Raw genomic sequence first — 115,343 nt, 5'->3', positions numbered from 1 at the left:
CATTTTCAACAACTCTTCCAGCTATTTGTATTGAACCAACCAGTGATGATGTTGGAGCTACCAGTAGAAATACATTTTCTGCAGATACATTACAGTCTAATGCAATTGAATCTGCAACATCAGCTCCAGGTAATTTATCAGCTTCTAATGTTAATATGGCTATATTTGCATCATCCTTGTATCCTATTTCTTTATAAGTTTCGGCAGGTTTTAAAGCCAATGCTCTTGCAGGTCCAGAACCAAGTGCAAAGAAATCTCCTACACTTACAGACCATCCGGCCTTCTGTGCTCCGAGTGTTGATATTGAAGGGAAATTTGTTTTTATCTTAACAGAAGGTATCGCAAAATTTTCAGACAGGTCTCCTGGTATGGATATTCCCACCTCGGCAAGCCCTCCTAGACATACCTTTGTGTAGAGTTCGCCAGCTTTAAAACTTCCTGAAACATTAACACCACAGTCAATAACTGTTGAACCATTTTCAAGTTTTGAAACTACTATATTGAGTTCTTCTGCATTTTCAATCATCTGATCTACTGTTTTTTTTGCTTCGAGATTGACACTTACCATTGTTTCACCTATTTTTTTCATTTTAGTAGAATTGAATAAACTTCTAAAAATATTTTTAAAATATTAAAGTTTTAATTTGAACATTTCTGTTTTAGCTAATCACAGTAAAATATCTTTCATTTTCATTTTGTTTTGAATATTCTCATATATTATTGTTGTAATAAGAATATTTATGAGTTATACTTCTCCTGCCTCTTTAAAGTTTACTTCATAGATATGTGCACTTATTGAGTGTATGGTTAATGTTCCTACTTCTGATCCTACTTTTTCTGCAACATACTTAGCTAAATTGCTGAGTCCAACTGCATTAGGGAACCATGCCCCATAAATATCATGTGACCGCCAAAGTCCGGTTGTATGTAGTTTTCCATCTCTTATTTTAAAGTCTACTAACATCATGCAGGGAACTTCATCATTTTTTGTGTCTACAACAGGATCCCATGTAATAGAAATTGCTCTTCTTGATTCCTTAAAATTATTAAGCCGTTTTATTGCTTCTTGTATCTGATCTATACCGTCAAAGTGTTCTCTGAGTCTATTACCATATGTATATATGAATCCTTGTTTATCACTGCTTAAAAACTGTTCAGAGTATTTATCCAGTTTTTCACCCGTCCAGAAATAACCCTTAGGAGATTCTGGGTCAAGCGGATTCTTCACATTAACCATTGTATTAAGAATCTCCTTGGTCACAGAACCCCTTTCATCTTTTATTTCCACACCATTTTTCATAATTCTTTTTACAAGGGATTCCCATCCGGTTTTAATGGTTGGAACCTTGATCATTATAGCCATTCAACTGCCTCCTTCATGGTTTTAAGTTTAAGCAGTGCTGTATCTCTTGAAAGCATTCTCATACCACAATCAGGATCAATAATCATATTTTCCTCTCCAACAATATTTATTCCCTTTTTTATGAGGTTCTTCACTTGATCTACCTTTTCAATATCTTTATTTTTAGTATCAATGCAGCCAAAACCTATTTTTTTAGAACCATTATATTCCTGCTCGAGTGAATTGATATTGGAAGGAATTCCTGCAAACTCACAGTCAATTATTTGAACGGGAAACTTTAAGAGATCATTTAAAATTTTCCCAATGTCTCCACACACATGCATTGAAACAGGTACATTTAGATCCTCTGTTATAATTTTCAATGCCTTTTTCGCAGTATTTAGATCCGCAACACCTGTTGATAAAAATGGCTCATCAATTTGAATTATGGCCGCACCTGCATTTTGTAGCTCATTAGCCTCAGTTTTAAGGGCTATTGCCATATCAGTAATAATTTCTTCCTTTTTATCCTTATTATAAAATCCCTCTATTCTACAGGATAAAACAAGAGTTGTTGGTCCAGTTATAATCCCTTTTATTCCTTTAAAATTTGTGTTTAAAGCATTTTTCTTAAATAATTTAGATTCTATTTTATTAGGATATTTAAAATCTGCTGAAATACTTTGAGCTGTTTTTAATGCCAATTTAAGATCAGAAGCTCCGGGAGAATAGTTTGCAGGTCGTATTTTTCCCAATATCTTTGGAACACCTTCCTCAACACCCATTCCTATTATATTTTCTGCAAAAATTTCTATCATGTCCCCTCTGACCTGTCCATCGGATATGATATCTATACCTGCATTTATCTGGTCTTCCACAGCAAGTTCGAGGGCAGGGATATATTGATCATATGATCCAAATACATTTGCTATCTTGGAACCTATTGACTGGGGTTTCTTTGGTTGTGCTGGGTAACTTCCCACAACAGTTGTCAACATTGTAATCCTCTTAAATATCCATATTTTGAATAAATTAGCAGAATAATATTATATTTTATTTACATATACTCGCATTATAACCATTTATTTTATTGCAATGGCTTTTATTTTATCTATTTCCTCTTTTTCAACTGGTAATTCAACAACTGCAGTACCATGACATGGTTTTGTATATGGTAAAGTTATTGTAACCTTTGATTCATCAATACCTATTGGAATAGGAGGAAGTCCAATAATTCGGGCACCTAACACCTTAGCTCCGGGTTTGACGTATAATATTTTAGGTGAATGACTCTCTATCACCTTTTTAGCTTCTTTGAATCCTGCTTTTGATAGGAGTATTTCATAATCTTCAGTTTGCTGTAGATGTAATTCTAAACAGAATGACATTTTTAATCCTCCAATTCATTAATTGCTCGGTCAATTTTAACTCGTAATGGTGTGGGATTGTGATAGGCCCGTGCAGATATTATATTTGCATCTGTATTTTCTTGTACATCATTAGCAAATTTTTCTAGGAGATTTGCATCCTTTTCAAATACAATTGCCAGTGATTTTGTATTTAAAATATGATAAAATGTTACAAAATAGGATACTGCTGCATCTTTGTGAACAAATCCAACAAGTAGATCGTACATATTTTCTTCAAGATTTTCAAGACATGATTCAATGTCAACTCTCTTATTTACATAGAACTGCTCCGGATCTGAGACCTCCAGCAATTTTGATGCAGAGGGAGTACTTGCAATTGTAACTTCATAACCAGCTTTTTTGAGTGAGTAAGTTGTATAAATTGCAAGAGGTGTTTGAGAAGGTGCTTCTGGACATCCCAATAATATCAAAGCTTTTTTCATTCTATTTCCTCCTATTTAAATTATTTGTATATATTCCATTTAGCTGAGAATTATACTTAAAAATGGTGTTGTAAGTATCTATATCAAATATGGGTTGGATGATATATAAAAAAAATGTGATTCATACTTCAAAAAAATGATTAAATAAATTTATAAAAAATAATTTTATCTTGGTCGGGACCATCATAATCTTTAAATATATTTATACCATTTTCTTCAAATGTTTCATCTGATTTCTTTGAAATAAAACCCTGTTTGTTATAAAATTTTATAGCATTGGTGTTGGAAGGTTTGCTGAGGAGATATATTTGTGGATCCTGCTTCTGAAACAATTTGAATAAATTTATTAATTAGTTTTGGTGCTAATTTTTTCCCCCTGAAATGTGTATCAACACATAGAAGATGGATAATGCATTTTCCGGTTCAATTTGTGATATTAAACCCAATAAAAATACACATATATATTCCCATTTTCAACAACCAGCGAGGTGTTTTTAAAGAACTTGGTAAATAGATGATAAACAGCATTTCTTTCATTTGTCATTGGGCTGCATTTCTCTGCAACCTTTGATATTTCAATGAAATCCTCTTCATTAACATTCCTTATTTTAAAATCAATCATAGAAATTCACTTCCCAAATCTTAAATACTTACCTTTAAATATCATTAGGTCAATGTTGATATGCGGGCTGGTAGCTCAGGTGGTAGAGTGTCGCCTTGGCATGGCGGAGGCCCCGGGTTCAAATCCCGGCCAGTCCATTTCTTTTATGATTAACATATCCCTATTTATATCATTTTTATTTAAAAAAAAAGTAAGTATTAGAAAGACATACGCATCTTAATTATCCATAAATCCTTCAATTGATTCTATTATTTCCTCAAGACCCTGACCTGTTTTAAGACTGCTTTTTATAACTCTTACTTTAGGATTAAGTTCTTTAACATCCGCAACCATTTTATCTTGGTCTGCACCTACTGCATCTGCAATGTCTACCTTGTTGATAACCACAAGATCAGCATCTTTAAATATTAATGGATGCTTTTCAACTGTATCGTCTCCCTCACTCACGCTTATTACAACCATCCGAATATGTGATCCTAGATCAAAGTCAACTGGACATATCAGGTTTCCAACATTTTCAATGAAAAGTAAATCAATATCTTCAAGTTGCATATCACCAAAGGCATGCTCAACTAAATGTGCATCAAGATGGCATTCTTTTCCGGTGTTAAGTCCAACAACAGGTATATTATATTTTTCAAATCTTCCTGCATCGAATTTACTTATAACGTCACCAGCTATGACTCCTATTTTGTGATCCATCTTCTGTATAAGGATTTCAATAAGTGAAGTTTTTCCTGATCCAATTGCACCTAAAACATCCACGGCAAATACATCTGCTTTGTCGAGAATTTTTTGATTTCTTTCGGCAAGTTTACGGTTTGCAACCATAATATCATGCTGAATTTCTATATCTGCAACTTTATGCATCTTCATCCCCCTCTTCTTTTTCTATTTTGATATTTTTAACATTACATTCCCTACCTGCAGTTATCTCCACATCTCTTTCACCACATTCAGGACATTTAACAATTGCTAAATAATGATCGGACTCATCCATATCTGCTAATCCATTGTATTCACATAAATTACAATTTAACTCGACTGGGATCTCATCTATATTGATCTCTGCACCCTCAAGTAGGGTGTTTTCAACAAGGACATCCAGAAGAAATTTTAACTGCTCAGGATTGAGCATTGTGAGTTTTCCAACTTCTATAGTTACTTCTATTACTTCTGTAGCATCGTTTTTTTCTGCTACGTCCAGTACGGTCTTAACCATAGCGTCGGCCATTGAAAGTTCGTGCATTAAGCCACCTCATAATGTAATTATTGTTCCTATTGATTATGTCCTACTATTATGGGAAGCTTATTAATAAAGTTAACAAATATTGAATAAATGATTCTATCATTAACTCAACAGATAAATACTGGTTGAAATAATTTAAGTTTATGACTATTAAAAGTTACATTGATGATTACAATGATTATACCAACAGGAAAAGGTGGTCTTTTTGATAATAGGAGGATCTGCATCACAGAAACTTGCTGCTAAAGTTGCTTGGAGTTTAGAAGAAAAGTTAAGTCCAATTGAAACCAGACGGTTCCCTGATGGGGAACGTTATATACGGGTAAAAGGTGAAGTTCCAAAGGAAGTTGTTGTGATACAATCAACAGGATATCCTCAGGATGAAAACCTTATGGAGTTATTCCTGTTACTTAAAAATCTTAAAAGCTTGGGCGTAGAACGGACCAGAGTTGTGATTCCTTACTTTGGTTATGGTAGGCAGGAACGTAGATTTAAGAGTGGAGAAGCAGTTTCAGCAGTTATAATAGCCGAACTACTTGAAGCAGCAGGTGCTTCAGAAATATATTCTGTTAATCTTCATGAAAAAAATATTAAACAATTTTTCAACATTCCTGTTCATGAAATATCTGCAATGCCTATGATAGCCAATTATATCAAGGAAACGATTGATGATCCAATAATTATAGGACCTGACAAAGGAGCGCTTGGATTTGCAGAGGAAGTTTCAGGAATATTGAAATGTGAATGTGATTATCTTGAAAAAACAAGGATATCACCAGAAAAAGTGGAAACTAAACTTAAAAATCTAGATGTTGCAGAAAGAAATGTTGTAATTATAGACGATATTATTAGTACCGGTGGTACAATTGTTAATGCATCCAAAATATTGAGGGATCTTGGAGCAAATAAAGTTGTAGTTGGGTGTGTTCACCCTGTACTTGTTGAAGATGCTCTTTTAAAAATATTTGCTGCAGGAGTCGATGATGTATTCGCCACAGATACGCTTAAATCTGATGTAAGTACCATATCAGTTGCTTCTTCTGTTGCAGGCTATTTGAAAAAATATGAATAAAAATTATATTTTTTTTTTAATTATCAGTTTCATATAATTATTATTGATAATTTGAATTTCCTAACTTTCACTATTGATTATTTACTTTAATTACATTTTTGACATCCTCCAATTTATTTCGTATGACTTAAATTCTAATACCAAACTTACTAATAATTAGAATTACTTTGGGGGACTAATAACGGTTAGTAGATTACAAAAGTTTATTGAGAGACATAACGTATGCCGTTTGTGGGTAATAACCTTAATTTTAGTTTTAACAATAATTGGTGTGGGCTTAATCTGGTTCACATACAGTAATACTGATTAAGAATTAATTAATATTGAAAATCAAATTGATCCAAATGTTGTTGAATCTGGATTTAATTCAGAGGACCTCAAAATTCCTGACACCGCAGAAAAGGCAACTACAGGAATTTATGTTGATCTTGTTAAATCTATATCTCAAAAAGATGATAGTTGGACAGTAGATTTTTATATATGGTTTAAATGGACTGGAAATGTTGATCCAGGCGAATTTTTCCAGGTTGTAGATGGAAGTATTGACAATAAAGAATTAATAAAAAATTCAACCAATGGAAATGAAAAATTTGCATTATACAAAGTAACTTCTACCATTACAAAAAAATTTGATATGTTCCGTTTCCCTGTAGATAATCAGTTTTTAACTATTGATATTCAAGATAAACAGCTTGGAATGGATCAGTTGGCATATGTTCCGGACACAGAATCTTCAAAGATTGGTGCAGAAGTAAATATACCAGGATATACCATTGAGATTCTTAATAACACCAATGAAAATGGTTTGAGGATGGTGCAAAAACCATATTTCTACAATACCACAATGGGTGATCCTTCTATGAATGATACAGTGTTCTCCCAGTTAAGAACTGGAATATTTGTAACCCGTGAAGATTTGACTGTTCTTTCCATATCACTTATAGGAATATTTATAGCTGTATTTGCAGGATTAATGTCACTCCTAATTTTATCCTATCAGGGAAGGTTTTCATGGAAGGAAGTGCTATGTTTGTTGGTATAACCAACATGGTTCTTATAACAAATTTAGCCCCTGCAGGAATTATCACTGTTGGACATTTAATAACAGCATATGGTTTATTCATTATTGCATTGTGTTACTTGAATCTGCATTTTCAATAAGATACTTTAAGGGCGGTAATGAGGAATTAGCACGAAAATTGGATATTGCAACTTTAAAAATACTGGCTATCTGTTTCATAATAACTGTAACGGCCATAATTGCAGTTGCATGGTAAAATTTATGTTTTAAATTCTCTATAAAATAAGATATGCTTACAAATAATTTAAAAAAAAATAGAATTAAAATATGAAAATAATTAATAGTATTATTCCTTAACCAGAGGATATTTTATTAGTTGGCGAGGCCTGTTTTCTGTGCTACATATTCCAACTGATCTTTCTGAAGGATTCATATCACCATGTGCTAATTTTTTAATATCTTCCTTCTGTTCTTCTGTGAAATCTCCAAAATAAATTTCATTTCCCTGAATTTTAATAACATCATATTCAACAGGACATGTTTCAACAGAAGGTACCAGTACACAACCCTTTGAGCTTACATCCTGCTCAAGATCTATCATCCACTCTCCATCAAATGGACTTGTCTCGTTTAACATATCAACAAGTGATTGCATATGGGCTGTCACATATCTAGCCCTATTATTAAAGTCCACATGTACTGCGCCTTCCAGATCAGGAGATTCATCTCCCAATGTATAATTTCCTTTAGCATGAATAGTGAAAAATGGTACTTTACCCTCTTCATCCAGGAAGGATCTTATGAATATATCCCAATTATCATCAATAAAAATAGCTTCCCGTTCAATATACATCACACTTCCATCTGGATTCTCAATGGTTTCAATGATTGGACTGTGCCACTTTCCCTTTAAATCTTTTCTTTTCAACATTTAACTAACCTCTTCAGTTTAGTTCATTTAATAAAATAAAAATTCAAATAATTTCAATGCTACAAATTCTTATTCAAAGTGGATAATTTTTGACTTGTTTTGATCTTATGGTACAATAAAAAAAGTAAGATTTTAGGATGAGACATCCTAACTTCTTTTGTTAGCAGGCTCCATATTAACTGATCTGCCCTTGATTTTTGCTCCACGCATAGAAGAAATTACTTCGCTAGCACTGGCTTGAGGTACTTCAACAAATGAAAACTTGTCGAATACATCTATTTTTCCAATGGAACCGCTTGAAAGTCCGGTCCTATCGGCTATAGCTTTTATAATATCCCTTGCTTTAGCCCTGTCCTTTCTTCCTATGTTAATAAAGAATCGAACTTGTCCTGATCCTGCACCAGTATCTCCGAATTCTTCGGCTGATGCCTGAGGACTGTTGCCTGATTTTTCCATAACAATCCTTAAAAGAGCTGCAGCTGTTTCTACTGAACTGTAGTCTTCTGCCATCATCTTCTCAACCATATGAACTTCTTTATCGAGTTTTTCATTGTTTATTATTCGTTTAATCTTCTCGAGGAAGTTTGTTGTTTTGATCTCTTGGACATCACTAATGGATGGTATCTGCTGTTGTTCGATCTTAGTTTTTGTGTACCTCATTATGTCCCTTAGTTGATAAACTTCTTTTCCAGAAACAAAAGTATAAGCAATACCAGTTTTACCTGCTCTTCCTGTTCTTCCTATTCTGTGAACGTAGTATTCATCATCATTTGGCACATCATAGTTGAAAACTGCTTCTACATTTTCAACATCTATTCCACGTGCAGCAACATCTGTAGCAACTAGGATCTCTATGTTTCCTGATCGGAACTTGGACATTACACTATCCCTCTGTCTCTGACTCATGTCTCCATGGAGGCCATCAGCAGCATATCCCCTTATTTGAAGGTGGCTTACAAGTTTGTCAACTCTTCTTTTGGTGTTACAAAAGACAAGAGATAATTTAAAGTCACTAATGTCTAAAAGGCGTGAAAGTACATCTAATTTCATTTTTTCTTTCACTTCAAAATAGATCTGCTCGGTTTCTGGTACTGTAAGTTCCTTGGGTACAACTTTCAAAAATTCTGGGTCATCCTGATATCTTCGGGTTATGTACAAAATATCTGGAGACATTGTTGCTGAGAAAAGAAGTATCTGTCTCTCATCAGGTATGTAATCCAAAACAAACTCTATATCCTCTCTGAATCCCATATCAAGCATTTCATCGGCTTCGTCAAGAACTAAAACTTTAACTTTTCCCATATCTAAGGTTCCACGCCTCATATGATCCATCACTCTACCAGGTGTGCCTATTATAATTTGCACACCCTTTTTAAGTGCTTTAATCTGCCTATCTATTGGCTGGCCACCATATATGGGTAATACAGAAACTCTCTTCATGTATTTTGAGAGTTTTTTCAGTTCTTCTGCAACTTGAATTGCAAGTTCTCTGGTTGGACACAGTATAACTGCCTGGAGATCCCTTTCGGATGGGTCAACCATCTCCAGTATTGGTATTCCAAAGGCTGCTGTTTTACCTGTTCCTGTCTGGGCCTGACCAGTAACGTCTTTTCCCTTTAGGACATGTGGTATTGCAAGAGATTGAATCGGAGTGGCCTCCTCGAATCCCATGTCTTCAACAGCTCTCTGTATCTCGCTAGATATATCTAAATCTTTAAATCTAAGTTTTTCCATTTTATCTTCCTTTTACCTTCCCGGAATCCAATAAAAAAATAGGCTTTATACGCTCAAAATGTTATCTTTCGAATTTAAATCTCTTTGATATCAAAAATTAGTACCTACTAAATTAATTTGAATCCAGGATCAACTTTTATTTTTATTCAATAAATTAATCCTATTGTAAAATATTTGTTATCCACACTTATAATACTATGTAAAATCCGGATATGAAGAATTGTTGAAAAATATCTGAAAAAAGAAAGACCTCAAATATATAATAAATTTAAAAATTAAAAAAAATGAAAGGAAATCCTTTCGTTATATACAATTTAATTAATCCTCAGTGGGTTACTGGTTTATGTGGTTTCTGAAGTATTCCCTTTGGAACTATATCAGTTATTTTCTTCATCTTTTCAATGAGACCTTCTTTACCATTACCAATAAGTGCATGTTCTAATACGTCGCTCATATTCTCTACTGGAATGACTTCAATTTTATTCTTGTATCTTTCCTCGATCATAACATCATCCATATTAGCAGCAGGTATAAGGACCTTTTTCATTCCTGCCTCAGCAGCAGCTTCAATTTTACCAGTAACTCCACCTACAGGCATAACATCTCCCCTAACACTTAATGATCCGGTTAATGCAACTGATTGGTCTACTGGAACGTTTTCAAGTGCAGATACAACTGCTGTTGCAATTGATACACTTGCGCTGTCTCCTTCAACACCATCGTATGCTTGAAGGAACTGTATGTGTATATCATGATTGGATATATCAGTACCTGTATTCTTTTTAATCAAAGCACTGACGTTCTGAACTGCTTCCTTAGCAATTTCTCCCAGTTTACCAGTTGCTATAATTTTACCTTCATCCTTACTCTGTGCCGGAGCTGATTCTGCAGCTATTGGGAGTAATATACCGCTTCGATCACCTATTATTGCCAGACCGTTCACCCTTCCAACTTCGCTTCCCTCAGATTTGAAGACACTGTACTTTTTCCTCTGAACTATGTATCTATCAGCGATCTGTTGTTCGAGTGTTCTTGCAAGTTTTTTAGCACTAATAACATGAGCTATTGTAACACTGTCTGCACCTTCACCTTTAGCAATGTCACCAGCTGCCCTTACAAGACCTCCAAGATCTCTTAGTTTAAGTGTTAATGAATCTTTTTTACCTGCTCTTCTCTGTGCTTCACGAATTATTTCTGCAACGGCTTCTCTGCTAAAGTGAGGTATTCTACCATCCTTTTTAACTTCTTGAGCAATGAACTGAACCAATTTATCACGATTTTCTGGTGTGTCCTGCATGGAATCCTTCATGAATACTTCGTAACCATAACCCCTTATTCTTGAACGCAATGCAATATGCATTCCTTCCAGAACTTGAAGATTTCCAGATGCAACCAAAACAAAATCACAAGGTACTTCCTGTGAACGTACCATTGCACCGCTGCTGGTTTCACTCTGTCCAGTTATGGAGTATTTTTTCTCCTGCATGGCTGTTAAGAGTTCCTGCTGCGTTTTCATTTTCATGGTTCCAATCTCATCAACATATAATACTCCCTTGTTGGAACGGTGTATCATTCCTGCCTCAACACGTTCGTGTGCGGGTGTTCCAAGTCCTCCTGACTGATAAGGGTCATGCCTCACATCACCTAATAATGCTCCTGCATGTGAACCTGTTGCGTCAATAAATGGTGCAGTATTCTTGCTTTCATTATTTACAAGAAGTTTTGGGACCATAACAGTACTACGAGGTTTCATTTGCATCATAACAAGTAGAACAATTCCTGCAGCTATGATGGCTTCTAGATATTTCTGTAATATGAACCCCACGACGATAATAAACCCTATTATAACCATCATGAACATGTTTTTCTTTTCTTCTTGACCCTTGGCCTTAATTTTGTAGTTCATTACAACCTTTTTACCCTCACCAGCAGGCATTGCACCAATGAGCGGATTGTGATTGTCTTCCATATTGGGATATACTAAGATGTCTTGGAGTTCTTCAGGTGGCAGAAGTTCTGCCATTCCCTTTGCAAGCATTGATTTACCTATTCCAGGCTCCCCAATTAAAAGTACATTTCTTCTTTGTTTCGCTGCCTTGAAAACGGTCTCAACAGCCTCTTCCTGGCCGATAATCTGATCTATTATTCTATCAGGGACATCTATATCTCCCGAAGATTTATAACTTCTGAAATCAAGCTTTTCTTTGAATGAACTGTTTGAATGTGAATTTGAACTTGCCATAATCTATGACAGCCTCCTGAATTTTGCATAATACAAAAATCAACGTGTTTTTTAAGCTATACTGTTGATAATATATTACACGATCTTGTATATTAGATTTGTCTTTTGAATTTTCAAATATTTATTTATTGTATCATTTATAGTTTTTTTTTCTACAGTAATTTTTTTTTTTTTTTAGTAACTTCAGGTATATAAAAGCATGGGTTAAGGAAAAATCATATATGATTGATAAATTATTATCCGCTTCTAAGTATAAAACGGGTTGTAATAAAAAAAATAATAATTTACAAAGTTTAATTCAAGAGAATAAACCCATAATATCTATTTTTAATGTTAATCTCTGAATTTAATATATTATATATCATAAAAATTAACTGAATTTAACTAACAATTTAGATTTATGCATCATGTATTAAACGTTAAAAAAATAAATGATCTCAAGTTGTAATTAGTTTACTAAAAAAATTTAATAAAATTTATAATATTCAAATTTATTGGAGGCCAAAATTGCATCCTAAAAACAAAAAAACATGTATAATGGTACAGGGAACCTCTTCTAATGCAGGTAAAAGTGTTGTGGTCACTGCACTGTGCAGAACATATGCAAAAAGAGGTTACAAAGTTGCACCCTTTAAATCTCAGAATATGTCGCTTAATTCTTACACAACGAATGAAAATGCAGAGATTGCAATGGCCCAAGTTATCCAAGCAGAGGCTGCCGGGGTTGAACCATCATATAATATGAATCCAATACTTCTTAAACCTAAAGAAGATTTTGTCTCCCAAGTAATTGTCCATGGAAAACCCGCCGGAGACATGAACTTCTACCATTATCAGAATAATTTTAGAAAAGAAGCACTTGAAGCCATTGAAAGCTCCCTTGAAGCTTTAAAGAAAGATTATGAAATTATTGTAATTGAAGGTGCTGGTTCTCCTGCAGAAATAAACATGTTGGACAAAGACCTTGCAAATATGCAAATTGCAAGAATGGCAGATGCAGATGTTATTCTGGTTGCAGATATTGATCGTGGCGGAGTTTTTGCATCAATTGCAGGTACATTCTCTCTTCTACCCGAAGAGGATAGAAAACGGATCAAAGGGATTATTATCAACAAATTCAGGGGAAATCTTGACATACTAATGCCGGGAATACGCCAGATAGAAGACATTGTGGGAGTTCCAGTACTAGGTGTTTTGCCGTACGATGACAGCCTTAAACTCCCTGAAGAAGATTCAGCTTCATTATCTGAACACAAATACTCATCTAATGGTAGGATAAAAATTGGGGTTATGCGACTGCCGAGGATATCCAACTTCACGGACATAGATCCTTTGGAATATGAACCTGATGTTTCAATAAAGTTAATTGAAATGTGTGATGAAATCGGTACTGTTGATGCATTGATTATTCCCGGCACAAGAAACAGTGTTAGCGACCTAGTTGCATTAAAAGAATCTGGTCTAGCAGATGAAATTAAAAGTCTGTCCTCCAAAATTCCAATTTTTGGAATATGTGGAGGCTATCAAATATTGGGCAACGATATCATAGATGATAATTTTAAGGAATCCAAATATGGGAGTGTGAAAGGTTTAGCACTTCTCGATGTTCAAACAAGGTTTGGAGAAGTAGAAAAAATAGTTACCCAGAGCCAAGGTAAAGTACTTGATGAAGGGATGTTTGAATGCATGAATGGGAACATTATAGAGGGTTATGAACTTCATGAAGGACTTTCTTATCTTAGAAATTCAAAACCCCTTTTGGAGGTTACTGAGGGATGTGGTAACAATTATGAATCAGGTTTTGATGGTGCTGTAAATGGATTGACTGCAGGAACCTACTTTCATGGAATATTTCATAATTTTCATTTTAGAAGGTTTTTCACAGATTATTTAAGAATTTCTAAGGGTTATGAAAAACTAGGGTTTGATCGGGATGATTTCGTTGAAATGAAAAATTTCTCAATCGAAAGGTTGGCAGAAATATTTGGAGAGAATATTGATATGGAAATTTTTGATAAAAAAATTAGATAAAAAATATTTAAAAATTAGATTTTATAGATATATGTTGTTATTAATTATCCTATTTTGTAAACTTTTTGGTAACTGCCTTAATTGCTTTTGTTTTTGCTAAAATAGATATTCTATCTCCTTTTTTTAGCATCATACCATCTTTTGGAATTTTTATTTCCCCATTCTTATGGATTGCTGCAATAATATAATCATCTGTAGGACTGATATCCCCAATTTTTTTTCCAACCATCTTAGCATTATCCACACTGAGTTCAAGTAGTTCAGCATTTCCCTTTCCAATTACTATCAAGTCTGCTATCTTGGGCCGTGTGATTAGCTTTTCTAGATAGCCTGCTGCAGTAAGCTCTGGACTTACAACCACATCTATTCCCACCTTACGGAAGGCATCATCATGATCAGGGTTACTAACCCTTGCAATAACTTTTGAAATATTGTAATCCTTAACAAGAATACAAGAAAGTAGATTTGCCTCATCATTTCCAGTTGCTGCAACAAAAACATTGGCATCAGCAATGTTAGCCTCTAAAAGAGTTTTTATATCAGTGCCATTTCCACATATCACCAATGCGTCAAGCTCTCTTGCAGCGTTACCGCATAAATCTGAATCATTTTCAATAAGGGTTACATCATGACCCACTGCAACTAATGAAGTTGCCAGAGTCAGACCCACCCTTCCCGCACCCATTATAACTATATACATGGTTTCACCGTTATTTACAAATTTAGCTGATTAATATTAATTTGATAAATGTTTATTAAGATTTAATTAATTCCTTAAGAAATCTTTTCATTCTTTGAACAAAGTTACATATAAACCCATACTAATTCTGAAAATTATTAAAATAGATATTCACATTCTTAACTAATTAGATATTTTTATTTAAAAAAATAGGAAAATAAAGGAGTTTAATTGATTAAAAACTTGAAACTCCTGCTCTTTTTATTTATCCAAGGAATGGTTTTGCTATGGTCAACATTATGATTACTGTCAGGATAATCCCTATCACAACCAATGGGATTCCTGCTTTGAGTATTTCCTTGATCTTCACATAACCCGTTCCATATGCCATTGCAACTGTTGGATCTGCCATTGGGAACATGAATGATAGAGAGCATGCAATAGCTACAGGCACTGCATAAATTCCCACAGGTTGACCCTGAGCAGCAGCAAGTGTAACTGAAAGTGGTATCAAAATAGCAGATAATGCTATGTTGGACATTACTTGCGTTATTAACACACCAATTATCATTAATAAGAGCATTATGGAAACAGTGGAAACATTAGTTCCAAGCATTCCAATTAAATCTTGTATCAACCAAGTGGCAGCGCCAGTATTCAGTAGTGCTGCTCCAAGAGAAAGAGCTCCTCCAAAGAATACTATAAGTCCCCAGTCAATATTTTTCTGAGCATCTTTCCAGTCTATTACCCCGCTTATGAAGTACAATGCAGCACCTATTAATGCAACAGAATAACTGTCAATTCCAGTTATACCTGTTGTAACCCATAATCCAATTGTAAACAACAATATTGCAAGGGTTATCTTTTCTGTTTTTGTCATTGCACCCATTTTACTTAGGGTATCGGTAATTGTATCCATTCCACCAACAATTCCTTTAACCTCCGGTGGAAATATCCAGCCTAAAAGCTTCCAAGTAACAAACAACATTATTATTGCAAGTGGAAATCCAAATATCATCCAGTTTGCAAATGGTAAATGTGTATATGCTGCCGCCATCAGGTTGGGGGCTGTTCCAATTTCGGTACCAAAACCACCGGCAAGTGAACCATAAGAAGCACCCAGTACCATTGCCTTTGCAAAGTTGCTGTTACCCTTTTCGGGTTCATTTACACCCATTAAAGGCACAATCTGTTTAATAATTGGGAGTAGCATTGCAAATGCAACAACATTCTCAATCCATGCAGAAAGAATACCCGTAGAAAAAACAGCTGCAAAAAGACTCATACTCGGACTGGTACCAAGTTTAGAAAGTAAGAAATAAGTTAAACGTTCAGCAAGACCACTTTTTCGTATGGCCTCAGCTAATATAAAACCCCCAATCATCAAGAATATGATTGGATTAGCAAAACCAATGACTGCATTGTTAAAACTCTCTATACCTAATAATGGTTGTAAAAATAGCAGTATTAAAGAAGTTACAGCCAGATGGAGTGCTTCTGTGGCCCACATTATTATTGCAAAAATCAAAAGAGCTATTGCAGCATGTCCAGAATAACTCAAACCCGGCAGAGGTATCAGCATAACAAATACAAATATAATTATGGCCAGAGGCAGACCAATTTGTTTAAGATTGACATTCGTTTTTTATCCCTCCCATAATTTAATCATTTTAAAATTATTATTTTTATTCAGAAAGTTCCGGATCGTATTAATTTAAATTTGAATTATTATCTAAAGATGAACTTCCTTACCTTTCCAAAAAATCACTTCTAATTATAGCTAATTCAATTATATGCTTTTATAATATCACAATGATCTCATCGGAAATAAGTTTCCTTTTACCTCCTATATAATGTTTTCTGATATATTATTACATAAATAACATAATTTAATCCAGATTAATAAAAATTATGTTAAATATAATTTAAATTTATTACTATTTGCAAAGCAGCATCGGAAATTCTCTTTATAATAAAATGATTAGTAACCTAAAAACTTATATAACATAAACCCAAAACCATGGTATGTTGTCAAGAACATTCTATGCGGTGTTAGTCCAGCCTGGTTAAGACTCTGGCCTGCCACGTCAGTGACCCGGGTTCAAATCCCGGACGCCGCATTGCGGTTGTAGTCTAGTCTGGTTAGGACTTGGGCCTTCCAAGCCTACGACCCGGGTTCAAATCCCGGCAGCCGCATCCTTTTTTAATTTATTATCAAATATTTATTCATTTTACTTGTTTAATAGGATTATTTTGAATATTTATAAAAAAAATCTAATCTCATACCATATTTTAGATCAAACTAAAAAAAGATAAAAAAAGATAAAAAAAATAGTACTAAAATACTAATTCATAATAAAAAAGAATGCCTATATTCAAATTAACAAATTTTTGAGTTAATATTCAGACTTTTAACACCATATAAACAACAATTATCATTTTTTTTAATTAAATAGGAACCAAAAGCTCTGCAGCTACCATCCTGCAAATGTCTGTTTTTGTTATAACTCCCACGGGTTTGTCATTTTCCAGAACTAGCAGGCCCGAAACATCTGCTCTCACCATTAAATTTGCAGCATCCTCAATTCCATTATCTGCATCTATTGTCATAACATCTTCAGACATTATATCTGATATTTTTAGAGTTGCCATTTCCTTGTTTGTAGGTCTCAAACTCCCTAAAACTCCTATTAAATCAGAGTAGGAAACAACACCCTTTGGATTTCCATTACTATCCAAAACAAATAATCTTCGTACACCTTCTTTATACATCTTTTCAAATGCTTCTAATGGCCGAATTTCTGGATCAACAGTAATTACGCCCTGATTCATGGCTTCTTTAACTTCCATTTTACTCCTCCAAATAGTTGTACATAATATTTCAGAACATTTTAATATTGTTAATTTATTGTTGAATATGATTAATATTATTGTTTAATGAGTGAATTTTTATTCAAATCATTCCATTCTCAATAACATTTGATTTCAAGAAATTTTTAGATTAATATTCATAATGAGGATAAGAGTAAAAAGTATTAAGTATTAATTTTATATAGTATGTTTGTGAATTATAGAAGAATAATGTAAATGTTTGGGGATAATTAATTTGTATGAAATATTTGTCTTTTTTAAGGACAAAATTTAAATAGTGCCAAATTTAGTATTATGGTATTATAAAAGGGGAGGGTATAACATGATGCGAATAAGTATGTCATTACCGAAAAAATTACTAAATGAATTTGACGAAGTATTAAAAGATAGAGGATACCAATCAAGGTCTAAAGGTATAAGGGATGCATTAAAAGATTATATAGTCAGATACCAGTGGATGAATGAAATGGAAGGCGAGAGAATAGGAATACTCGCAGTTATATACGATCATCATTACACCGGCGTTATGGAAGACCTAACCGATATCCAGCATGATTACAGGGAGTACATCAACGCTGTTATGCATGTTCACATGACAGAAAAATACTGTTTAGAAGTTGTTGTTGTTAAAGGAGATGTTAAATACATCCGTGATTTAACTGAAAAAATCATGAGATTAAAAGGTGTTGAACACGTCAAACTAACAAGTACAGCAAGTGGTGAAAAGATAGAATAATATTTTTTCATCTTATCCTCTTATTCATTTCAGAATAAGAATATTTAATTTTTTATTAATTTTAATATCTACAATTTTTTTATAATTTAAATGAAGGTGTAATAAACGTCCTATCATCATAACCTTACATCAGATACCGAAAGATTGGCAGGATTTTATGAAGCCATTTCAACATTAGCAAAAGGTATTGTATATGATATAGGAGCCGGTTCAGGAATTCTTTCTGCATGGGCAGCTCCAAATGCAGACCATGTTTTCGCGATAGAAATAAATAAATCCACGGCAAAACGAGCCAAAACAAACCTTGAATGCTTCAAGAATGTAGATGTTATATGTGCAGATGCCAGTAAAGTATCTATTTCTAAAAATGCAGATGTAATAATATGCGAAATGCTGGATACTGCACTTATTGATGAAGAACAAGTTCCAATTTTAAACTCCATGAGAAAATATTTGAAACATAATGGAATTATTATTCCCTATGGAATCATAAACTGTGTTGAACCAATTCAAGTTGAAGTTGAACATATATGTTATGATGAAGATGATAATCCTAAAAATCTGATTTTAGGAGAGCCATTATTCTACAGTAAAATAATTTTTGTTAAACACATAGATGAAACATTCCATAAATCAATAGATATGACTATAAAAACAGCTGGAATTGTCACTGCTGTTAAAATTACTACTTTCACATTAATTACAAAAAATATTATCTGCGGCCCTACACCCATGTTAAATCCACCATTAATTATCCCTGTAGAAAAGCTAAATGTTGATTGTGGTGATAAACTACGTTTAGATTTGTACTATATAATGGGCGGAGGATTGGAAAGTGTTAGAGCAAGAATTGAAAAAATTTCTTAAAGATCATAAACTTGTCATATTTTTATGCATAGGAAATGTTATGCGTGGAGACGATGCTATAGGTCCAATTGTAGCCAGAAAATTGAAGGTAATATTCAAAAAACAAAAGGATTTTATGATTATAAATGCTGAAACAGTGCCAGAAAATTATACTGGACTTATAAGAAAAGAAGAACCATCGCATATAATCTTCATTGATGCTGTTGAAATGGATATGAATCCCGGAGAAATAAAATTAATAAAAAGCAATGAAATTGCTAATTACAGTATTTCAACACACGCCATGCCAATATCATTTATGATCAAGTATATTGAATCATTTACAGATGCTAAAATTCTTTTAATAGGTGTACAACCTAAGAATATAGATTTATCAAACCAAGTTTCTAATGAAGTAAAAAATGGTGTTGAAGAACTTTCTAGAATTTTAAAGAATAATCTCAATGTTTAACATCAAATCAAAATATAAACATTCATTGATTGATTTGATACCTGCTAATTATTTGGTTATAACCTATTAACAAATTGAATCATAACTTTAATATAAATAAAAGATTGACTCTAATTAAGAAAGAATTATAATAAAATCTAATTTATTAATCAATGAAATTTACAATAATCAAATTTATTTAAAGTAAAATTGTGATAAAATGAAGATACTTTTTATAGGAGCTCGTCTTTTCGATGATGTAGCAATCTACAACAAAAAAAATTCCATAACAAGCATTATTACAGAATCAACCACAAATTCCCCCAACTTAGAACTTGCAGATTCACATCACATCGTTCCTAGGGGAATGGACGGACCAATGGAGATTGCTATTAAAGAGGATGTGGATGGAGTTGTACCATTGATAGGAATTGATGGGCCTCTTGTTGAAGTAGCAATTATGAAAGAAAATCTTGAAACCGAATATGGCATACCTGTTGCTGCAGCAGGAGTTCATGCAGCATCAATATGCGCAAAAAAGTATAAAACCAAAGAATTTTTGATTAAAAATAATATTAATACCCCCAAATGCTTTAAAATCTCAAAAAATAATCATGAGGTTTTAAATGGACAAAATATTAATAAAATCCCTCTGGTCTTGAAACAGGATGAAGGACAGGGCGGATTCGGAATTAACATCGTATCTTCGAAAGAAAAAATAGAAGAATATTTCATGGAATATGAAACAGCCATGGCTGAAAAATTCATTGAAGGACCGGAAGTTTCCATCGAAATTTTGAGATGGAAGGGAAAATCAGTACCACTGGTTCCAGTTTATAAGGGCGAAACAACACTTGAAGGAATCCATCCACTTAAAAAAATAAAAAAAGCACCTTTAGAATTAGATGGAATCAATAATACCAAAAATAACAAACAAATCCAAGACATTGCAGTTAAAATTGCAGATTCTATGGGATTAGAAGGAACAGCAGATATTGATATTATATTTGACCCTGAAACCAATGAAAATAAGGTAATAGAAATCAATGCCAGACCTAGCGGTACAAGATATATCACTTACGCTGCAACGAATGTGAATATCATGCATGAATTAATTAATATGGCATCTGGTAAATGGGATGCTTTAAAACTTAAAAATAGAATTAAAGATTATTCAGGTATTGAAATACCTGTGGGTAATTATCCATCTAATAAAAATAACTATAAATTTAGAGAAATTTCACATGAAACTCCCTGGCTTATCCACGGACCCCCAAATCATGAACGTATAACTGTTAGGGGTGAAACAATAGGTGCTGCTGTTAATATAGCTGAAAAACTTGAAATTTTGGAGAAAAATTCTATTTAATTTTCATAATTCATTAATTATAAAACAAAAGTATGTTAATTGAATATTAAAAGTTTAACACAAAACAATTAGAAAGATTACATAGATATATTTATTGCATTTAAAATCCATAAATGCAAGTTAATTCCAATAAAACAATTATAAGGTGGTAAATTGAGCAATATTCCTGTAGAAATTTTCATATTCTTACTTGCATTCATATCAACAGCATTTTTTACCCTATTTATAAAGAAGTTGTTGAAATATGCTGATGTAAAGGACAATCCAATTGTTACTGAACACAGCCATAAGGCAGGTACACCCACAATGGGCGGACTTGCTATTCTATTGGGGGTTCTCTTACTTGCATGCATTTTCTATACAGATAAAAGTCTTGTTCTAACTGTTATGATCATGATGACTGCAGGTGTAGTTGGTTTGATGGACGATCTAATCGGGTTAAAAACCAAGGAAATACAAAAAGTTATCAGGAATATCAGTCCAAATCCAGTTGAAATTGGAAGATTAACTATTAAAACAGGTGAAAATGCAAGGGTAACCACCCCCAAAGCTAAAAAAGACCTTGAAAATCTCTTAAAAAATAATTTGGTTGAAATTACTGGTGAAGCACCTATTAAAAGTGAAATAAAAGAGAATGAAAAAATTTTAGCCCAAATACTTGTATCGTTATTCCTTGTAGCTTCAGGGGCTGTTGGTGCTTCAGTACTGGGATTTAATATTGGATTGTTAATAATACCGGTTGTAATATTTGGAATTATTGGTTCAATAAATTCTGTGAATCTTATCGATGGAATGGATGGACTTGCAGCAGGAATTCTTGCCATAGCATCTGCTGCTTCCGCAATATTTGCAATTTCTACAGGAAATCCAAGTGGATCTTTACCATTTATTATACTAACCGGAGCATGCTTAGGATTTTTAGTTTTTAATAGATATCCTGCAAGTATTTTCATGGGAGATACAGGTGCCTTTGCCCTTGGTGCCGGTTATATGACAGCAGCATTTCTGGGAGATATTGTATACTTTGCAGTTATAGCAATTGCAGTTCCTATATTTTCAGTTATTGTAAGCCTTCTTCATAGAGCTCATATTATAAAACTGCCGGTAGAACCATTGCACCATACTCTTCATTACAAGGGATTATCCGAGAAAAAAATAGTTTTGCTTTACTGGGCAGCAACTATAATTGTGTGTTTGATTGCTTTATACGGATATAAAGTTCTTTAATCCATTAAAAGGAAATGAATAATATGATTGAGATCACAACATCTAGCCTGGCCAAAGTGTTGAATGGAAAATTAATAGGACCTGAAAAACCTTTAAAGGGTATTTTTACTTTTCTTAACCATGCTAAACCTGGTGATTTTGTTATAAGACATTGGATTGATGATAAAGGAGTAGAAATAGCAAATAAAAAAGGTGTTTCATGTATAATAACACAAAATCCCCAGGAAAAAGCTATTGAAATAGCCCAAAAATTGGAAATACCCATTATAATAACGCCCAAAATAGAAATTGCCAATGCATTTGCATTAAAATGGGCTGTTAAAAATTTTGCCAAAGATTCTCTTCGTGTGGTTGTTACAGGTACAAATGGCAAATCCACAACAACTCATATGATCTACAGTATACTTACTGAAGCAGGGTATAACACTTACACAAATACAGATGCTCAATCTGAATTTAATACTTTGATTGATCCAGTTGTTGCAAACCAATTAGCAGAATTTGAATATGTATCCGGTGAAAAAATTCAAGCATTGGTTATAGAGGTTTCAGAAGTTCAAGGATGGCTTGACAAACTTATGAAAGACCATGCACATCTCATGACAGCAGCAGTAGATCCAAATGTACTTGTAATCACAAATGTTGGCCTTGATCACATAGGTCTTGTAAATTCAATTGAAGAAACCTTTAATGAAATATACAGATCTTTAGAAGCTATTTCATCCAAAAATGAATCAGGAAAATCACATGACAACGGTACAAATAATGTTTATGCTGTTTTAAATTCTGATGATCAATTATTAATTGAAATGGGAGATCTCATATCCAAAGACAAATCTGTAAACGTCTCATTTTATGGTAGTTCAGTGAATGAATCGCTAAGTCAAGATGTAACATTGAAAACCGATGGTATTTATATCAATGAAAAAATTTTCCTGAAAATGGAGGAACTTCCATTTAAAAGCAAACATTTCATACAAAATACCATGGCAGCAATAGGGGCTACTTTAGCTTTAAATATTGATTTTGAAATTATTAAACATGCTGTTTCATCTTATAAACCTCTTGAAAGAAGATTCACTGTGCTTGGCACTGATCCATTAATAATTGATGATTTTGCCCACAATCCAGATGGAATAATTGCCACAATAAAAAGTGCAGCTAAAATGTGTAAAGGAGTTCTCTACATCGTATTTGCAATTAGAGGTTCCCGAGGAGAAGCAATTAATCGTTTAAATGCAGAAGCTCTTGTAAATGGACTTGAAGATGTTGATTATAACCTAATTGTTACAAGTAGTGCCGAAGCGGTTGATAATTTAAATACAGTTAAATTAGTTGAAAAAAACATTGTGCTTAATACCTTAACAGAACATGGTTTTGATTATGTGTTTCAAGAAAATTTATACCCTGCATTGAACTACTGTATTGGATCAGCAGGAAAAATCGATACTATATTGCTGATAGGGGCTCAGGGAATGGATCCTGCAAGTAAAGTATTGAAAAAAATTGTTAAAGATACAAATTAACCCATGGTACTTGATTATTTATTTCTATTTTTCTAATGGATTTAATGCTTTGTGAGTTACAGTAATATTTAATGTACCTCATGAAGAATATCCAATGTATTCAATAAAGAACTTTAATATAAAATGAGAATCGAGATTAGTAAGATAGATAAACAAAGATATTAAAGTACTTTCAATGCAAATTTAAGTAATAAAAAAATATAATGCGAGAAATTGTTATGAAATGTATAGTTATTGGCGCAGGTAATGCAGGACGTCCAGCAGCAAGGATCCTGAACCACACAGGAAATAAAGTTATTTTAACGGATAAAAAACTCATTGAAGAGTTTCCAGCTTCAGTACAGAAAACACTCAAAATAATGGAAAAAGAAGGAATAGAACTTCTTATGGGTTCTGATATCTCTTCCTGTATGGAAAATATTGATTCGGCTTATATATCTCCTACAGTGCCAGAAAACTCATCAATAAGACATTTAATCCATGATAATCATATTAAAATATTGACCAATGAGTACATTTCAGAATTAATAAACAATTTGCTGGAATTGGATGTTATAGGGATCACAGGAACCCTTGGAAAAACCAGTACAACACATATTCTGTCAGAGATCTTCAAAAATGCAGGTTATAAAGTATGGACTTGTTCATCCCGTATAGGCAATCTTCTAAGTGAAGTTATAGTTGATGGAATTATTGGTGGTCTTCACAAGAAAAACAATATAGCAGTTCTAGAACTTCCACATGGAACATCAAGATTAATGTCACAAGTAGATCTTAATGTTGGGGTAATTACCAACATTTATCCCGATCATTTGGATGAATTTGACTATTCAATGGAAAAATATATCGCCCGCAAATTATTCATTGCAAATTCAAGTAAGATTTTAATTTCAGGAATACAGTGCAAGGAATATATTGAACCTTTAAGAAACAATACAATTTATTACTGTGCAGAAAATGATAATTGTGAGGTTAATGGAAAATTAGAGAAGGGATTAATTGATATAGATTATAATATTCCAGAACTAGGGATTAAAGGCAGGTTTGAATCACCATTCAAATTACTCGGATACTATTTTGAAAACTCCATTGCAGCTTCTGCAGCTGCACTAGCGTATGGACTCAATGAAACTTCAATAATAAATGGTTTGAAAAGTTTTAAAGGAATTGCAGGACATATGGAGTATATTGGCAATTACAAAGGGAGAAAAGTACATTTTGATGCGGCATTTGTACCAGAAGGGCTTATCAATACACTTGAAAGCTTTCAGGATCAAAAACTTGTTGTTCTCATTGACAATCCCGACAGCACCAATCCAAGGGACAAGTACAAAGTAGGAGAAGTTGTTGGAAGATATGCAGATGTTATAATTTGCAGCGGATATAATGAAACAACAAAAAAACTTGATATTGAAGCAGCAAATGATGTTATTAATGGGGCTGCGGATTCTGAAGCTATTAAAATGTCTGTTGAGGATATGATAACCGCAGGAGATTTATCAATTAAATATTCAAATCCAGGATGTATTATTTTACATGTTGGTCCTGGTGCCATAACCAACTACGATGATGTTAAGTCTAAGATGATGATGGGTATCAAAGAGGGATGTAAAAAATATGAATAGCTCAGATAACATTAAAAAAACATTAGAAAATGATTCTAATGTTTATGGTGTTGTTGGAATATGTGGTGTTGTGGGAAACCTCATAGTAAGAATGTTAATGGATCGTAAACTCAATGTATTGGGTTCAGACATTCATGAAAAGAAAGATTGCGAATATTTATATACATTAACGGGTTATAATATCCCTTTATATTTAACAGCTCATCCTGAATCATTTTTGAATAAGTTAGATTATATAATTCCTCCCCCAAGTCTCAATGAAGACTCAGATCTTTATAAGAAAATAGCAGATTATAAAATTAATATTTTACCTGTTGAAGATTGTCTGAAAATTTTCAAACCTGAAAAACCCGTTCTATGCATAACTGGTACTAATGGGAAAACCACTACCACCACACTTTTGAAACACATATGTAGGAGTGCTGGTTTAAAACCCACAGAACACGGCTTCAGAAATTTGCAGGGAAATATTGATTATATACCACCATTACAAGCTAGACTTGCAGGTGATGTGGCTGTTCTTGAAACAGGTACATTTGGAAAAACAGGAGATCTTAAATTACTAGTTGAAAGTTGCGAACCAGATTGTGGAATAGTAACGAATATTAACCCGGACCATCTCGATCAAGATCATGATTTTATGGATTATGCAAAAATTAAAGGAGAATTTATTGAATACTTCAAAAATAAACCGATTATAGTGAATTCAGATGATCCTACTATTTTTGGTCTTGTTACTCAAGAAAATGTTATAACCTTTGGACTCGATCCTAAAAAATCGGGAGGGGGATACAAAACATGCTGGTGTGGAAGGCAAATTAAAATTGAAGAAACAATCACAGGTTCGGGTTTATACAGTTGTGAATGTGGTTTAACTAGACCGGAACCAGATTATCTTGCAATGGAAATTGATGAAACAAAGGGAAGATTCAAACTCCAAACAAAGGATTTTGTGGTTAATATACAAATGAAATTAGTTGGACTTCATAATGTGTACAACTCAATTGGTGCAATTGCTGCAGCTAGAGAATTCTTTAATATACCCTTAAATAATATTGTGGATGCCGTTGAAAGTTTTGAAGGTGTTCCCGGTAGAATTGAACATTTATTTAATTATAACGGTATGGATGTTATCCTTGATTACGGGCACAATCCTGCAGGTATTGAAACCGTTGTTACAGAATTAAAAAAGGTTTATAGCAGTATCACTGTTGTACTTACTGTTTCTTCCGAATCTGGAGAGTCGGGAGATAATGAAATATTAAGCAAAGTTCTAGAAATAGGAGATTTTATTGTTCCTGCTTCATTTGCCTCAAGGAAAGCTGCTGAAAAACAAAGTGAATATATTTCCTCGGGCAAAATCATACTCACAGACATGTCCTCAATTAAATTCAAAAAGGGCACCCTTGGAGCAACCTCTGATCAGGTGGTAGAAGGAGTTAAAAAGGGTTTAAATTGTGATACAAAGGCCTTAGTCTGTCTTGGTGAAGCAGCATATAAATACAAAGAAGATATTCTCAAATGTAAAGAATTAAAATAAAGATAAATTTTTTTTTATCATATTCATTAATTAATTTAAAGATACAAAATATCAAAATTTGTACATAACATTAAATCTATCAAGATCAGATCAGACTTAAGGATCAAGATAAGATCATATATAAATATTATAAGTGCATATCTATTGCACTGAAGTGGTGAAAGAATGTTCATAAAAATTAGAAGAGACACTTTAATCATCTTATTATTGGCCTTCATGCTTATCGTATCAGGAAGGGTCATGACTTACATGTCATATGCATCTTCCACAGATGTGGGAGATCAGGGAGTTCAAATATCAGGAGTGATAATTAAAGGAAATGACATAATACCTCTTGCTTCTATCAAAAGTAGTTTAGCAAACGTTGGTTTCAGATCAGGAAGTTATATACAAGGAGATACATTGGTTACAAGTAAACGTAAAATTCCATTGAATGAAGCTATAAATAATGCCAAAGAAGCTGTTGTACTTACAACTATTCCAGGTACATCTGTATCCCCAATTGCTGCAGCAGATGTACAGGTTGATAAAAATACAGGGTTAGTAACGGTGAATGTTATTGAAGACTATTCAAACATTAAAATTGCTGGGTTACCGGGTGTATATTAAGGAGTTGATGTTATGAAATCAAAAATATTTATCTGCTTAATATTTATAATAACCATTTCTATGGTTGTTAACACCGCATCTGCCACAATGAACGTTATAGTTATCACAGATCCTACAGGACAAGACCCGAATGGTGCTGCAGCAGGGAGTCAATCATGGCAAAAAAACATGTTTCAGTCTACATTTATACTATCAAAAAATCAAAACTTTGCAGTGCTATCTGGTGGTGAAGGAAACGAAACTCCAAGGCTTGGTGCTATAGTTACAGCCATAAATAGTCTTAAAAATGGTGCAACAGCAGCACAAGCTGCATCAACCGCTAATGGTTTCTCAGGTATAAGGATTATAGTAGGTGGGCCTAAAATAGGTGCCGCAGTGGGAGGATATTTCGATGCATATGTTGTTGTTGTTGATGCAAACAACACCATTACAATAACCCCATATAACGGTGGTTTGGCTGTGCTTCCTCCAGGATCACGAGGAGCAATAATTCACCTTTTAAACACCCCAGGTAACCCCCAATATGGTACTGCTGATGCTGTGCGTTTGCAAACAGCTGAATTAATGGGAAGAATGATAAGAGATGGTTATCCTGCAACTGATGTTGTAGCAGCTGCATTTCAGAATGTTGCTGTAAATGCAGGGGAAAAACATGGGGGAGGAGCTCTGAATCTTGCATCGGGAATTACAACAGGAGATATGTTTACTCCTACAGAACTTAACGAAACAGGTTTTCCAATGGATCAGCCTTACAGTAAAGTATGTCCAGTAGATGGTTGGAGCATCAGTTTCCCCGAAGCTGACAACTATGAGACCTGTCCTTTAGATGGAACTCCTCTTAAAACTCTAAGTGCTACAGAAGCACTTAACAATGCCATAACTGTTACAGGTAATACCACCTCTGTTTCGTCGTATGGAAGTGATGCACCAGGAATCTCAGATACAACTCAGGAAATAGTAGACGCATCTGTAAAAAAACACGGATTTAGTGCTATAGAGATAGCTAAGGACATTAATAGTGCCATAAGCAGTGGGCTCCTTGTAGGTGTTAATAATGTGGAAGCAAGCGATATTAATATAAACCAAAACCAAAAAGCTGTTGGTGTATATTACAAACCTCTCGGAAATAATAGATCGTCACCTCCATGGAATTTACCTATAAGCTCATCAATTTTAGATATTCTAGGAAATATACAAACTGCAATAGGATTGATACTGGTTATTCTAGTCTTGTTTAGAAGCACACTTATATCATCGTTCCTTAAAAAGAAATAGAACAAGTCAGGATCAGTGCATTTGAAAAGGATTTGTAAATAATATTGAGAAAATCTCAATCTATTTACAAAAATTTATTTTAAAAAAGTATAATATTTAATGTTAGTTAGAAGGAGTGAAAATTATGGCTTTAATTTTAATTCGGGCAGAAGATCAAGGAAAACTTTTGAATACAATCGCAGACATTGAAAGACATGCAGGATTGAAAGTGGCTGGAAAGCCAAGGATATTAAACCCTAAAACTGCCGATGAAATTGCAGGAAAGATATTAAAACAAGAATTAAGATCAAAATCAGATATAGCAGTTCTTATTCGTGTAGAAGATGACACAACCAAAAGCATTGTTCATATAAGGAAGATACACCCTCCTGCCCATGTTATAGTAATTAGTGAGGAGTATGGTGAATTTAAAGATTTGGAACAATTATTTAATGGACTTACATACCTGAAGGGTTATTATTCCCATAAAAACAAAGGAAATTAAATTTAATACAATTTATTTTCAAAATTAAGTTATAAATACATATAAAAAAGTATAAAAAAAGAATTAAAGGTTCAAATAATTTTAATTTCTTTTTATTCGAGCAATATCTCCAATTGTGGATCCTTTAATTTTTGAATGACCCATTTCATCTGCTGAAACCTCATCTGTTTTTTCTATCAGAACAACATTCATTAATTTCTCTATTTTCTTTGCAAGCTTTAGATCCGGCACCATTTTACCTGATTCTATCCTTCCTACAACAGATGCTTTTTCATATATTTTCTCTGCAAGTTCTTCACGAGACCATCCTTTCTTCTCTCTTGCTTGCCTAACTATATCTTTAAAATTTTCAACAACTTCTTCGGCCGGTTCTCTTGGCCTTTGAACTCTCTTGGTTGCCCTACTGCCCCTTGGTGCTCCTGGTCTTTTGGGTTTTGGAGCTTCTCTCTGTATTTTACCAAATTTTGAGCATTCTTTACAAGTAAGCATTATTGAACCATCTATTTTAGTCTTCAGAGGTTCTTCCACTAATTTTTTTCCACATATCTCACATCTCATGACGATCCCTTTACACTTGTATCATTAATATAATCTCTACCCTTATATTTAAATATTATTAAGGACAATAAATTCAGTAAATAATATTAAGTCTTAGAGTATTATTTTTTTAAATAAAAGTTAGGAGTGAGCGAGGATCATGGAAAACATGTCCCCAAATGTATTGAAAAAGATTGAAGACCTTAAAACGGAGATAAAAATCCTAAAAGAGGATAACACTAAAACCAAACGCAACCTCATGTGGAAAGTTAGGAAGCTTGAAAAGGATAAGGTCCTGATCGAAAATGAGAAAATGAGGCTGGACAGAGAAGTAAAATCTCTTAGGGGAGAGATTGAAAGATTCAGATCACCTCCATTGGTAATAGCTACAATAACTGAAGTATTAGATGACGGTAGGGTAGTTGTAAAAAGCAGCACAGGCCCTAATTTTGTAATTGGATATTCACGATTCTTAGATGAAAAGTCACTTGAACCAGGTGTTCGTGTGGCCCTTAACCAGCAGACATTCAGTATAGTACATGTTCTGCCATCAGAAAAAGACCCTATTGTTACGGGCATGGAAGTAGATGAAAAACCTGACGTTGCATATGAACAGATAGGTGGATTAGAGGAACAAATAGTAGAAATTAAGGAAACTGTTGAATTACCTCTTAAAAAACCTGAACTGTTTATCAACATAGGTATTGAACCTCCAAAGGGAGTTCTGTTATATGGACCTCCAGGAACAGGAAAAACTCTTCTTGCAAAAGCAGTTGCACATGAAACAAATGCAACATTCATTAAGATAGTTGCATCTGAATTTGTTAAAAAATATATAGGTGAAGGTGCAAGACTAGTTAGAGGAGTATTTGAGCTTGCAAAGGAGAAATCCCCAAGTATTATATTCATTGACGAAATCGATGCAATAGCAGCAAAAAGACTGAAAAGTTCCACCAGCGGTGACAGAGAAGTTCAGAGAACTTTAATGCAACTGCTTGCTGAAATGGATGGTTTCGAAGGAAGGGGAGATGTTGGAATTGTTGCAGCAACCAACAGACCAGATATACTTGATCCTGCCCTGTTAAGACCTGGACGATTCGATAGATTCATCGAAGTTCCAATTCCAAATGAAGATGGTAGAATGGAAATATTAAAGATCCATACCAAAAAAATGACTTTGGAAGAAGATGTAGATATACGGCATATTGCATCACTTTCAGAAGGTGCTTCCGGTGCCGATCTAAAAGCAATATGTACTGAATCCGGTATGTTTGCAATAAGGGAAGAGAGATCTACTGTAACAATGAACGATTTCATGGACGCTGTTGACAAAATAGTAGGAATGGAACACGACGAAGAAATGAAAAAAGAAGCTGGAGTCATGTTTGGATAATTCCAAACTCCATTATTTTTCTTATTTTTTGACAATATAACAGATCAAGCCTGTGATGAACCCTATGAGCTCTGATCTATGATGACTGATGGGCGATCTGAGGCTAATTTTTAAATCCATTTTTATATCTTTAATTTAAAAATTCTCTTTTTAATCAATCTAAAAAAAATTATTCATTAACATTTTATCAAATAATTTTCAGTTATAAATTTTGATGTTGAATATGATTCAAAACATCAACAACATCTGTAAATGTTATCTCATTTTTAATTTCATTAACCACAGGCCTTTTAACTATTATTATTGGAATTTCTAAATCAATAGCAGCTGCTATTTTTGTTGAAGTACCTCCTGTCTCACCGCTTTCCTTGGTTACAGCTACTCCCACCCCATATTCTTGCATTAATGCCATGTTGAACTTCTTTGAAAATGTTCCCTGCATTGCAATAATATTCTCACTAGGAATTCCCATTTCAAGACATTTTTTCAGGGAATAAACTACTGGAAGTACTCTTGCAACCATGAACTGAGGATTGATCCATTTGATCATATAGTGAAGTGTTGAAACACCTGCAAAATGCATTACCCTGCAGTTAACATTTTCTTTAACAATTTCAATTGCTTTTTTGGCAGCTTCTTCGAACGAAGATACTTCAAACACTTGTTCGTGACCCGGAATTTCTATTGATGGCCTCTCAAAACGAATATACATTATACCTGAACTTTTGGCGGATTTTACAGCATTTAAACTTGCGTCAACTGCGAATGGGTGGGTAGCATCAATCAAAATATCAATCTCATTTACGGTTATAAGATCTTCGATTTCATGTATTCCCATTCGACCAACAATAATCTCATTTGCACCAGCTGTAACAGCAAGATCACCACCATATTTTGTTGTAGTGGTTGCAATTACTTCAATATCTTCAAGCTCTGCTAATTTACTTATAATTTTCACTGCATCAGAGGTACCGGCCATGACCATGACCTTCATTTTATCACCTTTTCACTAATAAATTCACTTAAAAATATGGTTGAAGCCACTAATAAAATGAGAAGCCAGTCCATTATTGTAATTCCGGTTGTTCTGAAGATCCCCTGCAAATAAGGCAAATAAATAACACATAACTGAAGCAAAAACGATGCTAAAACAGCTATTAATAAAGTTTTATTGGGGATCATTCCCTTTGCTTTGCAGTTGAAAACATTGAATATCTGGTACATCACAAATACAGTGAAAGCAATGGTCATTGCCGTTATTACACTTGCACCGCTGGACAATTCGTAGTAGTAAAGTAAAAGTGTGCCTACACTCATTACAATTCCTGCAATTCCAATCCTAATTAGGTTTCGCTTGGGTATGATGTTTCCGCTGCTTGGTGTCCTTTCCATTACTCCTGCTTCTGAAGGTTCAACACCCAGTGACTGAGCAGGAGGACCATCCATTATTATATTTATCCAAAGTATCTGTATTGGATTGAATGGTATTGGAAGACTAACAAGAGATGCGACTGTAATGGTTAATATAGCACCTATGTTTGTTGAAAGTTGAAATTTAACAAATCGTTTTATGTTATCAAATATGGTACGTCCCTCTTTAACAGCTTCAACGATTGTTGCAAAGTTATCGTCTTGAAGCAACATATCTGCAGATTCCTTGGCAACATCTGTACCAGAACCCATTGCAACACCTATAGCTGCTTTTTTAAGTGCCGGTGCATCATTTACACCATCCCCTGTCATGGCTACTACTTGTCCCTGTGATTTTAGAGCATCAACAATTCTAACTTTCTGTTCGGGGAAAACACGAGCATATACACTAACATTTTGAACCATATCTTTAAATTTATCATCATCAATTTTTTCAAGATCTGATCCGGTTAAAACTTTCCCACCCTTTAAAATACCTATTTCAGAAGCAATTGCAGCAGCAGTATCTTTGTTATCTCCTGTGATCATCACAACTTTGATCCCTGCTTTTTCACAGAGGGCAACTGCTTCTTTTGCCTCCTTTCTTGGTGGATCCATCATTCCCACCAATCCAACATATATCAGATCATTTTCAAGTGCTGCTTTATCATCAAACCCTTCATCAGGCCCCATATTTCTGTATGCCAAGGCCAAAACCCTCAGAGCTTCGGATGTCATTTCCTTAAGATCATCCAGTACTTCCATTCTATTTTCATCGGTTATCTGACTAAGTTCCCCATTTTCTTCAACCATGTTGCAGCGTTCAATGATAATCTCAGGAGCTCCCTTTGTAAGAACATATTTATCTCCATTAAATTCATTTACAGTTGTCATCCTCTTTCTTTCACTGTCCAGTGGTATTTCAAAAATTCTTTTATGCTTCGTTTCTAGTTCTTGTCTGTTGTATCCATTCTCATCAGCATAAACTAGCATTGCACCATCAGTTGGATCTCCTATTACTTTCCCATTGGATATACTCGAATTATTGCACAGTGCAGATATTTTGAATGCCATTTCAGGTGAGGTTATCTTTGTCTGGCGAACAGCCATCTTATTTTTTGTTAATGTACCGGTTTTATCTGTACAAATTGTTGTACAAGAACCCAATGTTTCCACTGCAAGTAATTTTCGTACGACTGCATTACTTTTAGCCATTCTCTGCATTCCAAGTGCAAGTGTAAGCGTCATTATTGCAGGTAATCCCTCTGGCACAGCAGCAACTGCAAGTGAAACTGCTGTCAAGAAGTTGGTTACTAATGGCACTCCCTTAAAGAATTGCAGCGTAAAAACACCGGTACAAACAACAATTGCTATTAAACCCATCAGTTTACCAAGGCCATGTATTCTATCTTGAAGAGGTGTTTTTTGCTCTTCACCCTGAATCATTTCAGCAATTTTACCTATGGCAGTATTCATTCCAATTTCAACTACAACACCCCTTGCTCGTCCTGAAGCTACATATGAATCCATAAAAGTAAGATTGGTAGTTTCATCTTCGGACAGTACATTTTCATCTTTTTTTGAAGGTTTTGATTCGCCGGTTAAAGCGGATTCATCCACCATAAGATCGTAGCTTTTTAATAATCTTAGGTCTGCAGGAATGTTGTCACCCTCTTCAAGTATAACAACATCCCCGATTGTAAGTTCGCTTGCAGTAATTTTCTTTGGTTCTCCATCACGAATAACTACAGCTTCTGAAGATGTCATGTTTTTAAGCTGTTCCATTGCATTTTCTGCACGATTTTCTTGTATAAAACTCACAACTGCATTTAAAATGACAACGATAAGTATTACAATTGCATCTATTATGTCTCCTATTAATGCAGCTGCTATAGCTGCAATTATAAGTAATATTATAAGGAAATCTTTGAACTGCCCCAAAAACTTGGTTATGGGTCCTGGTTTTTCTTCTTCAATCAGTTCATTTTTTCCATAAATATCTTGCCTTTTCTGTACTTCTCCACTGGTCAATCCATTATTGGTAGATTTTAATGAATTTAAAACATCTTCTGTATTTTTATTCTGCCATTTCATTATTACACTTCTGGTAAAAGATTGCTTTTTTGTAATTGATAAGTTTCATACCTTTATCTGGTTTTATAAATTCTGTTGATAATGGTTTTATAATTAGATCTGCACCTACCATTTCTGCAACCTTTTTTATATATGGCTGAAGTTCCTCAGGTGGGCGAATTGAATAGATCAATGAGGCATTCTTATATATATTTATGTTAGGGTTGGTTATATCATCAACAACAATTTGACCATGGTAAGGTTTAATATCTGTCATGATTATATCCATGTTAAGATATTCTTGCAGTGTAAGGGCAACCAATGGAAAACCTCCTACACCTACTTCAACTATTAAAGAAGCATTCCTATAGTTTGCTATGATATAATTTGAAAAATCTTTCCACATTTTTACCACGTTTACTGGAGAAATTCATGATAATAAGAGAATTTAAACGCCCAGACGTCAAAAGAGTCCTTGAAATTGAGATGGCGTCATTCAGTGATCCCTATCCTGCTAATATTCTTGTAGATATTTACAACCTGGGTGCAGGATTTCTTGTTGCCCAGGAAAATAATAGGGTAGTAGGATATATTATATTTTGGATCAAGTTTGAAGATGAAGGTCATATAATATCCATTGCAGTTGATAAAAGTTACAGAAGAATGGAAGTTGGCTCCAAATTAGTTGAAACAAGTCTGAATATCTTTAAGAAATATAATGTGAGAAAGATCAAACTAGAGGTAAGGGTTGGAAACAAAGGGGCCAGAAAATTTTATAGTAAAATGGGATTTAAAGAAGAAAAAATTGTTGAAGATTATTATGATGATAATGAAGACGCAGTTATTATGAGCCAGACTTGAATAATACTATTGGAATTAATAGAGTATTCTAATTAATGAATTTTTAAATATTTTATTATATAATTCTGAAATAATCTAATTAATAAACCAAGTAGAATAAACTACTGATCAAGATCTCATATAATAAATCTAATTAAGGATCAGTTATAAATTGAAGATGATCAAAGGCTTAGAATAAGTGATAATTTACTCAAATTTTGATTTACAATTAATTTAACCGGTGATGAAATGCTAAAAGAGGCTAAATTAGCTTTAGAAGATGGAACAATACTTAAAGGAGAAGGATTTGGCTTTGAAACAATTAAAACGGGAGAAGTGGTTTTTGCAACTGGAATGACCGGATACGTTGAGTCGCTTACAGACCCCTCTTACAAAGGGCAGATCCTAATGTCAACTTATCCATTACAAGGTAATTATGGGATATCTAAAGATTGGTTCCAGTCCGATGGGATAAAAGCAGAAGGATTTATAGTAAGGGAACAAAACAGCCATCCCTCCCACAGGCTCTCTGAAGAGAGTTTATCTGACTTTTTAGGTGAATATAAAATTCCAGGTATAAGCGGGATTGATACCAGGTTTCTTACACTTAAAATCAGACGTCACGGAGCCATTAAAGGAGCGATTTCAACACAGGAAATTGATGATGAAGAACTTTTGAAGCTAGCAGTTGAACAGGAAAATATCGAAAATATAGACCTTGTGGACAAAGTATCAGTTAAAAAACCTCAAATTTTGGGTGAAGAGTATAAACACAGAGCAGTGGTGCTTGACTGCGGTATAAAACGTAATAGTATAAACGCCCTCCTAAAACGGGATATAGGTGTTGTTGTTCTACCTTACAAAACTAGTTATAAAGAAATTTTAGATTATGATCCCGAGGCCATGCTTGTTTCAAGTGGGCCTGGAGATCCAACAAGAGTTACAGAGGCAGCTAATACAGTTAAAAATTTATCTGAGAAACTTCCAATATTTGGAATCTGTCTTGGTCAACAGATTATATCGTTAGCCTTCGGTGCAAAAATATATAAGATGAAATTCGGTCACAGGGGAATAAATCAACCAGTAAAAGATCTTAACACAGGTAAAGTTACTATAACCTCCCAAAACCATGGTTTCACAATTGATTCAGATTCGTGTAAAGATTTACCAATTAAAGTGACACAGATAAATCTTAACGATGGAACTGCTGAAGGACTGGAACATGAAGAACTTCCAATTTCTAGTGTACAGTACCATCCAGAAGCTGGCCCTGGACCTCATGACTCTGACCATTACTTCGACAATTTCCTCAATATATTAAAGAAATACTAAACTTAGAATATGTTAAAAGTACAATTTTTGATGATAAATAATAGGCAAATTAACAATTTAGGTTGAACTGTATAATCATAAAATAAAGTCATAAAAATTAATGATTTGAATTATAGGATTTATAAAGGTAGGATCGTAAATGCCAAGGGACAAAGACATAAAAAAAGTTCTTATCATAGGTTCAGGACCCATACAAATTGGTCAAGCTGCTGAATTTGATTATTCTGGATCTCAAGCTTGTAAATCTCTCATGGATGAGGGAATTGAAACAATACTTGTGAACAGCAATCCAGCAACCATACAAACAGATATAGATATGGCAGATACAGTATATGTGGAGCCACTGACACCGGAAATAGTTGCAAAGATCATTAAAAAAGAAAAACCAGATGCTATACTACCCACCATGGGCGGACAAACTGGTTTGAACGTTGCAACAGGCCTTGAAAAGATAGGTGCGTTAGAAGGGATCAAAGTCATAGGATCAACAGTTCAAACCATAAGAAATGTTGAAGATCGTGACCTATTTGGAAATTTCATGATGGAACTTGATGAACCAATACCCCATTGTAGGGCAGTTACAACAATTGACGAAGCCGTTGAAGCCGTTGGTAAAATAGGTTATCCAGTTATTGTTCGTCCAGCTTTCACATTAGGTGGAACAGGTGGGGGTGTTGCACACAACGAAGAAGAACTCATCGAGGTCGCTACAAGAGGTCTTGATATGAGTTTTATCAATCAAGTTCTCATTGATGAATCTGTGATTGGGTGGAAAGAATTTGAATATGAGGTAATGAGAGATAAAAACGATACTTGTATAATTGTTTGTAACATGGAAAACTTGGATCCCATGGGTATACATACAGGAGAGAGTGTAGTTGTTGCACCTTCACAAACACTTTCAGACGTTGATAATCAAAGATTAAGAAATGCATCTATTAAAATTATAAGAGCGTTACATATCCAAGGTGGCTGTAACATCCAATTTGCATTTAATTCTGAAACTGGAGAATACAAAGTTATTGAAGTCAATCCCCGGGTCAGTAGAAGCAGTGCATTGGCATCAAAAGCGACAGGTTACCCCATAGCCAAGATTTCAGCCAAAATAGCTGTAGGAATGACCCTTGACGAAATACAAAACGACATCACCAAGGAAACACCGGCTTCATTCGAACCTTCACTTGATTATGTTGTTGCAAAGATTCCTAGATGGCCATTTGATAAGTTCAAAGCCATAAAAAGGGAAATAGGTGTGCAGATGCAATCCACTGGTGAGGTTATGGCCATTGGTAGAACAATAGAGGAATCTCTTCACAAGGCAATAAGATCCCTTGATATTGGTAAATATGGATTTGTAGATGTTGAATATACCGATTCTCTATTAAAAAATGCAACAGATGAAAGAATTTTTCATTTATATACCGCTCTTAAATCAGGGCGTGATATAGATGATATTCATGACATTACACAGATAGATCGGTTTTTCCTGTACAAAATACAGAGTATTGTTGATTTTGAAAATTATTTAAGGAATTTAGATGCAGATGAAATTCTCAAACCAGAAATTCTTATAAAAGCTAAAAGAATGGGATTCTCTGATGTAATATTATCCGATATAACTGGATTTCCTGAGAAATTAATAAGAGACCACAGAAGAAAAACTGGAATTGTTCCTACCTACAAAATGGTTGATACATGCGCAGCAGAGTTTGAAGCTAAAACACCATATTACTATGGAACCTACGAAGGCGAAGATGAAGTGGCAGTATCAGACAATAAAAAAGTTGTTATTATTGGAGCAGGACCCATAAGGATTGGTCAGGGAATAGAATTTGATTACTGTTGTGTTCATGCTTCAAAGGCATTGAAAGATGAAGGAATAGAAACCATTATTATAAATAATAATCCCGAAACAGTTAGTACGGATTACGACATCTCCAACAAACTTTACTTCGAGCCATTGACACTCGAAGATGTAATGAACATAATGGACAAAGAGAATCCAGATGGAGTTGTTGTTCAATTTGGAGGCCAAACTTCCATAAATTTGGCAGTTCCACTGGCTGAAGAAGGTATTCATATACTTGGAACTGCACATGAAAGCATTGATCGTGTGGAGGATCGAGAACGTTTTACTGAAGTTCTAAATTTACTGGATATTCCTCAAGCAGAATATGGTATTGCATACTCTTTTGAAGATGCCCGCATTGTAGCAGAAAGAATAGGATTTCCAGTACTTGTAAGACCTTCCTATGTTCTTGGTGGAAGAGCTATGGAAATTGTTTACGATGACACAGAACTCAAAAAGTACATGAAAGAAGCTGTGAAAATTTCTCCAGAACATCCCATCCTTGTTGACAAATTCCTTGAAGATGCTATTGAAATCGATGTTGATGCACTTTCTGATGGAGAAACTGTCTTCATAGGAGGTATAATGGAGCATATAGAAGAAGCAGGAGTTCATTCTGGAGATTCTGCATGCGTAATGCCTCCTCAAAGTATTTCGGAAGATATTCTTAAAACCATTAAAGAATACACAACCCGACTGGCACTTGAACTTGATGTTATTGGGCTCATGAATATCCAATATGCTGTTAAAACAGATAAAGTGTACATAATTGAAGCCAATCCGCGAGCAAGTAGAACAGTTCCATTTGTAAGTAAAGCAGTGGGAGTACCACTTGCAAAAATAGCTGCCAAATTAATGGTTGGATACAAACTCAAAGACTTATGCTTAGTTGATGATATCAAAATTAAACACGTTGCAGTCAAAGAATCAATATTCCCATTCATAAAGTTACCTGCAGCAGATTCTGTGCTTGGACCTGAAATGAAATCCACAGGAGAAAGCATGGGAATAGATGAAAATTTCGGTGTTTCCTACTACAAAGCCTTGCTCTCAGCAGGTATGGAATTACCTAAAAAAGGAAAATTATTCATCAGTGTGAGGGATTCTGATAAAAATAGTATAAGAGATATTGTTGAAAAGGCAGAAACTCTTGGATTTGAACTCGTTGCAACAAGCGGAACTGCTGAAGCTGTTGAAAACCATGTTAAAATAGATAAAATTCGAAAAGTGAGCGAAGGTTCTCCAAATATTAGAGATGCTGTAGTCAATGGAGAAATAGACCTAATAATCAACACACCTTCAGGAAAGCAATCAGCTGACGATGGTTATTATATCCGAAGAATGGCCGTTGAACTGGGAATACCTTATGTAACAACTCTCGCAGGCGCACGTGCAGTACTAACCGCTATTGAACATGTTAAAGAAGGAGAAATTGGAGTCAAATCTCTTAACGAATATCATGACCAGCTCTAAATTTATTTCTGCTATTAATTTAAAATATTTAATTCTTTTTTAGAATTAACACACAATTAAAAATTTAAATATTTTTTTTAATTCATTGTTTTGTTTAACTAAATACTGGCTTATTTTAACGTTCTGAAAAATACTAAAACTAATAAATACTACAATAAAAATACTTTAATCTAATGATCACAATCAAAAATGCTCATGTTCTATACGGTGAGAACATGGACGTACGAAAATCAAACATAATAATTGAAGACAATGAAATTGTAGAAGTGTCCGAAAAACTTTTAAAAGGTAGAATAATAGATGGGAAAGGCTGTGTTGCAGCACCATCCCTTATTAATTCCCATGTTCATATGGGCGACTCAGTTGCAAAGGATGTGGGAGATGGTTATCCCATAGACCAAATAGTAAAACCGCCAAACGGAATAAAACACCGTATACTTGCTGAAACATCTTCTCAGAATATTATCGATGCAATGCAAAGTACAATAGATTTAATGTTTCAAACAGGTACTACAACTTTTGTTGATTTCAGAGAAGGAGGATTTAAAGGTATTGATCTGCTAAGAAAAGCTGCAGAAGGTATTCCCATAAGAAAAATAGTTCTGGGAAGACATGAATCTTTCTATAATTCCAATAATTCATCACAACTTGAAAGAACAGTAGAAATGATTCTTAAATCTTGTGATGGAATAGGTTTAAGTGGATTTGGTGAAATTGACGACGAAGTTGCATCCACTATAACAGAAATTTGCAGGAAAGAATCCAAATTATCTTCCATACATGTTGCTGAGTACGAGGAACTTCAGATGAATTCACTGGAATTAACCGGTGAAACCGAAGTTGAAAGGGCCTTGAAGGCGGGTTTTGATCTACTTGTACATGTTACATCACCATTAAACGATGATTTGAAACTTATTAGTGAAACAGGAACCCCTATTGTCTCATGCCCTAGATCCAATGGTTCTCTTGGAGTTGGGATTCCTCCTCTTAAAGAAATGTTAGATCTAGGAATAAGTGTAAGTCTGGGAACCGACAACTTGATGTTCAACTCCCCTAATATGTTTACAGAGATGGAATTCGCACTTAAAATAACAAGGGCCTATTACAGAGAATATATTCCTCCAGTTGAGGTATTTAAGATGGCAACAATAAATCCTGCTAGAGCCTTAGGACTCAATATTGGTACAATAGAAGAGGGTAAATTGGCAGATATAATGCTTGTAAGTGGATTGTCTGGAGATCCAATCCTTTCCCTAATAAATAGAACCGAAACCCAAAACATAAATGCTTTAATTAAAGAGGGTAATATTGTATTTGAAAGATAATTATCCACAATCGGTAATAACAAATTTTTGTAAAAAGAGAATTTTTACATTGAATGAACCAATATGATCATAGAAATATATTCCAATTAAGTAGAAAAAATAATAAAATTGATGATACCATGTTAAATATTAAACTTTTCAGAGAAAATCCTGATTTAATTCGTGAATCAGAAAAGAAGCGTTTTAGAACAACCGAAAACGTTGATAAAGTCATTGAATTTGATTCAAAATGGAGAAATGGACTAAAAAGATTGAATGATCTTCGTGCAGAAAGGAATAAACTATCACATTCGTTTAATGAAGCACGAAAACAGGGTAAAGATGAATTAAAGAAACTTCAAATCAGGGCAAAGGAAGTTTCAACTGAAATTGCACAACTAGAACCAATGATCGCTGAATTTATATCAAAAAGGGATGAATATCGTTACAAAGTGGGAAATATTGTTGACGATGATGTTCCAATATCAGAAACTGAAGATGATAATTTAATAATTTCTGAAGAAGGTAAAATTCCTAATTTTAATTTTAAACCATCCAACCATGTCGATCTGATTGAAGGAATTGATGGGGCAGAATTTAAACGTGCAGCTGAAATTTCAGGCTCCCGTTTCTATTATTTAAAGGCAGATATGGTCTACTTAAATATGGCATTACTTAAATTTGCCATGGATATACTGTCTGAAAAGGGTTTTACTCCATTTCAAACACCTTTTTTTATTAAACATGATGTAATTAAAGAAACAGCAGAACTTGCAGATTTTGAGGAAACCCTTTATAAGGTCGAGGATGAAGACCTTTTCATGATAGCAACCTCAGAACAAACATTAGCTGCTCTTCATAGAGGGGAAATAATCGATGAAAGAACATTGCCTCGTAAATACTGCGGTATTTCATCTTGTTTTAGGAGAGAAGCTGGATCTCATGGTAGGGATACTCTAGGAATATTCAGGGTCCACCAGTTCGAAAAAATTGAACAATTCGTTTTTTCCAATGAAGAACAATCTAAGGATATCCATGAGGAATTATTGAAAAATGCTGAAATTATCTATAAAAAGCTTGGAATTCCATACAGGATAGTTTCTATTGTTTCTTCAGAGTTAAATGATAATGCTTCAAAAAAATATGATCTTGAGGGCTGGTTTCCTGGTTCAGGTACTTACAGAGAACTAGTTTCATGCACCAACTGCAGAGATTATCAAGCTCGTAAATTAAACACCCGTTATGGAATTCAGGGAGATTCAGAATCTCTAAAAATGTGCCACACATTAAACAGTACCGCAATTGCAACAGAAAGAGCTATTTGCTGTATTCTAGAAAACTATCAACAAGAAGATGGATCTATACTTATTCCTGAAGTTTTGATCCCATACATGAATGGCAAAACTGTTATTGAAATTTAAAAGTATTTAATCTATTCAAATATTGAGGTTTTAATTATTATATTATTTTTTTTGATCATAAAATTTAATATAATACACTCTCTATATAGTATCAAGATCATGTGAATTGATGTAAATTATGATTTAATTTGTTGCTGAAAATTATTTAGGGGTGCAATAATTGTCCGATTCAAAGATTTTAGTTGTTGAAGATGAGATCATTGTGGCAGCTGATTTAAAAAATAAACTGGAAAAAATGGGTTACACCATAATTGGTACAGCAACTACTGGACATGATGCTGTAAAAAAAGCTGGAGAAACAAAACCAGATCTTGTTTTAATGGACATAATGCTGAAGGGTGAAATGGATGGAATTGATGCTGCACAACAAATACGTGACTTATATGATATTCCCATTGTGTATTTAACAGCTTATTTTGATGATGAAACATTGGAACGTGCCAAAGTAACAGAACCATTTGGCTATATCCTAAAACCGTTCGAAGACATGGGAATACAAAGCGTTATAGAAATGGCAATTTATAAACACCAAGTAGAGCAGAGATTAAAAAAACAGGCTAAAATATTAAAATTCTCCAATGAAATGTTAAATGAAATAAATGAACAATAAAAATTAGTACCCTACTTTAAATAATCATCTTGAACTGGTTTATTTTGTAAATATAAAATCTAATAATTAAATGCAAGAATAAAACATATTCAAGCTAATTGGTTGATAATATAAGTTTTTATGAATGAAAATTTTAAATTGAATATTTATATGATATGACAACCAAATAACCATAGAATTCATTAAGATTTATAAAGTACTCAAAAGGTGTACTGTATTAATAATTCATAAGAGGTGAACCAATGTACAAAAAAATACTTCTACCCACAGATGGTTCTGAGTACGCAAACAAAGCAGCTGAACATGCTATATGGATTGCTCGCGCAAGTGGTGCAGAAATTATTGCATTAAATGTTATAGAAACATCTTCACTAGTTGGATTACCTGCAGAAGATCTTATTGTGAGGATTAAGGAAATGCTGAAAGAAGAAGGACGAGTTGCACTTGAACACATCTTTGAGATGGCCACTAAAGAAAATTTAGAGGAAGGAGATTTAAAAGTTACCCTAAAAACAAAAGAAGGTTCTCCTGCAGATGTGATACTTAAAACAATTGATAAAGAGGATATTGATCTAGTTGTTATGGGAACTTCTGGTAAGCATGGATTGGATAGATTTTTACTTGGAAGCGTAACAGAAAAGGTAGTTAGATCTGCAAAGTGTCCTGTTTTAGCTGTGCATATTGAATAAATGAAGTAAATAAATGATTTTTTTATTGATCTTCACCTATTAATTTTATTTTATGGCTGGTGTTAAGAAATGTTTGTAAAAGAGATAATGGCCGAAGATATATATTTTGTCCATGTACCAGGTAACCGTACCCACGCCCTGGAAATTATGAGAGAAAAAAAAGTATCAGGATTGCCTGTAGTAAAAAATGGAACTAATGAACTTGTTGGAGTTCTTACAAGGACAGATCTGGTTGAAAACCCGGATGAGGAACAAATAGCACTTATAATGACTAGAAATATCGTAACCGCATCTCCTGATGATGATGTAAAGGAGGTTGCAGCCAAGATGATAGAAAATAATATCAGAAGGGTTCCAATCGTAGAGGAAGGACAACTAGTAGGTCTTGTAACTGCTTCAGATTTAATAAATAAAGCATTATGGAAAATGGATATCCAGGTTCCAGCTGAAAACTATATGATCCAAAATATTCCAACCAGCTGGGAAGGAACACCATTGAATGTTGCATTTGAGATAATGAGATATTACAAACTTAAGGTGCTTCTTGGACTGAATAATGATGGTAAAATTTCAGGAATACTCACAGAAACTGATTTTATAGAGGAAAGTGAAGTTGTATCTGAGAGAACAGTGCACAACACTTCTGTAGGCACAGAAGGGGACAAATGGTCTTGGGACAGTAAGAGTGTACTTTATGTTATAAAAAATCATCTTAAATTCAGTGACAAAACAATCAAAGATGTTGCCAATACCGAGTTGGTTATTGTCACCACAAAAACCTCTGTACAAGAATGTGCAAATAAAATGAGACAACGGAATATAGAACAGATCCCTGTAATAGATGTTGAAGGAGATCTTGTTGGACTAGTGAGAGCTGTTGACTTAATTAAAGCTATAAGCGATTAAAATGTCAGAAACGCCTATAATTAAAATAAAATCAGATCCTGAAACCATTAGGATTGTCGCCAAGAGAAAGGGTGATGTTTCGATACAGACAATCAACCTCAGAATAATAATGGCAAATCTCTGGTGGGAGGGATCTCCTGAACTTGAAACCTTTTTCAATGTCATGGAACTAACCATAAAAAGAGCTTTGAACGAGGTTTATCCCCATAATAAAATGAGTATAGACTACAAATTTTGTGCAAATGATGCACTTGAAGATGCATCAGAAATTATTGTGGAAATCACCGATATAAAAGCAGATGATGTGGATGTGGATATTGGGGGAAGGTTTATAACTCTTGGCGGAACTGATTCCAGGGGATTCTTCAAGAAAATGACAAGTTTCCGAAGGAAATTCACTGAAGAAGTACATAAAGAAATTTAAGATCCAACTTCAATAATTAAATCCAAATATCTTTTTTTTATTTTATTATTTGAATGGCTTTTTATTCTTAAATTAAGTTTAGATATTTCTTCTTATACTTGGCAACACTTCTGTAAGCAAATTTTCAGCATCTTCCTTATTTATTACACGTCTTGCAACTACTTTTCCCGTTTTAAATACTGTAACATTTCTATCCTCGATTTCTAACATTGCAATTCCCATCTCAACTGAACATTTCACATTTCCAACCTTTTTTAGTTGTTCACATGTTTCTTTTATATTTATAGTATATGGGAGCTCTGTTTCAAACATTATCTTATGTTCCTCATCTTTACATGGTTTGTAAACAACTAGCTCCTTCTTTGAATTACCATATTCACCAATGTTAAGTGTAACTTTTTTAAATCCTACCGCTTTTAATTCAGAATCAATATGATTTAGAATTCCAGATTTAAGGATTTTTCCAATATTTTCTAGTTCTATGAGTGCAACACCATCTTGATCCCTTACTCGAACTATTTCAGACCCGGAAAGCCCCTTCAAAAGAGATTCAGCATATTTTATTCTGTTGATTTTTTTTGGTGTTATCTCGCTGTTTTTTGATATTCTAGTTGCCATGCACGTTGTTGATTTAGAGTAATTTATTTTAAAGCTTTCAAGAGCGTTTTTAACATCCTCAGCAGTGAAACCTGCTATAACAAGTGGACTTTTGATGTTTTTATTGTAATTAACCATTATTCCAGGTCTATCTTCTAATAGATCGCTGATATTGGTTCCATCCACAACTTCAAAATTATCTTCTTCAGCAATCTCCATTAATTTAGAGTACATTTTATTTTTACAGATATAACATCTGTTTCGAGGGTTGGATCGGAATGCTTCATCTTCTAAGAAATCTTCTTTTACAACTGAATGTTCGATACCGATCTCCTTTGCAATTTTCATTGCATTTCCAATAAAATCTGATGGCATTACACCATTATCTATAGTTACTGCTATTGATTCCTTGGACATCTTATGGGCTATAAATGCAATCAAGGAGCTGTCTGCTCCTCCTGAAAATGCAACAAGCAACTTCTTGTCCTTCAGATAATCCTTAAGTTTTTCGAGTTTCACTTCAACTTCCATTGGATATCATCCTTTTCAATAATAAAAATAATAATGTTTTTAATATTTAAACAAATATTTGATTTATTTAATCTAATCTAGATATTAGAGTTTTTTTACATATTTTAGAACAGCAATAGCATCTTCCTTCTTAACGTCTATAGTATTATCCTTTAAAAATTTTTGTATAAGTTTTTTTCTTTTTTCTTCAATATCTACTTCTTTTAAAACTTTATTATAATTTCTTTTGGGATAGTAAATTGATTTTGCAGTTTTTATCAAAGTTTCAAAATCTGATTTATTGATTATTCCTTTGGCCATAGCTGCTTTAAATGTGTAATTCATACTTATAAATGCTTCAGAGAGTTGTTCAAATGTTTCAGGGTTGATCACCACCGCTACATCATCATCAGATTCGATAACTCCCTTCCTGTAATCACGATAAACCATACCTACACCAACCATTCCAAAATCATCCAGCTCAGACGCCCTTAAAGCACCCATACTGGCACCTCCAACCACAATAACTCCCTTTTTAATTGCTTCCATTATCTCTTTATGGGAGACTGCTGGTGCTTTATGGAAAACACCATCTATAATAACAATTATATCCGGATTATCCCTCAAAGCTTTTATTACATCATCTCTTGCTACGGGAGGCCTATAATCTGCTTCAAGAAATTCTTTCGCTTCTGTTGGTTGCAAAGAAGGGCCTGTGAATACTATGATATTTTTATTTTTATTTTCATGTTTCAAGCATAAAACTCCATTATTAGGATTTATAATTTACAATATGGATATGAATTTCAGAAAGATCATTTTACATAAACTATTGTTATGGAATATTGTATATATCCAGTATTTATTGTAGATGTTATCTGTTAAAATTAGTTTAAATATTAGAATGATTGGTTGATAAAGAGTAATTATAAGAATAGTCTAAAACTAATTATGTTTAAATAAAATTAATCTAAATTTACTTTATAAGTTCTTTATCTAGTTTTTTAAGTCTGTAAATTGAGGGATGATTCTTTCCAAACTTTTTTTCCCATTTTTTTGAAACAAAATCAATATTTACCTCAATCGTTCCGTTGATCAAATTATCTGCATGAGCAACTATTTTTTCCTCCAAAGTGCAGGGCATATAATCTCCTGGTGGAAGTTCAAGTATTTCTGCCTCATCTGAAGGTATTCCTGCACCTATATGTTTGAGGGTGATGTTTACAATCTCATCTGGAAAATTAAGGTTTCTTAATATTTCTGCACCAACAACTGCATGTTTAATGGAGTGTGTTTTAATTCTACCAATATCATGAAGCATTGCACCGGTTTCAACCAGTTTAAGATCTACATAAGAACCAGTATTATCCATAAAATTAGAACCAATTCTTAGGGCTTTTCTAGATACTGCCTTAGAATGTTCTATTATATTAGGAGGGCAACCTAAATCTGTTAATGTTTTTAATGGATTTGAACTCAAAAGTTTCCCTCATGAAAATATCTAATTTAATTCTTAAATTAATTAAAAAAAATAATATTTAGAGAATTCAGGTAATTCTCTCCATCATCTGCTTTAATTCCACTATTATAGTAGAATTATCCTGATATTCAAGCGATCCGCCACATTTTGGACATTGGAAGTTATTTTCAGATGCCTCATCAAATTTATATCTATGGCCGTTTGCTCGACATAAAAAGAACATATTTTCTTCTTCATACTCCAATGATTCTTCAATTTCTCTGGAAAACTTTTCATATTTCTTGCTTATAATATCCGATACCTTTTCCTGCTCAAATCTCCAGCTGTAGGTGTACCACTGTGTTTCAGGATCCTTACTTCTTTTATAAGTTGCTATTCCTGCATCATATAATTTGTACAAGACCCTCCTTACAATGTTCAACCTAATTTCGGTTTCTTCTGCAATTTCTTCATCCGTTGTCTTTCCTTTCAACATACATTCAATGATTGAAACACTGCTCTTTTCATCATTGGTTATGTCCATTAGAATTTCCTGAACTGTTGGATCGCTAAGCATTTCTGCCCCTCCTTTATATGACATATTAACTCCTAGATTATGGTTAAACAGTTTTTACCATTCAAGTGAATCACTGTTTATGGAATAGTTGACCATACAGTACTATGACATGTAGATATACACGAATTAATACAAATTAGTTAGATTTATTCCAAAAATACTGATCCATAATCCAAAGCTATGAGTTTTATACGCAATTACAAAATACTAAATCAAACAATAGCTTTTAAGAGAATATAGCAATTGTTTTTAATTTGGTGATGTAACTTTGGTAGTACTCTATATACAATCAAATAGTATTTATAATTTGTTGATGACAATTTAACTAATTAGAAATAGATTTATACGAGATTAAAAGAGCCTTCTGACTATAATAGCCGGTGTATGCTCAACTGAATTGAGCATTTCAATTGTTATTCCTGTAATGTCTCCTTCAAAAATGTTTTCCATATCATATACTGTTTTTATATCTTTTTCATTATTTTCATGATATTCTTCTGCTAGTTTAGCTATTTTAAGCATAGTATCAAGTTTTTCTGGTCTCGAAACTCCCAAAGGAGTTGGTCCTAAAATTTTTCCAAATCTTCCAAGTAAATATCCGAAAATTCCAAGATCCGATTTTATGCCTGGCACTGCAATTGGAAGAGATGTAAACTTTTTTCCAATTAACTGATAACTTGCATCGGTGTCAATAATCATCACTGTTACATCTATTTTAAGATCATGCATTATCTTCTTGGCAATATCCTTTGCTACATCATTTGGATTTTCGGGTAATAGGGAAACCATTGTCCCAGGCACATTACTCAAATCGACTCCTGCTTCAGATGCTGGTTTTAATGCATGTTTCAAACCATAATGTTCCAATATAACTCTTTTATGGACTCTGGCTTCTGGTGGCAGTTTTCTAAGGTTTTGGATGGTTCTACTTTTTATTCTGAAAATTGGCCCCAATAAATATCCCCATATATATTTTGACCATATATCCGCCAGTAAAAATGAAAGGAATGAAGCTTTAAATTTAGACTCATCAACAAGTCTGCCTTGTGACACAGATATTGGTGTTTCAGAAATTACAAGAAAATCGCCATCATTCAAAAGATCAGCTGAACATTTAATAATCATATCATATGACTCATTCGGTTTAATATAATCTGTTTTAACAGGAATTAAAGTATATTTGCTCTCATTTTTCGGGCCTTGGTCTTTTTGTGGATATAATTCAGACCCATATATATTTTCAGTGCTAATTTTATCTGTTTTCATGGCGATATATCCTTAAATTATTCTTTGAACAGTCTTTATGTAGATTAGATTTTTATTTATTTTATAAATTTTAAGTATCCTGAACTTAATTTAAAAAAAGTTAATGAATCCTAAATATGTTTAAAATTCATCCTTTTATTGGAGGTGCCCATACTTTGAGGTCTATTCCCTCTATAACAGCCCTTCTACCAACAAGTTGTACAACAATTCCAGAGTGAACCTTCTGCATCATACAGTGTCCTGGAAGGAATCTAATGGTTTCTCCAACAGCTGGTAATTTACCATCTATAATCCCTTCAAATCCTCCCACCATACACACACCAATATCCATATAATCAAATTCTACATCTGGATCAATTCTATGACATGGCCCTATCATATGAACTGTTATTAACCCATTGTCCTCGTCTAATATCTTTGCAAAATGTATTATTGGACATCCTAGAGGCCTATACCTCACAACATCCCCTGCTTTGAGGACTTTCCTAGTAAATGGATAAAGAACCTCTCTGCAAGAACTTTCTTCTGGAAGGGGGTTTAAAATAAAATCTGCTTCATATCCATCCAAAAGGCCTACTGGTTTCTTTTCAGCAGGCAATATATGTTCTTCCCTTAATAATTCTTCTAGTTCATTTCTGTTTTCATTGAATATTTCCTGGTATAAAAATTTACACTTCCCAAGTTCTGTTCCACTTTTCATGAGTGAATGTGCAAACTCATCACACCGAGCATATCCACATATTCCGCAGTTAAAACCAGGCAATAATTTTACTACTTTCGATCTCTGATCTGAATTTATGGAATTGTTCTTCATATCATTCCCCTTTGGTTCACTAGATCTCTATTCTCCTTCGTATGTTTGAAATCCATCTATTCTTCGGAGTATTCCTCTGTGATGTTTCTTATTAACTTTTGTTTCACCAACACAGAGTGTGCAAACAGCAAGGGGTGCTGAATGTCTTAATTTCTCCTCATCAAGGGATACTTCCTTGGATTTGACCATTTCTTCTGCTAGTTCAATACATCCTTGACCTGAAAGACCATTGGCTTCTATTACTTTGCAGTTTGGATTAACTTCAAGGACTCTTTCCCGGAATATTTCTCTTTCTGCTTGTGATATCATATCTCCCTTGGTTATAACAGCAATGTCTGCTGTACTTAAAAATGGACCCACCTTGAGAGGGGTGTTTGGTCCACTTGTAGCATCGATAACACAAACGCCCAGACTATTCATAGTGTATGGCGCACATCTATGGCATAATCCTGCAGTTTCAACAATAAGATATTCAGAATCGTTTTCATCTGCCCATTCTATCATGTCTTCTATATTATAAATTGCATAGTGATCTGGACACATATCCATTGACAAGCCTACTTTGGTGGGTATACCAATTTTTTCGAATTTTTTACCATCATCGGTATAGAGACAATCTATTTTTACTACTGATGATTTTAAATTTCTTTCTTTAAGGCTTCGGAGAGCATGTATAAGTACTGCTGTCTTTCCAGATCCAGGGGTTCCTGCAACAATTATCATTTTCATAATACAACATCCCCCATTTCAATGTCTTCAATAACTTCCCCATTCCTAACTTGATCCCTCAAACTCAACATGAGTTCATCTATTTTATTTAATTTTTTGGAAAGGGATTTTTCAGCTTCTGTTGTGCCTACCACCTTTTCCATTCCCCCAGACTTCATTACAATCCTTCTGTCTGTCATTAGTGCAAGTACAGGATCGTGGGTTACAACCATAACTATTTTCCCGTGCCCTGAAAGTACCTTAAGAGCGTCATGTTTTTTTATACCTGCATTTTCTATCTCATCAATAAGTACTATTGGAGAATTGCTGATAATTGCTACGTCTGCTACCATCAAGGCCCTTGACTGACCACCGCTTAATATGGTAAGTTCGTGGTCGGATTTTATGGGTTCTCCAGTTAGTGTATTTGCAAGGCTTATTACAGCATCCACACATTTACTGCTGGCACCTCTGCACTTAGCATGAAGACTTAAAAAATCACCAACACTCATGTCTGCTAGGAAGTTCATGTTCTGAGATAACTGGGCAACCATTTTTTTTCGCGGATTAGTTCTATCACCGTAGCTTGGTTCTTCATCATTTACTAGGATTTTCCTCTTTGAGAAGGTATCCTTCTGTGCCAACTGCTCTATGTCCCCTATAAGAGAACTTTTACCGCTCCCTGTTGGACCCACAACCCCAAATATTTCTCCTTTTTTTATAACTACTTCTTCTACAGGTTCCTTTTCTCCCTGTTTGTTGTAGCCGCCTATTATGGTTATTTTATCAATCATAAAAGATTCACCTTTCCCAAAGTATCTCCCCTCAAACCTCTTCTCATTGTTTCTAGGGCTGTTATTTCCTCGGGAGATATGTTTCCAAGATTAACATTGGCTCCAAATTTAAGTATTAGATAAGTTTGCTGATTTTTCTGGGGAGCTTCCCATATCAATTTATTAATGTCAAGGTTATCAACAAAAACTTGAATATCGTCTTCCTTTACATCACCTTTACCATTAAAAATACCCAAATCTTTTCCACCCTCTCTTCCCTCTATTATAACCTTATCTGCACCAGATTCAAGGTCCAATTTTACAAGTTTAACCCTGTCCTGGGCTGTAAAATGATGGTCTTTTTTTGGATCCTTTTTACCTACCTCTGTTAAAGTCATGAACCCTACTTCTTTAACTTCACGAATTATTCTCGCCCTTTCTTTGGGTGTAATATCAACTGTACCATCTGATATTTCAATTGCCTTAAATCCTAGTTTATCTGATTCAACTAAAAATTCATCAAATTTACCCTTAATATATGCCAGTTCAAAGAGTGTTCCTCCAGGATATGGAATAATATCATTGGATAAATACGTATCAACCTTATATTTTATTAGTTCTCTTTCATGAATAGCGGAAGTTCCCCATCCGAGTTTTGCTAGATCAACATAGGATCTTGATATCTCCAGAAAGTCTTCTACCATGTTAGGACCCATTCCTTTGTCTAACATCATTGTAATACCCTCTTCAGGGTTTCTAACACGATCATTTGTAAGAAAATCAAATGCATTCATTGCATCACCTTACTTTGTTATGTATATTTTCATAGTTAGCTTTTTTCATTAATTAAACAATACAAAAAATTTCTTAAACCAGAATATTTATTTCAATTAGATTAACCAATATTAAAAAAAGTATGGAAGTAATAAAAAAAATAATTTATATAGTACACATAACTAATTAACACTGAAACATAATGGTACAAAATAATAATTTAAATTAGAGGAGATGGTTTGTATGGAAAAATCTATCCATTACTTCGAAAATCCTGGAGAAGAAAATACCAACAAATTAATTGAACTGGTAAAGATCAGGAGAAAAGAACTTGGTATTGATCATGTTGTTGTTGCATCTGCATCAGGAAAATCTGGTGTGAAGCTTGCAAAGAGCATCGGAGATCCTAAAGTGAACATTGTTAATGTAACACATCATGCTGGTTTCAAGGGCGATGATTCTATTGAAATTGAATCCCAAAACAGAACTGAATTAGAAAAAATGGGTGTAAAAATTTATGTTGGATCGCATTCATTAAGCGGCGTTGGAAGAGGAATATCCAATAAATTCGGAGGTATAACTCCTGTAGAAGTTATTGCAGCCACTCTTCGCCTATTCTCTCAGGGAGTTAAAGTTGGTGTGGAAATAAGTATAATGGTATCTGATGCCGGCCTTATACCTACAGATTCAGAGATTATTGCTGTAGGCGGAACTGCAAAGGGTTTAGATGCAGCTATTGTTTTGAAACCAGCTCACATGGGAAACTTCTTTGACCTCAAAATAAATGAGATCATTGCAATGCCAAGACCTTAGTCTTGAGAGGATGCAATGACCCAACTTTCCTTCAGATTGTTCACACTAGAAACAAGTGAAACAAGTAAGTTCACATTTGCTTCGTGCATAACATTCTATGAGATTTAAATGATATCGGTTAAAAATCATAGTTCAGTGGTAAATTATCATTAAAAATACCGTTGCTTTTAAATATAAGTTAGTACAATAACACAATTAACATAATAAAACATTAGCTGTGGGGGTAGGAATTGAAATCTCTTATAAACAATACCATAAAGGAATCTGAAAAAAGAAAGGAAAGATCAACCATGGAAGAGCGCAATTCATATGACGACAACATCGACAGCGATCTTAAAGAGATTATCCAACGAAGCCGGGCTAAAATTTTCGTTGTAGGAACTGGAGGGGCTGGAAATAACACAGTTTCAAGACTTGCGGAGATAGGAGTCGAAGGTGCAGGCACACTTTCCGTTAATACGGATGCACAAGATCTCTTTTATTCAAAATCTGATCATAAGCTGTTGATTGGAAGATCTACGTGTGGAGGACTCGGTGCAGGTGGAATGCCTGATATCGGAGAAGAAAGTGCTGAAGAAAGTGAGGAACAACTCAAGGAAAAACTTGAAGGGGCAGATATGGTCTTTGTAACCTGCGGTTTAGGTGGAGGAACTGGAACTGGTTCTGCACCTGTCATATCCAAGTTAGCAAAGAAAATCGGCGCTTTAACAATTGCAGTTGCAACCATGCCTTTCAGTGCAGAAGGACTCAGAAGAAGAGAAAATGCAGAAAAGGGCCTTGAAAAGCTCCAAAGTGCTGCAGATACTGTGATAGTAATACCAAACGACAAACTACTCGAAGTCGCACCTAACCTGCCTATAAACAAGGCATTCATGGTTGCAGATGAACTTCTTGGAAGAGCAGTTAAAGGAATTACCGAACTCATAACCAAACCTGGTCTAGTAAGTCTCGATTTTGCAGATATTAGAAGCATAATGATGGGATCTGGTATGGCCATGATTGGAATGGGTGAATCAGACTCTGGTGACAGAGCAATAGAATCTGTTCACGAGGCACTTAACAGTCCACTTCTTGACTTGGACATATCCAATGCAAAAGGTGCATTGATCAACATCTCAGGAAGCTCGGATCTGACACTGCACGAAGCTGAAAAAGTCGTTCAAATAGTTGCTGACGAATTAGATCCAGATGCAAATATAATATGGGGAACTCAGATACAGGAAGACCTTGAAAATGTTATCAGGACAACAATTGTTGTTGCTGGAGTAAAGTCTCCGCACATATTTGGAATGCCTGGTGAGAAGGAATTCGTTGAAGAAAAACAACGAGAAAGTATTCCTGAATCTTCATTGGAAGAATTTATAGATGGTGTTTTTTAATCCAACATTTTATTAAGGCAAAAACCCACTTTTAAACATCTACCCCATTTTCCTTAAGTTTAGTGATTACCATCTTCCAGTAAATGGAAAGGTTTATAAATCCCTAAACCTATACCCTCCTAATGTGATCTATCTAAATTTTAAAAATTCTCATTCTCTATAATTATAACCGAAGTGGGTATTTCTATGAACTTGAATAAAAAATCTATCGTCGATTTTATAAAACTCTGTCAAAGAGTTCTGCATGTGTCTAAAAAACCAGGCAGAGAAGAATTCATGAATGTTGCAAAGATAACCGGGATAGGCGTCCTGATAATAGGTGCTATTGGCTTTATAATTAGCATAGCCGCTCAACTTTTAGGTCAAATTTAGATGAATTAAATTTTCAAGATCATATTAAAATCATTTATAACACTGTTTAAGAAATAATTTATTAAAGGTTAGTGATAGTTTGATTTATGCAATAAGAACCCTTGTAGGTCAAGAAAAAAACGTAGCAAGGCTAATAGGCAGAAATGTTAAAAACAGCGGAATTGAAGTAAATTCCATCCTTGTTCCAGAGAGCCTCAGGGGATATATTTTAGTTGAATCATCAACCAAGATTGATATGCAAAATCCCGCCTTTAAAGTGCCTCACATGAAGGGTGCAATCGAAGGGGAAATACCCTACGAAGAGGTAAAGAGCTTTCTAAATCCGGAACCTATACTGGCTTCAGTACAAAAAGGAAGCATTGTAGAACTTATATCCGGCCCATTTAAGGGAGAAAAAGCCAAAGTTGTTAGGATAGATGAATCAAAAGAAGATGTGGTCTTAGAACTTATTGAGGCTGCAGTTCCAATTCCAGTTACAGTTAAAGGTGACCAAATTAGATTAATACAGAAGGAGGCAGATTAATGGCAAAAGAAACCGTAGAAATTCTTATAGACGGCGGAAAAGCAACACCAGGTCCACCATTAGGTCCTGCAATAGGTCCGCTGGGCATTAACATGATGCAAGTAGTTGAAGAGATCAACAAAAAAACAGCTGATTTCGAAGGCATGAAAGTACCAGTCAAGATAGTAGTTGACATAGGAACCAAAGAATTTGAAGTTGGAGTAGGTACACCACCAACCACTGCATTGATCATTGATGAACTCAATTTAGAAAAGGGATCAGAAGATCCTGGACTTGACAAGATTGCAGATCTCAAGGTTGAACAGGCATTGAAGATCGCACGTATGAAGTTCGATGCACTATTATCAAATGACTATAAAAATGCTGCAAAAGAAGTTATTGGCACATGCGTAAGTATGGGAATAACTGTTGAAGGAAAAGATCCCCGAGACGTGCAGAAAGAGATAGACCAGGGAGTCTACGACGAAATACTCGTCCAAGATACCTAAATTTATTTCATTTTTAATTGAGTTTTTGATGATCAAATTTAATGATCATGCTTTTATGTAATGATAGTTCAATTATCATAATCATAATAAAATTCAATAGTATTTCACAAATTCAAATTCATAGATATGGCCAAAATCATATCATGGAACACAGTACAAAGAAAATAATTCGTGTGAACTTTTAATTAAAAAGTTCATGGAGGAATTAGATGAAACAAGAGATATTGGAAGCGGTGAAGAAGGCTAAAGCGGATTCAAAGCCGAGAAACTTCACACAATCCGTTGATGTTGTAATAACCATCAAGGATTTAGACGTGAAAAAGCCAGAAAACCGTATAGACGAAGAAGTGTTTCTCCCAAGTGGCCGTGGTAAAGACGTATCAATTGTCTTTATAGCAGAAGGAGAACTGGCTCTTCAAGCGAAAAATGCAGGTGCAGATCTTGTTATAACCAAAGAAGATTTAGAAGCCTTTGGAAAAGACAGGAAAGCAGCCAAAAAGGTTGCAAACAAGCATGACTTTTTCGTTGCACAGGCAGATCTCATGCCCTTCGTGGGTAGATTCCTAGGACCAGTTTTAGGACCAAGGAAAAAAATGCCAAAGCCAGTTCCGGCCTCAGCTAAACCCGAGCCGTTAATGGAGAGACTTAAAAATACAGCAAAAGTTAGAATGAAGGACCAACCAGTTGTCCAAGCAATTGTCGGTACTCAAGATATGGATGATGAGCTCATTGCAGCTAATATTGAAGCAGTGCTTGATATATTAGACAGGAAACTTGAGAAAGGTAGAAGCCAAATAAAATCCATGTATGTAAAGACAACCATGGGTCCAGTAGCGAAGGTGATCTAATGCCTCATGTTGCTGAATGGAAGAAAGATGAAGTAGCAAGTCTCAAGAAACTAATTGAAAGCCATGAAGTAGTGGGTATGGCTAACCTTTCAGATATACCAGCCCCTCAGCTACAGAAAATGCGCAGATCACTCAAAGACAGTGCAACACTGAAGATGTCAAGGAAAACTCTTATGAGCCTTGCATTGAACAGCTCCGATAAAGAGAACATAACTGCGCTTGAAGAGCACATGGATGGACAACCTGCCTTGATATTCACAAACATGAATCCATTTAAACTTTACAAGATTCTTGAAGGCAGTAAAACAGCAGCCCCTGCTAAGGCAGGAAGTATAGCACCAGAGGATATTGTTGTTCCTAAGGGAGATACAGCATTTAAACCCGGTCCAATACTTGGTGAGCTTCAAAAAAGTGGTATTCCTGCAAAAATAGAAAAGGGAAAAATTGTTATAACCAATGACAAAACCATTGTAGCCGCTGGAGAACCTATTCCAAGGGATGTTGCAAGCATACTCACAAGGCTTGAAATTTTCCCATTAGAAGTTGGAATTGATCTTCGTGCAGCTTATGAGGATCAAACTGTTTATACCTCTGATATATTAACAATAGACGAGGAAAAAACCTTAGCAGATATTCAAAAAGCATTTACTCAGGGATTAAACCTTTCAGTAGAAGCAATGATATTCAACAAGGAATCTGTACCAGTATTACTCCAGAAAGCTGCTACACAGTCGTTAAACCTTGCTTTAAACGCAGAGATATTAAATTCAAAAACAAGGGACATACTGCTTGCCAGAGCATACGCACAGATGCTATCTGTTGCAGCCGAAGCATCAGCTAAGGATGAAAATGCAGTAGACGACGAGATTCGTGAAAAACTGAGTTCAAACCCTACTAAGGTTGAAACCAAAGAAGATAACGAACCAGAAGATGAAGAAGAAGCTGAAGAAGAGGAAGGAGATGCAGCAGCAGGACTCGGCGCTCTATTCGGCTAATTTAATTAATTTAATGAAATTGAGTAAAATTTAAACTTTGAGGTGATTATAATGGAGTATATATACGCAGCAATGTTATTGCACACAACCGGTCAGGAAATTAACGAAGAAAACGTGAAGAAAGTCTTAGAAGCAGCAGGCTCAGAAGTTGACGAAGCAAGAGTTAAAGCATTAATTGCAGCTCTAGAAGATGTTGACATCGAAGATGCTATACAAAAAACTGCAGTAGCCGCACCAGCAGCCGCAGCAGCAACAACACCAGCCGCCGCTGAAGAAGAGGAAGAAGAAGAAGAGGACGAAGAAGAAAAAGAAGAAGAAGCTGCAGCCGGTCTCGGCGCTCTCTTTGGATAATTCTTTTCTTTTTTTAAAGATCAAAAGCATTATTTAACTTTCAATGCAAGTCGATCTTTCTCAAATATTTTTATTTTTACTTTAAATCAATACAACTTATTTTTAAAAAATTAAACAACTTTAAAAAATTAGATTCAATAAATTTTATAAAAATACTTTTATTAAGGATTATTTTTTTGAAATTATTTTACAAATATTTAAACAAGTTTTTATCCAAATAAGATCAACTAGAATAAAGGGATGAGTAGCTATTTTAATAAATTCCCTATATAGATTGAAAAGTTGATAATAAATTAAATTAAACTTGTATCAAACTAATTAATCAAATAATTTTAGTGAAATATATATTAAAAATTTTATGTTGATTACCATGTCTCGCCAGCTAGAAGAACTAGGATATACAAAGAAAACATGTGCAACCTGTGGAAATGACTTTTGGTCCATTGGAGATAGGGAAACTTGTGGGGATGCACCCTGCGATAAATATGAATTCATCGGAAACCCTGCAACATCTAAAAAATATGATCTATTCGATATTCAGAAGGAATTCAATAACTTCTTTAAGGAAAGAGGACACACCCCAATCAAACGATACCCCGTCCTCGCAAAAAGGTGGAGAGACGATGTTTTTCTTGTTGGGGCATCAATATACGATTTCCAACCTTGGGTTACCTCGGGTCTTGTTGAACCTCCTGCAAATCCATTGGTTATTGCGCAACCATCAATAAGACTGAACGATGTTGATAATGTAGGTAGAACAGGTCGACATATGACATGCTTTACTATGGGTGCACATCATGCATTCAACACAGAAGAGGATATGGTATACTGGAAGGATGAAACAGTAAAATACTGTCACGATTTTATAACACATATAGGAATAGATCCATCCGAAATAACTTACATTGAATCATGGTGGGAAGGTGGGGGAAATGCAGGACCCTGTTATGAAATATGTGTTCGAGGCGTGGAACTTGCAACACTTGTTTTCATCCAATACAAAACAACACCAGAAGGACTTGAAGAAATTCCACTCAAAATTGTTGATACTGGTTATGGTCTTGAAAGATTTGCATGGATATCTCAAGGAACACCCACAGCTTATGATGCTTCATTTGGACCAGTGATAGACCAGCTTAAAAAACTTGCCGGTGTTGAGTTAAACGAACAAATACTTGGAGAAAATGCTCGAATCGCAGGTATGATGGATATAGAAGACATAGCAGATTTGAAAGAACTCCGGCGAAGAGTTGCTGAAAAACTTCAAATCTCTGCAGAAGAACTTAAAAATGCAACAGAACCCATGGAAGCAGTTTATGTTATAGCAGATCATACCAGATGCCTTTGTTTTATGCTTGCAGATGGAGTTATACCATCAAATGTTAAGGAAGGTTATCTTGCAAGGCTTGTTCTTAGAAGGACCATAAGATTCATGAAAGATCTTGAACTCAAAGAGTCACTATGTGACATTATGAAAATACAGTTAGACTTCCTTTCAACGACATATCCAGAGATCAAAGATCAACAAAATCATATACTCAATGTTGTGACATTAGAAGAAAAAAGATATGGGAAAACCGTTTCAAAAGGTAGACAGCTAGTTAAAAAGGGCATTGAAGATCTTAAAAAAGAAAATAAAGATGAAATACCGGTTGAAATGCTTATAAAACTCTATGATTCACATGGAATGCCTCCTGAAACCATTGAGGAAATAGCAATATCAGAAAAATTTAAAGCAGCAGTTCCAGACAACTTTTACACTCTGGTTGCTGAAGAACATGCTGAAGAAGTTGTAGAACAGAAAAAAATAGTTGAACTGAATTTTCCTGAAACTGATCTCACATTCTATGACAAACCACATAAAACAGAATTTGAAGCAGGAATAATTGGGTTCCATGAAAACAATGTTATACTCGATAGAACCATATTCTATCCTGAAGGCGGAGGTCAACCATCCGATGTAGGATTTATTCGAGTTAAAGGGAATAAAATGGATAAATTCCCAGTTACACATGCAGAAAAAGTTCAGGGAATTGTACTCCATAGAATGGATCAAGAGGACATTGCAAAATTGAAACCATTCAAAGGATCACGTATTACTGGAGAGATCGATCCATCAAGGAGAATATCTCTAACACAGAATCACACAGCAACCCATTTAATTGTAGCTGCAGCCCGTAAAGTACTTGGGGATCATGTATGGCAAGCAGGAGCCCAAAAAGGTGTTAAAAAGTCTAGGATCGATTTAGCACATTATAAAAGAATTGAAAACACCGAAATTCAGGAGATTGAACTTATTACAAATAGGCTTGTAATGAAAAATTATCATGTCCACACCAAATGGATGAACAGAACACAAGCTGAAAAGAAGTATGGTTTCAGACTTTATCAGGGAGGAGTTGTTCCAGGTGCAAATATAAGAACTGTTAAAATAGATGATATTGATGTTCAGGCTTGTGCAGGAACCCATGTAAAACAGACAGGTGATATTGGTCTTATAAAAATTACAAGAACAGAAAGGATTCAAGACGGTGTAGAAAGACTTGAGTTCTCAGCTGGAGAAGCTGCTGTTAAGGCTGTTCAAATAAATGATGATCTTTTAAAGGATAGCAGCAATGTATTCAAAGTACCTCCTGAACAGCTTCCAAAAACCAGTGATCGTTTCTTCACCGAATGGAAAGGCTTTAAAAATGATATTGAAAGACTCAAAGAAGAGATTGCAGGATTAAAAATTAGAAGTCTTGTAAACTATGCAGTAGAAATTTGTGATACCCCAGTACTGTGTCGAGTAGTAGAGGCCGACATGAACGAACTTGTGAAGATCGCAACTGACATCACGGAAAAAGATGGTGGGGTTGATGTGGTTATAATTGGAAATAGTGAAGGTAAGATCGTTGGTGCTTCCTCCAAGAATGCCATGGGTAAAGGGGTTAAGGTAAATCTGATCATCAAAGAATCTGCAGCCATACTTGGTGGAGGCGGTGGTGGAAGACCTAACCTTGCACAAGGAGCTGGTCGGAACTTTGATAAAATTCAAGAAGCGCTAGAATTTGCATTAACCAAAATTAAAGAGATTTTAGGTTGATCAACCCATTATTATTATTTTTTAGTTAATATTTCAATAACAACTTTCTGTTTAACAACAATTTTTGTATACTATTAAGATGAGTTGAATAAAAACAAAAATTATTATTAAATATTATTATAACAATAGTTAAATAATTGATTCATCTTGGAGATAAGAACATGAGGATCCGCAGTATAGAAGAGATAAATAAAAAGATCAAAAAAGGAGATGCAACAGTTCTCACAGCTGAGGAAGTATCTTTACTAGTTCGTGAAGGGAATAGTCCCAAAGCAGAGGATGTTGATGTTGTAACCACAGGTACTTGTGGAATAATGTCTGGAACAGCTGCAATACTCCATGTTCCAGTAGCGGATCCTGGCGCTTTTAAAAAAGCAAAAAATATTCTTTTAAACGGTATACCTGGATTTCCTGGACCCTGTCCAAATGAATGGCTTGGATCAGTTGATTTGATAATATATGGAACTGCGCACAGTATCTACGATAGTGGATATGGTGGGGGATTCTTATTTAAAGACATTGTTGGTGGAAATGAAATAGAAGTTGAAGTAGAATCAACTGAAGGTGAAATATTTAAATCAACAACCAGCATCAAAGACATTGGAACAGCACAGATGATAGGGACAAGATTGGCCTTCAAAAATTATAATTCATTTACAAATCCATCAGAAGAAGTTGTATCATCTATCTTCCATGCTATAGATATGGAAGGTCCATTTAAAGGCCTTTCAGTGTCAGGGTGTGGTCAGCTGAACCCTTTACAAAATGATCCAGTGATGAGATCTATATGTTCAGGTTCTAAGATTTTGTTAAACGCAAGCGAAGGTATTGTAATCGGTCGTGGAACAAGAAGTAGCAATGAAAAACCTAATCTAATGTTAACAGCAGATATGAAAGATATGGACCCCCATTATTTAGGTGGTTTTAAAACAGGTGCTGGACCTGAAGTATTTGATAGTGTTGCTGCTGCAATACCAATTCTAGACCAAAGTACTTTAGAACAAACATTTATACTCAACAAAGACATTGTACTCCCAGTTACAGATATACGTGGGCGTCATAAGGTATTAGGATCCACAGATTATGGGGAAGTTTGGGAAGGTTCTGACGAAAGACCTGTGTATCATCCAGAAAATTGTCTAAACTGTGAAACCTGCATTGTGCGTGAAAGATGCCCTACCGGTGCTTACACAAATATTCTAAACACCCAAAGATGTTTCGGTTGTGGAATGTGTGCATATTCATGTCCTAACAATGCATTTACAATGGAATCTGGAAGTGTGAGATTCGATGTTGATGATAAATCCATTGGAATGCCGATTATATGCAGACAGTCAGATATTAAAAGAGCACGTGAACTAACAGCCGAACTTAAACGAAAAATAGAAAATGGGAAATTTATTTTAAACAGTTGTTTTGAATGAAATAACCTTTTAGATTATTTATCATTTTTTTTTAAGGGATTTGGGTTTAAATTTTGGAAATTCCTGTGAATATTCCTGAGAATATGATCATTCCAATAACAAAACCAAAAAGAAGGGCCATAATTAAAAACAAAAAAGTTACTGTAAAAATTCCAGATGAACCCGATTCTTTTGTTTCATATTCTTCTAGTGTTTGATCATCGTACTGTTCATAGTCATTAGTATCTTTTCTAGGACGATATTCAGTTTCAGTCCGGTTATTTTTGCGGATAATGTGTTCCTCTTGATGGTCTTGATATTCCCCGGCAATATATTTCTCTTTTAGTGATTTAGAATAGGGAACTGATAGTTCCATTCCACAGCTGGGACAGTAATTTTCTCTATTCCTCATTTCTTCACCACAGTTTTTGCATATCATTTCTACCAACAAAAATTTTCCAAGTAATTCTTATTCAAATTTAAATTATAACCTATACTAATATTCTACTGTGGAATATATATTAAGTTCATAGCATAAAAACTTTATTTGAGAGTAAAAAAGCATTTTAGGAATCTTGTTTAAAATCCAATAGTTAATAACCTAAGAATTGATCTTCATGGGATATAAAACAACCCAAAACATTAACCCCATGAATCTGTAGTAAATAGAATAAATATTTTAAATAGGATTTGGAGGAATATTGTATCTTGTCCTAATTCTATAATGATCAATGATATTTGTATTTTAATTATATTATAACTCTTAGGAAGTGAGTTTCACCAGTTCCTGCATCAAATTCAATACTATTAAATTCATTCATCATATCTTCAAATATTTTCCATAGTGTGTCATCATCTGCATAGATCCGAAAAACATTTTCATTTTCCATATCAATTCTATCGACACCGGAATAATCTTTTTTAAGGTCATTATAAATTTCAACAACTAGTTTGTCTGTTAATTTGTCCATGAGAATCATCCTACAAAATATTATTATTCATTAAAAAATTTATTTAAATGATATCTAAATAATCAAGTTAAATGTTTTTTTATATACTCTTCGGCATATTCCGGTGATCTTACTGCAAATTTGTATCTGATGTGAACCAGCAATATCTCTTTAGCTGCGTCACCAACAAGTTCCTTGTTATGCCATTTTTTCAAACTATTAACTACCTTTTCAAGACTTTCTTCTTTATAGCTAATCTGCCCAATCACATGTACAATCATATTTCGAACGCTCTTCACTTCTTCATCTTGTAATTCTTCTAAAAGTGGTAAAACTTCACCAGGATGGGTTCTACCCCTGAGTTCAATTCCATGGATAACTACCCTTCGAATTTCAGGATCTTCATCGTGCAAATGTTTTCGTGCAAAGTTAAATGTTGGTTCTGGATTTTTTTGACCCATCTGTTTCAGTGCACCTATAACAGCATTTCTAACAGACGGGTGTTTGTCTTTTATAGCTCTTTCAAACTTTTTCATTACACAATTTGCATCTTTTTTTCCTATTTCGCCCATGGAATATACAGATGTTTGTCTAACTCTTTCTTCAGGATTTTCAAGCATGTTATCTAAAATTTGAAGTATTTTTTCTCGTAAATCATTATGCCCTAAATATATCCTACTTATTGCCATATAAGCATTTTTTCTGATGTATGTGTCGCTATCAGATGCGTAAGCCAATATAACATCCGGAACTAACTTTTTATCCAATTTTCCCGCTGAATCATTTATTGCAGTTAGTATGTTGTTTTCAGTTTCCTTGACAATTTTCTGTCTTTCCTCCTTTGATAAATCATAAAATCCCATAAAATCATTCCATTCATTGTTGAATATCCCTATAACAATAAGATTAATTCTATTTTAAATTATATTAAATTTATAAACCCCAAACCTTCTGCAAATGATTTTACTTCCTTTATTTCGTCGATGGTGGGAAGAGTTGAAACATCTTGATGTTTAAATGCATTGTAGGTTGGTCTATATTGAGGCATTATATTCAAAACAACATCTAACCCAAGATTATCGGCTATCCATTTTAAAAGTGGTTTTGAACAGCATTCAATATGATTTGGTAGTATAAGATGTCTTATTATCATTTCTGCAGATTTATATGCTTTTTTATGGTTTCTTTTTATAATTTGGCAGTAATTTGGGATTCCTGAAAGATCAATTGCACATGCATTGTTTCCATACTTAAAATCTGTTAGATAAAGATCTACAAATCCATCTAATAAGTTCATTCCCTGTTTAGATAGATATAAATTACTATTCCAGACAACAGGAATGTTTTCCTTGGAATATTTCATTGTATGGAGAATGTAAGGCATGTTAGGAGTAGGATCTCCCCCAACAAAATTTACATTCATTGAACCCTGTCTGCGTCTAAGATCGATTATCCTTGCAAGTTTCTCTGGTTCCAATAACATACCCTGATCAGGATGTTGACTAATATCCCAGTTCTGGCAGTAAACACATTCAAAATTACATCCGGAAAAAAATATTGTGTGACTTGGAATTAACGGTGGTTCCTCACCCATATGTAAAAATTCAGAGAATATGTAAGGTTTTTTCACAGCACATAGCCCGCTCTCAAATTTTCTGTTTTTTATGCATTTGCTTTCACATAAAACACAGTTCTCAAATATTTTATCTGCAATTTTAATTTTAAGATCTAACAAAGAAAATTCGGGTCTTTCAATTTCATTCCAAGAAGTTTTAACGTATTTCTGGTTGTATTCTCCAAGTAAACTCTTATGTTCATCCCATAAGATATTTATATCCTCGGAATTTCCTGCAGGAATGCTTGAAGAAGCCCTTAACCTTGATGGTTTTTCATTTGAAGCTATTCTAAAGTAACCCTGAAGTGCATGTATAATATTCCTACTAAACTGTCCATCTATCCCATCAACAAACAAAACATCAACCAACCACTCGTAAATTTTCAATTAGTATTGTAGGAAGCACAAATGGCCCTATCTTACGTACCTCCGCAGATCCTGCAGATGCAGCTTTCATTGCTTGGAAAATGTTTCCAGAAAGCATAGCCTTTTTTACAGGATGTTTTAACTCTCCATTTTCAATTTTAAATGCATTCATGGCTTCTACAGAAAAGTCTCCAGAAATAGGATTTGCTGTATGTGCCCCTAGAATGTCTGTAACTAACACACCATTGTCAATCTCTGAAATATCTTTTATATCATCAAATTCAAGTATGAAGTTGGATAAACCCACTGCTGGAACGTCACCATACGATGATCTCATACCATTACCTGTAGATTCAACTCCTCCCTTTTTAGAGGTGTAAATATCGTACATAAAGTTTTTCAACAATCCATTCTCAATTAAAGGTGTTTTTTGGCTCGAAATACCTTCACCATCGCTAACAGCTGATTGAAGGCCACCCTCAAGAGTTCCATCATCATATATACTTAAAGAACTGGATACGACTTCTTTACCTATTTTATCGGCAAAAACAGACCTTCCTCTCTGAACATTATCGGCATTAAGAGCGCTTGAAAATGTTGCAACAAGTCCTGAAGCGGCATGATGGTCAAGAATAACTGGAAAATCTTTTGTTTCTATTGGTTTACCATTTCTTGAGTCCTTTGCTATTGTACATGCCTTCTCAGCTATTTGTACCGGATTTATATCCAGATATCTTGATGCGTCATATTCACTTGCAGTGGATACATTCTCTCCATCGTCCACATTAACCGAAATATAACCTGAAAAAATTGATGAAACATCTTGGGCAACTGTACCTTCTGAGTTTGCAATTATGAATTTACTGTAACCTGTTGAAAAGCCACCTGATGTTGGTTCACATTTTTCATCCAGTACTGTGTCGAGCATGATATTTCCAAATCCGATTATATCTTCAAGATCCAAGTACTCAATTTTAGAGTCAAAAATTCCCTTTATATTAGGGTATTCTGATTTAGGTGCAAATGCAAAGTTCTCATCAATTTCATTGGCTTTAGCATTGAAGATTGCACTTTTAACTATTGGTTCAATGTTATCAAGATTGGTTGTATATGAAAATCCCATTCTCCCATCAAGGATCACCCTTACTCCCAGTCCAAATGTAAATGCTTCCTTTGCAAAGTCTACTTTATCCTTCTTAATATCAACATTAACACCTTCTTCCTTCTCCACATAAATTTCAGCCTGATCAGTGTATTTAAGAGCCAGATCAAGTGCCTGATTTGCTATATTATGCATCATATACTACACCTCAAAGTATCTTGTCAAATATTTTGAATAAGTTTAATTTGTTCATTAAATATGAATTGATGAAAAGAAATTCATTTACAATTGAATTTCATGAATATATCTTTCCACTGCTTCTTTTACACCATTTCCATGGGGTTGTTTGGTAACATAATCTGCTATATCTTTAAGTTCCTTATCAGCGTTTGAAACAGCCACTTTAGTACCTGCAGCAGATAAAAATTCCATATCATTCTCACTGTCACCAATTGCAAGGATCTCATGGGGTTTCACCCCAATATCTGCTGCAACTTTAATAAGGGATGATCCTTTATTTACCACAGGGTCTGTTATGTGTATTGCAAAAGTGCTGTCATAAATTCTGACATCAAACTCTCGTAGAATTTCTTTAACATTCTTTACAGGAATTTTCCTGGTCAGAGCTATCTCAGAAACTCTTAAATCAGAGTTTTGAACTTTTTCTACAGATAATTTAGACTTCAAATAGTTATATGCATCTTGGCAAACTTCAAAATTTCCAAGAATTTTTTTAACACCATTTGATTCTATTACCCCACCATTTTCAGCGACGATACCTCCAGAAGTGGCTAAAAATATTGATAATGCCCTTGTGAAACATAAAATATTTCCAGTTGTAATTATAACGGGGATTCCCATATTTTCAACTTTATAAATTGTTTCTATGGCACTTATACATCCTCTTCGCCGTTTATCTGTGATAGTACCATCAACATCAAGGGCTACTGCTTTTATCATCCATTCACCTGTATTTTAAATATAAAATTGGGTTCTAATGAAGTTCTACATTGACGGATCAAAAGATCCGTATCTGTAAGCTATATTGCAAGTTCCTTCTTTACTGACCATACAAGCCCCTACAGGGTTCATTGGGTTACATTCTGTTTTGAATAATTTACATTCTTCTGGTCTAGCAACGCCTCGGAGTATAGGACCACATATACATCCAGTTACAAGTGGTTTAGATTCTCCTATTTCTATGTCAAATTTTTCTCGAGCATTATAATCCGAGAATTCTTTCTTTACTTCATAGACAGAATTTGGAATTTCAGGAAATCCTCTCCACTCCCTACTTGTTATGTAGAAAACCTCTTCAAGAAGTTCCTGCGCCTTTATGTTCCCTTCTTTTCTTACAGCACGTTTGTATTCATTTTGAACCTCAGCTTTGCCATCTTTAAACTGTTTTAAAACCATATAGATTGCTATGAGTACATCGAATGGGTTGAAACCAGCAACAACTTGGGGAATACCATATTTCTCTGAAAATGGTTCGTAGGGTTTTGTTCCGATTATTGTTGAAACATGCCCGGGTTCAATTAGTGCATTGAGGTTTACTTCCCCTGATTCTATCAGAAATTTGAGTGCCGGTGGAATAAGTCTGTGGCTCGATAAAACTGAAAAGTTTTCTGGAGGTCCGTTTACAAGTTCAGCTGCTGTTGTTGGTGCTGTGGTTTCAAATCCGGCGGCCATGAAAACAACTTCATTGTCTGTATTTTGTGCCATTTCAACTGCATTGTTAACGCCATATACTATTCTGACATCTGCACCATCTGCCTTGGCATCTGCAAGAGAACCTTTTGTTCCGGGAACCCTTAACATATCACCAAAGGTAGCAATTGTAACCCCTTCCCTTGCTAGGTAGAGGCATTCATCAACTTCCCTTGAAGGCACACAACAAACAGGACATCCTGGTCCTGCAACTATTTCAACCTCTTTTGGTATTAGTGTTCTTATTCCATGCTGCATTATAGTGTGTTCGTGTGATCCGCAAACATGCATTATCTTTACTGGTCTTGAAATTTTTTCAATTCTTTGTACTATTTCCTTTGATAAATTTTTCATTATGCCACCATGATAAGTTCAATATTTTGAAATTAGATTCAAATTTTATTGGATGATAACTCATTTTCAATAATCTAATTACCTTTGTTATATCTATTGTAAAAACAGATAGATAAAAATAAGTATGGATAATCCATGTATTATTAAATCCTATTTATCAAATGTATATTTAATTATTAAAATATTCTTAAATTTCATATAAAAATCATTATAAAACGGTAATAAAATGAAAGTAGCTGTTCTTGGACTGGGAATGGAAGGTAAAAATGCTGTTAAAGCTCTCCTTGATTATGGACATCAGGTTTACGCTTCTGATCTAAATGAAAATATTGTAATAAATGAATTTGGAAATGCAAATTTAGAATTTGATCTTGGATTTCATGATTATGGAAAGATAAATTCTGCAGATGCAGTTGTTGTTAGTCCGAGTTTATGGGGTAAAAAAATTGCTAAAGAAATAATATCGGATCATAAAATGCTTTCAGATATTTTAACAGCCCATAAATCTGTTTTAACAATTGGTGTAACTGGAACCAATGGAAAAACAACTACATGTTACATGTTAAGGGACATACTGGAAAAATCTGGTTTAAAGGTACTTTTAGGTGGAAATGCCGGTGGAGGCTTTGAAGGATACACTAAAGTTATACTTGAAGCTTCAAAAAGAGAATATGATATCATTCTTGTTGAAGTATGTGATATGACACTTGATTTTGCATCCCATGTCTTTGACTTTGATATGGTCCTGGTAACCAATATGGGATCAGACCACATGGACCACCATTTAACTCTAGAAAACTACAGAAAATCTGTTTGCAAGTTTTTAAATGGTAAAAAACAAGCTTTTTTAAATGAGAATGATATTTTACTCAAAAGCTGTGCAGATTGTGCAAATGAAACCTTTTTCTTCGGCCCTTACACTGGAAAACTGAAATTATTTGGAGTTTTTAACAGGGACAATGCTTCAGGAGCTTCTAAAGTTGCTGAAATTTTGAAAATACCCACAAAACTGATAGAAGATGTTTTAAGCAATTTTATTATAGTTGAGGGAAGAACAACAACTATTAGTTACAAAGGAGCTCAGATCATAATTGGAAAAACTGATAATCCTGATGCAGCTGCTGCTGTTTTTAGCGAAGCCCATATGGATGTTATAATGGTGGGCACACCAAGAAAAGGTGAAATATGTCGTTACAATATATTGAAAGAAGTTTCAAATGCAAACCCTTCACTTGTGGTATTATTCCCCGGATTAGACAACACCACCAATAATGCTCTTAAAATATTAAGAGATGAAGGCTACGAAGGTGAAGTTTGTATAGTAACAAAAGTTACAGATATTGTGGACTTAACAGTGAAGTGTACAGCCAAATATAAAAACATTTTTATAGGTGGAAATGGTCAAAAAAAGATTATGTGCCTCCAAAAGGCATTATTTGAACTTTCTAATTGTAATAATAATCATAGGAGAAGTTAATAATTTTATATGTACTAACCCTTTTTTACTCTTATCTAACCCATAATCACATACTATAAATACTTTTTAGTATAAAATCTATTTTTATAATATACATTTGGGATGGGATTGATAGGAGAGAAAGATAAATGATGAGTGAGAGGAGGGGTTTATTCTGGTAAATATCCTGAAAAATCCTATATTTATAATTTTAATATTAGTTATTTTTGCTGTTGCATTATTTACATTTGGAAAAAGTGTAGATGGATACGTTCCTGCTCAAAATCCTGCAGAAATTGCAGCGGTTAGTATAGGGGAGACTGTTCTTAGTGGACAACAAGTTGTTGACAGTTCAAAAATTCGTAAGGTTCCAGTTATTTACCATCCAGAATATCTCATCGAAGATCTAAAAAGTAATCAATTCGCAGACTTTTTTACTGCGATTACAACTGGATCTGTTGAAACACCTATAGTCAAGATCACAGGAGGGAATGTATCACGATATGGTGATGCAAGCGGATTCAATGGTCCTGGAATGGTTAGTGTAAATGGATCAAAGCTTGTTGTAAATCCTCCTGAAACATTTGTATGGGGTTATAAAACACCTTACACTGTAGCTGTAAAAACAGATAAAGGTATAGATATTAAAACTCAAAATAAAACTGTAAAAACAGTTGCAGCTGCAGATATAAGTAATGATACAGTTCCATCAGCATATGTTACAGATAAAGATCTTAAAGCCTGGTACAACGACTCGGATGTTGGGGATCAAATTGGACTGGATTTCTCACTTTCATCCTTCAGTGATGGCAGAAATTCCGTACCTCCTAGCAATATAGTAAACTTCTTCGGCAATGACACAGTGAAATATATGTCAGAATATCCTTCAGGAGCTCCTGTAATGGTATATAACAGCGCCACCAATCAGAATGTTTTAGGGTCAGCTAACAGTGCGCTTGATGGATATGCAGAGTATGATAATAATCTGCGTGCAGAAAACGCCAAGACATTTGTTAAAGCCTGGAATAACACCATTGTTCCACCACACACGTCTGCATCCGGGAAAGATACTGTTACCTTCGTAGGAGTTTATGATCCAGAAGAAGGAGGTTATCCTTCACATGGTACATGTCCACCTGGAAGGGCTTTAAGAGCCGCAGTAATGGAGGCAGGATGCCCACTACCATCTGGCATGGATAGCGGATATTTCTCAGTTTCACTTGATGCTAATCCTTCAACAGGAATAAAAGTATACAATCCAACACCATATCCATTAAAAATTGTTATGTGGACATCAGGGAATGGTGTGGGAATGCCGATATTTGCTCAGGCCATACAGTACACACCTTAAACCCTTTTTTAATTTTTTTTCTCAAAATAGTTTTTTTATATATTAAAACATTCCATAATCTGTATTAAATTCTTATAATAAAATTCCATTAATATTAAGTGCCAGAATAGTTTTAGCTTAGAGAGTGATCATTATGGTTTCCGCAGTTATAACAGCAGCAGGAAAAAACAGAAGGATGATAGAAGATCTTGAGTCTAGAGGTATGGATATTAATCATAAACTGCTTATGGACCTTAATGGAAAACCTGTTATTATACACACCATTGAAAACGTACTCAAATCTGGAGTTGATGAGTGTACAGTAGTTTTAGGCCATTTTAGCAATGAAATATCTGCTGTTTTAAAGGAATTTAGTTATAAACAAGTAAAAGTAATTGAAAATCCGGATTATAATGTTGAACTATCACAAACATTACTTAATGGAGTTCAAAATGTTAAACCTAGTTTATGTCTCTGTGTAGCAGCAGACCAACCAACAGTCACGAGTAAAACTTTAAAAAAAATCATAGCAAAAGCATTACAATATGAAAATCCTGAAAATATAGTGTCAATATTAGCACGGAAGAAAGATGGTTATCTTGAATCTGCAGAAGGCCTTGGAATGCCATTTGTATGTCATACTAAACTGCTTTTGAAATATTTATTAGATCATAAAGACAATTTAAATCCAATTTTAAGAAAAATGATAGCAGAAGGAGTTGTTTTTTATGGAACTCCCGCTACTAACAACCTTGAACTTCTAAATATCAACAGATATGAAGATTATATTCATGTTAAAGATAATTTTTAGTTTTATTTTAATTTTAAATATACAATTTAAATCTTATTTTATAATAAACCTATTTTTAAAATTAATGTATCTGCAGGATTATAAATTTAATTTTAAACCAAGATAAGAATTGTAATATACCTCAGATATACTATTAAAACGTTAATGGTAAACACTTTCAAATTAAAATGATTAATCTATTTTTAAAGGATTCTATTAAATTGGATTATACGTTATAGATTAAAAAAAACCCCAATTAATTAAATTGATTCACATAGAAAAACTTAATAATACAAAAGATGAAAATAGGAAATTAGTAATAAATTATTTCAATTTATACAATAGGAAGGGGGGTTGAATTCAAAATAAGCAATAAATTAGTTTTAAAAAATTTTTAGACTGAAAATTGTTAGGGGGGAAAATTTTGAATTTGAGAAAAAAAGGCCTGATTGTATTGGTAATAATGATATTCTTTCTTTTTATGGGAGCAGCCAGTGCAGCAAGTACCAATAAAAAAGTAAGTTTAAATGATAAAAAATTCACAACCGTAAATATTCCTTTTGTGGAGAATCACGGACAAATATCCGATAAAAATGTAAAATATTCTGCTAACACATTTATTGGAAATGTATATGTTAAAGATAATGGAATTGTCTATACTTTGTCCAAAGATAAAAAGGGATGGGTTGTTAGTGAAAAATTTGTAAATTCCAATAATGTTGATGTAAAAGGGTATGATCGATCCAAAACCAAGGTTAGCTACTACAAAGGTAAAAGTGTACAGAAGAATTTAGCTACCTATTCCAAGGTGAAATATTCAAATTTATACGATGGAATTGATCTCTATCTAAAAGCCCATGGTAAAAATATTGAAAAAATTTATTCCATTGGAAAGATTGGAAGCCCTAGTAGCATATGGGTAACAGTCAGCGGTTCTAAAGGACTTAAAATTAATAAAAATGGCGAACTGGAAATACTAAACGGTTTAAGTGCATTAAAACTTACCAAACCAATAGCTTACCAAATAATTAATGGTAAAAGAGTCAATGTGTCTGTTTCATATGTAATCAACAATTTAAGCTACGGATACAAAACCGGTGCATACAACAAAAACTACAAACTAATCATAGATCCTTTATTATCCAGCACATTCCTCAGTGGAAACAGTTATGATAATGCACAGGGCGTTGCAGTAGACAAAGCAGGAAATGTGTATGTAACTGGGTATACTGGTTCTTATGATTTCCCTATCATTCCCGGAGGATACCAAACCACAATTAAAAGTGCTGAATGGGATGCATTCGTATCAAAATTTGACAGTACACTTACAACATTAATTTCCAGTACTTTTATAGGTGGAAATTACAGTGACAAAGCTACAGGCATCGCATTAGATAACCAAGGACAATCTGAATGCAATGTATTTATAACTGGTACAACCTATTCCCAAAATTATCCAAATACTGCATTTACAGTGCCTTGGGAAACTGGAGCAGGTGATGTCTTTATTTCAAAATTGAGTAATGACCTCACTACGTTAGAATCAAGCACCTTTTTCGGTGGAAACCGCGCAGACATGGCTAATGCAATTATTGTTGATGCATCCAATAACATTTACATAACCGGACAAACATTTTCATACAATGGTACAGATAGTAAAAATAATCCTGTAACAAGTTTCCCCATTCGATATTCATCATTCAATGAACCATTAGCTCAAAATTCCTATGTTGGAAATGGTGATGTATTTGTTTCAAAATTAGATAACAATCTTGACTTCCTAAGATCAGGAGTGGTATTTGGAGGATCTGGAACAAGTTATGGAACTAGTCTTGCAGTAGATCAATCAAATTATATCTATGTAACCGGCGCCACCAATGCAAATGATTTCCCTGCAGTAACTAATACCAACGTATATCCCGATAATGGATTCCAAAACTCCAAAGGAGATTATGATGCGTTCATTGTAAAACTATCTAAGCAATATCTCGAAAATATTGAGGGAGTAGCATTGCTTGGAGGATCAGCTCGAGATATTGGAAATAGCATTGCAGTAGATCCACTAGGTAGAGTTTATGTTGTAGGGGGAACATGGTCATCTGACATGTACACTACTCTTGGAGCTAAACAACGCCAAAACAATGGACAAGAAGATGGTTTTGTTGTAATAATGGATAAACAGATACAAAATATATTGAGCAGCACTTATTTAGGAGGAAATGGTATAGATGTTGCCAACGGAGTAATTGTATCAGATCAGGGAAATATTGGTATCATAGGTACAACCAATTCAACCAAAAGCTTCCCAAATGAACTACCAAGTGGTGATACCACAGCTCATGGTATGGAAGATGTTTTCTTCACAGCATTCACAAATGTTATGACTGCACAGGAAAAAGTTGAAACCACAATCCTGGGAGGAGTTAATGCAGATTATGGTGAAGCTCTCGCAATAGATACCATTGGAAACGTATTTCTTGTAGGAAATACTTGGTCAAATGATTATCCAACTACATCAGGCGCTTATCAAACTGCTACTGTAGATAATTTACAGTACACAGATGATGCATTCATATCGAAAATCGATAACTTGTTTGATACATCGCCACCAACTGTAGGCAGCACAGATCCTGTAAATAATTCATCGAATGTACAATTAAACAAAATAATTAAATTAGTATATAACGAACAGATACAACCCGGAAGTAATTTTGACATAGGAGGAGGATTAAGTAGTATTACACTTAACGGAGTAAATGTTCCGTTGTCTAATATTCAAATAGTAATGAACACCCTAGTAATTACTCCAACTAACCTTCTAAAGTCAACTAAATACATATTATTCATACCAGTTGATGCAATCGAAGACCTTGCCGGTAATATTGGTAATGAATATACTCTTGTATTTAACACAGTTGTACCAATAAACGTAGTAAGTACAAATCCTGTTAATAATGCAAATAACGTTGTAGGAAACCAACCGATCACAATAACATTCAATATACCAATAAAAACAGGCCCTAATTACGCATTAATAACTTTATTGAACAGTGCAAGCACCAAAATACCAATAACAAAAACAATCAATGGAAACATTTTAACCATTACCCCTATTAGTAACCTAACTCCAGAAACATACACCTTATCATTACCAATAAACAGCATTTTAGACATGAACAATAAAGGATTAACATCGATATTCACAACTAGTTTCACTGTAACCTCACCAACAGTAACCAGCACCAACCCTGTAAATACTGCTATAAATTTTCCAATAGACAAAGTGATAACAGTTACATTCGACAGAGCAATACAAAACCCCGATAAATTATTAATAAAACTAATAAGACCTTATAATGGAGCAGAAGTACCAATAACATTCGGTATCACAACAGATCTCAAAACATTAATCATATATCATAACACCTGGCTTCTAAAAGGCGTAACATACAATCTAATATTAAATCCAAATTGTATAACTGATTTGGCAGGAAATGGTTTAATAACACAGTACAACACCTCCTTTAAAACAGTTACTACAACAACCTCCGCACTCTCCAAAACTCCAGTAAATACTGCACCAACAGTAACCAGCACAAATCCTGTCAACAATGCAGTGAATATTCCAACCAACAAAATAATCAAAATCAACTTCAGCGAAGCAATTAAATTTGGGACAAAGTGCTGGATAGAACTTAAAACTTCCAGTGGGAAAACAATAGCATTCAAAAAAACAATAAGCGGTAAAACACTTAGTATAACACCTACCTCAGCATTAGCAAAAGGAACCACTTACACAATTATCATACACTCCAACAGCATCACAGATCTAACAGGAAAAGGACTAGCAACAGCATACACAACCAAATTTAAAACAGTAACTGTATAATGTGGGTTTAAGAGAGTAAAATCTCTCTAATTTTTTCTTTTTTCATTTAGTTTACAGGAAAACGAATAGCTATTTTGCTCTTTTTATGTCTATAATTTTATTAAATAAAAAATTAAGAAAAATATATGTTTGATTTATATTATCAATTAGAATTTCTTTTTCTCTAATTCTTCTTCTAATAAATCTAATCTATCTTCAAGTTCTTCAATCAATTTACCCATTTTTCCAACGAGTTTAAGTGTATCAAATGTCCAGTTTGCAACCAACTTGTTGTCCATTTCTCCCTTTTCTACATATTTAGTAATGATCTCTTCTAAATTTTTAACCTCATCAAGCACTTCGAAAACCTGTTTTTCTTCAGACATAATTTTCACCTCTAAGGTTTTGTAGTAATATATCTGTCATTGACAAATATTATAATTTTCTGAAAAACTCGTTAAATAGGAGTTTTTAATTAAAAGAATAATAAATTAAACCAAATAAAAAAAAATTAGAATGTTAATTCAAAATTTTTTTTTATTTAATTATAATGCTTCAAGAGCATTGACAATACAGCCTATATTTTCACCGTTCATTCCAACAATTACTTCGTCAGATTTGATGTCTGCAAATTTCCTTGACCCACTACACCCCAATGTTATGTTGGGTCTCTTGGTTGTGTATGGTCCTGCAACTGCGTCTCCACATATCGATTGTATTCCTGCAAAGTCTGCTTCAAAACGACCCCCAAGAGTATAGACCATTGCTTGAGCAAGTTGCATTGCTTGTTGAGGGTTACAAATTATAACTACAACATCCGGGTCAAATGGAGTTTTTTCCAGTGGTGAATATGCTATTGCCTTCATTATGGGTTCTATTTTTGGGATGGCATCAACTGTTCTTTTAGCTGAACCCAAACTAGAAAATCTTCCTAAAGAATAATACATCTCACCAGAATTAACTTTTTCAGGGGGTTCCATAAGCCCTATTGCTCCTGCCCCACCTTTACAGGCCTGTTCTTCAGCGGTAGCATAGAATATATCGCCTTGTGATGCTTTCTGTATCATTTCACAATGCCGGACTTTTTCTTCAATCTTTGGAATACCCCCAGGAATGTCATCTTCATTTAAAACTAGTTTAACTGCAACTGGAGATTTTTCCAAGCCAAGTTTATCTTTAAATTTTTGTGATAACTCTTCATACCCGTTTATTTCACAACTACTCATTAATCTCACCTCTAACATTAAGTTGTGTGAACACAAATATATTTTTTATCTTATAACAACGTGAAGTATCCATTTACATTTAAGATATTTCTCTTAAATGTTAATTGGAGCAAAAAAAATATAAAGGCTAGTTACTGACAGAATAGAATTTTAAAAAATGAGAATGGGTTAATTTATAATTTCAATCTTTAGCTGATCTGATTCCATCAACTAATTCTTTTATTTTGTCTTTGATATTGGAGCTTTTTTCTACAATTGTTCCAGTTACTAATATATCAGCACCTGCTGCTGCAACATTAGCAGCATCTTCGCCAGTTCTAATTCCTCCGCCAACAATAACAATGCTGCCTGTAGATTTTTTTACAGATTGTATCATTTTTTCAGGAATATGTTGATTTGCCCCTGATCCTGCTTCAAGGTAAAGGAGTTTCATGCCCATAAATTCTGCAGCTATTGCATAAGCTGCTGCTAAATCTGGTTTGATTCTAGGTATAAGTTTTGCATCTCCTACCCATCCAACTGTGCCTCCAGGTTCAACAACCAAATATCCCATAGATATAGTTTCAATTCCCATTTTCTTTATGATTGGAGCACCCAATGCCTGGGCTCCGGTTATCCAATAGGGATTGCTTGAGTTTAAAAGGCTCATGAAAAATATGGCATCAGCATATTGGCTAACACCACTTATATTACCTGGAAAAAGTATTATTGGTACGTCAACATTTTCTTTAAGAGCTTTTGCTGTTGCATCAAGCTCTGCTGAATCTGTTGTTGAACCTCCCAACATTATCCCATCAGTACCTCCAGAAACAGCTTCTTTTGCGATCAATACTGCCTCTTCAGGTCTCTGCTCCTCGGGATCAAGAAGGGTAAGATGTATCTTGTGATCCTTTAGAGTTTGTCTGATGTAGTTTTCAACGTTCATCTAAATCACTCTAGTTTAAATTATTTTGTTAACAAAAAATATTATTAAAATTTAAAAAACCAACATTTAATCATATAATAAACTAAATTGAAGTCATATATTTAACATGGAGGAGTTAAATACCTCCAGTTAATAATATGGAATTTGTTTAACCTCTCGGTTCTTTAGCCTTGTATCTTAAGCCCTTGTAACCGCATTTTCTGCATGTTTTAGCGGTTGGAGGGTTTCTTGCGTTACATTTAAGGCAAATCTTAATCTTGAACAGTCTATTTTCTGCTTCTTCAAATCTAGCCATTTTTAGCCTCCTATAAATCTATTTTGAATCTTTACAACTTCCGCACTTGTTTTAGCACGGGAATATGCTTCTAATAACTCATGATTGAGTGTTAGAAAATGAGGTCCCCACTTGAACTGGGACATTATTTCAACAGCATTATCTTTAAGCCCCACTATATAAAAAGTTGCTGCAATAGCCTCTGCAGTTGAGAGTTTGCATGGCTTTCCATAGTTGGTTGGATTAGCTGCAACAAGAAAAGGAAGAGACCTATGATATTTTTTGCCCTTGAACATTATGCTAGACTTTTGTATCCTGTTCCATGAGCAATCAAGACCTACAATACCGTTTTTTTCAACGATTTCCCTGTCTTCAGGTGACATGGACTTTTCAGAAAAGGGATCCAGAACTATAGCACCTCTAGGTAACTTGTTTAGTTTAGGAACCACTTCAATCTTGCCTTGTCTTTGAAGTTTCACTGTTGTGCATTTCTTTGGGTCGCACTGTTCTGCATGGTACACTGTCACTTTCATTGTTTTACATCTCTACCTTATACTTTCCACTATAAAAATCATTGCAATCGATCATTGCTTAAAATTCTTTCCAGCATTCCAAGCATTTCCTGCATGATCCCCCACTTTCCAATAGTTATTGTCTGGCATGGTTAAGATTAATGGGTTTATTTTTTTAATATCCAACTTATTATCTGTTAAATATTGTTCTTCAGAATATGCTGCCACAGCTTCTCCGATGAATAGATTGTTGGTTGGAAGTTCAACTACATCAAAAAGCTTACACTCTATTGACACCGCACACTCCGTTATCATTGGAGCTGTTTCCAATTCCCCATAGAAAACATTGAAGATATCTGATTTATCTGATTTATCTGTTTTTCTTCCTGAAACCAGTCCACAGTAATCTGTTTCAATGAGAAGGTCTTCAGAGGGGAAATTTATACTGAATGTTTTATTTTCTATTATATCTTTAGAACTATGGTGAACTTTATTAATTGCAACTCCAAAAAGTGGAGGGTTTGAATTAACACGTGTTACCCAAGCTAAAGTCATAAAATTAGTTTTACCCTCAACTTTACTTCCAATCAAAGTTACGGGCATTGTCTGTGTAAAAACATTCTTACCAATATTTATTTTTGACATATATGTTTCCTCGTTACAAAAATCTTTTGGTACTTCCCTATTGTTGTGAATCTTACAGATCATTTCTTTCATTATTTAATATCATTGATACTGCACAACCTGGACTTTTAAGTTCCTCAAGATCATAATATCTGCCACTTGAAGCTATTGCTAGTTCCATATTCATATCCCTTCCATGTTTAGCTGTCTGTTCAAAATTCACTATAAGTGTGTGTATTTCATTATCTTTGAGTTCTCCTGCAATTTTCAGAGCATCTTTAGTTGGATTCTCGTCTACAGCTACGTTTGGCATGCCATCGGTAAGTATTAACATCATGGGAACGTATTCCTTCTTGAATCTTTCCTTTTTTAGTATTTCAAATCCTTTTTTCATTCCTGATGCAAGAGGCGTTGTACCGCCAATCTTTATATTATCAATCTGTTCCCTAAATGAGGTTGCTCTCTTGGTCGTTGGAATTATAACCATGGCTTCTCTGCCTTTAAATCCAACAACGCTTATTTTGTCCCCTTGTCTACCTGCATCTTCAATAACATTAATCAAAATATCTTTAACTCTTTCAGATTTTTTTTCAGAGAACATTGACCCACTTATATCGACAACTATGGCAATTGAAGCTTTTGCACCATGTTTTCTTACTTTATGCCGAATATGTTCACTTTTAACTTTTATACTTCCCTCAGAGCTTATTGCAGCGGCTCTTAAGGTTGCATCAACCGCAATATCATTTTTTAAATCTTTGGATAATCTGCTTTTTACGTATTTACCCTTTTGCGTTGTTGAGTCTACTCTTTTACCGTAGAGTTTCTTCTTTTTTTTACCCTTGATTTTAAGCAGTTTTTTTATATCGAGCCCCTCTTCACTAACAGTTATATCATTTTCTTTTCCAATTGGTTTGAATTTTTTATCCTGTTCTGTATTATCAGAATTTTCATTATCTTGAGATCCTTGCCCTGTAACATTTACATTGGAATTTGGCTGTTCAAACTTTTCATTTCTATTTGAATCTTCCTGTTTTTCGTTATTGCTATTTTCTTGTTTTTCTTGAGGATTTTCCTGTTTAGATCCATTATCCTGCTGATCTTTTTTTCCTTGATTCTGTCCTTGATCTTGAGTGTTGCCCCTATGATTTTCTTTTTTTTTCTTAGAAATATCTTCCTGAGCTTTCTGTACCATCTGATTGATTTTATTTCTATTCTGAGATGTTCTGTTGAATCTTTCCCCGAGTACCAATAGTGCTGCTTCTTCAACATGCTCAAGGTTAACTTCTTCCAAGAAATTATAGGCTGCAATTGTTTTTGAAGCTTTTAAAATTGCAATGTCTGCCCTATGACCATCAACACCCATCTCCATGCATAAGTATGCTATAACTTCCATCAAATCCCTTGAAACATTTACTTTTTTGAGTATTTTCCGTGCAGTTACAATATTTTCTAGGATTTTATCTTGTTGATCCTTGTACTTAGCTTTGAATGCTGTTGGATCACGCTCAAATTCTTCACGCCTTTCCATTATTTTAACCCTTTCCTCCAAATCCATAATGCTGTGTACAGATATGTGTAAACCTATACGGTCTGAAAGTTGAGGTCTTAGTTCGCCTTCTGCAGGGTTCATTGTACCTACAAGCATGAAGTTGGAAGGATGTACAAAAGAAATTCCTTCCCTTTCAACAATATTAACTCCATATGCTGCTGCATCTAACAATACATCAACGAGATTATCGTCGAGTAAGTTAATTTCATCAACGTAAAGTATGTTCCTGTTTGCATCTGCCAGTATTCCTGGTTCCAATGCTTTTAATCCTTCTTTTAAAGCTTTTTCTATGTTAATTGATCCAACAACTCTGTCTTCAGTTGATCCCAAGGGTAGTTCAACAACCTTCATACTCTTAGTTTCTACCTCAAAATCTTCGGATTTGCATGAATCGCATAATGAATCTTGATCATCAGGATCGCAATTAAATGGACAGCCTTTAACAACTTTAAGTGGCGGCAAAAGATCTGCCAATGGACGAACTGCAGTTGTTTTACCTGTTCCTTTGTCCCCTTTTATAAGAACCCCACCAATACTCGGGTTGATGGCATTCAATATAAGAGATTTTTTCACGTCTTCCTGACCTACAATTGCTGAAAATGGAAAAATAAGGTTTTTCAATAGTCTCACCATTTATTAGAAGTGTGTATTTCCTGATTTAATTTTTTTAATAATCCTATTCGATTGTTTATATGGAATTTAGAGAATAAATACATTGTAGTTACAACCGTTATATCAACTAGCTCAACTAAACTTCAATAACAAATAATAAATAACCCACAAAACATACTTCAATTTGGTGATCATATGTGCACAGTTGGAGGGCCAATGGCCGACATTAAAATGAAAAAACTAAAAACCAAACGTTATAGATGTTTGGATTGTGGAAATGAATTTAAAGGCATAGGAAAAAGAGTTGTATGTCCTTCATGTCAGTCAGAGAACGTCAAAGAATTGGATTAAGCCCTGATGAAATATTGTTTTTAATTGGAAAATCTGGAGAAATTGGCCTCGCAAAAACTGGCCGAGACATGCAAATATTTATAGGAACCCCTGAAAAGGAAGAAATCGTTGTTTTTCTTGAGAAGGATGATCTAATAGCAGTATCCACATTCAGTACTGGTAATATTGCAGAAAAAGGAATAAAATCTATGATATTCCTCTTAAAAGAATTTTCATCCCCTATTATAGTGCTTCCTGAAAACCATCCAACTTCAAAAAGGCTTAAAATGGTTGTTGCATGTGGAGATCATATACGATTAGACTGTAATATACAGGCTGGAACCCACCCTGAACAGGACATTCTATGTGCATGTCAAGACCTCTCTGGTTTAGATATAAATGCAGTTCAAGATGGTGTTGAAATAGATGGGGTTATTAATGATTTTAGAATTGAAAAGTTAGATCAATAGCCCTCTTTTATTCTGTTAAAATTCCTCTAATGGCTTATTATTAGCTCTTTAATTTTTTTGTAATTACCTTAATATAGTAGTATAAACTAAACTCATAGTATGGCGTTTTATGAATTTTATCAGATATTCGGTCAAATAGTCTTTGTTCTAGTTTTAACAATGCTTACACTGCTTTCTGTGACACTCATCCTTGGAAAGCTTTTAATTAAAGAGGATAAACTGGTTTTTCCAAGGCTTTTACTCTTTACCATTGATATGTTCTACGGACTCTTTAAAAAGTTCTCTGAAAATGTTGGAGTGGATGCCAAGATAGTTGATCAGATTGGGGTTGAGGTAAGGAATAAAGTTAATGAAAAGTTCTTCAAAAAAATAGAATCACAAGATAAAATACTGGTTCTCCCACACTGCTTAAGACACGCAGACTGTGAAGCTAAATTAGAAGCCTCTGGACTTGTCTGTAAAGATTGTAATAGATGTGTTATAGGGGTCCTCAAAAATAAAGCAGAAGATAAAGGATTCAAAGTATTTATAATACCCGGATCAACATTCTTGAAAAAGATACTTGAGAAAAACAATTTTAAAGCAGTTCTTGGAGTTGCATGCTATCAAGATCTGAATCTGGCCATGATGAAACTCTCTAAATTTTCATGCCAAGGTGTTCCTCTTCTTAAGGACGGATGTATCAATACAAAGGTTGACCCACGAGCAGTTCTCGAGAAGATGGGAGAGATTCAGGAAAGCGAAAATGGACATGGAATCAGCTCATGTAACAATGAATCATATTCTCCTAAAACATTGTAATTAAACCATCTTAAACTTTTATAAATTTACATCAACTTTTTTATATCGTTCAGTTCTTCTTTTTTTTATAAGACCAATATTTTGTCCATTTTATTCCTGCAAACTTTTTTTAACAAAGTTGTTATTAATAATGCATCTTAATAAGCAAAAAATGGAAAAAAGGAAAACCTATTATTAAATGAAAGCTAATTATCATCAAATATTTAAATAAAGTAATAAAAATTTTCTTCAAAAAAATGGGAGGGGGACAAGATGGAGAAATTTAATAAAAATTATACAAGGATTAAACATGAAATCTCTAAAAGAACTTTACAGAATAGGTCTTGGTCCCTCAAGCAGCCATACTATAGGTCCATCTAATGCAGCAATAATATTTAAAGAGAAAACACGTGATGCTTACAAATACAGGGTTATTCTTTATGGAAGTCTCGCAGCAACTGGAAAGGGCCATCTAACCGATCATGTGATAAAAACTATTTTCAATCCAGTACCATGTGAAATTGTATGGAAAAAAGAAAAAGAACTCCCATTACATCCTAATGGTATGATATTTGAAGCATACAATGAAAATGGAAAAATTTTAAAAGAATGGACAGTTTACAGTGTAGGAGGGGGAGCTCTGAGGGATATATGCGATGAAAATACCCCTAATAATGTATATCCCTTAATTAAAATGACAGAACTGCTTAAAATGTGTGAAGATGATGGTAAATCTTTATGGAATTATGTTGAAGATTATGAAGGGGAAGAAATTTGGAATTTCATGGGTGAAATTCTTGAAGTGATGAAAAAATCAATAGAACGCGGTATTGAAAAGGAAGGAGTACTTCCCGGAGGCCTTAATCTAAGAAGAAAGGCATCCCAATATTACATAAAAGCTATGCAAACCCATAAATTCCTTAAAGAAACTGGAACTCTTTTTTCATATGCACTTGGAGTTGCAGAAGAAAATGCAAGTGGAAATCTAATTGTAACCGCACCTACATGCGGATCTGCGGGAGTGCTTCCTGCTGTGCTATTTTTTATTCAAGATTATTATGATGTAAGCAATGAAAAATTATTAAGAGCTATTGCAACAGCGGGTATGATTGGGAGTGTTGTTAAAAGTCGTGCTTCAATATCTGGAGCATAAGTGGGATGTCAAGGTGAAATAGGTACTGCATGTGCAATGGCTGCAGGAGCTGCTGCTCAACTTATGGGAGGAACCCCTCACCAGATCGAATACGCTGCTGAAATGGGAATGGAACATCATTTAGGGCTTACCTGCGATCCAATTATGGGATTGGTTCAAATTCCATGTATTGAAAGAAATGCAATTGCAGCTGTAAGTGCCATGGACTGTGCTTCATTTGCACTACTTTCTGATGGAAGGCATATGGTATCATTCGATGAAGTTGTAGAAACAATGGCACAAACTGGAAGAGACTTGAAAAGACATTATAGGGAAACATCAGAAGGCGGACTCGCAGTATGTTACAAGAAAAGATAGGAATCAAAGAAAAAAGTTTTTAAATTTTATCTAAATAAACTTATTTCCCTGCCTTGGAAATATCAATATTTAGCCTATATTTTGTTGTTGATATAATAACGACATAAAATATTTTATTCCATGAATTAATAGGGTAAGAGAATGCATTTATTAAAATAGTGATATTCTTATTTTACTAATTCTCTTTAAGGTGCAAATGTATTCCAGAATCCATGTAGAAGAAACGAAGCATAAACTTTTCCAGTTTTAAATCTAACATATCCCAGTATCATACCTAAAAATAAGCCCAATCCTACTTTTGCTATCAGCATTGTAGTTAAAGAAAAGTTTTCATGGCTAATCCTAGGGTTTATCAAGAAAACATCAACATATCCAAGGTGCCATATCCCGAAAAGTAATGTAACAGTTATTAAGGTTATTAGTCCTCTCCTTCGAACGAACAATGCATTTGGATCTGAATTAATATTGTAGTAACCCTCAATTTTATTCCATATATAACCTCTGAAAAGTAGTTCTTCAAACACAGGTACTATTATTCCAAAAACAAAGCCCATTACAATTACATCAAGCTCAAATCCCAGTAAAATTGGGAGTAAAATGAGTGTAACTAAAATTAAACCCCCTAAAATATACATGATTCTTGTTCTTAAACTTATATCCTCCCAGTCAAGACTTAATTCCTTTAGTGATGGCCTAAACCATAGTAACAGTACAACTCCAACAATTATGAAAGAAATTCCATTAAGCGCTTGGAAAAGTGCTAGATTTTCTCCTGGTTTTAAAGCATACCAAAGTCCCAGCATGCATACTGCCCTTAATATCTGTATAATTAGTAATGCAAGGAGAATTTTAAGTATATGAAACAAAAATGGTTTGAAATGTTTGTCAGAGTGTAAAAATTTCAATCTATTGCCCCTCTTTAATATTGAATAATATATTATTGGTAATTATCATAATATAAATTATAAACCATATTCTGAGCTAGTTTATCGAATAAATAAACCTTTTTTCATTTAGTTATGTGGCTAAAATTTATTAAAAAATACAATGAACTTTAACTTTATTTATTTTGTTGATTAAACTATATTATTCAAGAAAAATTTTATCAAAAATTATAAAGGAATTATCTCTAGGGAGGGTAATAGAATGGAAAAAGTTCTTTTTATATGTGCAAGTCCACGTAAAAATGGAAATACCGCTGAAGTATTGTCAGAATGTGCTCAAATTATAGAAAACCATGGCTTGACTACTGAAACAATTTATTTAAGAGGGAAAAATATTGAGTCATGCAAGGCATGTGGGGCATGTGCTAAACTCCATAGATGCCATATAGATGATGGTCTAAACGAAATCATCGAAAAAATAAGGGAATCAAAGGGTTTCATAGTTGGTACTCCAGTATACTTCGGAACAGCCCGAGGAGACTTAATGTCGGCACTTCAAAGAATTGGATATGTTTCAATGAATACCGATGGATTCCTCTCTTGGAAGGTTGGAGGACCAATTGCAGTTGCCAGGCGCGGAGGGCAAACAGCCACAATACAAGAGCTTCTGATGTTTTATTTGATAAACGACATGATCATTCCGGGTTCAACATATTGGAATATAGTATTTGGAAGGGAAAAAGGAGAAGCTATCCAAGACGAAGAGGGAATGCAAACCATAAGAAGATTCGGGGAAAATGTTGCGAATCTCATCATCAAAATAGCTTAAAATATAATCAAAATTATATTAACTTAAAAAAATTGGGTTTTTTAATATGGCAGAAGGTCAACTTTATAAAAAATTCGCAGTGTACTACGACAAGATATATAAAAATGTAGACTATGCTGGAGAATCTGAATTCATTAACTGGGCTGTGAATAAACACAAAACTAGTTCAGGATTTGAAATTATGGATATGGCATGTGGAACAGGATCACATGCAAAAATTTTAAAAAATAGTTTTAAAGTTACTGGTGTGGATATAAACGAGGATATGATTAAAATAGCACAAGATAAGGTTCCTGAAGCAGATTTTATCATAGGAAATATGAAGGATCTGAACATTGGCAAAAAATTCGATGTTATTATATGTATATTCTCGGCTATACATTACAATAGGGATCTAAAAGAACTGGATATTACATTAACAAATTTCTATAATCATATGAAAGATGGTGGAATTTTAATCTATGATCTTAGTTTCAACACTGAAAACTGGATTGAAGGCCTTGTCAGCCTTGACACTGTTGTTGAAGACAAACTTAAAATTGCAAGGATGTGTCAATCTCAGCTCAAAAATGGAATTTTCAATGCAAACTTCGTTTTCCTAGTGAAAGATGATGGTAAATTTGATTTTGATATTGATGAACATGAATTAGGTGTTTTTAAAATAAATGATGTTTCTGATCTAATGGAAAAAATAGGTTTTAAAACATTTATATACGCTGATTTCAAAGAGAAAAAATGGGAAAGTGGAGAAGGTCAGAGACCCATTTTTGTTGGAGTTAAAAATTCTAAACAAGTGGAGAAATAGTATGAGAATAGCAGTTGCAGTTTCAGACGATGAAAAGTTTACAGAACACTTTGGAAGGGCCCAGAAATTCCTCATATATGAATTTGATGGTGAAGAAACTGAATTTCTAGATAGGAGAGAATCTAAAAAGATACCTGGAGAGAAACATCAGTGGGGAAAATCTTTAAAAGTTGTTGACGACTGTGATGTGGTTATATGCCTGCAAATAGGTATGACAGCAAAACCTGGTCTGAAGAGTGCTGGTAAAAAAATTGTTGAAGATGAAGGGCCTGTTGAAGATGTTTTAATCAGATTCATTAAACATGAAAAGTTCTTGAAGAAACCATTAAACTTTTAATTTTATTCTTAAATGATGGTCAATAAATTATCATTTAAACTAAAATAAGTTATAAATCAGCTTATTAAAATTATATCAAAGGAAATTTAGGTGTCTAAAATGAAAGTATTAATAACATATAACTCAGTACACCGAGGAAATACTGAGAAAATTGCAAAAACCATTGCAGCTGCCATTGATGCAGATATCATGAAATATGATGAAGTAGACGGATACAATATCTTGGATTATGATTTAATTGGTTTTGGTTCTGGAATATACTATGGAAAACCAAATAAAGAATTATTAGAATTCATAGATGAATTGCCTCCTGTAAAAAGTAGAAAAGCTTTTGTATTCACAACCAGCGGTAAGGGAAATCCAAATTATACAAGTGCACTTGCAGGAAAAGTTTCATTACATGGCTTTAAAGTTATAGGTGAATTTTCATGTAAAGCATTTGATGCGTGGGGCCCGTTAAAATTGATAGGTGGTATAAATAAAGGAAGACCCAACACAGATGATCTTAATGCAGCAGAAGTTTTTATTAAAGGATTGATAAATGAAGAGTGATATATGACTTGAATAACCATTTATTTTTTTTAAACAAAATATAAAATAATTTCGAAAGATTTTTTTTCATGATATGATAAAAACTATATAAGATGAAGTCAAATTCATTATAACCTCGGTGTAGAATATAAAATCCTAATACTGTTTTTAAATTTGTTACATGATCGGGTAATGGATCCTCAACAATATTTATAAAGCATGAATGAGAGTTATAATAAATGATTCTAATCTAGAGTACTTTGTTATGATTTTTAACATTATATCAAGAACATGAGATTTTTATTTATAAATTTTTACAGGTAAAGTGATAATATGGCTAAAGCAAGACGTAGAAGAGTAAGAGATACTTGGAAAGAAAAACAATGGTACAAAATAATGACTCCTAAGGATTTTGGAGATCAAGAGATAGGTACAACCCCTGCAAGGGATCCTGAACTTCTGGTAAAAAGAAGGGTTGAATCATCACTTCGTGAACTAACTGGAGACTTCAGCAAACAGTACATAAAACTTTTCTTCGAGATAAACGGTGTTGCTGGAGACACAGCAAACACAAATTTTGTTGGACATCAGGTAACAACAGATTATGTTAGAAGTATGATTAGAAGAGGAACAAGCCGTATTGATGCAATAGTAAATATTACATCAAAAGACGGTGTGAAACTCAAAATCCATGTACTTGCAATCACAATCAAAAGGGCTAAATCTTCCCAGCAGAAGTTCATACGAGAAACAATGGAAAAAATGGTTCAAAATGCAGCTAAGGACAAAAATTTCCAAGAGCTCATTGAAGATATTTTAGGAGGTAAAATGGCATCTCACATATACCATGAGTCCAAAAAGATCTACCCACTAAAACGTGTTGAAACCATTAAAACTCGTGTAATTGAAGATAAATAATGATGCGGGAGATAAATGTTTAATCCTCTGGAATATGTGGTCCTATTAGTAGTCATAGCGCTTATTACCTATTTGAGAAAAGCTCTTGATCTATTTGGATCCATTTTCATGATTATCATGGGTATAATAATTATTTTTACAGCCGGTGCAAACTGGCTCATACTAATATTCATTTTCCTGATTCTTGGACTTATTTCTACCAAGTACAAACACCAATACAAAAAAGACATTGGTATTTACGAGGGGACAAGATCCCTTAAAAATGTTATTTCTAATGGAATAGTGCCATTTGTAATGGCTGCCTTTGGAAACTATGGTGGATTTATAGGGTCAATTGCCACTGCAACAGCAGACACTCTTGCAAGTGAAGTTGGTGTAACACAACAACCCAGACTCATTACAACCCTTAAGAAAGTCCCTCCAGGAACAGACGGCGGAATTTCAGTTGTAGGTACAGTTGCAGGAATTATTGGTGCAGGCATCATAGGAGTGGCAGCTTATTTACTAGGAATATTTCCAGATCCCTATGTAACATTGAAAATAGCCATAATTGCAGGTACAGTAGGATGCTTTGTTGACAGTATACTTGGTGCTACGCTTGAGCGAAGGCATTATATCTCCAACGAATATGTTAATCTTATAGCTACCATAACTGGGGCCGCATTAGGCATCATCATGGTTTAGGTGATAAAATGAAAGGAATCATAATGATCATAGATGGAATGGGAGATCGTCCCATTAAAGAACTTGGATACAAAACACCCCTTGAAGTTGCATTAACACCTAATATGGATAAAATGGCAGAAAATGGAATATGCGGAATTATGGATCCAATAAGGCCTGGTATAAGGGCTGGTAGTGATACGTCCCATATATCCATACTAGGTTATAATCCCTATGAGGTTTATACAGGACGAGGTCCATTTGAAGCTGCAGGAGTAGGGGTGGATGTACTTCCCGGAGACATAGCATTCAGATGTAACTTCTCAACAGTAGATGATAAAGGAATTATCACCGACAGACGGGCTGGAAGAATTAGAGTTGGAACACAAGAGATAGCCCAGACAGTTAACGGGATGGAACTTGAAGAAGATGTTCAAGTAATATTCAAAGAATCAACAGGACATAGAGCTGTTTTAGTACTAAGGGGCAAAGGTTTATCTGATCAAGTTTCAGATGCTGACCCTAAACACGAAGGGAAAAATCCTAAAAAGGTTGTTGCTCTTGATGATACTGAAGAAGCAAAGAAAACTGCAGATATACTGAATAAAGTCGTTGAAAAATCTTATGAATTACTTAAAGACCATCCCATAAATATTAAAAGAATCGAATCTGGTGAAAATGCTGCTAATATAATCATCCCAAGAGGGGCTGGAGCCGTCCCTAAAGTAGAACCTTTTGGAGAAAAATACGGCCTAAATCCTGTTTGTATAGCTGAAACAGGACTTATTAAGGGAATAGCATCAATCGCGGGTATGCAGCTCATTGATATTCCCGGTGCTACAGGTGGAATTGACACCAACCTAGAAAACATTAAAAATGGCATAATAGAAACTGCTTCAAAGGATTATGATTTCATGCTCATAAATGTAGATGGAGCAGATGAAGCTGGACATGACGGTGAAATGGAAGAAAAAGTTAAATTCCTTGAAAAGGTTGATGTAGTTATTGGAGAGCTAATGAAAATAGAAGAAGTTTATTTCATTTTAACTGCTGACCATTCAACACCAATATCCATAATGGACCATACTGGAGATCCAGTTCCCATAGTAATTACCGGACCAGAAGTAAGGGTCGATGATGTAACAAAATTCAACGAACGAAGCACATCAAAGGGTGGTTTGTGCAGGATCAGAGGAAACAATATAATGGATATACTCATGGATCTCATGAACAGATCAACTAAATTTGGAGCATAAAGGAGTACTCAAATGACATCTGAAATTCCTAAACTCTTTGGTACTTCCGGTATAAGGGGCAAAGTAGGTTATGATATAACCCTGGATATTGCAGTAAATATTGGTATGGCAATTGCTAGTTATGCCGGCGGTATTGGGAGTAAGATAGTTCTGGGCTACGACTCAAGAACATCTAATGTTATGATAGAAAATGCTGTGACAGCAGGATTATTGCAATGCGGATGTCATGTTCTGAAGATTGGAATGGCACCAACTCCTCTTGTTGGTTATGCAACAATGAAACTCAAGGCAGATGCCGGCATCATGATAACAGCATCACACAATCCTCCAGAGTATAATGGAATAAAGTTATGGAATCCTGATGGAATGGCATACAGACAGGATCAGGAACGAAAAATCGAAGAAATCATACATAAAAGAAACTTTAAAACCGTATCATGGAAAGATATTGGAAAAGTTGAAGAAGTTAAATATGTGGTTTCAGATTATATAACAGATATCATTGCCCAAGCCAATATAAAACCCGGTACAAAAGTTGTTGTAGATTGTGCCAACGGTGCAGCTTCATATTTATCCCCTTTAATACTCAGAAAGGTTGGTTGTTCAGTTGTAGCTATTAATTCCCAACCCGATGGATTTTTCCCTGGAAGAATGCCAGAGCCCTCACAAAAAAACCTTCAGGAACTAATGAAGATTGTTAAGGCCATTGGAGCAGATATTGGAATTGCACACGACGGAGATGCTGATCGAATGATAGCCATTGATGAAAAAGGACGTATGGCTGATTTTGACAAATTACTAGCAATAGTATGTCGTGAAATTGGAGGTAAAGTTGTTACAACAGTTGACGCATCATTATGCACTGATAAATGTATGGATGAAGTTGGAGGCCATGTTATAAGGACAAAAGTCGGGGATGTGCATGTTGCAGAGGCAATTGAAGATAATAACGCACAATTTGGTGGTGAACCGTCTGGAACTTGGTTACACCCAAATTTCTGTATGTGCCCTGACGGGATATTATCTGCACTCAGAGTCATAGAATTGGTACAAAAGTATGGTCCATTATCAGACCAACTAGATGCAATTCCAAGTTATCCTACCATTAGGGATAAGGTGAACTGTGAAAACTTCCAGAAAGAATTGATAATGGAAAATGTTAAGGCCAAATTGCACATTATTCTTGAAGATGTTGTTGATGTAAATCAAATAGATGGTGTCAGAATATCAATGGCCGATGGTAGCTGGGTTCTTATAAGACCCTCCGGGACAGAATCCTTCATCCGGATCACTCTTGAAGCAACTAACATTGAGAAGGCCCATATGATAAGGAACCAATGTGCCAAGTTCATTGAAGGATTGATATAAATAATTTTTTTTTAAATATTTACAATGATATATATTTTCAGATATCATATTTAGCAAATATTTGACAAACGTTTTATGATTATAGCTTAAAGATTTATTAAAGGATGGTCAAAAATTTATAAGATTTATTAAAGTAATTCACACAATTATAGTACATATCTATTTGAAATTATGCTCACAAAATAATATTTATTTGTGTTAAACGGAATTTTGAGGTTTTTGTTATGAAAGCGATTATATTAACAGCAGGCGAAGGAACTAGAATGAGGCCCCTTACAGTCACTAAACCAAAAACAATGCTTCAAGTTGGGGGAAAACCAATTCTACAATATAATGTTGAGTCGCTAAGAAATGCAGGAGTTAGCGATATAACAATGGTTGTAGGATACCATGAAGAAGTTATAAAAAATCATTTTAAAGATGGATCACTTCTTGGTGTTAAAATAAATTATGTAACGCAAGAACAAAGACTTGGAACTGCCCATGCAATAGGATCAACAAGGGACACAATCAAAGGGAAATTTATAGTTCTTAATGGGGATATAATAGTGGATCCTGTATTAATAGAAGATCTTATACAGAAATATAATTCAAAAAGTGCGAAATCATTACTTGTACTGACAGAAGTAGATGATCCCTCATCCTTTGGTGTTGTTGAGCTAAATGGAGATAAAATTATCAATATAGTTGAAAAACCAGCTCCTGGAGAAGCACCCAGCAATCTAATAAACGCGGGCATTTACCTATTTGATGAAGATATATTCAAAGCCATTGATCTCACAATAATATCAAAGAGGGGAGAATATGAAATTACAGATTCACTACAAATTCAGATGGATAACAATGAAAAAGTTCTTGGAATCAAGTCAAAAAACAACTGGATAGATATTGGAAGGCCATGGGAGCTTTTAGATGTTAATGAACATTTTTTAAAGGACATGGAAACAGATATCCACGGTGAAATAGAAGAAGGAGTCACAATACATGGTCCAGTTTTTATTGGGAAAAACACCATAGTGAGATCAGGTACCTATATAATGGGACCAGCACACATTGGAGAAAACTGTGATATCGGCCCAAACACATTTATAAGAAAATACACAAGTATTGGCAATAATGTAAGCGTTGGAAATGCTGTTGAAATTAAAAATTCCATTATAATGGACAACACCAACGTGAACCATCTTACATATATTGGAGACTCCATAATAGGATCTAAATGTAATATAGCCGCAGGTACAAATATTGCAAATCTAAGATTCGACGACGGAAACATTAAAATCAGAGTTAAAGGAAATAAAATAGACTCTGGTCGTCGTAAAATGGGTGTTGTATTTGGAGATGGCGTGAAAACAGGTATAAATAGCAGTTTCAATCCTGGAGTGAAGGTCGGTGTTAACTCGAGAATTGGAGCAGGGGCAATAGTTAGCAAGGATCTGGAGTCTAACAAAGTTCTGATACCCAAACAAGAACATAATATTATTGATAACAATAAATGATTTACTATCCCTAATTCCGGCTTAATTCATTTTTATAGAACATTTATTAAATTAGATCGGTAAGATAAAAATGGTTTATAACAACACATTTGTATTTAAAGGGTCAATTCTCGATGGAAAAGTGAATTTAGACGAAAAATCATCAGTATGGTTTAATGCAGTGATTAGAGGAGACATAGAAACAATAAATATTGGTAAATGTTCCAATATTCAAGATAACTGCGTATTACACTCATCTAAAGGACATCCATTGAATATCGGGAATTTAGTGTCTGTTGGACATGCAGCTGTTCTCCATGGATGTACAGTTGAAGATAATTGTTTAATTGGAATGAATGCAACGGTGCTTAACGGAGCAACTATAAAGAAAAACAGCATAGTTGGAGCCGGAGCTGTTGTTACGGAAAACCATGAATTTCCAGAGCAAAGTTTAATACTAGGAATTCCTGCAAAAGTGGTTAGAAAGCTCGAAAAAGATGAAATTAAAAATATAAAAGATAATGCTATAAGGTACGTTAAAATGGCAAAACAAAAAAGTGATATGAATGATTAACCCAAGTAAAGTAGTAAAAAAACTTGATCCTTACGTTCCTGGCAGATCAATTGATGAAATAGCTTCTAATTATGGCCTTCAACCTGAAGACATAATAAAACTAGGATCAAATGAAAATCCAATAGGACCCTCTCCAATTGCAATAGAATCACTTGAAAAAAATCTTCACCTAATTAGTCAATATCCTGAAACAAATTTAAGTAGTTTAATCAAAGGCATTGCATCATATTCTGGTGTTTCACCAGCAAATGTTATTCTAGGCGGTGATGGTGCTGATGAAATACTCGATGTGTTAGGAAAAGCTTATATTGAACCGGGAGATGAAATCATAATCCCAATTCCAGGTTACATGTACTATGAATTTACACTTAAAATCCATGGTGCAATACCTGTCTATGCAAAATGGGACGTACCATCCAATTCTTTGGATGTTGACTCAGTAATACAAGCAATAAGTCCTAAAACCAAACTTATTTTCTTATGCACACCCAACAATCCAACAGGCGGTTTAATAAGTAAGGATGATATAAAAAAGGTCATAGAGAGCACAGATGCAATTGTAGTTATTGATGAAGCCTATTTTGAATTTTCAGATGTAAATAACGTTGATCTGCTCAAAGACTACAAAAATGTATTCATACTCCGAACATTTTCAAAGGTACTTGGACTTGCAGGTATGAGAATTGGCTATGGATTATCAAATCCCGAGATCATAGAATATATGTACCGTGTTAAACCAGTATTTAGTCTTACAAAACTCTCAGAAATTGCAGCAACTGCAACTCTACAAGATAAGGAATATATTAAAAAATCCACTGAAGTCAGTATAGAAAGTAGAGAATTCCTTTACACATCATTGTCAAATTTTAAAAATCTCAAAGTCTTTGAATCAAAGGCTAACTACCTCTTGGTAGATATAAGAGAAACAGGATTAACAGCCAAAGAATTGAGTGAAAATTTAATGAAAAAGGGAGTTATTGTTAGGGATTGCACCTCTTTCAAAGGACTGGATGAATATTGGATAAGAGTCAGTGTTGGAACAATTGAAAAAGATAAAAAATTCATTAAGATTCTTGATGAATTAATTAGCTAAAAAATTATAATAGGAAACAAATTACTTTAATAAATATTTTTCAGGAAGCATATAAAATCATGAATTCATTAAACTTTAAAGATGGTCAAAGTTCAATTGAAATAGGTGGAATGCTTGTTTCATCAATTGAATTTCCAGGTAAAATCTCCCTTGTTATTTTCACAGCAGGATGCATGCTAAGATGTCCTTACTGTCATAATGCAGGAATTATAGATGGGGGCAATCCAAGGAAGATCATTGAAATATTTCAAGAGATAAATGAATCACTTGATTTCATTGACAGCGTAGTTATAACAGGCGGAGAGCCTTTAATCCAGAATATCGCCATTATTGATATTTTAAAATACTGTAAAAACCTTAAATTAGAGGTTAAACTCGATACTAATGGATATTACCCTGAACGGCTGGAAGAATTAATTGATCTCGTGGATTATATAGCATTAGATGTTAAAGCCCCCTTCAATAAATATAAAGAAATTATAGGCGAAGATATTGGTGAAAGGGTAAGGAAAAGTATGGAAATATGTTTACTATCACCTGACACCTACTTAGAATGTAGAACAACCTATGTTCCTAACTTAATGAATTCAGAAGATATTGTTGAAATTGCTAAGGAAATTAATTGCGATGTTTACACGATACAGCAGTTTAAAAATACAAGTGTACTGGATGAAACTCTTAAAGAAACTCCTAGCCCATCTAGAACCGAACTTTTTGAAATCGCAGAATCAGTTAAACCATATTTAAAAAGGATAAAAATAAAAACCTCGGAATTTGGGGATGAAATAATAAAATAAGATAATAATATAAAAAATATTAATATAAATGGAGGGTTCTTCATACCAATTTTACTCTTTGGAAGCCGTCACGTTGAACTTATAACTGGTAAAAAAACCACCACAATCAGGAAACTTTGGAAAAAACCATTGTCTCCAGGTGATAGGTTGCATTGTTACTGGAACTTAGTTTCAAAAGAACGTAAGAAGCTTTTTGAAGCCACAGTAATCGATGTGGACGTTGTCAAATTTGAAGATCTGATAAAAAACGATTCTTTGGCACGTGAAGAAGGATATTCTAATGCAAAGGAGCTTGAATCAGATTTTATAAAGATATATCCCGATGATACATCAGATTCTTCTTTATTTCAAGTTATTAGGTTTAAAAAGTTGCCAATTGAAAATTGGGAAGGTAAAAAAATAGATGAAAAATCCATGATAACCAAAAGAGCAGACATACTTTTTGATGTGGGTAAATTCAATAAATCTGTTGTTTGTTATAATGCTGCACTAAAATTTGATCCAAATGATGTTTACCTCCTAAATAAAACTGGAGATAATCTTTCACGTCTAGGAAGATTTGAAGAAGCAATAGAATGTTATGATAAGGCAATTAAAATCGACCCCAATAACGAGTACATATATAACAACAAGGCAATAGCCCTTTTAAACTCAAATCAACCACAAAAAGCATTGAAATGCAGTGATAAAGCAATGGAACTCAACAGTACAAATGAATTTGTGCTTTATTGGAGAGGGTTCATTATGGAAATGCTAGGTAAGTTTGATTCCGCTCTTGAATGTTATGATATGATACTCAATATAAACCCAGAAGATCCTGATGTCTGGAATGCCAAGGGTAACATTTTATCTGAACTTGAACGAACAGAAGAAGCACTTTTTTGTTATGAAAAAGCATTAGAGCTCTGTCTTGAAGAACCGCCAGATGCGGCTATGTGGAACCGTAAAGGAAATGCTTTAATGGAACTTGGAAGATTTGAGGAAGCATTAAATTGCTATGATGAAGCTTTAAATTTAGAAAATGAAAATGATGCATTTATATGTAATAAAGGAGTTGCATTGTTAGAGTTAAGCCATTTTGATAATGCAATTGAATGTTTTAAAAGAGCATTGGTTTTAAATCCTTCCAATGAAGATGCCAGAATACTCAAAGATGAATGTCTAGAAAATCTCTGAAATATTTGAAAATTTAAATCAAAAACTGAAGGTAAATAAATTATAAGATATATAATATTGAATGATTTCTATGAAAGACAAATTGGAAAAGGGCAAGAATTGGTTTTTTAATCAAAATCTTCTAGTTAAATTGGCCATAATAGTTGGAGGAGCCATTATACTAATTTTAATAATTTTAATCATATTAGGTCTGGTTTTCCCAGACGATACACCATTAACAGGTGCTGATCTTGAAAAATACAAAGCGTCATGTACTGTGATAAGTTTACAAGCACTTAATAGTAATGTAAATAAATATAAAGGCCAACATGTCAATTTTACAGGCCAAATTGTTCAAATAAATCAAAAAGATGGTCAGACAAACATAGTGATGTCTGTTACACAAGTAAACGGCGGATGGTCCAATACTGATTTGATATATGTAACATATAAATCTCAAACAAATTTGAAAAGAGGAGATATAATTACAGTTTATGGTGCTGTATCTGGAACTTATAACTATATGTCAGTTACATTAGGACGTTTAGTCTTACCAAAGATTACTGCAAGAGATATTGAACTTACACCCCTTATCTCTTTAGTGGCAGTACCATTTACAACCTCTGGAACTAATATTTCCAGTAACAGTACAGATAATTCTTCTGGAACTCAAAATTCAACTAATACAACAAATCCTTCAAATACACAAACAAACACAGCTCCCTCCAACAACATCTAGGACAACCAAAAATAACAATTTGTCCTTGGAATATTATTAATGAAAATTAAATCCTCAAAAATCCATTGGGTTCCAAAACGGTTGCAAGCATTACTGTGTTGATATCTCTGTGCTCCATCCAATTGCTGGTTCTTCTGTTTTGTTTATCCATCCAAAATTTTTCTATGTTATTTCCAAGCCCCAAATATTCCTCAAAAAGGTTAATACGTTCTTGAAGAGAATTTATTTGTGATAACTCTGGATTTTTGTTTATTAAATCCACCATCATCTCAAAACCCTTCAAACCAATTGAAAGACCCAATTCTCTAAATGCTAGACGGTATTCTGCAGGATATTTCATTGGATCGTTCTTCATATACATTCTTAAGCCTAAGATAGATGAATCTAAAACCATTTCCAATAGTTCAATATTTTTTAAAAAACCGCTACTTATTAATTGTGTTATTCTAGTTGCATCAGATAACAAACCACCTATTCCCAGAGGATCATCGGTTGTTAAGCCCATACCTTTACATATATCCGTAATTTCGCGAATTTCATTTTCCAGATCTGATTCTGGAGATGATCCATCTTGAAAATCTTTCATCCCATTTTTTATTTCATTATATGTGATAAAACCATCTAATGGATCGTGCTGTCCCATCGAAAAAACTAAAGGACGTGTAAGATCAATACTCATCTTCCAGTACATTCTCTTCCTAGTACCATGGTCAGGTAAATAAGTAAAACTAGCATGGGCTGATTCTGCAAGTTCCAATGCCCATTTAATATATTTATTGTCTCCTGTAACTCTGGATGTGTTGTTTAAAGCATGCATCCATTTGGTCAGGTAATGATAGTATTGACCATCCCTATCCCATTCTTGACTCTCGTTGATGATTTCTGCGGACATGCGCTCATTCATTTCTTTACCTATTCGCAGTCCACCTATAGTCGGATGTTTTTCACCCGTTTCTTCATCCAGGCCACTTATCCAACCATTTTTAGGATTATCATTTCGTTGTTTTCCCAGAGTGTGATGTACTTGATTAACAAGACGCAGAGCAATATACAGATAAACTTTGTTATTAGTCGTGTTGTAGAGTCCCAAGTAATTACACACAGCAAATGCATCGGTCCATAAGTATCGTTTAGGATTTGAATTTTCAGGTTCAAGTCCTGTGTTTCTTGCAAACTGTTCCATTAACTCATTTACATAACCAGTTGAATCTTGCTTCATTTTATCCCTTAACTATTTTTAAGGATTTAAAAAAATGTTTATAATATTATATTGTGTTTAGAAAATTAATATTTCTTTCCCTATTTTTTTATAAAATTTCATTAATAGAAAAGTATATAAGCATATACGTATATACTTATGAAACATGATGTTGGGGATAAATTCTGAACATGGAGAGGAAGATCTTTCTGAAGAATTGGAAGAACTATTCAAAGCTCTTGGCAATATTAACAGATTGATATTGATCTACAGCCTGGCATCAGGTGAGAAGGAAAAGTTCAGTGTTAATGAAATGGCAAAGATGATGGGTTTAACACAACCAGCAGCATCTCAACATCTTAAAATACTTAAAACAGTAAAGATCCTAAATGCAAAAAAACAAGGAAACTATATTTACTACACCTTCAACCAGAACGCCCTACTAAAACACAAAGAAAAGATTGATTTTTTATTTGGCTGTGTTTTTTCAAAGTGCAATGAATCTAAAAAATAATAATATTTAAAAATGGCAATTTTAGCCGATTTATCAAATTACCTACCCCTGAGTGATACCATGAGAGATATAAACGTTAATAAAGAATTATCAGTAATTGTTATACCTGACAAGGTCTTAGTACACGAGACTAAAATGACCTTGAAAATTGGTAAGGAAGTTGGAAGCAATATCTACAAAAGAGTTGCAAATGATGATTATTACGCCATTGCAGTGGCTGTAAAAGAAGATAATGCAGAAGGATTATATTCCGAATCTGATTTATACAATGTAGGAACATTAATCAAAATAAATAACATCAAATCAATGAGAGATTTCTATCAGATAATGGTAGAAATAGTAGAAAGAGTTGAAATAGAAGAACTCAAAACTGAAGGTGTAAACTACAGAGCATCCTACAGATTAATCCCAGATATTATAGACCTGGATCCTGAAGACCAGAAAGAAATCCTAGATCATATAAAATACCTTGTATCTGAAATCAGTCAAAACTTCAAAGGTTCAAAGGCCTATGTCGAACAGGTGAATAAATTTGATGATATAACAAAGGTTATTGGATATGTATACCCTTACATGCGATTATCAATATTTGAAGAACAAGAATTATTGGAAATACGTTCTTTAAAGGAAAAAAGTCTAAAATTCCTGGATATTCTAATCGATCAAAAGGAATCAATAAAATTCCAGATGGAAATGGCTGCCAAGTTCAACGAAGAAATGAACAAAAACCACAGAGCAAATATGCTCAAAGAACAGCTTAAAGCCATACAAGAAGAATTAAACGATACTGAAGGTAGAAGTGGGAAGAAAGATTACAGAGACCTGATCGAAGAATCAAAAATGCCTGAAGAAGTTAAAGAAGCAGCACTCGATGAAGTGCTCAAACTTGAAAGACAAGGCCCACACAGTTCTGAAGAAAGTGTAATCAGAAATTATCTTGATCTCTTAACCACCTTACCATGGGGTAAAAGCAAAATTAAAGATATTGATATTGGAGCTGCAAGAAAATTGCTGGACGAAGAACACTACGGACTTGAAAAAGTTAAGGATCGTATAATACAGCACCTTACAGTGATGAAATTAAAACAAAACAAACAAGGTTCAATACTTCTATTAGTAGGACCACCTGGAACTGGTAAAACCAGCCTAGGTAAAAGTATAGCAGAAGTTTTAGGCAGAGAATATGTGAGAATCAGTCTCGGTGGAGTCAAAGACGAAGCAGAAATCAGAGGACACAGAAGAACATATCTCGGAGCATTACCTGGTAGAATAATACAAGGAATGAAACGTGCAGGGGAAACAAATCCAGTATTCATCTTAGATGAAGTAGATAAATTAATGGCAGCTTACAACGGCGATCCTGCAAGTGCACTTCTAGAAGTTCTTGATCCCGAACAAAACGACAGCTTTTCAGACCATTATCTTGACTTACCCTACGATCTGTCAGATGTTTTCTTCATTGCAACAGCAAATTCACTTAGAGACATTCCAGGACCATTAAGAGACCGTATGGAAATCATAGAAATTGGAAGTTATACAAGCCATGAAAAATTCAGAATTGCAAAGGATCACCTAATTTCAATTGTGCTTGAAGAACATGGATTAGATGAAACTCAACTACAAATCGATGACGAAGCATTGAAAACCATAATTGAAAAATACACCAGAGAAGCCGGAGTAAGGGGAATTAAACGTCAACTATCTGCAGTTGCAAGGGTAGCATCTGAAAAAATTGTTGTTGGAAAAGTTGATCTTCCTTATGTTGTTAAAGAGGACATGCTCTACGAAATACTTGGCCACGAACTTACCCAGTACCACAGAGCAGGTAAAAACAACCCCCCCGGAGTTGTAACAGGCTTAGCTTGGACTCCTGTAGGAGGAGACATACTTTTCATCGAAGGTGCTTTCATGCCTGGAACTGGTAAATTAACACTTACAGGACAATTAGGTGATGTAATGAAAGAATCAGCCAAAATATCCCAAACACTGATTCGTTCAAGACTTGCATTCAACCTTAAGAAAGCTGAATTTGAGAAGAAGGATTTACATATACACGTACCTTCAGGAGCAATTCCTAAAGACGGTCCATCAGCAGGTGTAGCATTATTAAGTACCATTGCATCACTTGTAACAGGCCATGAAGTTGATCCTAAACTGGCAATGACCGGTGAAATTTCACTCAGAGGTGCAGTACTACCTGTTGGTGGTATTAAAGAGAAGGTAATTGCAGCACATCGAGCAGGAATCGAAAGAATTATCCTACCAAAGGAGAATTTAAAAGATCTTGACGATGTTCCAAAGGATGTTAAGGATGAAATAAAATTCATACCCGTTGACACAGTGGAAGATGTTATAAAAGAAACAATTGGTATTGAACTTCCAAAACCAATGATGCTTGAAATGACATCAGACCATGTACCTGGAGGAGCCGGAGTATAAAAATATCACTAAAATGAGGTTTATCTTTTTTAGGAGAAATGCTCATTTTTTTTATATTTTTTTTAATAGCTAAATAAATTTGATTAAATATCTATTTTTATCTAAAACTGATTGTTATTTTAATGACTCTGCAATGTTCAATAATTTTTTTACTGTTTTTAAATTTCTTGTTGTTGAAGTGACCTTTAATTGTTTCTCAAAAAAATTGTTGTTTAACTTAGTTCTCCCGTACCCATCCGGTAAGAAAAGATAGATTTCCTTTGGATAATTAATAATTTTATCATTTTTGTTTTTCATTTTAGAATCAATTTTAATTTTTATATCATTAAATAAATCTTCTGAAGGAATATTTGATAGAAATGTAATGTATGTATGATTGATATCCTCTTTTTTTAAGGGATTTTCATTTATAATTTTTTCTAATTCTTCTTTTGTTCTAATCACTACTGCTACGTCAAAACCTAAAGTTTCTTTTAATTTATTCTTAATTTTAATCTTTAATTCATTTGTATCAATGTTTTTGAACTGGAATATTACATTTCCACTTTGTATGTAAGTTTTTACATCTTTAAAGTTTAAAGATTTGTAAACTTCCTTTAATTCATCCATCTTAACCCGTTTAGTTCTACCAACGTTAATTCCACGTAGCATCGAAATATAGGTTTCCATGTATAATTATTGGAGGTAAATGATAGAAATTTTTTTCTTTTAGTGATTCAATTCTTATTCAATTTAGAATAATTAGAAATATTTTTTCTTGATATTATTATTGCCAAACTAATGTTTTACCTATAAATTCGCTATATGATTTTAGTTTTGAGTATAAAACATCTAATTCAACATAATTGAGAGTTCTAAAATAATTTGTTGAAACAATTATTTCCTCTCTTATTTTTTATATTAATATTCATTATTATTCAGTTTATGGTCAAAAAACTCATAATTGTATTAAAAATTGTCCAAAAATGAAAAAATTTTATTACATACTCTTGCATGTTTCTTAAACATTAATCTAACATCTTCAATTTATTAGAGATAATAAAACTGTTCACTCCGAACTGCTTGATTACATTACGAACGCATGGAGAAGCTTAAATAATTGCCAAAAGATATTAATTTTGTTATTGTCAATTATGAGAAGGAGATCAAATGAAATTTTATACAGGCTTAATTTTTATAATTATAGGTATAATCGGCTTTTTGATGACATGGATTGTTAAAGATCCAAGTAATTATTTTAGTCTTGGTGCTATTGGATTTATTGTAATTGGAATATGGGCAATGTTTTTTGATTCTAACAACCCAAAAAAGAAATTTGATAATAGAGAAATAAATTACGGTAATAATTGCATGAAAAGTAAATATTGTGATATGAAAATTTTTAATGGATATGAATCTGAATGTAAATTTTTAAAAATAAAAATTGATAAAAATCATATTTGTGATTTATTTAAAAACCAAATTCTAAAAATTAAATTAATATATTTTTTCTGGATACTTTAAATTCGGATAAAATGAAGAATGAAAGATAATATGAAAATATCTTGGATTTTAATAAAATCTTAATTTCCATTTAAAAAAATTGAAGGAATTATTTTAAGTAATACTCAATAAAATTTTATTTTTCAATCCAACCTACATAATTAATATCTAACCTTTAATTATAATTTTAAGCAATTTAATAAGGTTATTAAATTTAGAAAATCTTGAAATTTACTTCGTTAAATTTCACTATAACGAAGTAGTTATAATTTCAGCATGGCCAGAGTATATTTTACTATAACGACTTGGAAACACTATAACGAAAGCATACCATTAAATACTCTTCTATAACGAACTTGAATTTCAAACAAAAGAATCTGTAAAATCTTATTATGTAATATTACTTATGTTATAAAATATAATATTAATTTGTAGATTCTTAATATTTTTTAATCACAAATTATTAATATATTTCAATGATTGGAGATATTATTTAGAAAATCTAAATTTATGGTTTATTAAAAATTAATTTTTTCTCGAAAAAAATACATTTATTCTTCCAACTACATTGACCACATATTTCCATTAGACTATCATGATCAATGTTTTTATTAACTAATCTTAAAGCGTCAAGTATTTGATATACTTGATTTTCTTTTAATAAAGCCTTTTTGATTACAAAATTGTCCAATTCATCCATTCCGAAATGTGAATTCTGGTCCCGCTTACATGAAAATTTGCATTTATAAGGACAGTGCAAACATATTTCATCTGTTTTTGTAACAATTCGAATTTCAGTTGAAGGATTTGAATTTAAAAAAGTAATTATCTTCCCCATATGCCTTTCAAAGTCTTTACTGTAACCATAACCTTGAAATCCTTGCATACAAAGAAGATGATGGGCTCTGATCCATATGGGATCAGAATATTCTCCATTTTCCATTATCAATCAGATTATCTCCTTCATTGAAGGATTCTTTAGGTGTCACAGCCTTTGAAAGCGCAGCTGCTCCCCCAATTTTGATTAGATCACCAATCAGAAAGGGTAATAAACCCATTGCAAGTAATGTCCAAACTCCAGGCACTGCACCATTTACAACATATAACCAAGCACCCAATCCAATCAAACCAGGTATATAGATAAATGCAAAGTTTGAAACTAGTAATAAAACCAGCATTGACTTAAAACCTCTAGCATTGATGTAATTATCTGAAAAGTATCCTAGGAATAATGCTGTTAATATAAATCCGATTAAAAAGCCACCTGTAGCCCCAGTAATTACCCCAATACCTCCAGTCATTCCTGTAAACCATGGTACACCTACAAATCCAATTAACAAATAGATTACCATGCTTAATCCCCCCCAGTATCTTCCAAGAAGTATTCCTGCAATTAAAACTGCAAAAGTCTGAGCAGTTATAGGTACAGGAGTCCATGGTAGCGGTATAATTATTTGTGCCATAAGTCCAGTAATACATGCCATGAAAAATGCCATTACTAGTTTGTTAGCATTTGAAGTTTCAGAACGCCATTTGAAAAGTGAATGTCTCTTTTCAAAGTAATTATCAATTGTTATCTCCATTAAATTCCTCCAAACATTATTAATAAGTTAAACTTATTGTCTAAAATTAATGTGAAAATCGTTATAACTTAAAGAAAACGATTAAATATATTTGGATGGTAAAAAGGGTTTCCCCACCCCAGAAAGGAACCTATATGAGTTCCCTTTAATTGTTAGGTTAAAATATTATAAATACTTTTTTTCTTTGATCTACTTTGATTATTTGATATTCAAAATTTTATTAAGGAATCTGAACCATTTCAAATATTGATATTTTGAATTTATTCTATTTATCAAATTTCTGGATTTTTATAAATTATTATTCAAGAAAAATTTTCAATCTTTTCTATGTTTTATTTGGTCATTGATCTGGGATTTAGGATATATGAAAAATAGAAAAACTTATCAACACATGAATTTGTATTATTTGAGGTATATGTCCTCTTTAAAGTAGAGATGTTTTTGCAATTTTTGTACATTAATAGGATTTTTTACTAAATTTAACATATTATTACTGATTCAACTTGAAAAAATATAATTTAGAAAATAAAAAAAATCTCAATAAATTATCATACAATCCATAAAAAAATAACTAGTTTTTGGCACGATCATAAACATTTTTAAGGGTATGCATATCCACACTGGTATATATCTGTGTAGTACTTAGATTAGCATGACCCAAAAGTTGTTGTATGGCTCTAATATCAACACCATTCTTTAACAAATGTGTTGCAAATGAATGTCTTAATATATGAGGAGTTACTCTTTTTTTAATACCTGCAGCTTTTGCATAGTCTTTAATCATCATTTGAATATATCTAGGAGTTAAATGATTGCCGGATCTGTTAACAAAAAGATAATCACTATGATCTCCTCTTTTTAAAATGTAACCTTCGAGTAATTCCTTAGTTTCTTCATCAAAAAGAACAATCCGATCTTTTTCCCCCTTTCCCCTAATTCTAAGAGTTCTATCTCTTAAATCAACACTATCACTATGAAGTTTAACTAATTCTGAGACCCTTAGACCAGAAGAGTATAGTAAAGCTAATATAACCTTGTTTCTAAGTTTTAAAAATTCTGAATGTTCTGATTTAACCCCTTCATCTCCATTTTTATCCATAGCATTAATTAAATTGATTACCTCATTTTCATTGAGAGATTTAGGGAGAGATTTTGTTCTTTTAGGAGTTTTAACATCTTTTAGGACCCCAATACCACCAAATTCAAAGAATTTCTTTGCAACAACTGTTACAAGATATATATAATTTTGTGAAACATTTTTTTCACGTTTCAAGTAGCGTATGTACCTTTTAAATGCCCTTAAAACAAGTCTTTCGTCGTAAAGATCTTCTTCTTTTTGTAAAAATCTGTGAAAATTATTAATTATAGACCGGTACGTTTTGATGGTGTTCTTAGAGTAGTTCCTTATCTCAAGTTCAATCAAATAATCTTCTATCATCTCCGGAAAGTCAAAGGCATCTAATATATTCTCTCTAAGAATATAATCTGATTCACCAGGAACTGCTCTTTGCAAATTTGCTGAACCTCCTTCTAGATTTTTCCAGTGTTGATTTGGGTAAGGATTCATGTTAGTGTGATATAAGTTTAATTGAATTTATTATTGATTTTCTGATAATTATTATTGTTGTATCTTTGGTCTTGTTTATATTTTTTTTGCGTTTATATTTTTTTTGAATTCATTGTTTACATGTAGCTTCTGTCAACGTTTTCATTTGGATTATTAGTTTTTCCACTACCCATATGTTGAGAACTTGATAGATCCTTATGCATAGCATTTTCATATGATTTGTATCTTTTAATTATTTGATCTTCAATTGAAGTAGCATTTTCTATGGCAAATGACATATGATTTTCACCTATTAGATCACTCCCATCCATAACTGCCATGTCTCCAGCCATACGCACAACTCCACCTAGATCTCTTAATCTAAGTGTTAATGAGTTTTTTTTATCGTCTATTGCCTCAGCTCTTCTCCTTGCCTCTCCGATCAATAGTTTAATAGAATTTTTAGTTGCATGAGGAATCTTACCATCCATTTTTATTTCCTGAGCAACAAATTGAGCAATTTTAGACTGATTTTCTTCAGTATCTGGCATTGTAGTGCGCATGAGGATTTCATAACCCTCACCTTGGATTCTTGAACGTAATGGTGGCAATATATATTGAACATCCCTCATGTTACATGCGGCTATGAAAATAAAGTCACATGGAACATTATCAACTTTGACAGAGCTTCCAGCACTTTGTGGATTTCTCCCAACTATTGGAAATACCTTATCCTGCATAGCACTGAAAATATAACGCTGCAAAGGAGCGATATGCACTATTTCATCAATAAAAAGAACACCTTCATGAGCTTCGTGGATTGCTCCAGGAACTACACGTTCATATGGCTGTGTTCCAAGTTCAGGATGTCCTCCATATGGATCATGGCGAACATCTCCTAGAAGTTCTGTTTCACTTGCTCCTGTAGCCTGAATGAATACCTTCCTATCAAGTGGCACAATTACATTTTTAGGCTTTTCTTCTACCAGCTCTCTTCTCTTTTCAAGTGCATGCTGGTCAAGTATCTTTATACTTTCGCCATCTACACGTTCGTAAATAACAACTTCCTCTCTACCATTTTTCAATCTGGTTGTTGTAACCCTTTCTTGTGGTATATTTACAGAGCCTTCATTCATTTCAAACATACCTAAAAGATCGCCTAAATGTTTTCTCCGGGCGTTTATATGTGAGTATTTATCAGCACCACATTTAGGGCATATACTTTGATATGCGTTATTGTATCCTCCACAATTGACACATCTAAATCCTAATCTATCGGCAACAGCTTCTGGTACATTTTCAGGGTCAACTAAATTGCCTTCTGCCCTTTCAAGATCTATTTTCTCGTTTTCCATCTCTTTGCGTGTTTTTGTTTCGACAAATGGTCTTTCAGGTCTTTCAGGATTATTTACAACGGTTATTTCTTCATTGGGATCTGCTAGATGAAATGATATTGCTTGTGCTATTAATGATTTTCCAATTCCTGGAGGGCCTACGAGCAAGAGGTTTCTTCTTTGTTTTGCTGCGATTTTAACGAATTTTATAATATCTTCATGTCCAATAACTCTTTCAAGGGGATCTTTAGGTATAATTATGTCTTTTGTAGTTGTTATATCTCCTAAAAACTCTTTTTTCATGTTCACATACATAAAAAATACCCCCAGGGATTAGATCGTAACTTACAATCTATCCCTGAATGTCTTTATCATCTATCCTAATTCCTTGATGTATTATTTAACATCAAATCAATTAAATTTATCTAGTAATTACTTTAATAGGGCTTGGTTTTTTTACAACTTCGCTCATTCTAACAGCTACTATATGTTTTAAACCCTTTTCTTTGGCCATATCTATAAGTCTTTGGCTTATGACTCCGTCAAATACAACTGCATATGCACTGTTGTTAACAGTTTTAAGTTCATCATACAGATTTTCAACTTTGACTTCTTTTAAGATGTTCAATGTGTCGTCCAAAATTTCTGCATTTCCAGATCCTTCTAGATCTTTTAATATTCCCTTTAATACCGTGTTCCTGTCTGGGCCCTTTGGTTCAACCTTCTCAACTTTAACGCCCACATCTTGATAAATCTGTTCTACAGGAATCTTATCCCTGAGAGCTACCATTACCTCATCTTTAGTAAGGTCTTCTACTTCTTTTCCTCTTGGTGCTCTGGTAACGTAATCAACTTCTCCAACTTGAAGCAGTTCCTTCAATATAAGATCTCCACCTCTATCACCATCAAGGAATGCTGTAACTGTTTTATGTTTTGTTAATTCTGCAACAGTTTTTGGAACACTTACACCTTCCACAGCAATGGAATTTTTAACACCATAACGAAGGAGATTTAGAACATCGGCTCTACCCTCAACAACTAGTATTGCATCTGAAGATATTACATTAGGTCCTGCGGGAAGTCTTTCATCACCATATTCTGCAATTTCATGTATTCTCATTGCTTCCTTGACTTCCTCTATCATTTTGAGGCTTTCAGGAGTTACTTCCTCCATCATTCCTTTGTAGAGTTCTTTTGCCCTGTCAACAACTTTTCTTCTTTTTACAGCCCTGACATCTTCAACCTTTGAAACTTGTATATAAGCCTCGCAAGGTCCAACCCTATTGATAGTTTCAAGTGATGCAGCTAATATGGCTGTCTCCACCCGGTCAAGACTTGATGGTATTACTATTTCTCCTTTAGACCGGCCTGCTTTGGAATTTATATTAACTTTTATCCTGCCTATTCTTCCTGTTTTCTGTAATTCTCTTAAATCAAGGTCATTGCTTAAAAGTCCCTCTGTTTGGCCAAAAATTGCCCCCACAACATCGGGTTTTTCAACAATACCATTAGCATTAATTTGAGCGTGAATGAGATATTTAGTTGTACTTATTTCTTCTTTTCCCATTTTTGGGCCTCCCTTCATGTATTAGATACTTGTAATGATATTAGTAATATCATGCCATTGGGCATCAGTATCTGAAACAGAAATGCTGATGATAGTAACTATCATTTACACCATTTGGGCATTCTTCGAGTTCTAATTGTTTCATATGTCTTGGGAGGCTCTCAATATCTTTAATAAATTTACGGGTAATACCCATGATCTTTCTCCGTATCTCAAGATTGGGGTAAGAACCAAGACTTTGTATATCCTCAGCAAGTCTTTTGGCAAGTTCTATGCCTTTTTTATCAAAGTCAGTAAGTATAATTACTTTAGAGGATGATTCTGCCGCTATCTCTGCTATTTCGAATAATTTTAATCCTGAGCCTGAGACTTGAATGAAATTGCCATTTATACCAAGATATTTTAAAGCTTTTTCATCTTTTTTTCCCTCGATAAGTATTGGCATTCCCTGCTCCGCACAGATCTTGAGTTCCTCCATAATACAAGACAATTTTTTAAAACTCATTTGTAAGCCCTTTTTATGATGTTGAATAAGTATCTACAAAATATTATAACCTAACTCATATATAAAATTGAAGTAAATAAAATGGTTATGAAGAAATGCCAGTTATCTCTCTTTTAAACCATACAACTCTTTAAAATCCATATTAATGATAATTCTGAGTTCCTATTAAAAAATGGAATGTTTTATGTTGATCCTAATAAAGTATAATCTCAGAATTAATCATAAAAATAAGAAATGCTTAATGTAAAGTTTAAATATTTTTGATTCAAGAGTTATATTACTGTATATTTTAAATACTTTAAAATTTAATTAATAAATTTAAAAAAAATTCGGAGGAAATGAAAGTGGCAAAAGGCCTAATAAGAATAGTTCTGGACATATTAAAACCTCATGAACCAATAATTCCCTCATTTGCTAAATATCTAAGTGAAATACGTGGAGTTGATGGAGTTAATATCACACTTATGGAAATTGATAAGGAAACTGAAAATATCAAAGTTACAATGCAGGGAGATGACTTGGATTTTGATGAAATTACCAAAGCCATAGAAGAATATGGTGGATCAATTCATAGTGTTGATGAAGTTGTTGCTGGAACAAAATTAATTGAAGAAGTTACAACTCCTCAGGATTGATTTTTAATGGATAAAAAAGGGAAAATTATGAAGGGGAAACTCTCTCCTGAAAATTTTTTATTTCAATTTTCGAATAAATCTTCAAGTTCAAAGTTATCTAGCTCAACCTTAACAACATCACAGGTATCGGATGCAATGAGAAATATAACCGATCAAACTGGGGTTCTTGAAGGATTAAAACCTGTAAAAAATAGTTTCAAAATTATGGGTAATGCCACAACTGTAAAAACCTCTGCCAATGACTGGGGAACAGTTATAAAAGGCATATATGCTGCAGAAAAGGGAGATATCCTGATTATATGTTGTGATAATGATGATCCTGCAGTTTGGGGCGAAATGGCATCTACGACTGCCCAAATAGAAGGTCTTTCTGGAACTGTAGTTTATGGTGCCAGTAGAGATGTTTCAGGAGTTAAAAAAGTAGATTACCCTGTATTTTCGAGGGCTATTATTCCCAATGCAGGAAAGCCTCTGGCAGAAGGAAAGATTAACATTCCAATCATATGTGGGGAAACAACAATACACCCCGGTGATCTTATAATTGGGGATGAATGTGGTGTTGTCTGTGTTCCTCATGAAATAGCTGAGGAAGTCTTCAAAGAGGCGTATAATATATTAAGTAACGAAGACAATTTAGTGCTTCAGCTTAAAAATGGAAAATCATTTCTAGACATTTTAGATATTAAATAATGAAATAATCAGTTAATTACTTAATTTTAGCATAATTAATTGGTAGTTATAAGATTGATAGATAACTTGATATATGACCCCCACTATATTTTTTTAAGATGCAGACTACTTCTGACTTAATAAGCGACCATAAATGGGAAATAATCGCAACTATAATAATTGGTGCTTTTATAATTTTTATAATCTCATTTGTTGTTGGAATACAGGATATACTAGATGTTTTAAGTAAATCAAACCCTCTAATTATATTAATTGCTTTAATTTTAGAGATCGTGATTATTGGTGCATGGACTGTTCGCTGGTCTCTGATTTTGAAGGTTATTGATAAATCTCCCAGATTTAATAAGTTATTTGTAATGATGTTCACTAGTTTATTTGGCAATAACCTTACCCCCGGAGCTGCTGGTGGTGAACCAATGCGAGCATATTTATTGAGCAAGTTTGAGGGAATTTCATTCGATCTTGCTTTTGTTTCTGCAAGTGCCGACAGAGTTTTTGAATTTTTTCCATTTGTGCTTGTTTCGGGTTTTGCTGTTTACATGATTTCAACTTGGAATATTGGTTTCTGGAGTTCTCTCTTCATAAGTTTTCTAATAATTATAACCATGTCCTTTTTCGGACTTTTAATATATGTAGGTGTTAAAAGAGAGATAGCTGAAAGGATTATACTTTCTATTGCCCGTTCTTTATTCCCATTCTTCATAAAGCTTACAAAAAAGGAATTAACTTTTGCTCAAGTTACAGATCAAATTATTTATTATGTAGATAGATTTTCAACAGGATTCGCAACAGTCCTTCAAGACCATAAAATGTTTACATTAGGACTTGCCATCTCATTCGCAATGTGGGGTACGGATATGTTGAGAATGTACCTTTGTTTTGTTGCTGTTGGATCATTTCCCCCTATTATTCCTATGATAATCATTTATACAATAGGAATTTTGATAACTATTCTTCCAACCATTCCGGGAGCTTTGGGACTTCGTGAAGCAACCATGGTTGGACTTTTTCTAGTAGTGGGGGTTCCTGCAGATATTGTTATTGCTGCAAGTTTGATTGATCGTATTGTAAGTTATTTAATGCCTACAATAGTAGGGGCATTTACAACAGCTTATTATGGTAGGCTTCTGAAAAATAGCGATTCAAGCTCTTCTTAATCCATAATAAAGGATATGTCATCTATTACACCTCGATTTCTACTTTTAAAACTATCGAAATGTTTAAATATAAGTTCTTTCGACAATAAATATTATATAAAACTTTCGGTTTGAGGGTAGGGTTAATGAAACAACTGGGAAAAATATCACACATCTCCAATAGGAACAGGGTCATATTAAAATCTGATCAAACACCGGGTTTTGGTTTGTCTGTTTTTACAAAGGATAACAAAAAGTTTGGGACTATTTATGATGTATTTGGTCCAACAAAATGTCAATATATCTCTGTAAAAGTCTTTGCAAAAAATTCTAGAAATCTTGAAAATCGAGTTGGAGAAACTTTGTACATATCCTCAAAAAAGATAGAAAAACGGGGGCGACGGAAACGAAGGACGAAATGAAACACGATGTAGTTGAGGACGAAAATTTGGAGCCAAATGTTTCAGAAAAGGAACAAATGAAACAGGACGTTTCAGAAATTGAAAAAATTGAAACTAAATGCCCAGAATGTGGCTCTGATAAACTTATAAATGACCATGAACGTGGAGAAATAGTTTGTGGAGCATGTGGCCTTGTTATTGATGATAATTTGGTAGATATGGGTCCTGAATGGAGGGCATTTGACCATGAACAACGTGATAAAAGAACCCGAGTCGGTGCACCAATAACATATACAATACATGACAAGGGACTCTCAACCATGATCGACTGGAGAAATAAAGATATATACGGTCGTGACATACCTGCCAGAAATCGTGCACAGTGGTACAGGCTCAGAAAATGGCAGAGAAAGATCAGAATATCCGGTGCAACCGAAAGAAACCTTGCATTCGCTCTGAGCGAATTAGACCGGGATTCATCAAGATTGGGGCTTCCAAGAAGTGTTAGGGAAGCTGCATCAGTAGTTTACAGGAACGCTGTTGAAAATAAGCTAATTCGTGGAAGAAGTATTGAAGGAGTAGTTGCAGCATCACTATATGCAGCATGTAGAAGATGTAATGTTCCAAGAACACTTGATGAAATAGCAGAAGTCTCAAGAGTCAGTAAAAAAGAAGTTGGAAGAACTTACAGGTTCCTTACAAGGGAACTAAACATTAAACTGCCCCCAACATCACCAGTTGACTACGTTCCAAGATTCGCAAGTGAACTAAGCCTTTCAGGTGAAGTTCAGTCAAAAGCTATAGAAATAATTGAAAAAGCAATGGAAAAAGGGCTTACATCGGGAAGAGGACCAACAGGTGTTGCTGCAGCAGCATTATATATAGCATCTGTACTTCTAGGTGAAAGAAAAACTCAAAGAGATGTTGCAGACATTGCCGGTGTTACAGAAGTAACCATCCGTAACAGATACAAAGAATTAACTGAACAGCTCGACATGGGTGTAACTTTATAACTACACCATCAATTTCTTTTTTATTTTTTGATAAACTTATTTTGATTTAAAATTTTTTTTATCTTTCAAAGTATTATGAATATTAGATTTTTTAAGCAAAAAATAAAAAGTAAGTTTGGTTTTAATTTTAAATAGAGGTAGTCTCATAAATTTTTTTATATTTTTGGAATTTTTGGATTTTTTTTAG

114 protein-coding genes, 3 tRNA genes and 2 pseudogenes (1 of these 119 running past the window's edge) are annotated in these 115,343 nt (G+C 34.0%); 69 read left to right on the top strand and 50 right to left on the bottom strand.

What is annotated here, in order from left to right; genetic code table 11:
- The 6 genes from mch to K8N75_RS06150 form a co-directional block, all read right to left on the bottom strand.
- On the bottom strand, positions 1-568 hold the 5' portion of the coding sequence (mch, locus tag K8N75_RS06175; protein WP_223791221.1) for a methenyltetrahydromethanopterin cyclohydrolase. The gene continues 395 nt to the left of window position 1, outside the view; only the first 568 of its 963 coding nucleotides appear in the window; its start codon is at positions 566-568; the stop codon falls past the left edge of the window.
- A 177-nt stretch (positions 569-745) separates the two neighbouring features.
- Positions 746-1,363, bottom strand: a complete 618-nt coding sequence (locus K8N75_RS06170; RefSeq protein WP_048189949.1) for a thymidylate synthase — start codon at positions 1,361-1,363, stop codon at positions 746-748.
- Positions 1,354-2,340: a methionine synthase gene (locus K8N75_RS06165; RefSeq protein WP_223791220.1), complete on the bottom strand. Its 987-nt coding sequence runs from the start codon at positions 2,338-2,340 to the stop codon at positions 1,354-1,356. The genes K8N75_RS06170 and K8N75_RS06165 overlap by 10 nt, the downstream gene beginning before the upstream one ends.
- An 84-nt stretch (positions 2,341-2,424) precedes the next feature.
- Complete coding sequence (locus tag K8N75_RS06160; RefSeq protein WP_223791219.1) at positions 2,425-2,730, bottom strand: DUF1894 domain-containing protein; 306 nt, start codon at positions 2,728-2,730, stop codon at positions 2,425-2,427.
- A gap of 2 nt (positions 2,731-2,732) precedes the next feature.
- A complete protein-coding gene (locus K8N75_RS06155) occupies positions 2,733-3,194 on the bottom strand; it encodes a DUF1890 domain-containing protein (RefSeq protein ID WP_223791218.1) in 462 nt (153 codons plus the stop codon).
- Between the two features lie 436 nt (positions 3,195-3,630).
- The gene (locus K8N75_RS06150; protein ID WP_223791217.1) at positions 3,631-3,816 is read right to left on the bottom strand and encodes a hypothetical protein; all 186 of its coding nucleotides are present in this window, start codon (positions 3,814-3,816) and stop codon (positions 3,631-3,633) included.
- Positions 3,817-3,880: 64 nt separating this feature from the next.
- On the opposite strand from K8N75_RS06150, the gene K8N75_RS06145 reads away from it, so the two are divergent.
- Positions 3,881-3,953 (top strand) — tRNA-Ala (locus K8N75_RS06145).
- 79 nt (positions 3,954-4,032) lie between these two features.
- On the opposite strand, the gene hypB is transcribed toward K8N75_RS06145, so the two are convergent.
- Both hypB and hypA read right to left on the bottom strand, forming a co-directional pair.
- Positions 4,033-4,686 carry a hydrogenase nickel incorporation protein HypB gene (gene hypB, locus K8N75_RS06140; protein WP_223791216.1) on the bottom strand — a complete coding sequence of 218 codons (654 nt, stop codon included), beginning with the start codon at positions 4,684-4,686 and terminating at the stop codon, positions 4,033-4,035.
- The gene (gene hypA / locus K8N75_RS06135) at positions 4,679-5,065 is read right to left on the bottom strand and encodes a hydrogenase maturation nickel metallochaperone HypA (protein ID WP_223791215.1); all 387 of its coding nucleotides are present in this window, start codon (positions 5,063-5,065) and stop codon (positions 4,679-4,681) included. Before hypA ends, hypB begins: the two co-directional genes overlap by 8 nt.
- Before the next feature lie 205 nt (positions 5,066-5,270).
- Here hypA and K8N75_RS06130 point away from each other — a divergent pair, with 205 nt between their 5' ends.
- From K8N75_RS06130 to K8N75_RS06120, 4 genes are all read left to right on the top strand, one after another.
- Positions 5,271-6,137 carry a ribose-phosphate diphosphokinase gene (locus tag K8N75_RS06130; RefSeq protein ID WP_223791214.1) on the top strand — a complete coding sequence of 289 codons (867 nt, stop codon included), beginning with the start codon at positions 5,271-5,273 and terminating at the stop codon, positions 6,135-6,137.
- Positions 6,138-6,771: 634 nt separating this feature from the next.
- Positions 6,772-7,179: a ligand-gated ion channel gene (locus K8N75_RS06125; RefSeq protein WP_223791213.1), complete on the top strand. Its 408-nt coding sequence runs from the start codon at positions 6,772-6,774 to the stop codon at positions 7,177-7,179.
- A complete protein-coding gene (locus tag K8N75_RS14090; RefSeq protein ID WP_255590833.1) occupies positions 7,164-7,298 on the top strand; it encodes a hypothetical protein in 135 nt (44 codons plus the stop codon). The genes K8N75_RS06125 and K8N75_RS14090 overlap by 16 nt, the downstream gene beginning before the upstream one ends.
- The gene (locus tag K8N75_RS06120) at positions 7,271-7,414 is read left to right on the top strand and encodes a hypothetical protein (RefSeq protein ID WP_223791212.1); all 144 of its coding nucleotides are present in this window, start codon (positions 7,271-7,273) and stop codon (positions 7,412-7,414) included. Before K8N75_RS14090 ends, K8N75_RS06120 begins: the two co-directional genes overlap by 28 nt.
- Positions 7,415-7,504: 90 nt before the next feature.
- Here the strand turns inward: K8N75_RS06120 and K8N75_RS06115 are convergent, their stop codons facing one another.
- From K8N75_RS06115 to lonB, 3 genes are all read right to left on the bottom strand, one after another.
- Entirely contained in the window at positions 7,505-8,089 is a 585-nt protein-coding gene (locus K8N75_RS06115; protein WP_223791211.1) for a hypothetical protein, read from the bottom strand.
- Between the two features lie 147 nt (positions 8,090-8,236).
- Positions 8,237-9,823: a DEAD/DEAH box helicase gene (locus K8N75_RS06110; RefSeq protein WP_223791210.1), complete on the bottom strand. Its 1,587-nt coding sequence runs from the start codon at positions 9,821-9,823 to the stop codon at positions 8,237-8,239.
- Between the two features lie 325 nt (positions 9,824-10,148).
- The gene (gene lonB / locus K8N75_RS06105) at positions 10,149-12,065 is read right to left on the bottom strand and encodes an ATP-dependent protease LonB (RefSeq protein WP_223791209.1); all 1,917 of its coding nucleotides are present in this window, start codon (positions 12,063-12,065) and stop codon (positions 10,149-10,151) included.
- 537 nt (positions 12,066-12,602) lie between these two features.
- On the opposite strand from lonB, the gene cobQ reads away from it, so the two are divergent.
- Positions 12,603-14,096, top strand: coding sequence for a cobyric acid synthase CobQ (gene cobQ / locus K8N75_RS06100; RefSeq protein ID WP_223791478.1), 1,494 nt, complete (start codon positions 12,603-12,605; stop codon positions 14,094-14,096).
- Positions 14,097-14,145: 49 nt separating this feature from the next.
- Here the strand turns inward: cobQ and K8N75_RS06095 are convergent, their stop codons facing one another.
- Together K8N75_RS06095 and K8N75_RS06090 are read right to left on the bottom strand one after the other, a co-directional pair.
- Positions 14,146-14,796, bottom strand: coding sequence for a potassium channel family protein (locus K8N75_RS06095; RefSeq protein WP_223791208.1), 651 nt, complete (start codon positions 14,794-14,796; stop codon positions 14,146-14,148).
- Positions 14,797-15,040: 244 nt separating this feature from the next.
- A complete protein-coding gene (locus K8N75_RS06090) occupies positions 15,041-16,384 on the bottom strand; it encodes a DASS family sodium-coupled anion symporter (protein ID WP_420830713.1) in 1,344 nt (447 codons plus the stop codon).
- A 437-nt stretch (positions 16,385-16,821) separates the two neighbouring features.
- On the opposite strand from K8N75_RS06090, the gene K8N75_RS06085 reads away from it, so the two are divergent.
- Positions 16,822-16,895: transfer RNA gene (locus K8N75_RS06085), tRNA-Gly, on the top strand.
- A 2-nt stretch (positions 16,896-16,897) separates the two neighbouring features.
- Positions 16,898-16,971, top strand: a tRNA-Gly gene (locus tag K8N75_RS06080).
- A gap of 252 nt (positions 16,972-17,223) precedes the next feature.
- On the opposite strand, the gene K8N75_RS06075 is transcribed toward K8N75_RS06080, so the two are convergent.
- On the bottom strand, positions 17,224-17,625 hold the full coding sequence (locus K8N75_RS06075; protein ID WP_223791207.1) for a CBS domain-containing protein: 402 nt from the start codon (positions 17,623-17,625) through the stop codon (positions 17,224-17,226).
- A 346-nt stretch (positions 17,626-17,971) separates the two neighbouring features.
- Between K8N75_RS06075 and nikR the strand changes: the two genes are divergently transcribed.
- The 11 genes and pseudogenes from nikR (at position 17,972) to K8N75_RS06020 (ending at position 29,334) form a co-directional block, all read left to right on the top strand.
- Entirely contained in the window at positions 17,972-18,382 is a 411-nt protein-coding gene (gene nikR / locus K8N75_RS06070) for a nickel-responsive transcriptional regulator NikR (RefSeq protein WP_223791476.1), read from the top strand.
- 120 nt (positions 18,383-18,502) lie between these two features.
- Positions 18,503-19,249 (top strand): annotated as a pseudogene (locus tag K8N75_RS06065) (methyltransferase domain-containing protein); the annotation flags it as partial.
- Entirely contained in the window at positions 19,218-19,700 is a 483-nt protein-coding gene (gene hycI / locus K8N75_RS06060; RefSeq protein ID WP_223791205.1) for a hydrogenase maturation peptidase HycI, read from the top strand. The pseudogene K8N75_RS06065 and the gene hycI, both read left to right, overlap by 32 nt.
- A 199-nt stretch (positions 19,701-19,899) precedes the next feature.
- Positions 19,900-21,048, top strand: a complete 1,149-nt coding sequence (locus K8N75_RS06055; protein ID WP_223791204.1) for a pseudomurein biosynthesis D-Ala-D-Ala ligase — start codon at positions 19,900-19,902, stop codon at positions 21,046-21,048.
- Positions 21,049-21,201: 153 nt separating this feature from the next.
- Positions 21,202-22,275, top strand: coding sequence for a pseudomurein biosynthesis MraY family phospho-N-acetylmuramoyl-pentapeptide-transferase (locus K8N75_RS06050; protein WP_223791203.1), 1,074 nt, complete (start codon positions 21,202-21,204; stop codon positions 22,273-22,275).
- Positions 22,276-22,298: 23 nt separating this feature from the next.
- Entirely contained in the window at positions 22,299-23,801 is a 1,503-nt protein-coding gene (gene murE, locus K8N75_RS06045; protein WP_223791202.1) for a pseudomurein biosynthesis peptide ligase pMurE, read from the top strand.
- A gap of 218 nt (positions 23,802-24,019) precedes the next feature.
- Entirely contained in the window at positions 24,020-25,426 is a 1,407-nt protein-coding gene (locus K8N75_RS06040) for a pseudomurein biosynthesis peptide ligase pMurD1 (protein WP_223791201.1), read from the top strand.
- Positions 25,419-26,966: a pseudomurein biosynthesis peptide ligase pMurC gene (locus tag K8N75_RS06035; RefSeq protein WP_223791200.1), complete on the top strand. Its 1,548-nt coding sequence runs from the start codon at positions 25,419-25,421 to the stop codon at positions 26,964-26,966. The genes K8N75_RS06040 and K8N75_RS06035 overlap by 8 nt, the downstream gene beginning before the upstream one ends.
- Before the next feature lie 165 nt (positions 26,967-27,131).
- Positions 27,132-27,575 (top strand): Mfer763 family protein, encoded by a 444-nt coding sequence (locus K8N75_RS06030; RefSeq protein WP_223791199.1) that lies wholly within the window; start codon positions 27,132-27,134, stop codon positions 27,573-27,575.
- Between the two features lie 12 nt (positions 27,576-27,587).
- Complete coding sequence (locus K8N75_RS06025) at positions 27,588-28,850, top strand: Mfer764 family protein (RefSeq protein WP_223791198.1); 1,263 nt, start codon at positions 27,588-27,590, stop codon at positions 28,848-28,850.
- A gap of 124 nt (positions 28,851-28,974) precedes the next feature.
- Positions 28,975-29,334 (top strand): DUF356 domain-containing protein, encoded by a 360-nt coding sequence (locus K8N75_RS06020; RefSeq protein ID WP_223791197.1) that lies wholly within the window; start codon positions 28,975-28,977, stop codon positions 29,332-29,334.
- An 81-nt stretch (positions 29,335-29,415) separates the two neighbouring features.
- Here K8N75_RS06020 and K8N75_RS06015 read toward each other — a convergent pair whose 3' ends face one another.
- Positions 29,416-29,892 (bottom strand): multiprotein bridging factor aMBF1, encoded by a 477-nt coding sequence (locus K8N75_RS06015; RefSeq protein WP_223791196.1) that lies wholly within the window; start codon positions 29,890-29,892, stop codon positions 29,416-29,418.
- Between the two features lie 139 nt (positions 29,893-30,031).
- Here K8N75_RS06015 and K8N75_RS06010 point away from each other — a divergent pair, with 139 nt between their 5' ends.
- On the top strand, positions 30,032-31,264 hold the full coding sequence (locus K8N75_RS06010) for a proteasome-activating nucleotidase (RefSeq protein WP_223791195.1): 1,233 nt from the start codon (positions 30,032-30,034) through the stop codon (positions 31,262-31,264).
- 202 nt (positions 31,265-31,466) lie between these two features.
- Here K8N75_RS06010 and cobK read toward each other — a convergent pair whose 3' ends face one another.
- From cobK to K8N75_RS05995, 3 genes are read right to left on the bottom strand one after another with little or no spacing between them, the layout of a single operon-like run.
- Positions 31,467-32,258: a precorrin-6A reductase gene (gene cobK / locus K8N75_RS06005; protein WP_223791194.1), complete on the bottom strand. Its 792-nt coding sequence runs from the start codon at positions 32,256-32,258 to the stop codon at positions 31,467-31,469.
- Positions 32,255-34,768: a calcium-translocating P-type ATPase, PMCA-type gene (locus K8N75_RS06000; protein WP_223791193.1), complete on the bottom strand. Its 2,514-nt coding sequence runs from the start codon at positions 34,766-34,768 to the stop codon at positions 32,255-32,257. The genes cobK and K8N75_RS06000 overlap by 4 nt, the downstream gene beginning before the upstream one ends.
- On the bottom strand, positions 34,752-35,153 hold the full coding sequence (locus K8N75_RS05995) for a UPF0146 family protein (protein ID WP_223791192.1): 402 nt from the start codon (positions 35,151-35,153) through the stop codon (positions 34,752-34,754). The genes K8N75_RS06000 and K8N75_RS05995 overlap by 17 nt, the downstream gene beginning before the upstream one ends.
- A gap of 26 nt (positions 35,154-35,179) precedes the next feature.
- On the opposite strand from K8N75_RS05995, the gene rimI reads away from it, so the two are divergent.
- From rimI to K8N75_RS05950, 9 genes are all read left to right on the top strand, one after another.
- The gene (rimI, locus tag K8N75_RS05990) at positions 35,180-35,608 is read left to right on the top strand and encodes a ribosomal protein S18-alanine N-acetyltransferase (protein WP_223791191.1); all 429 of its coding nucleotides are present in this window, start codon (positions 35,180-35,182) and stop codon (positions 35,606-35,608) included.
- Positions 35,609-35,836: 228 nt separating this feature from the next.
- Positions 35,837-36,919, top strand: coding sequence for a glutamine-hydrolyzing carbamoyl-phosphate synthase small subunit (carA, locus tag K8N75_RS05985; protein ID WP_223791190.1), 1,083 nt, complete (start codon positions 35,837-35,839; stop codon positions 36,917-36,919).
- 139 nt (positions 36,920-37,058) lie between these two features.
- A complete protein-coding gene (carB, locus tag K8N75_RS05980; RefSeq protein WP_223791189.1) occupies positions 37,059-40,241 on the top strand; it encodes a carbamoyl-phosphate synthase large subunit in 3,183 nt (1,060 codons plus the stop codon).
- Positions 40,242-40,414: 173 nt separating this feature from the next.
- Positions 40,415-41,566, top strand: coding sequence for an amidohydrolase family protein (locus tag K8N75_RS05975; protein ID WP_223791188.1), 1,152 nt, complete (start codon positions 40,415-40,417; stop codon positions 41,564-41,566).
- A gap of 119 nt (positions 41,567-41,685) precedes the next feature.
- Positions 41,686-42,966, top strand: coding sequence for a serine--tRNA ligase (gene serS / locus K8N75_RS05970; protein WP_223791187.1), 1,281 nt, complete (start codon positions 41,686-41,688; stop codon positions 42,964-42,966).
- A 160-nt stretch (positions 42,967-43,126) separates the two neighbouring features.
- Entirely contained in the window at positions 43,127-43,576 is a 450-nt protein-coding gene (locus K8N75_RS05965; RefSeq protein WP_223791186.1) for a response regulator, read from the top strand.
- Positions 43,577-43,818: 242 nt separating this feature from the next.
- Positions 43,819-44,265, top strand: a complete 447-nt coding sequence (locus K8N75_RS05960; protein ID WP_048189907.1) for a universal stress protein — start codon at positions 43,819-43,821, stop codon at positions 44,263-44,265.
- A 69-nt stretch (positions 44,266-44,334) separates the two neighbouring features.
- Positions 44,335-45,171 carry a CBS domain-containing protein gene (locus K8N75_RS05955; RefSeq protein WP_223791185.1) on the top strand — a complete coding sequence of 279 codons (837 nt, stop codon included), beginning with the start codon at positions 44,335-44,337 and terminating at the stop codon, positions 45,169-45,171.
- A 1-nt stretch (position 45,172) separates the two neighbouring features.
- Complete coding sequence (locus tag K8N75_RS05950; RefSeq protein WP_223791184.1) at positions 45,173-45,595, top strand: hypothetical protein; 423 nt, start codon at positions 45,173-45,175, stop codon at positions 45,593-45,595.
- A gap of 78 nt (positions 45,596-45,673) precedes the next feature.
- Here the strand turns inward: K8N75_RS05950 and larE are convergent, their stop codons facing one another.
- The 9 genes from larE to comA all read right to left on the bottom strand — a co-directional run bounded on the left by larE (position 45,674) and on the right by comA (position 53,093).
- The gene (gene larE, locus K8N75_RS05945) at positions 45,674-46,723 is read right to left on the bottom strand and encodes an ATP-dependent sacrificial sulfur transferase LarE (RefSeq protein ID WP_223791183.1); all 1,050 of its coding nucleotides are present in this window, start codon (positions 46,721-46,723) and stop codon (positions 45,674-45,676) included.
- Between the two features lie 84 nt (positions 46,724-46,807).
- Positions 46,808-47,458, bottom strand: a complete 651-nt coding sequence (locus K8N75_RS05940; RefSeq protein WP_223791182.1) for a TfuA-related McrA-glycine thioamidation protein — start codon at positions 47,456-47,458, stop codon at positions 46,808-46,810.
- 220 nt (positions 47,459-47,678) lie between these two features.
- Complete coding sequence (locus K8N75_RS05935; RefSeq protein WP_223791181.1) at positions 47,679-48,182, bottom strand: TIGR00295 family protein; 504 nt, start codon at positions 48,180-48,182, stop codon at positions 47,679-47,681.
- Positions 48,183-48,249: 67 nt separating this feature from the next.
- Positions 48,250-48,738 (bottom strand): transcription factor E, encoded by a 489-nt coding sequence (gene tfe / locus K8N75_RS05930; RefSeq protein ID WP_223791475.1) that lies wholly within the window; start codon positions 48,736-48,738, stop codon positions 48,250-48,252.
- A gap of 351 nt (positions 48,739-49,089) precedes the next feature.
- Positions 49,090-50,004: a coenzyme F420-0:L-glutamate ligase gene (locus K8N75_RS05925; RefSeq protein ID WP_223791180.1), complete on the bottom strand. Its 915-nt coding sequence runs from the start codon at positions 50,002-50,004 to the stop codon at positions 49,090-49,092.
- Positions 50,005-50,131: 127 nt separating this feature from the next.
- Entirely contained in the window at positions 50,132-50,818 is a 687-nt protein-coding gene (locus K8N75_RS05920) for a (Fe-S)-binding protein (protein WP_048189900.1), read from the bottom strand.
- A gap of 27 nt (positions 50,819-50,845) precedes the next feature.
- Positions 50,846-51,547, bottom strand: coding sequence for a GTP-binding protein (locus K8N75_RS05915; RefSeq protein ID WP_048189899.1), 702 nt, complete (start codon positions 51,545-51,547; stop codon positions 50,846-50,848).
- Complete coding sequence (locus tag K8N75_RS05910; protein WP_223791179.1) at positions 51,544-52,320, bottom strand: ATP-binding cassette domain-containing protein; 777 nt, start codon at positions 52,318-52,320, stop codon at positions 51,544-51,546. Before K8N75_RS05910 ends, K8N75_RS05915 begins: the two co-directional genes overlap by 4 nt.
- Positions 52,317-53,093 (bottom strand): phosphosulfolactate synthase, encoded by a 777-nt coding sequence (comA, locus tag K8N75_RS05905; RefSeq protein WP_223791178.1) that lies wholly within the window; start codon positions 53,091-53,093, stop codon positions 52,317-52,319. Before comA ends, K8N75_RS05910 begins: the two co-directional genes overlap by 4 nt.
- A 223-nt stretch (positions 53,094-53,316) precedes the next feature.
- On the opposite strand from comA, the gene K8N75_RS05900 reads away from it, so the two are divergent.
- The 10 genes from K8N75_RS05900 (at position 53,317) to K8N75_RS05855 (ending at position 63,351) form a co-directional block, all read left to right on the top strand.
- Complete coding sequence (locus tag K8N75_RS05900; protein WP_048189896.1) at positions 53,317-53,886, top strand: pyruvate kinase alpha/beta domain-containing protein; 570 nt, start codon at positions 53,317-53,319, stop codon at positions 53,884-53,886.
- A 290-nt stretch (positions 53,887-54,176) separates the two neighbouring features.
- Positions 54,177-55,265, top strand: a complete 1,089-nt coding sequence (gene ftsZ, locus K8N75_RS05895; protein WP_223791474.1) for a cell division protein FtsZ — start codon at positions 54,177-54,179, stop codon at positions 55,263-55,265.
- A 186-nt stretch (positions 55,266-55,451) separates the two neighbouring features.
- Positions 55,452-55,637, top strand: coding sequence for a protein translocase SEC61 complex subunit gamma (locus K8N75_RS05890; RefSeq protein ID WP_048189894.1), 186 nt, complete (start codon positions 55,452-55,454; stop codon positions 55,635-55,637).
- A gap of 79 nt (positions 55,638-55,716) precedes the next feature.
- A complete protein-coding gene (locus tag K8N75_RS05885) occupies positions 55,717-56,160 on the top strand; it encodes a transcription elongation factor Spt5 (protein WP_223791177.1) in 444 nt (147 codons plus the stop codon).
- Positions 56,160-56,648, top strand: coding sequence for a 50S ribosomal protein L11 (locus K8N75_RS05880; protein WP_223791176.1), 489 nt, complete (start codon positions 56,160-56,162; stop codon positions 56,646-56,648). Before K8N75_RS05885 ends, K8N75_RS05880 begins: the two co-directional genes overlap by 1 nt.
- Positions 56,649-56,857: 209 nt before the next feature.
- Positions 56,858-57,496, top strand: a complete 639-nt coding sequence (locus K8N75_RS05875) for a 50S ribosomal protein L1 (RefSeq protein ID WP_223791175.1) — start codon at positions 56,858-56,860, stop codon at positions 57,494-57,496.
- Entirely contained in the window at positions 57,496-58,491 is a 996-nt protein-coding gene (locus K8N75_RS05870; protein WP_223791174.1) for a 50S ribosomal protein L10, read from the top strand. The genes K8N75_RS05875 and K8N75_RS05870 overlap by 1 nt, the downstream gene beginning before the upstream one ends.
- 51 nt (positions 58,492-58,542) lie before the next feature.
- Positions 58,543-58,842 (top strand): 50S ribosomal protein P1, encoded by a 300-nt coding sequence (gene rpl12p / locus K8N75_RS05865; protein WP_223791173.1) that lies wholly within the window; start codon positions 58,543-58,545, stop codon positions 58,840-58,842.
- Positions 58,843-59,212: 370 nt separating this feature from the next.
- Positions 59,213-61,927 (top strand): alanine--tRNA ligase, encoded by a 2,715-nt coding sequence (gene alaS / locus K8N75_RS05860; protein WP_223791172.1) that lies wholly within the window; start codon positions 59,213-59,215, stop codon positions 61,925-61,927.
- Positions 61,928-62,088: 161 nt separating this feature from the next.
- Positions 62,089-63,351, top strand: coding sequence for a methanogenesis marker 16 metalloprotein (locus tag K8N75_RS05855; protein ID WP_223791171.1), 1,263 nt, complete (start codon positions 62,089-62,091; stop codon positions 63,349-63,351).
- 46 nt (positions 63,352-63,397) lie between these two features.
- Here the strand turns inward: K8N75_RS05855 and K8N75_RS05850 are convergent, their stop codons facing one another.
- The 7 genes from K8N75_RS05850 to hypD form a co-directional block, all read right to left on the bottom strand.
- Positions 63,398-63,742 (bottom strand): hypothetical protein, encoded by a 345-nt coding sequence (locus K8N75_RS05850; RefSeq protein ID WP_476703443.1) that lies wholly within the window; start codon positions 63,740-63,742, stop codon positions 63,398-63,400.
- Between the two features lie 337 nt (positions 63,743-64,079).
- On the bottom strand, positions 64,080-64,301 hold the full coding sequence (locus K8N75_RS05845) for a hypothetical protein (RefSeq protein ID WP_223791169.1): 222 nt from the start codon (positions 64,299-64,301) through the stop codon (positions 64,080-64,082).
- 62 nt (positions 64,302-64,363) lie between these two features.
- Positions 64,364-65,143, bottom strand: a complete 780-nt coding sequence (locus K8N75_RS05840; protein ID WP_223791168.1) for a sister chromatid cohesion protein PDS5 — start codon at positions 65,141-65,143, stop codon at positions 64,364-64,366.
- 59 nt (positions 65,144-65,202) lie between these two features.
- On the bottom strand, positions 65,203-66,252 hold the full coding sequence (locus tag K8N75_RS05835; RefSeq protein ID WP_223791167.1) for a radical SAM protein: 1,050 nt from the start codon (positions 66,250-66,252) through the stop codon (positions 65,203-65,205).
- 4 nt (positions 66,253-66,256) lie between these two features.
- Positions 66,257-67,561 (bottom strand): TldD/PmbA family protein, encoded by a 1,305-nt coding sequence (locus tag K8N75_RS05830; RefSeq protein WP_223791166.1) that lies wholly within the window; start codon positions 67,559-67,561, stop codon positions 66,257-66,259.
- 84 nt (positions 67,562-67,645) lie between these two features.
- Positions 67,646-68,323 carry a phosphoglycolate phosphatase gene (locus K8N75_RS05825; protein WP_223791165.1) on the bottom strand — a complete coding sequence of 226 codons (678 nt, stop codon included), beginning with the start codon at positions 68,321-68,323 and terminating at the stop codon, positions 67,646-67,648.
- A 45-nt stretch (positions 68,324-68,368) separates the two neighbouring features.
- Positions 68,369-69,427: a hydrogenase formation protein HypD gene (gene hypD / locus K8N75_RS05820; RefSeq protein ID WP_223791164.1), complete on the bottom strand. Its 1,059-nt coding sequence runs from the start codon at positions 69,425-69,427 to the stop codon at positions 68,369-68,371.
- Between the two features lie 226 nt (positions 69,428-69,653).
- On the opposite strand from hypD, the gene K8N75_RS05815 reads away from it, so the two are divergent.
- From K8N75_RS05815 to K8N75_RS05800, 4 genes are all read left to right on the top strand, one after another.
- The gene (locus K8N75_RS05815; RefSeq protein ID WP_223791163.1) at positions 69,654-70,904 is read left to right on the top strand and encodes a pseudomurein biosynthesis peptide ligase pMurD2; all 1,251 of its coding nucleotides are present in this window, start codon (positions 69,654-69,656) and stop codon (positions 70,902-70,904) included.
- Positions 70,905-71,418: 514 nt separating this feature from the next.
- A complete protein-coding gene (locus tag K8N75_RS05810; protein WP_223791162.1) occupies positions 71,419-72,234 on the top strand; it encodes a hypothetical protein in 816 nt (271 codons plus the stop codon).
- A gap of 133 nt (positions 72,235-72,367) precedes the next feature.
- Positions 72,368-73,024 carry an Mfer334 family nucleotidyltransferase gene (locus K8N75_RS05805; protein WP_223791161.1) on the top strand — a complete coding sequence of 219 codons (657 nt, stop codon included), beginning with the start codon at positions 72,368-72,370 and terminating at the stop codon, positions 73,022-73,024.
- A gap of 403 nt (positions 73,025-73,427) precedes the next feature.
- On the top strand, positions 73,428-76,892 hold the full coding sequence (locus K8N75_RS05800) for an Ig-like domain-containing protein (RefSeq protein WP_223791160.1): 3,465 nt from the start codon (positions 73,428-73,430) through the stop codon (positions 76,890-76,892).
- A gap of 146 nt (positions 76,893-77,038) precedes the next feature.
- Here K8N75_RS05800 and K8N75_RS05795 read toward each other — a convergent pair whose 3' ends face one another.
- The 7 genes from K8N75_RS05795 to K8N75_RS05765 form a co-directional block, all read right to left on the bottom strand.
- Positions 77,039-77,257, bottom strand: a complete 219-nt coding sequence (locus K8N75_RS05795; protein ID WP_223791159.1) for a hypothetical protein — start codon at positions 77,255-77,257, stop codon at positions 77,039-77,041.
- Between the two features lie 159 nt (positions 77,258-77,416).
- Complete coding sequence (locus K8N75_RS05790; RefSeq protein ID WP_223791158.1) at positions 77,417-78,097, bottom strand: DUF169 domain-containing protein; 681 nt, start codon at positions 78,095-78,097, stop codon at positions 77,417-77,419.
- Positions 78,098-78,278: 181 nt separating this feature from the next.
- On the bottom strand, positions 78,279-79,022 hold the full coding sequence (locus K8N75_RS05785) for a phosphoglycerol geranylgeranyltransferase (RefSeq protein WP_223791157.1): 744 nt from the start codon (positions 79,020-79,022) through the stop codon (positions 78,279-78,281).
- A gap of 148 nt (positions 79,023-79,170) precedes the next feature.
- Positions 79,171-79,317 (bottom strand): 50S ribosomal protein L40e, encoded by a 147-nt coding sequence (locus K8N75_RS05780; RefSeq protein ID WP_048189874.1) that lies wholly within the window; start codon positions 79,315-79,317, stop codon positions 79,171-79,173.
- A gap of 2 nt (positions 79,318-79,319) precedes the next feature.
- Positions 79,320-79,829 (bottom strand): DUF367 family protein, encoded by a 510-nt coding sequence (locus K8N75_RS05775; RefSeq protein ID WP_048189873.1) that lies wholly within the window; start codon positions 79,827-79,829, stop codon positions 79,320-79,322.
- Between the two features lie 51 nt (positions 79,830-79,880).
- A complete protein-coding gene (locus K8N75_RS05770; RefSeq protein WP_223791156.1) occupies positions 79,881-80,453 on the bottom strand; it encodes a flavin reductase family protein in 573 nt (190 codons plus the stop codon).
- 52 nt (positions 80,454-80,505) lie between these two features.
- Positions 80,506-82,614 (bottom strand): VWA domain-containing protein, encoded by a 2,109-nt coding sequence (locus K8N75_RS05765; RefSeq protein ID WP_223791473.1) that lies wholly within the window; start codon positions 82,612-82,614, stop codon positions 80,506-80,508.
- Positions 82,615-82,791: 177 nt separating this feature from the next.
- Between K8N75_RS05765 and K8N75_RS05760 the strand changes: the two genes are divergently transcribed.
- The 4 genes and pseudogenes from K8N75_RS05760 (at position 82,792) to K8N75_RS05745 (ending at position 85,686) form a co-directional block, all read left to right on the top strand.
- A complete protein-coding gene (locus K8N75_RS05760; protein ID WP_197050575.1) occupies positions 82,792-82,947 on the top strand; it encodes a hypothetical protein in 156 nt (51 codons plus the stop codon).
- Positions 82,914-83,396 carry a hypothetical protein gene (locus K8N75_RS05755; RefSeq protein WP_223791155.1) on the top strand — a complete coding sequence of 161 codons (483 nt, stop codon included), beginning with the start codon at positions 82,914-82,916 and terminating at the stop codon, positions 83,394-83,396. The genes K8N75_RS05760 and K8N75_RS05755 overlap by 34 nt, the downstream gene beginning before the upstream one ends.
- A 99-nt stretch (positions 83,397-83,495) precedes the next feature.
- Complete coding sequence (locus tag K8N75_RS05750; RefSeq protein ID WP_223791154.1) at positions 83,496-84,197, top strand: DUF116 domain-containing protein; 702 nt, start codon at positions 83,496-83,498, stop codon at positions 84,195-84,197.
- Positions 84,198-84,486: 289 nt separating this feature from the next.
- A pseudogene (locus tag K8N75_RS05745) lies at positions 84,487-85,686 on the top strand (L-serine ammonia-lyase).
- A 185-nt stretch (positions 85,687-85,871) separates the two neighbouring features.
- Here K8N75_RS05745 and K8N75_RS05740 read toward each other — a convergent pair.
- Positions 85,872-86,591: a CPBP family intramembrane glutamic endopeptidase gene (locus tag K8N75_RS05740; protein ID WP_223791153.1), complete on the bottom strand. Its 720-nt coding sequence runs from the start codon at positions 86,589-86,591 to the stop codon at positions 85,872-85,874.
- 241 nt (positions 86,592-86,832) lie between these two features.
- On the opposite strand from K8N75_RS05740, the gene K8N75_RS05735 reads away from it, so the two are divergent.
- The 14 genes from K8N75_RS05735 to K8N75_RS05670 all read left to right on the top strand — a co-directional run bounded on the left by K8N75_RS05735 (position 86,833) and on the right by K8N75_RS05670 (position 99,113).
- Positions 86,833-87,399: a flavodoxin family protein gene (locus tag K8N75_RS05735; protein ID WP_223791152.1), complete on the top strand. Its 567-nt coding sequence runs from the start codon at positions 86,833-86,835 to the stop codon at positions 87,397-87,399.
- 46 nt (positions 87,400-87,445) lie between these two features.
- On the top strand, positions 87,446-88,204 hold the full coding sequence (locus tag K8N75_RS05730; protein WP_223791151.1) for a class I SAM-dependent DNA methyltransferase: 759 nt from the start codon (positions 87,446-87,448) through the stop codon (positions 88,202-88,204).
- Position 88,205: 1 nt separating this feature from the next.
- Entirely contained in the window at positions 88,206-88,541 is a 336-nt protein-coding gene (locus K8N75_RS05725) for a NifB/NifX family molybdenum-iron cluster-binding protein (protein WP_223791150.1), read from the top strand.
- 99 nt (positions 88,542-88,640) lie between these two features.
- The gene (locus tag K8N75_RS05720; protein ID WP_223791149.1) at positions 88,641-89,093 is read left to right on the top strand and encodes a flavodoxin family protein; all 453 of its coding nucleotides are present in this window, start codon (positions 88,641-88,643) and stop codon (positions 89,091-89,093) included.
- 312 nt (positions 89,094-89,405) lie between these two features.
- Positions 89,406-89,990, top strand: coding sequence for a 30S ribosomal protein S3ae (locus tag K8N75_RS05715; RefSeq protein ID WP_048189864.1), 585 nt, complete (start codon positions 89,406-89,408; stop codon positions 89,988-89,990).
- 15 nt (positions 89,991-90,005) lie between these two features.
- Positions 90,006-90,674 (top strand): TIGR00297 family protein, encoded by a 669-nt coding sequence (locus K8N75_RS05710; protein ID WP_223791148.1) that lies wholly within the window; start codon positions 90,006-90,008, stop codon positions 90,672-90,674.
- 8 nt (positions 90,675-90,682) lie between these two features.
- The gene (locus K8N75_RS05705; protein ID WP_223791147.1) at positions 90,683-91,909 is read left to right on the top strand and encodes a 2,3-bisphosphoglycerate-independent phosphoglycerate mutase; all 1,227 of its coding nucleotides are present in this window, start codon (positions 90,683-90,685) and stop codon (positions 91,907-91,909) included.
- 12 nt (positions 91,910-91,921) lie between these two features.
- Positions 91,922-93,277 (top strand): phosphoglucosamine mutase, encoded by a 1,356-nt coding sequence (gene glmM, locus K8N75_RS05700; RefSeq protein ID WP_223791146.1) that lies wholly within the window; start codon positions 91,922-91,924, stop codon positions 93,275-93,277.
- 224 nt (positions 93,278-93,501) lie between these two features.
- Positions 93,502-94,776: a bifunctional sugar-1-phosphate nucleotidylyltransferase/acetyltransferase gene (gene glmU / locus K8N75_RS05695; protein ID WP_223791145.1), complete on the top strand. Its 1,275-nt coding sequence runs from the start codon at positions 93,502-93,504 to the stop codon at positions 94,774-94,776.
- Between the two features lie 70 nt (positions 94,777-94,846).
- A complete protein-coding gene (locus K8N75_RS05690; protein WP_223791144.1) occupies positions 94,847-95,329 on the top strand; it encodes a gamma carbonic anhydrase family protein in 483 nt (160 codons plus the stop codon).
- Positions 95,325-96,422 carry a histidinol-phosphate transaminase gene (hisC, locus tag K8N75_RS05685; protein WP_223791472.1) on the top strand — a complete coding sequence of 366 codons (1,098 nt, stop codon included), beginning with the start codon at positions 95,325-95,327 and terminating at the stop codon, positions 96,420-96,422. The genes K8N75_RS05690 and hisC overlap by 5 nt, the downstream gene beginning before the upstream one ends.
- Positions 96,423-96,481: 59 nt before the next feature.
- Positions 96,482-97,219, top strand: coding sequence for an anaerobic ribonucleoside-triphosphate reductase activating protein (locus K8N75_RS05680; RefSeq protein ID WP_223791143.1), 738 nt, complete (start codon positions 96,482-96,484; stop codon positions 97,217-97,219).
- A 42-nt stretch (positions 97,220-97,261) separates the two neighbouring features.
- The gene (locus K8N75_RS05675) at positions 97,262-98,395 is read left to right on the top strand and encodes a tetratricopeptide repeat protein (protein WP_223791471.1); all 1,134 of its coding nucleotides are present in this window, start codon (positions 97,262-97,264) and stop codon (positions 98,393-98,395) included.
- Between the two features lie 70 nt (positions 98,396-98,465).
- Entirely contained in the window at positions 98,466-99,113 is a 648-nt protein-coding gene (locus K8N75_RS05670; RefSeq protein ID WP_223791142.1) for a hypothetical protein, read from the top strand.
- A gap of 46 nt (positions 99,114-99,159) precedes the next feature.
- Here the strand turns inward: K8N75_RS05670 and K8N75_RS05665 are convergent, their stop codons facing one another.
- On the bottom strand, positions 99,160-100,332 hold the full coding sequence (locus K8N75_RS05665) for a hypothetical protein (RefSeq protein WP_223791141.1): 1,173 nt from the start codon (positions 100,330-100,332) through the stop codon (positions 99,160-99,162).
- Between the two features lie 148 nt (positions 100,333-100,480).
- On the opposite strand from K8N75_RS05665, the gene K8N75_RS05660 reads away from it, so the two are divergent.
- Complete coding sequence (locus K8N75_RS05660; protein ID WP_048189856.1) at positions 100,481-100,825, top strand: ArsR/SmtB family transcription factor; 345 nt, start codon at positions 100,481-100,483, stop codon at positions 100,823-100,825.
- A 60-nt stretch (positions 100,826-100,885) separates the two neighbouring features.
- Positions 100,886-103,264 carry an endopeptidase La gene (gene lon / locus K8N75_RS05655; RefSeq protein ID WP_223791140.1) on the top strand — a complete coding sequence of 793 codons (2,379 nt, stop codon included), beginning with the start codon at positions 100,886-100,888 and terminating at the stop codon, positions 103,262-103,264.
- A gap of 114 nt (positions 103,265-103,378) precedes the next feature.
- Here lon and K8N75_RS05650 read toward each other — a convergent pair whose 3' ends face one another.
- The gene (locus K8N75_RS05650; RefSeq protein ID WP_223791139.1) at positions 103,379-103,933 is read right to left on the bottom strand and encodes a DUF1697 domain-containing protein; all 555 of its coding nucleotides are present in this window, start codon (positions 103,931-103,933) and stop codon (positions 103,379-103,381) included.
- 480 nt (positions 103,934-104,413) lie between these two features.
- Here K8N75_RS05650 and K8N75_RS05645 point away from each other — a divergent pair, with 480 nt between their 5' ends.
- The gene (locus K8N75_RS05645; protein ID WP_223791138.1) at positions 104,414-104,767 is read left to right on the top strand and encodes a hypothetical protein; all 354 of its coding nucleotides are present in this window, start codon (positions 104,414-104,416) and stop codon (positions 104,765-104,767) included.
- 487 nt (positions 104,768-105,254) lie between these two features.
- Here K8N75_RS05645 and K8N75_RS05640 read toward each other — a convergent pair whose 3' ends face one another.
- The 6 genes from K8N75_RS05640 to K8N75_RS05615 all read right to left on the bottom strand — a co-directional run bounded on the left by K8N75_RS05640 (position 105,255) and on the right by K8N75_RS05615 (position 111,281).
- Positions 105,255-105,689: a DUF1284 domain-containing protein gene (locus K8N75_RS05640; protein ID WP_223791470.1), complete on the bottom strand. Its 435-nt coding sequence runs from the start codon at positions 105,687-105,689 to the stop codon at positions 105,255-105,257.
- Positions 105,667-106,329 carry a biotin transporter BioY gene (locus tag K8N75_RS05635; protein WP_223791137.1) on the bottom strand — a complete coding sequence of 221 codons (663 nt, stop codon included), beginning with the start codon at positions 106,327-106,329 and terminating at the stop codon, positions 105,667-105,669. Before K8N75_RS05635 ends, K8N75_RS05640 begins: the two co-directional genes overlap by 23 nt.
- A 571-nt stretch (positions 106,330-106,900) precedes the next feature.
- Entirely contained in the window at positions 106,901-107,896 is a 996-nt protein-coding gene (xerA, locus tag K8N75_RS05630; protein ID WP_223791136.1) for a site-specific tyrosine recombinase/integron integrase, read from the bottom strand.
- Between the two features lie 116 nt (positions 107,897-108,012).
- Positions 108,013-109,524, bottom strand: a complete 1,512-nt coding sequence (locus tag K8N75_RS05625; protein ID WP_223791135.1) for an ATP-binding protein — start codon at positions 109,522-109,524, stop codon at positions 108,013-108,015.
- Positions 109,525-109,630: 106 nt separating this feature from the next.
- A complete protein-coding gene (gene dnaG, locus K8N75_RS05620) occupies positions 109,631-110,776 on the bottom strand; it encodes a DNA primase DnaG (RefSeq protein ID WP_223791134.1) in 1,146 nt (381 codons plus the stop codon).
- A gap of 64 nt (positions 110,777-110,840) precedes the next feature.
- The gene (locus K8N75_RS05615; RefSeq protein ID WP_223791133.1) at positions 110,841-111,281 is read right to left on the bottom strand and encodes a toprim domain-containing protein; all 441 of its coding nucleotides are present in this window, start codon (positions 111,279-111,281) and stop codon (positions 110,841-110,843) included.
- Between the two features lie 344 nt (positions 111,282-111,625).
- Between K8N75_RS05615 and K8N75_RS05610 the strand changes: the two genes are divergently transcribed.
- The 5 genes from K8N75_RS05610 to K8N75_RS05590 all read left to right on the top strand — a co-directional run bounded on the left by K8N75_RS05610 (position 111,626) and on the right by K8N75_RS05590 (position 115,156).
- The gene (locus K8N75_RS05610) at positions 111,626-111,916 is read left to right on the top strand and encodes a DUF211 domain-containing protein (protein ID WP_197050654.1); all 291 of its coding nucleotides are present in this window, start codon (positions 111,626-111,628) and stop codon (positions 111,914-111,916) included.
- 27 nt (positions 111,917-111,943) lie between these two features.
- Positions 111,944-112,606, top strand: coding sequence for an RraA family protein (locus K8N75_RS05605; protein ID WP_223791132.1), 663 nt, complete (start codon positions 111,944-111,946; stop codon positions 112,604-112,606).
- A gap of 98 nt (positions 112,607-112,704) precedes the next feature.
- Positions 112,705-113,763, top strand: a complete 1,059-nt coding sequence (locus K8N75_RS05600; protein WP_223791131.1) for a flippase-like domain-containing protein — start codon at positions 112,705-112,707, stop codon at positions 113,761-113,763.
- 125 nt (positions 113,764-113,888) lie between these two features.
- The gene (locus K8N75_RS05595; RefSeq protein WP_223791130.1) at positions 113,889-114,164 is read left to right on the top strand and encodes an H/ACA ribonucleoprotein complex subunit GAR1; all 276 of its coding nucleotides are present in this window, start codon (positions 113,889-113,891) and stop codon (positions 114,162-114,164) included.
- A 56-nt stretch (positions 114,165-114,220) separates the two neighbouring features.
- Complete coding sequence (locus tag K8N75_RS05590; protein ID WP_048192275.1) at positions 114,221-115,156, top strand: transcription initiation factor IIB; 936 nt, start codon at positions 114,221-114,223, stop codon at positions 115,154-115,156.
- The last annotated feature ends 187 nt before the right edge of the window (positions 115,157-115,343 follow it).

The organism is Methanobacterium spitsbergense (assembly GCF_019931065.1).
Classification (GTDB): Archaea; Methanobacteriota; Methanobacteria; order Methanobacteriales; family Methanobacteriaceae; genus Methanobacterium_B; species Methanobacterium_B spitsbergense.
The sequence above is the reverse complement of the archived record's forward strand: the minus strand, read 5'-3'. Positions and strand labels throughout refer to the sequence as shown.

What these genes read in the sequence shown, in the direction of transcription:
- K8N75_RS06025 (WP_223791198.1), top strand. Translation starts at nt 27,588, where the DNA reads ATGAAATCAAAAATATTTATCTGCTTAATATTTATAATAACCATTTCT.
- K8N75_RS05715 (WP_048189864.1), top strand. Translation starts at nt 89,406, where the DNA reads ATGGCTAAAGCAAGACGTAGAAGAGTAAGAGATACTTGGAAAGAAAAA.
- K8N75_RS05785 (WP_223791157.1), bottom strand. Translation starts at nt 79,022, where the DNA reads ATGAACGTTGAAAACTACATCAGACAAACTCTAAAGGATCACAAGATA.
- K8N75_RS05890 (WP_048189894.1), top strand. Translation starts at nt 55,452, where the DNA reads ATGAACTTGAATAAAAAATCTATCGTCGATTTTATAAAACTCTGTCAA.
- glmU (WP_223791145.1), top strand. Translation starts at nt 93,502, where the DNA reads ATGAAAGCGATTATATTAACAGCAGGCGAAGGAACTAGAATGAGGCCC.
- K8N75_RS05910 (WP_223791179.1), bottom strand. Translation starts at nt 52,320, where the DNA reads ATGATTGATAAAATAACCATAATAGGCGGCTACAACAAACAGGGAGAA.
- K8N75_RS05590 (WP_048192275.1), top strand. Translation starts at nt 114,221, where the DNA reads ATGAAACAGGACGTTTCAGAAATTGAAAAAATTGAAACTAAATGCCCA.
- K8N75_RS06075 (WP_223791207.1), bottom strand. Translation starts at nt 17,625, where the DNA reads ATGGAAGTTAAAGAAGCCATGAATCAGGGCGTAATTACTGTTGATCCA.
- K8N75_RS05855 (WP_223791171.1), top strand. Translation starts at nt 62,089, where the DNA reads ATGAGGATCCGCAGTATAGAAGAGATAAATAAAAAGATCAAAAAAGGA.
- K8N75_RS05850 (WP_476703443.1), bottom strand. Translation starts at nt 63,742, where the DNA reads ATGAGGAATAGAGAAAATTACTGTCCCAGCTGTGGAATGGAACTATCA.
- K8N75_RS05670 (WP_223791142.1), top strand. Translation starts at nt 98,466, where the DNA reads ATGAAAGACAAATTGGAAAAGGGCAAGAATTGGTTTTTTAATCAAAAT.
- K8N75_RS05810 (WP_223791162.1), top strand. Translation starts at nt 71,419, where the DNA reads ATGGTTAGTGTAAATGGATCAAAGCTTGTTGTAAATCCTCCTGAAACA.
- K8N75_RS05660 (WP_048189856.1), top strand. Translation starts at nt 100,481, where the DNA reads ATGTTGGGGATAAATTCTGAACATGGAGAGGAAGATCTTTCTGAAGAA.
- K8N75_RS05755 (WP_223791155.1), top strand. Translation starts at nt 82,914, where the DNA reads ATGTCAGTCAGAGAACGTCAAAGAATTGGATTAAGCCCTGATGAAATA.
- K8N75_RS05775 (WP_048189873.1), bottom strand. Translation starts at nt 79,829, where the DNA reads ATGAAAGTGACAGTGTACCATGCAGAACAGTGCGACCCAAAGAAATGC.
- K8N75_RS05705 (WP_223791147.1), top strand. Translation starts at nt 90,683, where the DNA reads ATGAAAGGAATCATAATGATCATAGATGGAATGGGAGATCGTCCCATT.
- K8N75_RS06115 (WP_223791211.1), bottom strand. Translation starts at nt 8,089, where the DNA reads ATGTTGAAAAGAAAAGATTTAAAGGGAAAGTGGCACAGTCCAATCATT.
- K8N75_RS06095 (WP_223791208.1), bottom strand. Translation starts at nt 14,796, where the DNA reads ATGTATATAGTTATAATGGGTGCGGGAAGGGTGGGTCTGACTCTGGCA.
- glmM (WP_223791146.1), top strand. Translation starts at nt 91,922, where the DNA reads ATGACATCTGAAATTCCTAAACTCTTTGGTACTTCCGGTATAAGGGGC.
- K8N75_RS05710 (WP_223791148.1), top strand. Translation starts at nt 90,006, where the DNA reads ATGTTTAATCCTCTGGAATATGTGGTCCTATTAGTAGTCATAGCGCTT.
- K8N75_RS05730 (WP_223791151.1), top strand. Translation starts at nt 87,446, where the DNA reads ATGGCAGAAGGTCAACTTTATAAAAAATTCGCAGTGTACTACGACAAG.
- lon (WP_223791140.1), top strand. Translation starts at nt 100,886, where the DNA reads ATGAGAGATATAAACGTTAATAAAGAATTATCAGTAATTGTTATACCT.
- K8N75_RS05680 (WP_223791143.1), top strand. Translation starts at nt 96,482, where the DNA reads ATGAATTCATTAAACTTTAAAGATGGTCAAAGTTCAATTGAAATAGGT.
- K8N75_RS06110 (WP_223791210.1), bottom strand. Translation starts at nt 9,823, where the DNA reads ATGGAAAAACTTAGATTTAAAGATTTAGATATATCTAGCGAGATACAG.
- K8N75_RS06040 (WP_223791201.1), top strand. Translation starts at nt 24,020, where the DNA reads ATGAAATGTATAGTTATTGGCGCAGGTAATGCAGGACGTCCAGCAGCA.
- K8N75_RS05635 (WP_223791137.1), bottom strand. Translation starts at nt 106,329, where the DNA reads ATGGAGATAACAATTGATAATTACTTTGAAAAGAGACATTCACTTTTC.
- K8N75_RS05735 (WP_223791152.1), top strand. Translation starts at nt 86,833, where the DNA reads ATGGAAAAAGTTCTTTTTATATGTGCAAGTCCACGTAAAAATGGAAAT.
- K8N75_RS06160 (WP_223791219.1), bottom strand. Translation starts at nt 2,730, where the DNA reads ATGTCATTCTGTTTAGAATTACATCTACAGCAAACTGAAGATTATGAA.
- K8N75_RS05950 (WP_223791184.1), top strand. Translation starts at nt 45,173, where the DNA reads ATGTCAGAAACGCCTATAATTAAAATAAAATCAGATCCTGAAACCATT.
- lonB (WP_223791209.1), bottom strand. Translation starts at nt 12,065, where the DNA reads ATGGCAAGTTCAAATTCACATTCAAACAGTTCATTCAAAGAAAAGCTT.
- larE (WP_223791183.1), bottom strand. Translation starts at nt 46,723, where the DNA reads ATGGAAGTTGAAGTGAAACTCGAAAAACTTAAGGATTATCTGAAGGAC.
- hypD (WP_223791164.1), bottom strand. Translation starts at nt 69,427, where the DNA reads ATGAAAAATTTATCAAAGGAAATAGTACAAAGAATTGAAAAAATTTCA.
- K8N75_RS05900 (WP_048189896.1), top strand. Translation starts at nt 53,317, where the DNA reads ATGGAAAAATCTATCCATTACTTCGAAAATCCTGGAGAAGAAAATACC.
- K8N75_RS06165 (WP_223791220.1), bottom strand. Translation starts at nt 2,340, where the DNA reads ATGTTGACAACTGTTGTGGGAAGTTACCCAGCACAACCAAAGAAACCC.
- K8N75_RS06055 (WP_223791204.1), top strand. Translation starts at nt 19,900, where the DNA reads ATGAAGATACTTTTTATAGGAGCTCGTCTTTTCGATGATGTAGCAATC.
- cobQ (WP_223791478.1), top strand. Translation starts at nt 12,603, where the DNA reads ATGGTACAGGGAACCTCTTCTAATGCAGGTAAAAGTGTTGTGGTCACT.
- K8N75_RS06155 (WP_223791218.1), bottom strand. Translation starts at nt 3,194, where the DNA reads ATGAAAAAAGCTTTGATATTATTGGGATGTCCAGAAGCACCTTCTCAA.
- carB (WP_223791189.1), top strand. Translation starts at nt 37,059, where the DNA reads ATGCCAAGGGACAAAGACATAAAAAAAGTTCTTATCATAGGTTCAGGA.
- K8N75_RS05805 (WP_223791161.1), top strand. Translation starts at nt 72,368, where the DNA reads ATGGTTTCCGCAGTTATAACAGCAGCAGGAAAAAACAGAAGGATGATA.
- K8N75_RS05925 (WP_223791180.1), bottom strand. Translation starts at nt 50,004, where the DNA reads ATGAAAACAGATAAAATTAGCACTGAAAATATATATGGGTCTGAATTA.
- K8N75_RS05640 (WP_223791470.1), bottom strand. Translation starts at nt 105,689, where the DNA reads ATGGAAAATGGAGAATATTCTGATCCCATATGGATCAGAGCCCATCAT.
- K8N75_RS05605 (WP_223791132.1), top strand. Translation starts at nt 111,944, where the DNA reads ATGAAGGGGAAACTCTCTCCTGAAAATTTTTTATTTCAATTTTCGAAT.
- alaS (WP_223791172.1), top strand. Translation starts at nt 59,213, where the DNA reads ATGTCTCGCCAGCTAGAAGAACTAGGATATACAAAGAAAACATGTGCA.
- K8N75_RS05690 (WP_223791144.1), top strand. Translation starts at nt 94,847, where the DNA reads ATGGTTTATAACAACACATTTGTATTTAAAGGGTCAATTCTCGATGGA.
- K8N75_RS06020 (WP_223791197.1), top strand. Translation starts at nt 28,975, where the DNA reads ATGGCTTTAATTTTAATTCGGGCAGAAGATCAAGGAAAACTTTTGAAT.
- K8N75_RS05880 (WP_223791176.1), top strand. Translation starts at nt 56,160, where the DNA reads ATGGCAAAAGAAACCGTAGAAATTCTTATAGACGGCGGAAAAGCAACA.
- tfe (WP_223791475.1), bottom strand. Translation starts at nt 48,738, where the DNA reads ATGCTTAGCGATCCAACAGTTCAGGAAATTCTAATGGACATAACCAAT.
- K8N75_RS05780 (WP_048189874.1), bottom strand. Translation starts at nt 79,317, where the DNA reads ATGGCTAGATTTGAAGAAGCAGAAAATAGACTGTTCAAGATTAAGATT.
- K8N75_RS05645 (WP_223791138.1), top strand. Translation starts at nt 104,414, where the DNA reads ATGAAATTTTATACAGGCTTAATTTTTATAATTATAGGTATAATCGGC.
- K8N75_RS14090 (WP_255590833.1), top strand. Translation starts at nt 7,164, where the DNA reads ATGTTTGTTGGTATAACCAACATGGTTCTTATAACAAATTTAGCCCCT.
- nikR (WP_223791476.1), top strand. Translation starts at nt 17,972, where the DNA reads ATGCGAATAAGTATGTCATTACCGAAAAAATTACTAAATGAATTTGAC.
- K8N75_RS05650 (WP_223791139.1), bottom strand. Translation starts at nt 103,933, where the DNA reads ATGGAAACCTATATTTCGATGCTACGTGGAATTAACGTTGGTAGAACT.
- K8N75_RS05825 (WP_223791165.1), bottom strand. Translation starts at nt 68,323, where the DNA reads ATGATAAAAGCAGTAGCCCTTGATGTTGATGGTACTATCACAGATAAA.
- K8N75_RS06150 (WP_223791217.1), bottom strand. Translation starts at nt 3,816, where the DNA reads ATGATTGATTTTAAAATAAGGAATGTTAATGAAGAGGATTTCATTGAA.
- K8N75_RS05795 (WP_223791159.1), bottom strand. Translation starts at nt 77,257, where the DNA reads ATGTCTGAAGAAAAACAGGTTTTCGAAGTGCTTGATGAGGTTAAAAAT.
- rpl12p (WP_223791173.1), top strand. Translation starts at nt 58,543, where the DNA reads ATGGAGTATATATACGCAGCAATGTTATTGCACACAACCGGTCAGGAA.
- K8N75_RS05760 (WP_197050575.1), top strand. Translation starts at nt 82,792, where the DNA reads ATGTGCACAGTTGGAGGGCCAATGGCCGACATTAAAATGAAAAAACTA.
- hypA (WP_223791215.1), bottom strand. Translation starts at nt 5,065, where the DNA reads ATGCACGAACTTTCAATGGCCGACGCTATGGTTAAGACCGTACTGGAC.
- serS (WP_223791187.1), top strand. Translation starts at nt 41,686, where the DNA reads ATGTTAAATATTAAACTTTTCAGAGAAAATCCTGATTTAATTCGTGAA.
- rimI (WP_223791191.1), top strand. Translation starts at nt 35,180, where the DNA reads ATGATAATAAGAGAATTTAAACGCCCAGACGTCAAAAGAGTCCTTGAA.
- K8N75_RS06125 (WP_223791213.1), top strand. Translation starts at nt 6,772, where the DNA reads ATGTTCCGTTTCCCTGTAGATAATCAGTTTTTAACTATTGATATTCAA.
- K8N75_RS05955 (WP_223791185.1), top strand. Translation starts at nt 44,335, where the DNA reads ATGTTTGTAAAAGAGATAATGGCCGAAGATATATATTTTGTCCATGTA.
- K8N75_RS05870 (WP_223791174.1), top strand. Translation starts at nt 57,496, where the DNA reads ATGCCTCATGTTGCTGAATGGAAGAAAGATGAAGTAGCAAGTCTCAAG.
- ftsZ (WP_223791474.1), top strand. Translation starts at nt 54,177, where the DNA reads ATGGAAGAGCGCAATTCATATGACGACAACATCGACAGCGATCTTAAA.
- K8N75_RS06170 (WP_048189949.1), bottom strand. Translation starts at nt 1,363, where the DNA reads ATGGCTATAATGATCAAGGTTCCAACCATTAAAACCGGATGGGAATCC.
- K8N75_RS06010 (WP_223791195.1), top strand. Translation starts at nt 30,032, where the DNA reads ATGGAAAACATGTCCCCAAATGTATTGAAAAAGATTGAAGACCTTAAA.
- K8N75_RS05840 (WP_223791168.1), bottom strand. Translation starts at nt 65,143, where the DNA reads ATGGGATTTTATGATTTATCAAAGGAGGAAAGACAGAAAATTGTCAAG.
- K8N75_RS05915 (WP_048189899.1), bottom strand. Translation starts at nt 51,547, where the DNA reads ATGAAAATGATAATTGTTGCAGGAACCCCTGGATCTGGAAAGACAGCA.
- K8N75_RS05725 (WP_223791150.1), top strand. Translation starts at nt 88,206, where the DNA reads ATGAGAATAGCAGTTGCAGTTTCAGACGATGAAAAGTTTACAGAACAC.
- K8N75_RS05790 (WP_223791158.1), bottom strand. Translation starts at nt 78,097, where the DNA reads ATGAGTAGTTGTGAAATAAACGGGTATGAAGAGTTATCACAAAAATTT.
- K8N75_RS05625 (WP_223791135.1), bottom strand. Translation starts at nt 109,524, where the DNA reads ATGTATGTGAACATGAAAAAAGAGTTTTTAGGAGATATAACAACTACA.
- dnaG (WP_223791134.1), bottom strand. Translation starts at nt 110,776, where the DNA reads ATGGGAAAAGAAGAAATAAGTACAACTAAATATCTCATTCACGCTCAA.
- comA (WP_223791178.1), bottom strand. Translation starts at nt 53,093, where the DNA reads ATGAATGCATTTGATTTTCTTACAAATGATCGTGTTAGAAACCCTGAA.
- K8N75_RS05845 (WP_223791169.1), bottom strand. Translation starts at nt 64,301, where the DNA reads ATGGACAAATTAACAGACAAACTAGTTGTTGAAATTTATAATGACCTT.
- K8N75_RS05975 (WP_223791188.1), top strand. Translation starts at nt 40,415, where the DNA reads ATGATCACAATCAAAAATGCTCATGTTCTATACGGTGAGAACATGGAC.
- K8N75_RS05995 (WP_223791192.1), bottom strand. Translation starts at nt 35,153, where the DNA reads ATGTGGAAAGATTTTTCAAATTATATCATAGCAAACTATAGGAATGCT.
- K8N75_RS05750 (WP_223791154.1), top strand. Translation starts at nt 83,496, where the DNA reads ATGGCGTTTTATGAATTTTATCAGATATTCGGTCAAATAGTCTTTGTT.
- K8N75_RS05615 (WP_223791133.1), bottom strand. Translation starts at nt 111,281, where the DNA reads ATGAGTTTTAAAAAATTGTCTTGTATTATGGAGGAACTCAAGATCTGT.
- xerA (WP_223791136.1), bottom strand. Translation starts at nt 107,896, where the DNA reads ATGAATCCTTACCCAAATCAACACTGGAAAAATCTAGAAGGAGGTTCA.
- murE (WP_223791202.1), top strand. Translation starts at nt 22,299, where the DNA reads ATGATTGAGATCACAACATCTAGCCTGGCCAAAGTGTTGAATGGAAAA.
- K8N75_RS06030 (WP_223791199.1), top strand. Translation starts at nt 27,132, where the DNA reads ATGTTCATAAAAATTAGAAGAGACACTTTAATCATCTTATTATTGGCC.
- hypB (WP_223791216.1), bottom strand. Translation starts at nt 4,686, where the DNA reads ATGCATAAAGTTGCAGATATAGAAATTCAGCATGATATTATGGTTGCA.
- K8N75_RS05665 (WP_223791141.1), bottom strand. Translation starts at nt 100,332, where the DNA reads ATGAAGCAAGATTCAACTGGTTATGTAAATGAGTTAATGGAACAGTTT.
- K8N75_RS05720 (WP_223791149.1), top strand. Translation starts at nt 88,641, where the DNA reads ATGAAAGTATTAATAACATATAACTCAGTACACCGAGGAAATACTGAG.
- K8N75_RS05600 (WP_223791131.1), top strand. Translation starts at nt 112,705, where the DNA reads ATGCAGACTACTTCTGACTTAATAAGCGACCATAAATGGGAAATAATC.
- K8N75_RS05920 (WP_048189900.1), bottom strand. Translation starts at nt 50,818, where the DNA reads ATGAAGAACAATTCCATAAATTCAGATCAGAGATCGAAAGTAGTAAAA.
- K8N75_RS06000 (WP_223791193.1), bottom strand. Translation starts at nt 34,768, where the DNA reads ATGAAATGGCAGAATAAAAATACAGAAGATGTTTTAAATTCATTAAAA.
- K8N75_RS05595 (WP_223791130.1), top strand. Translation starts at nt 113,889, where the DNA reads ATGAAACAACTGGGAAAAATATCACACATCTCCAATAGGAACAGGGTC.
- K8N75_RS06035 (WP_223791200.1), top strand. Translation starts at nt 25,419, where the DNA reads ATGAATAGCTCAGATAACATTAAAAAAACATTAGAAAATGATTCTAAT.
- K8N75_RS05875 (WP_223791175.1), top strand. Translation starts at nt 56,858, where the DNA reads ATGAAACAAGAGATATTGGAAGCGGTGAAGAAGGCTAAAGCGGATTCA.
- carA (WP_223791190.1), top strand. Translation starts at nt 35,837, where the DNA reads ATGCTAAAAGAGGCTAAATTAGCTTTAGAAGATGGAACAATACTTAAA.
- K8N75_RS06015 (WP_223791196.1), bottom strand. Translation starts at nt 29,892, where the DNA reads ATGAGATGTGAGATATGTGGAAAAAAATTAGTGGAAGAACCTCTGAAG.
- K8N75_RS05770 (WP_223791156.1), bottom strand. Translation starts at nt 80,453, where the DNA reads ATGTCAAAAATAAATATTGGTAAGAATGTTTTTACACAGACAATGCCC.
- K8N75_RS05830 (WP_223791166.1), bottom strand. Translation starts at nt 67,561, where the DNA reads ATGATGCATAATATAGCAAATCAGGCACTTGATCTGGCTCTTAAATAC.
- cobK (WP_223791194.1), bottom strand. Translation starts at nt 32,258, where the DNA reads ATGAAGGTCATGGTCATGGCCGGTACCTCTGATGCAGTGAAAATTATA.
- K8N75_RS05815 (WP_223791163.1), top strand. Translation starts at nt 69,654, where the DNA reads ATGAAAGTAGCTGTTCTTGGACTGGGAATGGAAGGTAAAAATGCTGTT.
- K8N75_RS05960 (WP_048189907.1), top strand. Translation starts at nt 43,819, where the DNA reads ATGTACAAAAAAATACTTCTACCCACAGATGGTTCTGAGTACGCAAAC.